Raw genomic sequence first — 115343 nt, 5'->3', positions numbered from 1 at the left:
CGTATTCAGGTTAGACGGCTTCGATGTCCCCGAGCAGTTCAGCCAAGTTGCAGCGGACATTCTGGCGCAGAAATACTTTCGTAAAGCGGGCGTCGCACGGCGTCTGAAGCGTTGCGAAGAGACGCAGGTTCCCTCTTGGCTCTGGCGCTCCGCCCCGGATGAGGCCGCCCTTGCCGAGCTGCCGGAGGGCGAGCGTTTCGGCGGCGAATCCGATGCGCGCCAAGTATTCGATCGCCTCGCCGGCACGTGGACCTATTGGGGCTGGAAGGGCGGCTACTTCTCTTCCGAGGAAGACGCGCAAACCTTCTTCGACGAACTGCGCTACATGCTGGCGATGCAGATGGCAGCGCCCAACTCGCCACAATGGTTCAACACTGGTCTGCATTGGGCTTACGGCATCGACGGCCCCGGCCAGGGCCACCTTTATGTCGACTATCAGACGGGCGAACTCGTCCAGTCGACCTCAGCCTACGAGCATCCGCAGCCGCACGCCTGCTTCATTCAGTCGGTTGCCGACGACCTCGTCAACGAGGGCGGCATCATGGATCTGTGGGTGCGCGAGGCGCGCCTCTTCAAGTACGGCTCAGGCACAGGATCGAATTTCTCGTCTCTTCGCGGCGCCAATGAAAAGCTGTCGGGCGGGGGGCGTTCCTCCGGCCTCATGAGCTTCCTCAAGATCGGCGACCGGGCGGCGGGCGCGATCAAGTCGGGTGGCACGACACGGCGCGCGGCAAAAATGGTCGTCGTCGACGTCGATCATCCGGACATCGAAGAATACATCGGCTGGAAGGTGCGCGAAGAGCAGAAGGTCGCCGCGCTCGTCACCGGCTCGAAGATCTGCCAGAAGCGCCTCAAGGCCGTGATGAAGGCCTGCGTCAACTGCGAAGCAGAGGGCGATGCCTGCTTCGAGCCGACGAAGAACCCGAAGCTGAAGATCGCGATCCGTGAAGCCAAGCGCGATGGCGTTCCCCAGAACTACATACTGCGCGTCGTCCAGTTCGCCAAACAGGGCTACAAGGACATCGAGTTCGACACCTATGACACCGACTGGGACAGCGAAGCTTACCTGACGGTCGCCGGCCAGAACTCCAACAACTCGGTGCGCGTCACCGACGACTTCCTGAACGCCGTCGTCGAAGACAAAGAGTGGAAGCTGCTCTCGCGCCTCGGCAACAAGGTGACGAAGACGATCCGTGCGCAGGATCTCTGGGAGCAGATCGGCTTTGCCGCATGGGCTTCGGCCGATCCGGGAATCCAGTTCCACACGACGATCAACGACTGGCACACCTGTCCGCAGTCGGGACCGATCCGCGCGTCGAATCCTTGCTCGGAATACATGTTCCTCGACGACACGGCCTGCAACCTCGCCTCGCTGAACCTGCTGCGGTTCCGTCGCGACGACAAGTCTTTCGACATCGAGTCCTATGAGCACGGCTGCCGGCTCTGGACGATCGTGCTCGAGATTTCGGTGCTGATGGCCCAATTCCCGTCGCGGCAGATCGCAGAGCTCAGCTACCGCTATCGGACGCTCGGCCTCGGCTTTGCAAACATCGGCGGATTGCTGATGTCGGCGGGCATTCCCTACGACTCGGAAGAAGGCCGGGCGATCTGCGGTGCGATCTCCGCCATCATGACGGGCGTCTCCTACGCCACGAGCGCGGAGATGGCGGCCGAACTTGGCACGTTCCCGGGGTACGCGCCGAACGCTCAGGACATGCTGCGCGTGATGCGCAATCATCGTCGCGCTGCGCATGGTGAAGCGGAGTTCTACGAGAAGCTCGCCACTGCTCCCGTGCCGCTCGATCATGACGCGCTGACGGATCCTCGCCTTGGCGAAGCCGCCAAGCGTGCCTGGGATCGCGCGCTCGAACTTGGGCAAGAGCATGGGTACCGCAATGCGCAGGCTACCGTCGTGGCGCCGACCGGCACGATCGGTCTCGTCATGGACTGCGATACGACCGGCATCGAGCCCGATTTCGCTCTCGTGAAGTTCAAGAAGCTTGCGGGCGGCGGCTACTTCAAGATCATCAACCAGTCGGTGCCGGAAGCGCTCCGCGCACTCGGGTATCGTGAGAGCGAGATTGCCGAGATCGAAGCGTACGCCGTCGGCCACGGTTCGCTCGCCCAGGCGCCCGCCATCAACACGGCAACGCTGAAGGCGAAGGGTTTCAGCGACGACGTTCTCGCCAAGATCGAGAAAGGTCTCGCAACGGCCTTCGACATCAAGTTCGTCTTCAACCGCTGGACGATTGGCGACGACTTCATGACGGGCAAGCTCGGCGTCCCCGCTGACAAGCTCGCCGATCCCTCGTTCGATATCTTCGCCCACCTGGGTTTCTCCAGGAAGGATGTCGACGCCGCGAACGAGCACGTCTGCGGAGCCATGACACTCGAAGGCGCGCCGCATCTGAAGTCCGAGCATCTGCCGGTGTTCGACTGCGCCAACCCGTGCGGCAAGAAGGGTAAGCGGTACCTTTCGGTCGAGAGCCACATCCGCATGATGGCAGCTTCGCAGCCGTTCATTTCGGGTGCGATCTCGAAGACGATCAACATGCCGAACGATGCGACGGTTGAGGACTGCAAACAGTCCTACATGCTGTCGTGGAAGCTCGCGCTGAAAGCCAACGCGCTCTACCGCGACGGCTCGAAACTGTCGCAGCCGCTCAACAGCCAGATCCTGGGCAGCGATGATGATGAGGCGCTGGAGGCGGCAGAGACGCTGATGAGCCAGCCGCTCGCCGCGCGGACGGCGACGATCACGGAGAAGATCGTCGAAAAGATCGTCGAGCGCGTCGTGTACGTCGAACGTGAGAAAGCGCAGGGCCGCGACAAGCTGCCGGGCCGGCGCAAGGGTTACACGCAGAAAGCCTCCGTGGGCGGCCACAAGGTGTATCTGCGCACGGGCGAATACGACGACGGCCGCGTCGGCGAGATCTTCATCGACATGCACAAGGAAGGCGCTGCCTTCCGGTCATTGATGAACAACTTCGCCATCGCGATCTCGCTTGGCCTGCAGTACGGCGTGCCGCTGGAAGAATATGTGGAGGCGTTCACCTTCACGCGCTTCGAGCCGGCCGGTCTGGTGCAGGGTAACGAGACGATCAAGAACGCGACGTCGATCCTCGACTACATCTTCCGTGAGCTGGCGGTGTCGTATCTCGGCCGTCACGACCTCGCCCACGTCGATCCGCGGGAAATCGTCGGCGAGACGGGCCTTGGGTCAAGCGACGACGAAACGGACGAACAGCTGGCGTTCGACCTGCCGGAGAGCGTGACGAAGATGGTGTCGAAAGGCCTCGTCCGTGGCGCTCCCGTTGTTCGGCTCGCGAGCCGGATGACGAGCACGACGTCGGGCAAGCCATCGTCACTTGGTGCGGCTGCGGTGCAGAGCAACGCAAGCTTTGACGTTACGGCCAGGTACGTCGACTCGACGCTGACGCACGGCGCCAACGCGCTTGCAGCAGTGAGCGAGGAGATGCACGTCGCCACGGCGCCTGTGCTGACGAAGTCGGAGCTCTTCAAGCAACGCATCTCGGAGGCGAAACTTCGCGGCTACGAAGGCGTCGCCTGCACCGAATGCTACAACTTCACGATGGTGCGCAACGGCACTTGTTTGAAGTGCGATACGTGCGGATCGACGAGCGGGTGCAGTTGATGCGTCATGAAAAATGCTTCGGGGCTGCCGTTACCGGCAGTCCCGCCTTGAACTGAAGTGATGCTGATCGGTTCTCGATATATAGCGTTTAATGGTCTCTTTCTTCCTTTGGAGGAGACCTTCTGCCGCGTCCGGCAGACGGCCGTTTCAATACATTTCGCGACTGGCGTCGAAAATTGGCCGATTGCAAATGCGGGCACTGGTTTTCTCTACCAGTTTTGCGGCCGTCGGTTTTGCATCCTAACAAGACATCAGCTCATCAATGGCTTCGACCCCGGCCAAATCGCTATTAAGTTGACCTCTGACGAGCGCCGATTGTTTTCGGGTGGCCGAATAGTATCATTCCCGTCCGCATACCATGGATCTGAAGAAGCCGACTTGGTGGCGCTAGAATTGCCGTGGGCATATCAAAATTTAATAACTGCGCCGATTTTTTACGATGCCTCGACAGCAGATTGCGTTATGCAAAGAGGGGAACAGTTATGTGCAATCGGTTTCCCAAGTGGGCTGACGGAAATCTATGGTGATGAGGAGTGTGAAGGCATAGGCACAAGCCAGGTTATGACATGGGGAGTTCGAGGTACCGATGGCGGTCTTCCCTCACTTTGCATGTCGGAAAGTCGAGTAATGCGGCCTCGGTGCAAAGGAGACTTTGACGGTTTCAGCGGAGCACCGGTCTATGGCGTCAATTCCCATACTAGGAAAATGACATTTCGGGGCATAGTCATCCGTGGGGGGCGCGACACCTTGTATTTTACACCTCATGAATGGGTAGATTTTCTTTGCGAAAAGGCGTTCTCGGAACCTCCTCTCGATCCCGTCGCGATACTGCCTCGCCACGCAAGTCAGAGTGATTGTTCAAAAAGCGCGTCATCCTCGGATGCGTGAGCGCGCGCGATGTGCGTTCGGGTATCCAGCGTGAGACTCGTCGAAGAAGACGCGACGCTGCACTCATAAAAAACTAACCCGCCGAGAGCGGCTCCGGAGATGCGCGTACGGAGTGCTCTCGGCGGTGCGTGGACGCGTGGCTGAATCGACCCCCCGATCAGCACGCGATCCGTCAGCTCTTTTTCGCCTTCTTCACTTTCTTCGGCTTGTGATCCTGCGCCACCTTCTGCTTGTGCGCCTTATGCGAAACCTTCTTCTTGGCCTTCGCATCATCCGTTGCGGTAAGCGTCGCAGCGCCCTTGGCGTGCAGCTTCGGCAATTGAGTGGCGGCTTGCACCGGGGCGGCCGCGCTCAGAGCAAACGCTCCAAGCAAAATCAATCCTGCAATCTTCATCGTCTTCTCTTCCCAAGAATAGCCGCAGCCGGTCTCGGGCTGCGGGAGCGACGCTAGGCGGACGTTCCGCAAAAGAGAAAGAAGAAGACTTCAAATGCTCCGAAGGATTTCTTCGTTGCAACTTTAAAGGCGAGGATTGGTGGCGAAGAACTCGTTCCTAGTGACAAGCGCGCCTTGTTTCCCTCATCATTTTGTTATATTATACTTTATTGAAACGAGGGGAAATCGACATGCCGACATACAGGACTAAGTCACTCCGATCAGAACGCCGGAGCGTGGCGGCGGCGATGATCGCGCTTGGGATGGCACTTGGGCTCATGCCGGCTGGCGACGCACGTGCGGCTGCGTCGGGTAGTATTGTGTCCGCAGCGGCCGACACGGAGGACCATCTCGTTCGTCGCTGCAAAATGCGGTCGAAGGCCGAATATTGCTATTGGGAGAAGATCGAGGCGCGCCATGCCTCCGAACATTGAAGTCCGCCGCGCAAATCGCCTTTAAATATAAGGTTTTGCGACGCACCTTGATGTCATAACACTGCAATATGCGCAGCGTTACGTCCTCCCGAAAATCTAAAATCAGGAGGCGAGGGAAACAATGTCAGACGTGGCGTTGAGTGGTGCGGTGCCCAGCGGTGCGGGCTCGCCAAGCAGCAGGCCCAATCTCGATCACGGTACGAGCCCGATTACGGTTCTGATTTTTCTGAGCCTCCTGGCTGGCGGTCTCTTCTTCACCGCCTACAGTCTCTACCAAGATATTCAAGCAGCCGGCGTGCCTGTCACAACCTGGCTGCCATTCCTGCTTCTCGGTGTCGCTCTGCTCATCGCCCTCGGCTTTGAGTTCGTCAACGGCTTCCATGATACCGCCAACGCCGTCGCGACCGTCATCTATACGCACTCGATGCCCGCCAACGTCGCGGTTCTCTGGTCCGGCTTCTTCAACTTCCTCGGCGTGCTGTTGTCGACCGGCGCAGTCGCGTTCGGCATCATCTCGCTGCTGCCGGTTGAACTGATCCTGCAGGTCGGCTCGAGCGCCGGCTTCGCCATGGTGTTCGCGCTGTTGATCGCGGCCATCATCTGGAACCTCGGAACGTGGTGGCTCGGGCTTCCTTCCTCTTCGTCCCACACGTTGATCGGCTCGATCATCGGCGTCGGCGTCGCCAACTCGCTGCTTCACGGCGGCAACGGGACGTCGGGCGTCGATTGGGGCAAGGCCCAGGAAATCGGTATGTCGCTGCTGATTTCGCCGCTCGTCGGCTTCTTCTTCGCCGCCCTGCTGCTCGTCATCCTCAAATTCATCATTCGCAATCCCGCGCTCTACAAGGAGCCGGAAGGCAATCAGGCTCCGCCGTGGTGGATCCGTGGCCTCCTCATCCTGACGTGCACGGGCGTGTCTTTCGCGCATGGCTCGAACGATGGCCAGAAAGGCATGGGTCTCATCATGCTGATCCTCATCGGTACCGTGCCGATGGCCTACGCTCTGAACCGCGCGCCGGCGCCGTCGCAGATCGTCGAGTTCAAGGCAAACGCTGCCGCCGCTGCCTCGGTCATCGACAAGCAGGCGTCAGGCTACAACGTGATCGGCAACCCGCGCCCGGCGGTCGAGAGCTACATCTCGAGCCGCACGATCAGTGAGGGCACGTATCCAAGCCTTTCGGTTCTCGTTCGCGACATCTCTCAGCAGGTCGATAGCTACGGCACGCTCGATAAGGTTCCCGCGTCGGCCGTCTCGAACGTTCGAAACGACATGTACCTTGCCTCGGAAGCGCTTCGCTTCCTGCTCAAGGACAAGGCCAACAACTTGAAGCCCGACGAGGTCAAATCGATCACCGCCTTCAAAGGCTCGCTCGATAAGGCGACGCGCTTCATCCCGCTGTGGGTCAAAGTGGCGGTGGCGATCGCACTCGGGCTTGGAACGATGGTTGGCTGGAAGCGGATCGTGGTTACGGTCGGCGAGAAGATCGGCAAGACACACCTTACCTACGCGCAGGGTGCTTCCGCTGAAGTCGTCGCCATGGCGACGATCGGAGCCGCCGACGCTTACGGTCTCCCGGTCTCGACGACCCACGTGCTTTCGTCCGGCGTAGCGGGAACCATGGCGGCGAACGGTTCGGGCCTTCAGTGGGCGACAATCCGCAACCTGCTCATGGCGTGGGTGCTGACACTGCCGGTGTCGATACTTCTCGCAGGCGGTCTCTACGTCGCCTTCGCCAAAGTGTTCTAGGCATCCGACTGCCAAGGCAGCTGAGGCGCGAACCGAACGATGAGAAAGGCGCGGGCTGGGGCTCGCGCCTTTTTGATTGACCGCCCGTTCGTCGTGATGCCGATAAGTTCCGCCTACAGAATTGCTCTAGTGGATGATTGACGCGCCGGTTTGTTCTGACAAGCTCGCGTGCCGCGTCGCTGCGCGCTTGGGAGGGGTATCGTGCCGCCGGAAGTTCTCGCCTGGACTTTACTGTTCGTCATCGGATTCGCGCTCACCTATCGTTTTTTTGCCTGGATCGGCCGCCTTGCACGGCGACAGCCTCCGAGGCGGGAGAGCGACGCGCCGGCCGCGACTGCGCCAGCGGCTCCGCTTCAAAGCGCGGCCGTGGACCGGACCGTCGCCGACCTCCCAATAGTGCCAGCCGCCGCCGAGCCGACCGTCACGGCACCTGCCGAGGGGAAAAGTGTTCGCGAGGTGGCAACTGATCCGCCCGCCCCTCTTCTCTCTGCCAGCCCCGCGGCTCCACGGTTCATTGCGCCGCCGCCTATGCCGCTGGCAGCAAGCGCGGTGATGTCCGCCCGCATTGCTGGCGAGGCTGTCCGGATGGCGCTTGCGCCGAGTATTGCCGCTACGTTGCCGCCGAGGCCAAAGCCGAGTGTCGAGGCGACGCTACCGCCGCGAACGACCGCGACACCGCCGAAGGAGCGCATGCGGGAACCAGAACAGGTCGCAGCGGCGCCCACCGATAATATCTTTGCGGATTTGGCGCGGTCGTCGAGCATCCCCGATGAAGTCACGCCGCGAAAGGAGAGCGCCGAAAGCGCTGTATCGAATGAGATGCCGCAGCCGATCGAGGCCACGAGATCCATCCGTCTCCTCGCCCGCAGGATTGGCCGTGAAGCTGTCAAACTCGATATTCGTCTTCGGGATTCGCGCGAGCGCCGCGTCGTGCCTATGCCGAAGACGTTGCGCAGTCCAACCCTCCCCGCGACCGACAAGGGCTTGAAGGTGCTCATGCCGAAGGTGCCTCCGGAGAGAGGTCCCTCGCGGCGGATCGGGATCAGAACAGCCGATGCAGTGGTCTTAGCGTCGACGCCGGTCCGGTGCAGGATCATCGGCGCCAGCCCGCGGCCGTCCCGCGTGTTGGCTATGTCCTCCGTGTGATGGCCGGCTGCTAGAGGCATGTCCTGGCGGCAACATGTGCCGGGGAATGCGTCAAAGCCCGGTCTCCAGGGCAGCGTCAGACATCAAAGAGCGATTCTTCAACGAATTTGAAAAGCGCGTTGTTTCGGGAAGATTTGAGCGCTCGGAGGGGGACGCGCGAAAATCTCTCCACATCTTATCCTCGTTCCTCACCAAATGGGTGGTCGATCCGCAAGCTGCTGGTTCGGCCGCCGCGAATCAGGTCACTTCGCTCGCATCGCAAGCAATTGAGAATACGGGCGGAGTCAGAGATGAACCATCAGGCAGCGGCACCCTTGTCGGTCTATATGCTCGCCGATCATCTCGATGCAGCGCTCGCCGCGGGTGAGGACATTATCTCCCGCGGCATCCAGTGGCGGGCGCTTGCGGAGAAGCCGACCGATCCGGTCGAATTCGCCGGCCGCCAGCGCAAGATCGCCGATGAAATCCGCAGTCTCGAGCTGATGCTCATTGCGCGAGTACTGAAGGCACGGGGCCATGCCCTCGCCCTCGCCGAGTACGACGATCGCTTCCGCGCCGTCGGCACGCTCTTTGCCTCCGGCACTGCGATCCTGCTCGATGCGGTGGAAGAAAGCGGCGACGCCCGAAGCACCGATTTCGACACCGGCGACGATCTCGTCGCCTACGTTCGCAGCCGCGGACTTATCGCTCCGGACGCGGCCGCCATTCGCAGCGCTTCGGACCTGACGATCGACGACAGCTTCCTCGTCGCCAAACGCATGGCCCTCGGCCCTCTCCTCGACATGGCCGCGGCTTTCCTGGACGCCCTCGACATCCAGTACGAACTCTTCGTCGAAGACGATACGGTCGCCGCGAAGCCTCTTCTCGTCGACCTCGATGAGATGGACCGCGCGCCGCTGAACTGACGGCGAGAAGTTGCAGCAGCCCAGCGCGGGCGATACCGCGATGTGGCGACCCGCGTCGACCGAAGTATAGGCTTCCTTACTGTGTGCGCGACTGCCGGTTTTGCAGTCCGGCTGGGCCGAACGATGGTGGCGACTGTCGCTGCTTTCGGCGCTTCGTTGACCGATACGGAGTTCACGATTTCCGCAGGAATTCCCTGCGGCAGCGTGTTGCCGGCCGAAGCGATGCGCGTGGCGTCGGTGCGCAACACGTTGGCGAGTGCGGGTGTCATCGTTTTCACCGCGGTTAACATTTTACCCGCCACTGGAGCGAACACCGAAGTCGACATGGCATCCAACGCCATAGCGATCATCATGCCACCCTGCGCTTGATCCAGCGATGCGAAGGTCCCAATAGGACCCGGCACCGGCGCATAGCGCCGATTGCGCTTGTACGTCGCGTCGACGATCGAAGGCGCCGACATCACGCGGACTTCGAGGTTCGCAACTCCTTCGCCCGCAAATCCAAGTTTCACGGCGGCTGCACGGGAAACGTCAAGCTTGCGCTGGCGCCAGTATGGGCCCGCATTGTTGACGCGGACGACGGCGGTGCTGCCGTTGTCCGGATTGCGAACGAGGAGGATCGTGCCGTCGGGATAGATCGGGCTTGCGGCGCTATCGGCTTCGTTCGGCCGAAATGCTTCACCCGAGGAGGTCAAGCCGCAGGGATTGAGGCGATCGCGTCGGCAATCATCATAGTAAGAAGCTTGGAAAACCTCGTCGTGACCGACGATGGCTACCATTTCCGGGATGCTTAGAACCCGGTGGCAGGTGCCGTTGAAGCAGTAAGTTTTTCCTGGAGTTTTGGCGTCTGCCGGCCCGAATGCCAGTACCAGATATGCCAACGCAAGTACTGCGATCCCACCCAGATCTCTTATTCCCTCGCGCAATTGCGCGTACGCACGACCACTCGAAAACATCCATTTCTCCCGTTGATCGGCGCGGGCCAACGCACCGAGTGCCTCCGTCAGTTCCACGCATGGAACAAAATGAAAACGATAACGCTGGCACCATAATTTGGGAGGGTACCCAGGACAATCCGCCGAATTGCCCTTACAAGGATCAAATAATCACAAGTTATTTCATTATGTTGCTTTGCTGAGCTGCCTTACTTTCTGCATGATTTCCGCAGGGAGAACTTCCGCGTACTGATGCTTGCGCGTACCACTCGCCGCGCGGATCGCACGCGACTGGAAATGTTAATTTGCCAGGAAATAGGACGCATGCGCCTCTTCCTTCCCGGTCGGAAGCGTACGGGGGTTCCGTTGGTTTCAGTTTTGCGTTTGGGGTGTCTTGTTGTTCTGGGCGTGACGCCTGCATTGGCTGGCTGCGTCTGCGATCCGCCGGTCGAAAGACTGTCCTCACACCGCCCAGTTTCCATAAAGAAGCAGCCCGAGGAGAAGAAGGTCGCCGTGGCCGCGCCAATCCAGCAGCCTGCCGTCGCGCCACAAAGAAGCGCTCCATTGCAGATGCCGGTGAAGCTCATCAAGGTCAAAAGCTGCGACTGCCCCGAGGACTTCGACCCGCAAATTTGCGGCAAGCGAGAAGCCTACACGTCATGGTCGCCCTACTGCGCGTCGTCGAAGTCGCACTGATCTTTGAGGTCAGACGCCGAGCGCACGCTTGAGCGTAGCCGCGGCTTCATCGAGGCGCGCCTGGTCAGCGCAGCGCAAGACGAGTTCCACCGCATAGCGACCGTCGCGCATGAACGGGTAGCTGCCCATCGTAACATCGGGATAGAGCTTCTGATGAGCAGAGAAGGCGGCAGCGATCTCGCTCTCTGCGCGATCGATGCTAATCGCGAGCGAGAGCAGTTTCGAACCGGTTGCAAGCGATGGGGTCACGGCTGCGAGCATAGCCTGCATAATGCTGGGAATGCCTGCCATGACGATAACGTTTTCGAGGCGGAAGCCGGGCGCGGCGGAGACCGGATTATCGACAAGTTCTGCGCCTTCGGGAATGCGAGCCATCCTGAGCCGAGCGCCGGTAAGTTCGAGCCCTTTTTCCGCATAGTAATCCCTTAGGATCTTCTCGGCGCGCGGATCGACGCCTACTCTCGCTGAAAAAGCCTTGCCGATGCTATCGGCTGTAATGTCGTCGTGCGTTGGACCGATGCCGCCCGTTGTGAAGACATAGGTGTAGCGCCGCCGAAGAGCGTTCACGGCATCGGCAATATCGTCTTCGATGTCGGGGACAACCCTCACTTCCTTCAAGCGGATGCCGATATTTGTCAGGTGCTCAGCGATGAAGCCGATGTTTTGATCCTTCGTACGCCCCGAGAGGATCTCGTCGCCGATGACGAGCAGCGCTGCCGTCACGATCCGTTCTTCAGTCACGGTCCTGCTCACCCATGTTTTTTGTTCGCGCGGTCTTAGCATCCTTGAATGCCGCACGAAAATAGTTGCCGTACATGCCGCAACGCCGATATGGCGAGGCCATGAAGTTCGCAAATCCCCTGACGCCCGGCATTCTCATTCAACGCTACAAGCGTTTCCTTGCCGATGTGACCACGGCGGGCGGCGTTACGATTACCGCCAGCTGCCCGAACACCGGTTCCATGCTTGGGCTGACGACTCCAGGTTCGAAAGTGTGGCTCTCTGAAAGCGACAGCCCAACCCGGAAATATCGTTTTACCTGGGAACTGATCGAGGACGACCTCGGCAAAGGCCCCCATCTTGTCGGCATCAATTCCGGACGACCGAATGCGCTTGTTGAGGAGGCCATCCGGGAGGGCGTCATTTCTGAACTCGAGGGCTACGGTGGCTTGCGGCGCGAGGTGAAATACGGCGTCAACAGCCGCGTCGATCTACTTCTTTCCGGCAATACGAGGGATGGGCGCGACTGCTACGTTGAAGTGAAGAACGTCCACCTCATGCGGTCCAATGGACTTGCGGAGTTTCCCGATAGCAAGACGGAACGCGGAGCCAAGCACCTGCGTGAACTTGCCTCCATGACAGCCGAAGGGCATCGGGCCGCGATGGTGTTTCTTGTGCAGCGCAGCGACGCCGAGAAGTTCAAACTTTCCAGTGACATCGACCCTGCTTACGCAGCCGCGTTTCGGCTCGCAGCAGATGCCGGTGTCGAAATGCTCTGCTATCGCTGCCAGCTCTCCCCCACGGAAATTGTGGTTGAGAAACGGATCGAAATTGCCGATCTGTGCTGAGACGGCCGGTCAACGGCTGAAACGAAAACGAGAGAGCGAACGTACTCTCCGGCATACGGCGTTTAGGGCGCCGATAAGGAAACGGCCAATCAGGGTAACGGCAATGTATTCACGACGCGATTTCTCGAGGCTCGGCATCGCGCTGGCAGGCGGACTAGCGGCGCTGAAGTCGGCAAGCGGTTTTGCGGCAGAAGACTCCAGCAGTGAAAAATTCGAGATCACAAAGACAGACGCAGAGTGGAAGGCGGAACTCACCCCCGCGCAGTACAACGTGCTGAGAAAACAGGGCACGGAGCCGGCTGGGACTTCGCCGCTCGATGCCAATGACGCGGCGGGCACTTATCTCTGCGCGGGCTGCGCGCTCGCGCTCTTTCCATCGGAGACCAAATATCACAGCGGCACCGGCTGGCCGAGCTTCTGGAAGCCGCTCGACAATGCCGTTTCAACGTCCGCCGACAACAGCTACTTCATGACGCGAACGGAAGTTCATTGCCGCCGTTGCGGCGGTCATCTCGGGCACGTGTTCGAGGATGGCCCGAAGCCAACCGGTTTGCGCTATTGCATGAACGGCGTGGCGCTGAAGTTTGTGCCTAAAGCGACGGGCTGAGCATTGCCTGGGAAGCGCTAAGCAGTTTTGGCTACGTTGTTCTTCGTGGACTGGATTAATTCAGTCGCGCCCCGGGCAGGTAGCGGCATGCCGAGCAGGTATCCCTGCCCGTAACCGACGTGCAGGGAGCGTAGCCGCTGGAGCTGCTCGGGGGTCTCGATGCCTTCAGCCACCACAGTGCAGTTGAGGTTTCTCGCGAGCTGCGAAATCGATCGCACGATGAGATCGCTTTGGCGTGAACTTCCGAGCTGACTGATGAAAAGCCGGTCGATCTTGATGCGATCAAGCGGAAAGCTGACGAGGTAGCTCAGCGAGGAGTAACCCGTCCCGAAATCGTCGAGCGCGATCGACACTCCGATCTCCTTCAATCGCCGAAGCTGATCGAGGGTGAGCGGATCATTCTGGAGCAAGCTCGTTTCCGTGATCTCGATTTCCAGGCGGTTAGCGCCGATATTGGCCGATTTAAGCGCGTTCTCCACCCGCTGAGCGACGTCGTCGGACGCAATCTGAAGCGGAGACAAATTGATGCCGACAACGATATCGCGAGGCCAATTGGCGGCTTGCGCGCAGGCCTGTTCAATCACCCAAGCGCCGATCTCGTTCGCCATGCCCATGTCATCGGCGATGCTGAGGAAATGCGCGGGCGACAGCAGGCCGCGAAGCGGATGGCGCCAGCGGATGAGGCACTCGACGCCGGTGACGCGCTCATCAATAAGGCTAAAAATCGGCTGGTAAAAGAGCTCCAGCTCATTCCTTGCGAGTGCGGTGCGCAGACCGTGTTCGATGCCCTGGCGCTCCTCGGCGGAACGCAGCATGTCGGCTTCAAAGATGCAGTGCGCGTTTTTGCCGGACGATTTGCTGGCGTACATCGCGAGATCGGCATGCTTCAAAAGCAGGTCACCGCCGGCATTGGACTCGCTTGCAATCGCGACACCGATAGAAGCGCCGATCTGCACTCGCTGGCCTTCGATCTGGAACGGCTCACTTAAGCTCGATACGAGGCGCTCGGCCAATGCAGTCGCGGTGGCGCGACCGTGGATATCGCTTGCCACGACCACAAATTCGTCGCCCCCGAGACGGGCGACAAGATCCTCCTCGCGGACTATGCCGCCAACGCGGGACGCCGCCATCTGCAGGAGCGCGTCACCAGCGGCATGGCCCAGCGCGTCGTTGACGCCTTTGAAGCGGTCAAGGTCAATGTAGAAGACGCCAAATTCCGTCGAACGGGTCTTGTCGCGGCCGAGAGCATCGAGACGCTCCATTAGAGCGCGGCGATTGGCAACACCCGTCAGGCCGTCCGTCATTGCCGCACGCTCTGTCGCTTCGCGCGCGGAAACGAGCGCAGTGACGGAATGCTTAAGCCGTTCGACGGCTTCCAAGCGCTCTGCGAAGATCCGCGCGCTGGATGCTATGAGGCCCGCGAGGAAAAATAGATAGCTGATGCCCAGTGCACCGAGCACGATGTGATTGCCGTAGCTGATGAACATGCACTTGATGCTCATCGGCACAAGCATGGTCGTAGCGTAAAGGATCGCTGCGACCGGGACGGGCGCGAGAAGAACGCTGCCGCTCGCCGCCATGCCGACCACGAGGGCAACCAGAACGATCTCGCTGTCGCCGACAGAACCTACCCACAGTCCCCCGAGCACGCTCCAAGGGAGCGCGAGCAAGGCGCTGAAGAGCAATAGCCTTCGGGCTGGGCGAAGCGGGGGGCTTACGCTAGTCTTCTTCTGGGTGGCGCGTAGGCGGTACAGCGAGCGCAGGCCGACGTAGCCGCATACGGCCAGCGAACCGAGAGTCCACATCAAGAGATGGGCGGTCGGGACGAGTTGCCGAAAAGCCAATGCAGCGAGCACGACGTTGATCGCATAGCCGGTCATCGCCGTTGGGGTAGCGCGGGCTATGCTTGCAAGCTGTTCTTTATGTACGCTCGTCCAGCTCCAGCAGCTGGGCCGACCACTCAATTCCACTGTTATCGCCTCGGTGTGCACGCGCGCTGTCGGACACTAGGAGCTAGGCGTTAATGATCCGATGCCAAGACACTAAAAACCCTAGGTTTTCTCATACCCACAAACTACCTGAACGTGTATCACTTAATATATACTCCCGGAGATAGAGATCGTCCTATTCCCGTTACGCTTCTCGCGCCGGAACTCGAATGCGGCCTCGGCATGTTTAAGCCACTTCGGTTCCGGATCCGTACGGATGTCACAATGGTGTCCGCACTCGAAGGCAACGGATTTTTCGGACCGGCGCGTTTGTGTCTGCGGGTGTATGGGAACGAGCTCAGGCTTGCCTTGCGTTGCTGAGGCATCTCGAGTTCGATGAAAGCTGAAAAGAGAACCAATGTCGCTACTGCGGTGGGCATCTACACTGGGCGTGATCGGCGCGATAGCGGCCGGCGTCTACTACACGATGCACAGCGGCGCCCCTGATGGCGCAGCGAACCGTCAGGGCCGGAACGGCGCGGGTGGGCCCGTCTCCGTCGCCGCCAAACCTGCGATGACGAGCGACGTCCCGGTTTATCTGGAAGGCGTCGGCTCTGTTAAAGCTCTCAACACGGCTACGATCCGGGCACAGGTCGATGGTCGGCTTTTGAGCGTCAACTTCAAAGAAGGTCAGGACGTAAAAAAGGGCGACCTTCTCGCCAAGATCGATCCTGCGACCTACCAAGCGCAGCTCGATCAAGCGGTCGCCAAAAAGGCTCTGGACGAAGCTCTGCTTGCAAACACCAAGCACGATCTCGAGCGCTTCCAGAAGGTCGGAACGCTCGCGATATCGCAGCAGCAGATCGACACGCAGGTAGCCCTGATCAAACAGCAGGAAGCCCAGGTCAAATCGGATGTCGCCGCGATCGAGAACGCGCAAGCGATCCTCGGCTACACGACCATTCTGGCTCCGTTCGACGGGAGAACAGGTATCCGTCTCGTAGACGAAGGCAACCTTGTGCACAACGGCGATACCAATGGGATCGTCGTTATCACGCAAGTGCAGCCGATCAGCGTTGTTTTCACGTTGCCGCAGCAGGATCTGCCTACGCTGACAAAAGCCATGGCCGCCGGGCCGCTCGCAGCGCAAGCGCTCTCAACGGATAGCCAGACCGAGCTCGACGTCGGGACTCTCAAAGTTATCGACAATCAGGTCGATCAGCAGACGGGCACCATTCGCCTCAAAGGCGAATTCCCGAATGACAAGCGCCAGCTCTGGCCGGGTCAGTTCGTCAATGTGCGTCTGCTCGTCGACACGTTGAAAAACGTCGTGGTGGTGCCGGCCGAGTCGGTTCAACGCGGCCCGGACGGCACCTATGTCTATGTCGTCAGCAACAACACAGTGACTATGCAGCCGGTCAAGGTCGCACGCCAAGACGAGAAGAATGCTGTCATCGCCGATGGCGTCACGTCCGGCCAAACTGTGGTCACGAGCGGGTTTGGCCGCCTCAAGGACGGCGCGACGGTTTCCATCAGCGACGGGAGCACATCACCGGACGCGACACCGGCGCAGAAACGGCCCCGCGACGGCAAGAAATCATCGTCTGCCAACGAGAACGCGCAAGCGACGCAAGCCTCAACCGAAGCGGCCCTCGTTACGGGTTCGACAAGCGGAGACGGCAAGCATCATCAGAACCGGGATAGCGGCGCAACGCCATGAGCGTCTCACGGCCTTTCATCGAACGGCCGATCGCGACATCCCTGCTTGCGATCGCGACCATACTCGGCGGCTTACTTGGCTACTTCGCCCTGCCGATATCGTCGTTGCCGCAGGTCGATTTTCCGACTGTCGAAGTGACGACGGAGCTACCCGGCGCGAGCCCGGAGACCATGGCGACGCTTGTCACCGCGTCGCTTGAACGGCAGTTCGGGCAGATTCAATCGCTTGCTTCGATGTCGTCGACAAGCTCGTTCGGCCTCAGCAGGATCACGCTGCAGTTCAACCTCGATCGTGACATCGATGCGGCGGCCCAGGATGTGCAGGCAGCGATCAACGATGCCGGTTCGACCCTGCCGAAAAACCTGCCCTATCCGCCCACCTATTCGAAGGTCAACCCCGCGGATACGCCGATCGTAACGCTGGCGCTGACGTCGGATACGCAATCGCTGCGATCGCTGTCCGATCTAGCCGACACGCTGCTGGCGCAGCGGCTCGCGTCAATTTCCGGTGTTGGGCACGTCTCGATCGAGGGCGGCATCAAGCCCGCAGTCCGGATCGAGGCCGACGTTTCCCGGCTTGCGAGCTACGGGCTCAGCATGGCCGACCTTAGCACGGCGATTTCGAGTGCGAACGTTTCGGGTCCGAAGGGCTCTCTCGATGGGGCGAAGCAATCCTACACGATTGCCGCGAACGATCAGGTTGATCAGGCGAAGGTCTACGAAGACGTCATCATCACGTACCGCAACGATGCGCCCGTGCGCATCCGCGACGTCGCGAAGGTCACCGATGGGCTTGAGAACACCCGGGTCGGCGGCTGGTATCAGGGCAAGCCGGCGGTCATCGTCGACGTTCAACGCCAACCGGGCGCTAACGTCATCGATACCGTTCAACGCATCAAGAACGAACTTCCTCGCGTCGAAAGATCAATTCCGGCCGGCGTCAACCTGCAGATCGTGAGCGACCGGACCGGGACGATCAAAGCATCCGTGCATGACGTGCAATTCACGCTCGTACTGAGCGTCGGGCTCGTCGTCATGGTGGTGCTGCTCTTCCTGCGCTCCATGCGTGCGACGATCATTGCCGGCGTGGCGCTTCCGGTATCGCTGATCGCCACGTTCGGCGTCATGTACTTCTGCGGTTTCAGCCTCGATAACCTGTCGCTGATGGCACTCACGATCGGTACCGGCTTCGTTGTCGACGACGCCATCGTGATGATCGAGAACGTGGTCCGGCATATCGAGAAGGGCGAGAAGCCGATGAAAGCGGCGCTCGATGGCGCGCGCGAGATCGGGTTCACGGTCATATCGCTGACGTTGTCCCTCATCGCGGTCTTCATCCCTCTCCTCTTCATGACCGGCCTCGTCGGACGAATGTTCCGCGAGTTCGCGCTGACTTTGACGATTGCCGTCGTGGTGTCCGCGATCGTGTCGCTGACGCTGACGCCCATGATGTGCTCGCGACTTCTGCGCGGCGGCCACGACGAGAACGCCGGCGTATTCGGCCGGTTCATGCAGCGGGTGATCAAGGGTTACGACCGATCTCTCGAGTTCGTCTTTCGGCATCAGGGCGCGACGCTGCTGGTCGCGGTCCTGACGGTTGTGCTCACGATTTGGCTGTACGTGATCATGCCGAAGGGCTTCCTCCCTGATCAAGATACCGGAGCAATCACCGCCGTCGTCGAAGGCTCACCGCAGATATCCTATACTGAGATGACCCGCGTGCAGAAGGAAGTCGCCGCGATCGTTTCCAACGATCAAGATGTTTCGGGCGTCGCTTCCATCGTCGGCATCGGCCAGCTCAATGCAACGCAGAACGTCGGCAGCCTGAAGATCCTGCTCAAGCCAAAAGATCAAAGGACAGACAACGTCACAGAGGTGATCCAGCGCCTCAAGCACGCGGTTCGCGCCGTTCCCGGCACCATCGTCTATTTCCAGCCCGTGCAAGACGTTCAGATCTCGACCCAGTCAAGCCGCGCCCGATATCAGTACACGCTTGCGAGCACAGACGTGGACGAGGTCGCGGAATGGTCAAAGAAGATGGCCGACGCACTGAAGTCGTCGCCGTTCTTGCGCGAAGTGGCGTCTGAGGAAGTCGACGGCGGCCTCGTCGCGCGCATCGAAGTCGATCGAACGACGGCCGGCCGGCTTGGCGTCACGATGCAGGCTGTGAACGATGCGTTGAGCAACGCCTTCGGACAGCGGCAGGTCTCGATCATCTATGAACAAGCCAACCAGTATCGTGTGGTGCTCGAAGCCGCCGAACAGTATCGGAGCGATCCTTCGCGGCTGAACCGGCTCTACGTTGCTTCCACGACCGCCGGCACTCCGGTTCTGCTGTCATCGGTTGCATCGATCAAGTTCGATACCGCGCCGCTGGCGATCAGCCATCAGGATCAGTTCCCGGCTATAACGATCAGCTTCAATCTCGCACCGAACGCGTCTCTCAGCGACGCGCTCGCGGCCATCGATCAGGCGAAAAAATCCATCGGACTGCCGCAGACCGTAACCGGCACGTTCTATGGTGACGCGGCCGAGTTTTCCAAATCGCTCAGCAACCAGCCCTGGCTCATCTTCGCGGCGATCGTCACGATCTACATCGTGCTCGGCGTGCTGTACGAGAGCCTCATCCATCCTTTCACTATTTTAACGACGCTGCCTTCTGCCGGCATCGGCGCGGCGATCGCGCTTGAACTTACCGGTAACGACCTTTCCTTCGTCGCGCTGATCGGCATCATCCTGCTGATGGGCATCGTGAAGAAGAATGCGATCATGATGATCGACTTCGCACTCGATGCCGAACGGGAGCGCGGTCTTTCGCCAAGGGATTCGATCAAGGAGGCCGCGCTTCTCCGCTTCCGGCCGATCCTAATGACGACACTTGCTGCACTGTTCGGCGCTCTGCCGCTCGCGCTTGAAAGTGGGACGGGTTCGGAGCTCCGGAACCCGCTCGGCATCACCATCGTCGGCGGCCTTCTGCTCAGCCAATTGCTGACGCTCTACACAACGCCGGTCATCTATCTAACGATGGAACGCCTGCGCGCGCGCCTTGGCGGCAACCGCAAGCTCGACGCGGACGGCAATCCGATAACGGAAACACCGGCTGACACGTCAGCGCTCGCCGCAAATCGCGAAGCTGCGGAGTAGGCCATGAACGTCTCGCGCATTTTCATCGAAAGGCCGATCGGGACGGCGCTACTCGCCATTGGATTATTTCTGATCGGCGCGGTTGCCTACGTATTCCTGCCGGTCGCGAGTATGCCGTCGATCGATTTCCCGACCGTTCGCATCATGGCGACGCGCCCAGGCGCCGATCCGGTCACGATGGCATCCAGCGTGGCATCTCCCTTGGAGCGCCGGCTCGGCGAGATCGCCGGCATCAGCGAAATGACCTCGACAAGCTCGCTCGGCTCGACATCTATCGCTTTGCAGTTTGACCTCAGCCGCAAGATCGACGGAGCCGCGCGAGATGTCCAGGCGGCACTCAATTCCGCGACGGCTGATCTGCCTAGCGATCTGCCCCAGGTGCCGACCTATAGAAAGATGAATCCGTCCGCGGCGCCTATCCTCATTCTAGCGCTGACATCAAAGACGATGAGGACGAGCGACATCTACGACACTGCCGATACGACGATTGCGCAGCGTATATCGCAGGTCGAAGGCGTGGCCGATGTCACCGTCAGCGGAGCCGACCAACCGGCGACGCGCATCCAGGTCGACCCGACGCTCGTCGCCTCGATGGGCGTCAGCTTTGACGACGTCAAGAATGCGGTGGCAGCAGCGAACGACCTTTCGTCGATCGGCTCGATCGACGGGGTGAACCAGACGATCGCCCTGCAATCCAACTCTCAGATGACCGAGCCGGAGGACTACGAGAAGATCGTCGTCAAGAACATGCCCAACGGCGACGTGGTCAGGGTCGGCGATGTCGCAAAGGTGATCAAAGGCACGCGCAATGCGCGATCGCTAGCGCGCTTCGGTATGGCTCCGGCCGTGCTTCTGATCATTACGAAGACACCAGAAGCCAACGTTATCGATACCGTCGATCGCGTGAAGGCGCTGCTGCCTCAGCTCAGGGAGTGGGTTCCGGCAGGTATCGATATTTCCATCCTCACCGACCGGACGACAACGATCCGCGCGTCGGTGCATGATATGCAGTTCACGCTCGGGCTGACCATCTTGCTCGTGATGTCGGTGGTATTCGTATTCCTGCGGCGAGGAACCCCGACGATCGCCGCCGGAATAACGGTCCCACTATCTCTGGCAGGCACGTGTGCGGCCATGTGGGCGGCAGGTTATTCGATCAACAATCTCACGCTCATGGCGCTTGCGGTGGCCGTCGGATTCGTTGTCGACGACGCCATTGTCATGATCGAGAACGTCTACCGCAACTTGGAAAACGGCATGAAGCCGTTCAAGGCGGCGCTCGAAGGCTCGCGCCAGATCGGCTTCACCGTCATTTCAATTTCGGTCTCGCTGATTGCCGCCTTCATTCCTGTTCTGTTCATGACGGGCATCGTCGGGCGCATCCTGCATGAATTCGCTATGACGCTGACGTTCGCGATCATCATATCGGCGGTCGTCTCGCTGACGGTTACGCCAATGATCTGCGCTCACTTCATAAAAGAAGGCGCGGAGGCGCACCGCAATCTGGCGGACCGGATCTTCGAAGGCATTATGAATTCCATCGTTCGCGCCTACGCCTTCACTTTGCGCATCGCGTTGCGCAACCAGTTGATCATGGTTGCGGTGTTTCTCGCGACCATCGCGCTCACCGTGCACTTCTTTACCGTGCTGCCGAAGGGCTATCTGCCCGATGACGACACCGGATTGATCATCGCCGCGACGGAAGCCAACGCCGACGTGTCGTTCGCAGAGATGAAGGCGCTGCAGGACCAGGCGCTAGCCGTCGTATTGGCGGATCCGGCCATCGACAATGTCGGATCGACGATGGGTGCAGGCGGGCCGAACCCGACGCAAAATCAAGGTCGGATGTACATCAGCCTGAAGCCGCTTGATAAGCGCGGCAACGTTCCGACCTCGGAGGTCATCGATCGGCTGAGAAAGCCGCTCGGCAAGATCGTCGGATTGCAAACGCGCCTGATGGCGTCGAAAGATATTCGCTCAGGCGCTCGGTCTGGAAAGGCCGACTACCAATATACGCTGTGGTCCTTGAATGCCGACGATCTCTACGCTTGGGTGCCCAAGGCTCTCGCCGCCGTGCGCGCAATACCCGGCGTCGTCGATGTGAGTTCCGACCGCGAGGCCGGGGGTCTTCAGCTCAACGTCAACATCAATCGTGACGTCGCTTCCCGCTTGAAGGTCGCCATTGTCGACATAGACAATGCGCTCGCCAATGCGTTTTCGCAGACGCAGTTCTCGACGATCTACGGAGATCGCAATCAATACAAGGTCGTGATCGAAGTCGATCCGAAGCTGCAAGTGCAGCCGAAAGATCTGTCACGCATCTACGTGCCAACGATTGATCGCAAGCAGCAGATCCCGCTTTCGAGCCTGATCACGACGAGCGAGGGCCTCGCGCCACTGGTCGTCAATCATCAGGGGCCGTTCCCCGCAGTCACAATCAACTACAGTCTAAAGCCCGGTGTCAGCATGGAGACGGGGCTCAACGCGATCGACGCGGCGCTGCAGAAGCTGCACATGCCAGAGTCGATCCGGGGAGAGCCTGCGGGGGATGCGAAAGCGTTCCTGGAGCAGGCGCGGCAGCAGGTGCTCCTCATTATTGCCGCGCTCATTGCAATCTACATCGTGCTCGGCGTTCTCTACGAAAGCCTGGCTCATCCGCTCACAATCATATCGACGCTGCCGTCTGCCGGATTGGGCGCCCTTCTTGCCCTCGAGATGGCACGGATGGATCTCTCCGTCATTGCGCTCATCGGCGTCATTCTGCTCATCGGCATCGTGAAAAAGAACGGCATCATGCTGGTCGACTTCGCGCTCAACGCGGAACGGGAGCAGGGTCTTGCGCCGGAAGATGCGATTTACGATGCGTGTCTGCAGCGGTTCCGTCCGATCCTCATGACGACGCTGGCGGCGTTGCTTGGCGCCATCCCACTGGCAGTTGCGATCGGGCCAGGTTCAGAATTGCGGCGGCCGTTGGGCATCACCATCATCGGTGGTCTCGTCGTGTCGCAAATTCTGACGCTCTACACGACTCCGGTCATCTATCTGCTTCTAGAGAAACTGAAGACGAGGTTTTCCGGCGGCCGCCAGGTTGCTTCGGCGAGCGGCTAGATGCGTCTGAACTCATTAACCTCTAAAGCGCATCTGCCATCCTAAGTTTGCTCAACTGAGCTATTTTTCTGGCACTTGGCCGGCCAGGAGCCTTCAATGTTCATAACTCGTATTGCGATCGCGATGCGCCGTTTACTTTTCACGGTGCTTCTCTGCTCGCTAGCCCCACAGCCGGGCTCCGCAATCGAAATCGGTTCTTCCTTCATCGATCGGTTTTCTCATCTCAGCCGTGCGCGTTGGTTCGTTTCGGACGGATGGGCGAATGGCGACCATCAGGCGTGCATGTTTTCCGCACAAAACATCACAATCGATAGCGCGGGCCTGCAGCTGATGCTTCTCGGCAGACAAGTCAAAGACCGCAAGCAGACTTGCGCCGAAGTGCAGTCACTCGCAGCATTCGGGTATGGCACCTTCGAATTCCGCATGCGCCCCGCTGCGGGAGCGGGAATCGATTCCGGCGTTTTCACGTACTCCGGTCCGCCTGCCCAGGACCAGCCGCACGATGAAATCGACCTCGAATTTCTCGGCCGATACAGCGACAAGGTCCAGCTCAATTACTTCGTCAACGGACAAGCACAGGGCAACTCTCTCAACGAGATTCCGGCCAATGCGTTCGAAACGATGAATACCTATGCGATCCAGTGGTTCCCCGACAAACTCCGCTGGTTCGTCAACGGGAAGCTATTGAGAGAGGTCGTGCGGAAGGACGGCGCGCCCTACCCGACGCACCCGAGCAAGATCTATCTCACGATCTGGAATACGTCGACGCTGACCGATTGGCTTGGCACCTTCGACAGCTCAAAGCTGCCGATGTCGATCGGATATGAGTGGGTCGCCTACACGAAGGCCGGAGAACCTTGTCAGTTTCCGGAATCGATCCTTTGCAGTCAGAAGGACTGATAGCAAAGTTCGGACGTGTACTCAGGTTGCCGATACTGCGGGCCGCTTGGCGGCGACCTCTTCATAGAGGCTATCCCAATAATCCGACGCAGCATCTGGATTGAAAATTGTTTCAGCGGTCCGCCGCGCGCCGGCCCGCAGCCTAGGTAGAGTGCCTTTATCGGCGGCGATCTTCTCAAGCGCAGCATAGGTTTCTCGGGCGAGCCGCTCGACCTCGTCGGCGAAGAGCTTCTCAAATTTGGGTGTATCTCTTTCCGTGGAAGCCGAATAACGCCAGTCACCAAGCTCGGCTGTTTCGAGATCGAGAAGGATCGAATTCGTTTCGCCATCGAGGAACTCAGGCAACGCACCGCCGCGCGTTCCAATTACCGGCGTTCCATTGGCTAGGGCTTCGACCGCGCTATAGCCGAAGGTATCGGAGAACGTGGTGAGAAGCAGAAAATCGGATTCGGCCAGCAGTTTGTGAACGCGATCGTTCGCAAGCCCGCGATGGAAGACGACATTAGGAAGGTCAAGAAGCTTCAAGTAAGGATCGAAAAACTCTGGCCGAAGCGGATCAGTCCAGGTAGCGGCACCGAGTTCCAGGGTCGAGGCGATGGTTACTTCGACCGGCAGGCCTTTTTGCAAGGCCATTTCAGCGACACGCACGGCGACGCAGCCACCCTTGCGCGCGAAATGGTTGCCGACGAAGAAGATCCTAATCGGCAGGTTTTTTTCAGCTGAGTTCTCAAGAGGACGAAGGGGCGGCAGCGCGACATTGGGATAGCGGACCTCAAGCTTGGATATCAAGCGTTCGAACGCGCTATGGCCCTGGTGGAAATGGATGAAGGTGCGGCGCGCCAGCTCCGAGATCGCGATGATCCGCTTGCAACGACTATCTGCCAGCATGCCACGAAGCCAATTGAAGTAGGCCGTGGTCTCGAGACCAAAGCCGCGCGGCAGATGCGATTCAAAGCCGATGATGAATGGGCCGGAGTTCAAGGGAATCCGGTTGAACGCATGGATCAGATCGCGCCGCTCCCACGGAGGCGCATTCAAAATCGTGATGCCCTCAAGCTTGTTTGTCAGCTTGTTGAAGGGAATGAACGACCGGCGATTGATGACGTGCCTGGACTTCCGCGGGCCATTGAAAGACCAGGGATAGCGGGTCGGCGCCAGGATGGACAGCTGTCCATTCGCGTTCATGCTGTTACTAGCCCTCTACTCAGCCCGACCGGAGAACCGCCTCGGCATTTCGATCCGGCGCTCCCCTGTTTGCGATCCCGCGCAGAACACCGAGGAGCCCGATCGTGTCGTTAAGATCGACGAAGACGTCCGGCGGCGTTGCCTGAAGACGCTCAAGCTTAGCGTCGTAATCCTTGACGTCGAGTTCAGAGAGGAACGTCTCGACATTGGTGCCAAAGGGCTCGGCGAAGCTCCAGCCCATTCCAAGCCCCTCGACCCGTTGGCCAGTCGTCGTGTCCTTACGGGCAATAACCGGTACGCCGTAAAGCCCGCTTTCGTAGATGCGATTGGGAATCAGCCAGTCGGAATTGGCTCCCTGAGCGCTGAAGTCTACTGCCCAGGCAATATCAATGGCGCCGTAAATTTGATCCAATTCCCGCGCGCTGTCGTAAGCGCCGAAGAAATGCATGTTATCTGTCCGACTGCATACTTGGTTTAGCATCTCGTCGGTGATGCCGTCCGGTTCGGACGCCGTGCCTCGGATGTGAATGACGACTTTTGTTCCGAGCTTTGTGGCAATAGCTCGCAGTAGTTCCAAACTGCGCATGCAGCGGAGCACGCCAAACCAGCCGATGATCCATGGTTTTTCGGCGTCCTTGGATGACCGTGTTGCGACTCTGACGGAGCTCGCTGCACCTGGCCCGCCGCGAAAGACCTTATTTTCCAACAGGTGCCAAGGTCCGGCATATCCTTGCTTCGCCGCATAATAGTTGGCGATGAATGTTGGTGAACTAACCACCAGGAGGCTTGTCGTGCGCAGCAGCGCACGCTCAACGAAGCGCGCGAGCCAACTCTTGGCTCCCCCTTTGGTGAAGATGGGGTGGACGTCGAGCGCTTCGTAGACGATTGGGGCGGAGAGGCCCAAGCAGTACTTCGAGACCGCCGCCAGCCCAAGCATGTCCAAATTGCGTGCGTAGATAATGTCGGATTCGGCCAGTTCCTTGCGCGCGCGCAGTGTTTTGCCAAGCGCGCGGCCGACCATCATCAAGCGGTGCAGATAACTTCCGTCGGCCGTCTCGCCGAGATCGACGTTGGGCCAGGACGGCGCGCTCGATACGCCTTTACGGGTACGGTGAAACATCACCCCGAAGACGTCGGCGCCGAATGCCGTGAAAGCGGCAACTCTTTTGCGTATCGTGCTTTCATTGGAGTCGTGTCCGAAGAAAGCTATTCGAAGGCGTTCGTCGGGATTTGATGCGCTCATCGCTCGCGTCCGCCTCTAGCGATAGCGGGAGGTCGAGTACTCGGCGAAAGACCGGCCGAGCGCGCCCACGAGATAGCCAAGACCGCGGCAAAACGTATAGCAGTTCGCCACGAGCAGATACGGGGCCGAGGGGAAAGCGCGGACGGCGCCATACGCGATGCGGACGCTGCCATAGGCTACCCGTATCAGGCCGCTCCAGGCATTGCGGATGCGACCGACAGCGGCGCCGGATTTGAGCGCGTCGATCTTGGCTTCCGTGACGCCGGTGCGGAACCAGCGGCGCAAGAGCCAACTCGTTTTCATTCTCGTCACGGGGATCGCATCCCAGACGATCGCTGCGGGCGCCCAGCCGATGCGCTCGCCTGCATTCATGGCGCGGGTAACGAAGTGCGTATCCTCACCGCCGCTTTCATTGAAGATCGGATCGAAGGTGATCTCCAACTTTTTCAGATCAATCAGGATATTCGCCGATGATGCGTCCTGGGCGACGCCCTGCCGAAGCAGCGGAACGTAGGCATAGCCGCGAATGGGCGTCCAACTGTCCGGCGGTCGCTGAAACAGAGGATAGGTTGGGCCTGCGATGATCGCGGCGGCGGTGCGGTCCATAGAGTCGTCGAGCGCTTCGAGCCAACCCGGGCTCGCCATTTCGTCATCGTCGATGAACGCCAGTCTGTCCGCCTTCGATGCCCTTGCTTTCGCGAGCGCGGCGTTCCGCGCGTTGGCCAAGCCCTTTCGCGGCTCGGAAACGTAGGTCAATGGAAAGCGGAAGCTTTTATCCCACTTCGCAACCGTGCTCGCGGCAGACCCAGCGGGATCATTATCGACAACGATGACGACGACGTTCCGGTCGGCTGCCGGGTCCGACGTCAAGGAATCAAGCGATTTGAGAACGCGCGCAAGTCCGTCGGGGCGGCGATAGGTGCAAATTGCGATGGCGGTGCGCGTCATGGGTGGCTGCTCCGGCCCAAAGGCATCGCTGCTTTCAGCCTGTTGAGCACCGCTTGGCTCCCGTAACGAATGACGAGCGGCAGCGCGCGCGGGTGGGCGGAGATCCAGGCGATGCCCTCTCCCCATTTGCCTTCTTTGGCGAGAGACACAGCACGAACGAAGTCGGTGGTTCGATCCAGCGTGCGGCCGTAATCGACCGCTGCCTCATACGCGCGAGCACATCCCGCCTGCTCGGCGTCCCGCAACAGCGCCGCGTGCGCGACGTGAAGTTTGGCCATGTGCTCGTCAGTAAGACGCCAAGACTGAGATCCCGGGCGAAGACGATACTTATAGCTTGGCGTCGAGACGACCACGAAGCGGGCGCCGGCGAAAAGGCAGCTCAGGATGAACTGAAAATCCTCGCCAACCGGCAGGTCCTCGGGATGAGTAATCTCGTGACGCGCGATGAAGTCCGTCCGCACCATCACCTTAATGGCGCCAAGCGAGAAGCGCTTCTTGCCTAACACTTGGTTGGCGTCGATGAAGGTCGCGGAGTCGACCTCGAATAGAAACGGGACTTCGGCTGTCGGAAAAAGATAATCGCCAGTCGATTTGCCATCGACCGTGATGCGCTCGAAGTTATCACCGATGATGTCCGCGCCGGTCGCTTCCGCACATTGAATGAGCCCCGCCAGCCGTTCCGGCGCCATAAGATCGTCGCCATCGAGGATCGCGACCCAGTCGCCACTAGCGTGTTTCAACGCGACGTTACGCGCCGCGCCTGGTCCGCTGTTGCGCGCCTGCTTGATCAACTTAACTCGGGACTCGACTGCTGCGATGTTCGCGACAATCTCCGGCGTTCCATCATTGGACGCGTCGTCAACGACGATGACCTCCGAGACATTGCTCTGCGAAAGAGTGGAAGCGATCGCATCTGCAATGAAAGGAGCGACATTGAACGCCGCGACCACTACCGAGATTTTCGCCGCTGGCTTGGGTTGCAAATACCCGCACCCATCCTCGGCCGTGCTCGATAAGACGGATGCGATCACGATCTGGCTCCAGTCGGCAGGTCGGTAGGTCGTTCCCGGCAGCAGCGCTTTAGTGGCTGTCCCTGTCGCCGAGCATTTCGCTCGCCAAATAAGCGACCTCAGTTCTATTCTTTGCGTTAAGTTTCTTCATGATATTGCGCACGTGAACCTTCACGGTGCTTTCACACATGTTCAACTCGTAGGCGATGATCTTATTCGCCTTACCTTTACGAATTGCATCGATAACGGCGGTCTGCCTACGCGTGAAGAGATTGGATTTAAGCGGCCCATCTGACGTAGCCGCCGTCATGGCCGGCCGGGCCGCCATGAGACTGTTCACGGGGAAATAGCTGCCGCCCGCCATGACCAAGCGAAGGGCGTGAGCCGCGATTTCAAGCGAAATATCCGCGGGAATGAAGCCATTCGCTTCGCTGCTCAACGCCGCCAGGATGAGATCAACGTTGTTGCCGTCGGCCATGACAACGATCGGCACGCCCAATCCTGACGATTTCAGGCGCGCCACACGCGTTGAAACATCGGCGACGTTGCCGTCCATCGCGCATACGATAATGACCGAAGGACGAACTTCCGAAAGCTGCTCGAGATATTCCTCGACGCTTCCCGCCCCGATGCCTTTCATTTCCGTTGCATTCGAAAGGCTGGACAGAATGCAACTGCGCACGAATGACCGCGGCTCGATCACGATAAGCGTGGAAACGGGCGACGGCTTCAATTGAGAACATTCTGGAAACGATTTTTCCAGTGGGGCGGCATTTGCGGCGGGAAATGCCTTGTTCGCACCCAATGGAGGAGTGGAGCCGGACTCACGAAAAGAGGTACGCACGATACAAACTCCAAAACTCACTCTAACGAAGTACGGTACGTTTCGTAGACAACAGCGCCTTTATACCAATGTTAGATATAATTGGCCCGAAAACGTGTCTCCATTTTTAATAAATAGTGGCTGCATAATTAATGCCACACGCGCATTTAGATGGCGGCTCGACGGGAACGCTTCGTTAACCTCCGCCGAAAGGCTCAATCAACTATATGAGACGAAAGGAAAAATTCCTATCCAGTCGTTCTACGCCTTTTGTATGCGACCGAACTGAAAACATTGGCCATTTATAAAATTAACCAAGACGCACCATCTCCGAGCGCGCATTTTCTAAATTCGCAACTGTAAGTTCTTGCCCGCCTGTTTCATAGTTGGGCATTAAAAACGGGATATGGCGCATACTGACCAATATAGGTGCAAAATCCCGGCTGGGATCAACACCAATTCACGATCTCTCTTTAATTGAATCGCTTTGCGTGTCTTTTGGACAATAAAAAGAGCCAGCTTAAGCGGCTTGGTCGGTTTTGAGGACCGCCGGGATCGTGCGTACCAGAATTGCCATGTCGGCGCGCAATGACCATTCGCGAACATAGCGAACGTCATACTGCACCCGTTCCTGATAGCTGAGGAGGCTACGTCCGCTAACCTGCCAAAGGCCGGTAATGCCAGGCCGCGCTTTCATATAATAGGAGGCGTTTTCACCGTAGAAGTGCAGTTCGTCGGCGACGATCGGGCGAGGTCCAACGCAGCTCATGTCGCCGCGAAGGATATTAAAGAGCTGGGGCAGCTCATCGAGGCTGGTCTTCCGAAGAAGATAGCCAAGCGGCGTTACGCGCGGATCGTTGGCGAGTTTGCGGGTCATCCGCCACTCCTCGGCCGCAGCCGGATCATTTTGGATGTGCCACCTAAGAACCTCATCACCATTCGGCACCATCGTGCGGAACTTGAGGCAGTTGAATAGGCGCCCATTCATCCCAACACGGCGATGACGGTATATCACGTCGCCGCCGGTGAGCAGTTTGATCGCGCTCGCGATGACTAGGAGCAGAGGCGACAGCAGCACCAATGCGACCGAGGCAACGGCAATATCGAAAACGCGCTTCGCCGGGCCGCCGACAGGGTGGCCAACCGCAGAACTCCGGCGCCCCCACCGGACGCGACGTTGGGGAAAGCCCTGACCCGCGTCCGCCGCATCTCCCGAGATCGCGGCATAAACCTTGGAGGGAACCAACAGGGAGGGGGGCAGAACCCCAGCCTCACTACCGCCCTTCGAGCGCGCAACCGCGGAAAAGTCGCGAGGCGAAATGACGGACATTCAGACTCTACCCCCGCAAAACATACAGATATCTTAACAATGTACGGACCTATGGCTCAGTTTGATCATCAAATATTGCTCTGCAAAAGCCAAGCGAACCAAAAGATGTAAAATGGGTCTGGAACTCGGTGGCAGTTACCGCCAACGAATGAGCCCTATCGGTGGTCGATCAGCTTTTTGGGAGCGAGGTAGCGTCATTTGAACGCCGCGTTCGGCGAGCTCGCCCGAACTGGATCAAGGGTCTCTCGAGCAGGATCCACGACAACGAGGCCAAGATCACCGTGATGGCTAGGTCCATCACAAAGGACCCGCGCAAGTGGACATGCCCGTTGAAGCCAAAAAAGTTCAGAATGGCTTCGGAATGGATGACCGGGTGAAAGAGGTAGGCCGCATAGCTTATGACGCCGAGTAAACGGAACGGCGCGAAATCCAGCGCGCGCACGACCATTCCGTTCTGAGTCTGCGAAATCTGAACGAGCAGACAAGCTGCGAGAAGGCCAACCGCGGGCCGGCACGTTTCGATGAACAACGGATTTGGCGTCAGAATGGGAAATAAGAGGATCAATCCGAAAACCAGGATGAGAGCTGGCGCATTCAACAACGCTCTTGGAAGAGGCCGGCCGGCAAAAATTCCTGCCAACCCCCCAAAACCAAACAATCCGATATTTACGATGGAGTTGACGTCGAACGTCGTTTGCGGCCGCCCCTGGGCGAGAAAATAGCCGTTGGCCCCAACGCTAACCGCGAGAAGCCCGGCGCAGATTCCGGGCAGCCATCGCCTTGGCAGGAAGAGCACAATGGGAGCGAATAGCGCGTAGTATTGCTGTTCGACCGCCAAGCTCCAAAGGTGACCGAGATCACCTTCCCATCCGTGGCGCTCTATATAGATGTTGGAATAGAAGAACCAATCGGCGCGTTGCATCCCCAAGGATACGGGGTGGTAAAATCCGCAGGCGGCCAAGATCGCGAGGACAACCAAGAGGGCATAGTAGGGCGGAAAGATCCGCAGGATGCGGCCTCGATAGAAGTTCGACAAAGCAGCAAATTGGGAGATCTTTGCGGCTTCAATGCCCTCGCGCTGGCGGCCCAATATGCGGGTTATCAAAAAGCCGCTGAGAACAAAGAAGAGCCATACAGCCACCGATCCCAGCCGATCCGTAACCCCAGTCGGAATTTTGTGGCTAACGAAGACCAGCAGGAATGCTATCGCCCGCAGCCCGTCGAAGCCCTTAATCCGATCTGACGACATTAACCTCGGCTCGGCGTAGACTGTAATAGCACTGGCACAGACATCTATTCTATTGGACAGCTACCTGTAATGCGGCGGGAATGCCAAACCGTCCGATCCTTATTCATTAAGGCGCTGTACCTCTAGATGACCGGCGCATTGTTTGCATAGAAGTCCCCTGACAGCGCACAGTAGCGAACGACCTGGGTCCGAGGGAATGCAAAAGCAGATTAAGACACTCGTTAAAGCCGCGGGCATCGAGCGGCGGCACGTAGCCGCTGCTCGGATGTGGGCGGAACGCCACGCATTGGCAACGTTTGGAAAGTCGCGTGAGAAGCTAACCGGGCGAATTCTCTGCTATCATTCCATCGACGAACCCGAGATGGGCGTGAACGACGTCAGCGAGCGCCAATTCCGCGACCAGATCGAGCTGGCGATTGCCAAAGGATATCGCTTCGTCGAGCCGCAGCGGATCGCGCGCGGCCACGGACAGGACAAAGAACTGGCGATTACCTTCGATGACGGAAGGAAGAGCGTCCTCACACACGCTGCGCGCATTCTAGCGGAGTATCAGATACCCTGGACCCTATTCGTCGTCACCAAGTGGACGGATGAACATTCAGCACAGTCGCCGATCATTTCCTGGCGAGACGTGGAAACGTTGCGAGCCAACGGCGTCGAGATCGGTAGCCATTCCAGTACGCATCCCGATTTCGGAACGCTCGACGAGCGATATTTGGCGGAAGAGCTTGCCGGGTCACGCGCAATGTTTGCGCAGCGGCTCGGATTCGAGCCGATCTCCTTCGCTATTCCACTGGGCCAGTCGATGAACTGGACGGCCGCGGCAGCTGCGGTTGCGCGCGAGGCCGGATACGAAATCATTTATGCGCAGGCCGAGGAGACGCGGCCGCCCGATACGGTTCCACGGACGTTCGTCACCCACTTCGATAGCCCTCGAATCTTCAGCGCCTTGCTTTCGGGCGCCTACGACAGCTGGGAGGAATGGGTATGACGAATTCTGCGACTCGCACTGTCTCGGTAATTATCGGCACGCGTGACCGGCCCGCGCTATTGCGTGAAGCGTTGCAAAGCATTCGCGCGCTGGAGGGTCCGGATCTCACGTTCGAGATTCTAATCGGCGATAATGGTTCGACGCCGGAAACAGCCGCGGTTGCCGCCGAGTTCGGCGCTTCGCACTGGAAGACGGACAAGAACGGCTGCGCCGCGGCGCGAAACCTAGCGATGCGGCACGTGACCGGCGAGTTCGTCGCTTTTCTCGACGATGACGATCTTTGGCTGCCTGAACACATCCGACCCCATATCGCCTTTCTCGACGCGCATCCCGATTACGAGGCCGCTTTCGGACAGATCGTCAGCACGGATACCGAGCGACGCGCCGTTGGCGAACCTTGGCCCAGCTCTTTGCCATCAGACGGTGATGTGTTCCATATGATGCTGAGAGGCTATTTTCCTCAGGTTGGCGGAAGCGTCTTTCGGGGCAATTCGATATCCAAGTATGGCCTAATGGATGAGACGCTCATTGGCGACTCGGATTGGGATTGGCAATTAAGAATAGCCCGCAACGGTCGCGTTGGCTTCATACCTACGCCGTGCGTCCTGTTTCGACAAAGACCGCCCGGCACGTTCGATCGTCTCCAGCTCCTTCGACAAAAATACACCAAGCGCATTTTTCGCCGTCACGTGCTTTTACCTCGCACGCCGCCGTTCCATCGTCTTGGTATTCGCGGAGCCTATCGCGCGCATGCCGCCGCCGTGTGGCAGTACTTCGATTACTTCTGCACCAATGCGGTACAACGTTCCAAGGCCGGCGACTACGAAAGTGCCCGCTACGCAGTCATGGGAGCTTTTCGAACCTTGCCCCATGTGGCGTTGTCACGCTTCATCCGATCGTCGGATTTGCGTGATGCAGCCTTGACGAGTCTTCTCGGCTCGCGCGCCTCGGCTGCCGAAAAGAACAACAGCTAAATTCGTGAGGCATCCGCGTTGATGTCCCGCGTGAGACTGCCAACGCAACAACGCCTGCGAGCTCCTGAAACGCGCAAGCTGCAGATGGACGTTGCTCCGCGTTTTATCTTCTATCGAGTATGGAGCGCTTCAACCATTCGGGAAGCAGTAGCGGCCCGTATTTGTGGAATGCCTTCTTGCCCTTGAAATAGCCGTTGGCATTGAGCTTGCGCCATACTGCGTAGCGATCGCGCGCCGGCACCATACCCATGAAGCTCCGCGTGATGGCATCGGTGCTTAAGCTGGAGCCGACGATGCTATGATGGCGACGGTCCGGCTCGCCCAGATATGGCGTTTCGAGATCTTGCCGCTCGGTGAACGTGCGCGGATCCGGCGGTGGCAAATCGCGAACCCGGTCATAAACGCGCTCCAGGAATGCGAGCCAACCTGGCGGTGTGTGCTGGCTGACAACCGCTTCGTGGGACGCTTCAGCTACGCTCCGGCGATAGGGCTCGTCACGTATCAAACGCGAGAGCTTCTCTTCGTAGTCCGCTTGCGATGTTGCTACGATTGATGTCCCATCGAGACCAACGTGATTGATGCCGAATATTCGCGCTTCCCTCGGGGCATCAAATATTGTCAGCAGCGGGAGACCGTAACCGGCTGCCTCCATCATCGACGTCGAGGAAACGAACGGGTAAGAGTCGACGTAGATGTCGGCGGCTTCGAAATAAGCTTTCGGCAACTCGATCTCGGGAAGCGTTTCCAGCTGACCCGGATAGGCGCGTTTTACTGGCTCCCAATCCGCGGGATTGCCGACACCAATGACCAAAAGCTTGGCCCTAGGGTTTTCCGCGAGCACCTTGGCATGCCGATCGGCAAACGTGATGCCGTTGATGCTCCGGTATTTGACGCCGCGCGCAACGGAGAGAATAAGCACGCAGTCTGGATCAATCCCAAGCGCGCGCTTGGCTTCAGCCCGTGTTTTTTCCCTAACCGTTGGATCGACGATCGTCGGCATTATGATGCTTCGCCGCGGCTCAACTCCGCGCCGATTGATCGCGATGTCTTCGGCCGCTTCGCGGAGGCTGATGACGACTTGGCTAATGCTAGGCCCGATCCAGAAAAGATGATCGGCATGGTTTAGTAGAATAATCGGCGGCATCGCCTTTGGATCCGAGAAGGCGATAAGCGGGATCACATCCTCACAATGAAAATGAAGGACGACAGCGTCGAACTGCTTTGCAAGACGGCGCAGTTCAAGCGCCCACTCGAGCTTCCCGCCAGGCGAATGGTTGAGTTCGTAAATGCGGCCACCACTCCTGGCGAACGCTTCCTTGGTATGATCGGGTATCGGACCGCGATGCTGTGTCAAAACCAGTGAGTTCTTCCGGCTCTTGTCGGCATTCACCCATCGGCTGATCATGCGCGTGAGGCCACCAACCGGCGCCAGTTCCGTTGCGATGTGGAGAACGGATTTGATTGGCTTTGTACGGCTTACCGGGATCTCAGCGTGATCGCGGCCTGAAAGCGCGTCGCCTATTCCTATCAAGATCCTCTCGATGCGCGGGCTGGCGAAAATTCCACAATGGCGATGCGCCGCGATGCTGGCGGCAACCGCGGCAGTCAACGATGCAGCCGCGAGACGCCCTTCGCTGAATAGCTTTTCGGCGTGACGAACATGCGCGTCATATTCGTCGTAGCTCACCAGAATTGGATTCTGTTCCTGAGGCGTCAGAAGTTGCATGAGAGCGCCCTCCTACTCGTATTGTTGGGCAGCCAATGCCTCGCTAAAGCGCTCAAGCTGAATAGATGATTCAACTTGGTCGAGCGCCGGGCTCATGCGTTCACGAGGCAAGATTGCTTCAGTGTTTCGACCACGGTGTCCTGTTCGTCGGAGGTCATCTGAGCGTAAAGCGGCAGGATGATGCATTCGTCCTGGGCAGATTCCGATCTGGCGAGCGTTGCGTCCGACTTGCCACCGTAGGGCGCCTCGCGATGCGCGCACATGATGCCGCGACGCGTGGCGATCCCGGCGTCCAGCATGGCTTGCATCACCGCTTTTTGATCGACGTTGTTGGGAAGCCGCACGCAATAGCTCTGCCAATTGCTGCGCGCGTAAGAGGGTTCGGTGGGCGCCTCAATACCGGCGTTGCCTGCGAGAAGAGCCGTGTAACGGTCAGCGATTTTGCGCCGCCTCGCGACAACCTCGGGTACGCGCTTCAGCTGCTCGCGTCCGATCGCTGCCTGGATGTCGGTCATGCGGTAGTTGTATCCGACGATCGGGTAACTTTCGAAGATGACTTTGGCGGCGCCGTGCCGGACCGTGTCCGGCACGCTCATGCCGTGTTGGCGAAGCAAACGAAATTTCGCGTCCCATTCGGGGTTGGCGGTCGTTAGCATGCCACCGTCGCCAGTGTTCATGATCTTGCGCGGATGAAAAGAGAAGCATGCGATGTCGCCGTGCGGCGCGCCGATGCGCTCCCAATTTCCCTTCCAATTGATTTCGCTGCCGATGCCACAGGCCGCATCTTCGATGACCGGCAGTCCGTGCTCGGCGGCAACCGCAATAATCTTCTCGAGATTACACGGCATGCCGATCTGATGGACGCATAGAATAGCCCGCGTCTTCGAAGTGATCGCACTTTCGATGAGTTCGGGGTCGATGTTGAACCCTCCCTCCTCGATGTCGATGAAGACAGGCGTTGCCCCGCAATAGCGAATGGCATTTGCCGTCGCTATGAAAGTGTGACTCACCGTGATGACTTCGTCGCCTTCGCGAACATCGAGCGCGAGCAGCGCCAAGTGAAGCGCCGTCGTGCAACTCGACACCGCGCAAGCGTAGGGCGCCCCGACGAATGCCGCGAATTCCTTCTCGAACGCTGCGACCTCTGGGCCCTGGGTCGTCCAGCCGCTAAGGATGACGCGGCGAACGGCGTCCGCCTCCCGCTCATCCATCACTGGCCGCATAATCGGGATCATGCTGCGCTCTTACGCTTCATCTGCCACCAATGAACGAGGCGGCGAAGTCCTTCATCGAGATCGACTTCGGCACGGAAGCCAAGGTCCTTTTCAGCCGCCGTCGTGTCGGCGAGCCGACGCGAAACCGGGTTGACCTTCCGTTCAGGGCCGTATTCGGGCTTCATGGTTGAACCCATGACGCGAAGGAGCGCATAGGCCAAATCGTTCAGCGAGGTCTCGACGCCACTCGCGACGTTGTAGACGTTATCGGACTTGTCCGACTGCAAAGCGAGAATGTTGCTGCGGGCGACATCGTCGATATAGATGAAGTCCATCGTCTGCAGGCCGTCGCCGAAGATCAACGGAGGCTGTCCGGCCTCGATGCGTTCCATCCAACGGATCAGGACTTCAGTGTATTTCCCGTAGATATCCATGCGCGGGCCATAGACATTGAAGTAGCGCAGGGCAACGTACGGCAGGCCGTACATGTCGTTGAAGGAGCGCAGCAGGCCCTCGAGCATGATCTTGCTCGCGCCATACCAGGTGCGGTTGTTATAGGGATGATGGTCTTCCTTGGTGGGGAAGATGTCAGCCAAACCGTAGATCGACGCGGACGACGCCGTAACAAACTTCTTCACACCCTTGGCTTGCGCCGCTTCGAGCACGTTGAACGATCCATCGCACATCACCTCGAGCGCCGCGCGTGGCTGCTCTGCACAGGCGGTAATGCGCAGCGTCGCCATGTGAATGACTGCGTCCATACCCTCGGTCACACGATTGACCGTAGCAACATCGCGGATGTCGCCTTTGACCAATTCGACGCGTGGATCGCGCAGCGCATTCTCAACGTTGCCGATCGTCCCGCGATCAAGGTTGTCAAGAATGACGATCTTGCCCGGCTTGTGATCTTGCAGAAGAAGGTCGATCGTGGTCGAGCCGACAAGCCCGCATCCACCGGTCACCAAAATATTCGCGCCATCGATCAACATAACTGTCTCTCCGTCCCCGCCTATTGCGCCCTTATTATTCCTGGAATGCGAGCAATGCCTCAACGACTTTTTGCTGAGCTTCGGCAGTCAATTCCGGATACATAGGCAAGGATAATACTTCCGCCGCAGCCGCTTCCGAATGCGGGAACTGGCCTGCGGAATAGCCAAGGTCCTGGAACGCGGGCAGAAGATGGACCGGCGTCGGATAATGAATCCCCGTCTGCACGCCCTTCGACTCCATCCAACTTTGCAGAGCAGCGCGCTTTTTCGAGCGGATCGCATACACGTGATAGACGTGGCGGGCGTCGTTGCGCTCGTGCGGGGCGGTATAGGCGCTGCCTTGAAGCAGGTCGCGATAGCGAGCCGCTGCCGTACGGCGGTTTTCCGTCCAACCTTCGAGGTAACGAAGCTTAACCCTAAGGATGGCGCCTTGGATGCCCTCCATCCGGTAGTTGAAGCCTTTGAGCTCGTGCTGGTACTTCTTTTCGGCACCCCAGTCGCGCAGCATCCGAACGGTGCGCGCGTAATCGGCGTTCCCCGTGACAACCATTCCAGCTTCGCCATAGGCGCCGAGGTTCTTGCCCGGATAGAAGCTGAAGCAGGCAAGATCGCCAAGGCTACCGACGCGGCGGCCGTTGTATTCGGCACCATGCGCCTGCGCTGCATCTTCAATGACGACAAGGCCATGCTTCTTCGCAATGGCGTTGATCGGATCCATATCGGCCGGCTGACCGTAAAGATGAACCGGAATGATAGCTTTGGTTCGCGGCGTAATCGCTGCTTCCAAGCCTTCGGCTGACATCGTGTAGGTCTTGGGATCGATGTCAACGAACACGGTTTTGGCGCCGGCATAGTGGATCGCCGAGACGGTGGCCACGAACGTGAAAGGAACGGTGATGACCTCATCGCCGGGGCCGACACCCGCAGCCAGCAGCGCCAGATGAAGGGCGCTCGTACCGCTATTCACGCCCAATCCGATCGTATTTCCGGAGAAGGCGGCGAATTCGTTCTCCAGCGCCGCCACTTCCTTGCCAAGCGTGAATTGGCAGCTTTCGAGCACACCCTCGATCGCCGACATGATCTCGGGTTTAATGGAATGGTACTGCGTCTTCAGGTCTACGAAGGGGATCATTTAAGCCTACCGATGGATGTAAATTGTCTCGCCGCGGCCGCGCATGGAACTCGTCGCCGCCTCGATAAGGGACACGACGCGTTCGCCGGAAGGGCCATCTGAAATCGGCTGCTGCTGCTTTTCGATACAGTCGAGGAAGTGCTCTCCCTCGACGCTCAGCGCTTCCTTGCCATCGAGCTTCGGCGCCCACATGTCGCCCGTGCGATAACCTACGCGCATTTCGTGAATTTGCCCTGGATCGTCCGTGAAGCTCACGCCCTTGTCGTAGATCTTGACCTTCTCGCTGGGCTCGAGATCGTTGTAGGTGATCATCTTGCTGCTGCCGCCGATCAAGATCTGACGAACTTTTACGGGCGCCAACCAGCTTACATTCGCGTGGGCGATCATGCCGGAATTATAGAATAGCGTGACGTATGCAAGGTTTTCGGGCGAACCAGGGAAATGGTTGGAACCGGCTGCCGTAACCGCGATGGGCTTCTCGTCGAGCAAGTAATCGAGGATGGCAAAGTCGTGGGCTGCGAGATCGGAGATGACGTTCACGTCTCGCTGAAAGAGTCCGAGGTTCACCCGGATCGAGTCGTAATAGAAGAGATTTCCCATCTCTGGCGATCGCACGATCTCGGCAACCTTGCGGATCGACCCGGTGTAAACGAATGTGTGATCGACAAGCAGAACGAGGTTGCGCTTCGTAGCGACCTCAACCAGCTGCTTGGCCTGAAGCGACGTTTCCGTCATGGGCTTTGCAAGCCAAACATGCTTACCGGCCTTGAGTGCCGCCATCGCAATCGGGAAGTGCGTAGAAACCGGCGTCGCGATCACGATCGCATCGATCGCGGGGTCACGAAGCAATTCGTGGTAATCAGTCGTGGTCTTGATGCCAGGATAACGCGCGGAGACGAGCCCCAAGCGCTTATTGTCGAGATCCGAAACACCCACGAGCTTCGCTCGGGAAAGCTCCGCAAAATTTCGGACGAGATTGGGACCCCAATACCCATATCCGACAACGCCGATACCGATCATTTAAACGTTTACCCGCTACTTAATTCCGAATGTCTACTACAACGCGATCTCTATTACCGCTCCCCTATGACCTTTGCTCCCTGTCCAACGACGATAGCGCGATCGGGCACATCCTTCGTGACGACCGCGCCGGCGCCGACCAAAGCCCCGTAACCGATCGTTATCCCCGCTAAGATCGTTGCATTGCTGCCGATGCTCGCACCCTTCTTCACGAAGGTCTTTACAAGTGTCCAATCCGCTTCGCTTTGTGGGCTGCCGTCGGCGTTAGCCGCTCTCGGATAAAGGTCATTGGTAAACATAACGCCATGGCCGATGAAAACTTCGTCCTCTATTTCGACGCCTTCGCAAATGAAGCTGTGCGAGGAAATCTTGCAGCGCTCACCGACGAAGGCATTCTTTTGGATCTCGACGAACGATCCAATTCTCGTGCCAGCGCCTATGGTGCACCCATAGAGATTGACTTGATCCGGGTGAAATATTTTTACGCCTTCACCCAGCTTAACGGATTGATCGATCGGCATCCTGATCCCTCAAGGTATGAAGAGCCAACAGTTCGCCACCGCACCGACCTCTCATCGATTGCAGCGCCGAGAACCCATACCTTTCAGGACTTAAGAAACACACCGGGCTGTTCGTCCCACTTCCGCAAAATTCTTGCTCAATCATGAGTGGGGACGACTTATCGCTAAATTAGAATTTAAGTTTGCACTGTAATTGTTTTCTTTGCGGCGAGCTGAAACTAATTCGAAACACGACCGAATTCAATTCGTCACGACAGCCTTTAGCGTTAGCATGGTATACATAGTGCATCTGGCCATATGCGTTCGCGGCAAGATTTCGGTGTTCAGGAGTTCCTCGGGTGAAATTTGACGATTTACGCAACGTTCAGGCCATGAATACCCAGGAAGAAGACGTTCGCCGCCACGACGAGCTGCTTTCCTTCTCCGACGTCGTTTCGTTTTTCAAACATTTTTGGCCGTTTATCGCAAGCACGGCGGCTGTCTGTACAATATTGGGATTGCTATACGTCTTAACGGCCACGCCCAGCTATACCGCTGTCGCCGAGTTGCTGATCGAAACGAACCAGCAGGCGACACCGACAATTACGACGCCGGAAGCCGTGGTCAGCCTTGATACACCGCAGATTGAGAGCGAAATCGTGCTCCTCAATTCTGAACAGATCGTTTCGCGCGCCGCCAAGATCCTGGAAACCGAAGGAGGCGGTGCGGTCTCTGCGGCCAAGCCGGCGGCCGGTGCCTCCGCCCCCGCCGAACAGAGCTGGCTGTCGCGCCTATTTTTCGGCCCACCCCCAGCCAAAACAGCAGACAACGAGAACAAGCGCCTGCAAGCCCTCGTTAGCCAGATCCAGGGGGATCTCAGCGTCAAACGGGTCGGGCTGTCCTACGTGCTCGAACTGTCGTACCGGGACATCGACCCGAAGCGCGCTGCGGAAGTCGTGAATGCCTTGGGCGATGCCTACGTTCAGGACAAAATCGAAGGCCGGGCGACGGCTGCCCGTCGCAGCGGCATGTGGCTCGAGGCCCGGATCGAAGAAATCCGCCGCTTGATGAACGAAGCGGCGCTCGACGTACAGGAATTCAAGGCGCGGCGGGACTACCGGCTCGCCGACCGTCCGGCTCCCAGCAATCGTGACCTGGGACTGGATTTCCTGCCGAAGTCCAGCAATCAACCCGACGCAGCGGTGACCTCTCCGGATGGGCCGGCCAAACCCGACGCAACGGCGCCGGTGACGCCCGATACCACGACCGCCAAGCCTGAGGCCAAGGATAGCGGCCGGTCGACCGGAGCGCAGGAGGCGCCAACCCTCGAAGAATTGGATTCGCGAGCTCTGACCTACCGCAAGATTTACGAAAGCTATCTGCAGGCCTACACCGATACGGTTCAGCGGCAATCGTTTCCCGGAACTGCATCCCGCGTCATCTCGCGCGCGGAGCCACCGAAGCGTCAAAGCAGCCCGAAGCGTGGATTGACGCTGCTCGGGTCCCTTGTCCTCGGGAGCCTCCTCGGCTTTGGTATTTCTCTGATCAGGACTGCGTTCGACGAAACGGTCCGGTCCTCCAATCAACTCATGAGGCAGATCGGGGCGCCGCTCCTCGGCGAAATTGACAACACGAGCTGGATGGCGCGCCTGCCAATTATCGGCAGAGGTTTCCGGCGACATGGCAGGCGAACTGAAGACGCCTTCCTTGTGCTGAGGCGACCGCATTCGCTTGCGGCACGACAACTCGTCAAGTCGGCAGCGTCCATCAATGACGCGGCACACGCATCGGGCACCAACGTCATCGGCATCATGGGCATTTCCCGGGACGTCGATGCGTCGGCCGTGTGCAGCAACATCGCGCTTCTCAACGCTCGCGCGGGGAAGAGGACGCTGCTGATCGAGACTGAACCAGGACGGGCCAATCTCACGGCGGCTTACGCACCCCAGCTGAGTTTCGATCTCAAGGATGTCGTCGCCGGAGGCATCAATCCGGAAAATGCGGTTGTGGCGTTCGGAAAAGATCCGTTGCTGTCACTGCTTCTGATCGGCAGCAGCGAGAAGCCCGAGTTCTGGAGCAACGAACATCTGGAGAAGCTGCGGCAGGTGATCAGCGGCTTGCGCGCGCAGTACGATACCATCTTCGTTCATCTGCCGCCGTTCTCGAATGCCGATATGGCGCTGCGGGCTGCGGATGGTTTGGTGATTGTAGGAGAAATGTGGCGCACAAAGGTATCTTCTCTCGAAGAAGTGGCGTCACGCATGCGCATCGGCGATCACGCGCTCCTGGGCGTCGTTGTCGCCAACCTTGCCTAAATCATTCGGAGCAGCGCGGGACTAGCGGGCCCGCGCGATCTGGCGATGACTAACTGCAGAGGTGGAGCGCGCGTTAGCTCCGCCGCATGCGATCGTTTACCCCATCGACCTTCACACCTGCAACGGCCGCTGCAATCACGCTGAGCAGCAGTTGGAATTCGGTATTCCAGAAGATCGGATACTCGCTCATGCAGAGGCCTGCGACGAGTGAGAGATAGGCCACCGGCCAGGCGGCGATGACCGTCTGTTCCTTGCCGAAATTGCGCAGCGACCGATAGAAGACTTGTATGTAGCCCGCCATGAAGAGAACGAGGCCGATGATGCCGACGTCGACGAGACGGTCGAGGTAGTTGTTATGAAACGACACCAGCGCCTGGCCCGTCAAAATCCAAATCGAGGGAGCCTCGGTCTGATCTGAGTTCCAGAAAGCCGCGTATCCAACACCAAGCCAGGGACGCGCGTTGAACGAGCGAATGGCCGCATCCCAGAGGATCGTACGGCCGGTGAGCGTTGAATCCTTGCCAAGCTCGTTCAGGACGAATTCCACGGGGTCGAAGCCGGCGATCGCAATAGCTGCGACGATGACGCTGACCGATACGATCCCCATGCCGAAGATCAGCATGCTTTGCCGCCGGTTTCCAACCGCGGCCCAACAGCACGCGAGGACCGCCGTAATGAGAAACGTCATCAGGATGCCCGTGCTCGAACCGGAGAAGACGACGTTGATCAGGGACACAACAATGCCGATTGCGGCAAGCGGGCGGTACCAACCGGATGCAAAGAGAACCATGCCGCCAAGGAAGAGCAGATTGGCGTGCATTGAGAAGTTGTTCTTGTGAAGATAGAGACCGCGCGTCTCCAGACCGCCGGCAACGTTCACCTCGCGCAGCATCAGGGCAACAATCGGAGACAGGATCTGTATGAACAAGCTGAAGCAGAACGTCAGGATTATGATCTTCTTCAGTCCGAGACGCTCGTAGAAATAGAACCCGACGATCACGCCCAGAACGATCGAAATACCTGAAAATGCCGTGAACCCTGGCATCACCGACCAGAAGGCCGAGCAGGTTGCGAACAATGGTCCGAGGAAGAAAACAGCGTTGTTGCGAATGAGTGTCAGGTAGAGGCTCGGCTGGCGCGCAAACGCCATTGCGACCCATGCGTAAGCAATGATCCAGAAGATCTGGTTGGTGGCCGGTACGAAATTGATGCCGATCCGGGCGATGCTGATCAAGAAGAAGATGTAGAATACGGCGATCAAGTGCTCGCTAGAAATCGTGTATCCGCCAAGGCCCCGAGGAGGAACGGCGGCACGATATTCGTGAGGGACCGGAGATAAGGCTGGCATCGTCTCTGCTATTGGTTCTCTTGCTTCCTACGCATGCCATCAAGCACCGATGGATAGTAGCGCCCGATCGTTAACATCCGTGAACTTCTGATCCGATCTGCATTGTTGTACACATCGAGATACTCGCACGCATCGTGACACACCCCTTCGTCGATTTCGCCCTTGTCGGGATACTGCGGTGATTATTAATCTTTTCCGAGCACATAATCCGGCGCCCTTCGACGGCAGCCATTCGTGACATCTTTGCGCCGACGATGGATCCCAAGACGCACGTGCCACCTTCAATGCGGACCCACAGGATCGAGCCCATAGATGGGCTGCGCCTTGTCGCCATACTCGTGGTGGCCGTCTGGCACGCGACGGTCCGGGCAACGCGTTTCGGCGCACTGCAAAATCTAAGCGATCAGAAAGCAGCGCTTCTGGCATCGGTGCCGCACGGCGAAGTTGGCGTTGTGCTGTTCTTCATAATCAGCGGCTTCGTCATCGCCCTTCCCTACTTTTCGGAGCGGCCGCCATCCCTTTCCTCGTTCTACCTCGGCCGCGCCATCCGGATTTTTCCTCCCTACGCGATCGCGCTGCTCCTCTGCCTCGTCGCGGTGAGCATCGTACCGCCGACCAAAGCGGCAACGTTCGCTGCGGGGTCGGGCGTGCCGTTGACCGATAGCTTTTTTGCCAGCCTCGCCTTCGTGCACGGTATCATCTTCGACATGCCGTCGCGGCTCAATCCGCCGGCATGGTCGTTGGAAGTCGAGGTGCAATTCTACCTTGTCGTGCCGTTCTTGATGGCCTTGCTGTTTTGGCCCACAAGCGCCGGGGGGCGGATCGTCATAGCCGCGCTCGCGATCATCGCATTCTTTCTAGCCGCCCTCTGGGTACTCCACGTCTATGGCGAGTTTGCTCGCTATCGCTGGACGTTCTTTCGCTATGGCGCTTATTTCGTGATGGGCATCCTGCTTTGTGGGCTGATGGCACGCGGCGCATTCGTGCAGAAGTCTTGGGTCTTCGATGCCGCATTTGTCTTCGCGCTTGCGGGACTGCTTTATTGCGCGACGATCCGGGACCCATCTTACGGCGTCTTCGTTGGAACGCGGATCCTGGCGGAAGACGCGGCGCGGGACGCAGGCTTTCTCGTTTTTGGCGCGACTATGCTCATCGGAGCGTTGAAAGGCTCGATCATACCGCGCCTTCTCAGCGGCTCAGCGGCGTCACTCGGCGCAAAATCGTATTCGATCTACCTGGTTCATGTCCCCGTCATGCAGGCGACGGCAGAGATCATTTCGCACCTCATCGGACACATCCCACTCTGGGCCACGGTGCCATTCGTCGTCGTGCTGATTGCGGTCAGCTTCGCTGCCGGCGTCGTCTTCTGGCACTTGATCGAGCGACCGTGCATCCGGTTGGCGAAAGCGGCTCGATCACGTCTTTCGCGGCCCTATCGTGCCGCTTACGTCAACGGAAGTTAGAAACGGACTAGGCGGGCTGCGCTAGCGCGTCTTCCAGACGTCGGAGAGTGCTTTCCTGGCAGCGCTCGACTTGGCGTCGAGAATTGAGCGCGCAACAAAGGGAAGGCTCGCTGGCGCCTTAGCGGCCTCACGTATGAAGCCATAGAGGCCGTCTCGGCGCTTGGCATCGAGCATCTTTCGGAAGGCAAGGTTGTTTCTCGTGAAGTCCATCACCTGACGGAAGGCGGCTTGCGTCGCCGGGGTCGGCATTTTCTCGTGCAGCTCTCCAAGTGCGACCGAGAGGGCTTCGACATCATCCGTGCGATGCAGGGAACTCAGCGAATCGCGCCGTTCGATCGCGAAATAACCGCACGCAGCTACGACCCGGAACATGGCGCCCTGGAGAAGGCACTCGATGTAAAGAACGAAATCCTCACCGAGGCGCAGGCGTTCGTCGTAACGCAGGCGATGCGCTTCCAGGAACGATCGCCTAATAATGGGCTTCAGGAAGCCGAACTCGCGTCGATAGCGATCCTTGCGCGGGACATTGGCCGCGATGAAGCGATTGAGATCAAGCTTGAGGGGCGTTTGCGTTCCATCCTCCAGCAGGCGGTCGTAGACCGCGGCCGGATCTTCTTCCGAGGCGAAATAAAGGTCGTCGGCGACAAGGTCCCAATTGTCGGAACCAGCAGCCTCGAACAAGGATTCCAAGCGCCGCGGAGCCATGTAGTCGTCCGCGTCCAAGATGCAGATGAACGGCGAGGCTGACGCCGCGATGGCGATGTTGCGAGCGCGTGAAGGGCCGACGTTGTCATTGAGGCGGATGATCTTCAGCCGACCCGATCCATCATCCTCGGAGGCCGCGACATCTGAAGTGAAATCGGTCGAAGCATCGTCGATGAACACGACCTCGCGGACCACGTCCTGACGGAGCGCCGATGATACGGCACGCGCGGCAGTCTTTGCCGCGTTTCTTGCCGTAATCACCACTGCGGTCGATCGATCTTTGGTCATGTTCGGAGATGGTAGCTGCTGGTTCTCTTAAATTTCGGAACCGCGCGTCCGGCGCGTCAGGTGCGAGATGATGCGAGCGATTTCAGTTTTCATCGGATGCCCCGTCCAATGAATTGCGATCAGCCATACGCCGGCGGCAAGAACGGCTGCCACCAAGCCCTCAGGAATCGTCAGCAAATCCGGCGAGCCGACAATCATCACGGCCGCAATCGCCGGAAGAGCGCTGATTGCGGTAACGATAGCGCTTTTTCGCATCGAGCGAAAAAAGCCCGGCCACGTGAACTTAGTCCGCCAACGCACGAAGTAAATCGATACCGCAGCGGCATAGGCATTGGTCAAGAAAGAACTCCAAGCCACTGCTTCAAGCCCGTAGATCGAGGCTGCGATCTGGATCGTGACGACGATGGGCACCGTCAGTACGGCGATCAGAGCTGTGTCGCGAACCGCACCGACGGCGACGAGCACCGGGCGCGCTAGATTGATGGGAAAGAGAACGATTAGCGAGATGGCGATGATCTGGACGAGCGGCACCGTCTGCGTCCATTGCGATCCCAGTAGAATGGCGACGAGTGGCTTCGCCAGGAGCGCGATGCACACAAGCGCCGGCCAGAGGATCGCCGTCACATATTCAACGCTCATCAGGAAGCTTTGGCCGAGATTTTGCCCCTCTCGCGCGTGCTTGGAAAACGCCGGCTGCAGCACGGGAAAGAGACCGGCGAGTGCCGTTCGTTCGGGCAAGCGGCTGACTGTCAGCGCGCGCTGGTAGATGCCGAGCGCTTCGATTCCAAGCGTCTTGCCGAACGCGAGAAACGGCAGAGAATCGCCAAGATGATTCAGAATGCCCCTGGAGCTGTCGAAAATGCCGTAGCCGAAAACACGCCGCCACTCAGTAAGCTCGATGCGATAGATCGGGAACTTCGGGCCCCAGGCTACGCAGAAGCCAAAATAGACGACGCTCGAAATCAGCTGCGCCCAGGCGAAGGACATATAACTGAAGCCCTTCAGCACGAGCGTGATCGTCAACAGCGAATTCAGGATCGTCGTGGTCAGGCTGAGAACCGTCAGCTTGCCGAATTGCATGTTGCGGCTGAGCAGACCGTAGACCGGCGATGAAAACGAGCTCAGCAGCAGGCACCAAGCGGAGACGTGAAGATACTGCTTCAGGCCGGGCACGCCATAGAAGTTCGCGATGGGTCCTGAGAGCAGAAACAGGATCAGGAAGAGCGGCAGCGCCAACAGCAAGGTGAACGTGAAGACCGTCTGGACGCGGCGCGGCGTGGCATCATCGACCTGGACGATATAGGTGACGCCACCAAACTCCTTGAAGATGTCGATTATCCCGAAGATGGCGAGGCCGACAATGGCGACACCAAAATCGGCAGGTGTCAGCAGGCGGGCCGTGACGAATGTCGTCGCCAGCCCCATCGCCAGGACGCCATATCGCTCGATGCTCGAGAGCACCAGTCCCCTGCGAACGCTCACATTCAAGATCCTGATCTGGCGCGAAGGCGGCACGCTTGTCGGGCGGAGGTCTCCGCATTGCAGCGAAGATAATCCAACGTCGTTTCAAACTTCTTAGCGGGCATTTCGGAAGCTGGCATTGACAAAAAAGGGGTGGCCCAGGCTGTCGCGAGCCAAGTGCCTTGCGCGCCGAACTGAAGACGAAAACGTTAGCGATCGATTAATTCGGCTTACTGATGATTTTATAAAAAAAATGCGGCGCTTCGTTGAAGCGCCGCGTTTTATTCAGTCCATTTGCGGACAATCAGGGCTGAGTAAGCTCGGCTTTGATGGGCTCGAGCGAGGCGTGGTCAGGAGCCGGGAGGCTGCGAGTCGGAGCCGGATCCGCGATCGGGGTCGGCTGCGCAGCCGGGGGCATCTGCGAACGCAGCATTGCATCGAGCGCCTGTCCATCGGTGGTGGCCGGCATCGTCATATCGACTTTGACGGTATCGCCGGGCTGCAGCAACGTGTTCTCGTTTGCTTCGATCTCAACCACACCGCCGCGCGTCTGACGCGAAATGACGTAGTGAATCTTAGGCGTATCGTCGTGCTCGCCAGCCGAACCGCCGGTAGACGAAACGAGACGGAGCGGCGAGGCCACTGCTTGCGACTTGGTTTCGGCAAGCAAGCGCTGATTGACGTTGATCTCCTGGGAGATCTGCTGCAACCGTGCTTCCGTGGTCTGCAACTCGACCGTTACGTCGTTGTCGCGCTTGTTCTGATACTCGATGCGCGAGATCTTGGTGCGGCTGACTTCCTGCTGAGCGCGCGTGCGATCGCTTTCAATCCGCAGCTTGCCGCTCTCGAGTTCAGCCAGATTGCGCTGGAGTCCGAGGAGGCGCGGCTGCGTCGCGAGACCTTTATCGCTCAGCTGCTTCAAACCCGAGAGCTCGGAGCGCATCAGCTCGATCTGCTTATCTTGAGACTGGATCTGCTTGTCGAGCGTAGCAACTTCCTGCTCGAGCGCCGTCTGGAGCTGATCGAGAGCCATCAGCTGGGTCTCGTTGGCGCGGCGACGGAGATCGAACACGTTTTGCTCTTTCGACATCACCGAGGAGGTGAACTCGATGGCCTGGGGCGCGCTGACGTTCGACAGATCTGCCGGGAATGCGATCCTGTCCGACCCGCTCAATTCAGCGTCAAGGCGGGCCTTGTGAGCCAACAAACGTTCACGCTCTTGCGCCAGGCCCTGGTATGTGCCGACCGTCGAGATGAACTCGCGCTCAAGACGCAGACCGCTCAGTGCCGAGTTGCGGAACACGCCGCCGCCAAGGCTCACGCCCTGCAGCACGTTCATGCCCGCGGTAAAGGGATATTCACCCGACTTCTCAACCGCGCCGGTGACGTAGATCGGACGGAAGTCAGTCACTTCGACCGTGGTGTCGGGCTGGGTGGCCAAGCTCAGACGGCGCATCAGCTGACGAGAGATGATGGTGCCGAGTTCTTCGGTCGTATAACCCTCGGCCGGGATCACGCCGACGAGCGGCATCGAGATCTTACCGGCGGGGTCAACCGTGTAGATTTGGTTGAGCGCAGTCCAGCTGTAGACTTCGTCGCGCGACGGGCGCCATTCGAAGACCTGGACGCGAACGCGATCGCGGACATTCAGGCGGTAATCGGCCAACGACTTCGAGCCTGCGCCATTCGGGCGGACGATACCGGCTTCCGGCTGCGGGTCAGCGTAAACGATGGTACCGAGCGGGAAGGTCAATCCGGCCAGAATTAAACCGACGACGGCCCATTCCGTAACGGAGAGGCTGCGGCGGCTACCGTGGCCCGGGCGAGAAACATTCAGACGCTCCCGGAGACGGGAGACGAGGCCTGGTGCCGTACGCGTCCCGCGCTGGAACGCATATGACGACGAATAGCCGAAGCGACGTTTCATGGCCTTCACTTTCTCCGCATTCGATCCCAAATTCTCATCTCGTCCCATTTTAGCCTGCCCTGCCGGTCCCAAATCGGGACGCAAATACGGGGCTAACCTGCGATCGAGAGTGAGACGGCGTAAAATCGGTAAAGCGCAATTTGCGCTCGCCAAACCTTCTCTGGGCATCTAACTCTAGCATGTCACAGGATATTCCCTAGCGATCCAAACGGTCAGGAGCCATCGGTATAGGCTTCCGGTTTCGACCCTACGAAAGGCGTAGGGTTGGTATTAGAAGCATCTGGTCTGACCTTCTCCAAACTGACGCAAACCACGTGCCAACCTCAGGCGCTCCTGTTCCTGAGCCGGAGAAATCGCGTGGCGCCCGTTCGGCAGGCGCGATCGAGAAAGCCCAGGGCCCAGCTCATGTGCATGGTTACCGCCGCCGGCCCCATCCAGAGGAGATTGGGCTCGCCCTGACGGACCGCGAGCAGCGCTCCCCACAGAACGCAGGCCACGACGTAGGCGGTAGGCAAAAGAAGAGAAAACCAGCCTGTCAGGGGCCAGCTGAAGATCGAGGCGAGGCAGCCCAACAGCAGCAACACCGGGAGGATCTGACGGAGCTTCGGCCGCATCCCGTGTTTCAGCAGGGTGTTTGCCCGTCCCCAGCCGTGGCGAAAATACTGCCTGGCAAGCGCGGGAAGGGAGGATCGGGGATAGTAGTCGATGCTCAGGTTGCCATCGAGAAAGATACGGCCGCCCGCGCCAATCAACCGAGCATCGAATTCGGCATCTTCGTTGTAAGGCGCGCTTTCGTCGTAGCCGCCGAGCGAACGGAAGGTGCCGAGATCGAAAGCGGCATGGTGGCCGTGATCGACGAAGCCGGACCGGCTGGCTCGGCGATGCGCCGATCCGCCGTTTCCGAGACGGCTGTTCTGGGTAGCCGCGATCGCGTTCTGCAATGGCGTCCGGCCGATGGCGCGCATTGATACGACAACGGATGAACTTTGCTCGCGAATGAGCGTTTCGACACATTTTTCCACGAAACGAGGCGGGTAGACGGCGTGGCAATCGGCACGCACCAGGACGGTGGTGCGCGGATCACAGGTCTCTGCTGCTATGTTCACGGCGGCTGATTGAATGCGGCGCGGATTGTGCACGAGACGGATGCGGGGATTCGCGGCCGACAGCTTCGCCACGATCTCGGGCGTTCCATCGCTGCTGCCGCCATCGAGCACGAGGAGCTCGTAGTCAATGGCGCTCTCGTCCGGCAGCAGGGACGCCACAGCTTCGGCGATGTAGCCAGCCTCATTGAGCGCTGGCATCACGATCGTCGCAAATTGTGAACCCGGGACGCGCACGGTCGCCAGCATCTTTCTCATTCACCACCAACGCGCTTGCCGCGTCACGCCCCGACCGCGCTCGGCTTCCAAAACATCTGCACGAAGCCGATATTTTGTCTGCCCATCGAAAGAGCTAAGCGTCATCGAGAATTGGGGGCTACCAAGCGGTATTAGAGATAAATTCGGGGTTTATCCGCGGCGCCCGCCATCGGCGAGATTATGCGAAGGGTTAAGCGAAGATTCCATCGGGTCCCAAAAAGCGACGACGGTTTGGCGCGGCGTTCAGGAACCGGCGCGGCGCAGGACGAGCCCGCCCGGATGACGCTCGATGGTAAGCGGGACGTTGGACGTGTTGGTGAGGTGGAACTCGTTCAAGACATCTTGCGTGTTGGCATTGACAACCCAGTCGCGATCGCCGTGGCGAACATAGTGTTCTGCCCAACCGTAGACCGGGCATTGAATGTCGGCGACATCGCGCGTGGGCTCTTTGTCGGCGTCCGAAAAGCTCAACCTGTTCTTCAACAAATAGTCGAACCCTGACAGCCGCGCCGGGTAATCTGGAGCCGTGAGCGAGCCACCCGTCAGCACGCGTACGTTGCCTTCCTTGCAGGAGCTGATCAAAGGTTCGACGACGTCGATGCCGCGCCAGTCCCATCGCGAACCGAAATGCCACCAAGCCGACGGCGGTCCGGTGACGATCGGCGCCAGCAGAAACGCGCCGCCAAGAGCAGCTGCCGCATAGGTTGTACGGCCAGCATTTTCGGCGAACACGGCCGCCAGATGCTCCCGCAGAAGAAACAAAGTGAGGATCATCAAGGCGGGTATGCCGATGAGGAAATAGCGGTCCTGCAGGATGACGATGCGGAGGGAAAGGATGAACGGTACGGCAAAGAAGATCGCGCCTGTCACGATGACGGCGGTCGCGAGAGCCCGCGTGGCGCGAGGCAAAAGCGATATCGCGACGAACAACGCGCCGAGCGGCGCGGCCCAGGTAAAGCCGACGGAGAACTGCTTGACCCCCCATAATGTGGACGTGATCAACTCGCGGTCCAGAACGAGCCAGAAGCCTTTCGTAACCGTCGATGAAAACATCGGGTAGGCGAACGCGATCCAGATAGCGAACGAGACGACTGCGCTGCCGCCCATGACGAAACCGAACTTGATGAAGTCATTCCGCTTGGCGATGAAGAGACCGACCACGATCATGGCAGCGCCAAGAGCGCCGCAAAACAAGGCCGCGAACACATGCAGCCACGAACTCAGCGCGCCCAAAATGGCGGCGAGCACGATATCGCGAGACGTGACCTCCTGCTCATCGATGCAGGAAGCCACCAGAAACGCGGCATTCAGTGTCAGCAGCATCGAGAAGAAGTAAACGCGGCCTTCGATTGCGAAGGATAATGCTGGTGCGGTGATCAGGAAGAATGTTGCGGCGAGAAATCCCATTTCGAGATTTCGCTTTTTCCAGCTGATCCAAAGCAGAAGGCCCAGGAAAGCTACGCAGCCGATACCGTTGAGCCAGAGAATGGCCGCCTTCTCGTTCGGCGTCAGCACCTGGGAAAGATAGATTAGCGCGAAGTAAGTGGGCGCATTCGTGTCAGGGAGCATGCGCTCGTAGAAGACTTTTGAAAAAGGCAAGCGCGGATCGCCTGCCCACAGCGCAAAGTATTCATCCAACCAAAGATGGGCACGAACGAAAGCGCTCCATTCGAAAATCACGAAGAAGACGAGAGCTGCGAGAAATAGAACTGCGGAAATCTTCAGGCCGTTGCGCTGAACCGTTCGTGCCATCGATGCAAAAAAGGTCGGCTCCCGAGCGGCCTGATTTGCGAACATCACTTTCTCCAGGTGAAGATCGAGCTGGCGGCGTAGTTCCAAACCGCGCCCACCAGGATTCCCGAGATGCCCGAGAGCCACCAGGAGAAGTGCTCGTTAAAGAGCACCGCCGCGATGCCAACATTCGATACCGCGCCGAGTGAGCACACCGCGTAGAAGCTCAGAAGACCCAAGATCAGCTCGCGAGGAGTCTTCAGGCGCTTGTCGCGATACGTGAGGGCGTTGTTGGCGAAGAAGTTGGCCGTCATGGCGACCATTGCGGCGACCAGCTGACTTTGTACGAAGGGCACGTCGAAACCGCGATTGAGCATCGCGAGAACCAACATGTGGGCGATGACACCGAGGCCGCCGACCGCCATGAACATGACGAAGCGAACCGGGATCGCGCGCCCGATGGTCTTGTCCAGCAGCAGCATGATGTATTCCCATGCCACCGCTGAATCGAGCTTGCTCTCCCCGTGCACGCGATTTCGGAACACGTAAGGTATCTCGACAATCTTCAGCGGCTTTGGTGCCGAGACGAGGATGTCGAGAAGAATTTTGTAGCCCATCACCGAAAGGCGGCGCACCGAGCCATTGAAGGCCTCCCTTCGCAGCATGAAGAATCCGCTCATGGGGTCGGTCGAGCGGACATGCAGGAGCACTTGCGCAATCTTTGTTGCCGACTGGCTGATCGTCGCCCGCGTGGCGTTCCAGCCATCGATGCCACCTTCCAGCAGATAGCGCGAGCCGATGACGACATCGCAATCGGACGTCCGAAGCGCCTCGATCATTGGCAGCAAACAATTCTCGTCGTGCTGAAGGTCGGCGTCCATCACGGCCACATACGGCGCGCTGGTCGACAGGATGCCTTCGATAACTGCGGAGGAAAGTCCGCGCCGGCCGATGCGATGCAGGAAGCGGACGCGTGGATTGGATTGCGCCAAACTGAACAGCGTTGAGGTTGAACCGTCGGTGGAGTCGTCATCAACGAATACGACCTCCCAATCGTAGCCCGTCAGCAATTCTTCCAGGCGGCGAACCAGTTCGCGGAGGTTTTCGGTTTCGTTAAACGTCGGAACGACGATGGAAAGAAGGGGTGGCCGAACGGATTGAACGGAGGCGGTACTCGGCCTTTCTGATGTCGTCACCCCGATATCCTGCATAACAGCTCCTGAATTGCTGCCGTTCGCATCAACGCGCCACGCGGCCGGATCTTGTGATGATCCAAGATTTTATAACGATTTCCGTGACCAACCGCGACGTTCACAAATTCGGTACGCCTCTAGAAACTCCCCCATAAGGCGTAACACTTGGGGAACACGCCCGCGTGGCATTTCCTACGAGACATAGCTATCGCGTTTATACAGACCACGCATCATCCTGCTTGAAAATAAGGTAAGTGGGCGCACGCCAGGAAGATGTTGTGACAGACGCCGGAGGCGCTCCTTGCGCGCCTTATGGACTTCCCATGAGGACAGCGAGCCTGATCTCACGCGATATCGCAGATAGACCACAGGCAGCCGCGCCGTTTTCTTGCGGCGGCTTTGATCTCTAAACCAGACCCAATCTTCGACATTGTTGCCGAGCGAGGTGTCGAAGGGTTGCTCCAAAAGAAGCGCGCGTTTCACCAGCCACGACGACGGAAGCGCGTATTCCTTGCATAAACCGTAGGCAAACGCGCGGCCGGAGCTATCGATCATCACGTGATCGCAACCGATAACTGGAGCCTTCGTTCTTTCGGCATGAGAAAGCTGTGCGGCGAGCTTATCTGTTGACGACCATTCGTCGTCGCCATCGAGGAAGGCGATCCACTCGGTTCGAGCCATCTTTACGCCGATGTTGCGAAGTTTCCCCAGCGGCGTGAGCGGCATCAACACAATCTTGACCTGAGGGAAGGCAGTCTGGATGTCTGTTGCCCATTCGCTGCCATGCCGCAGAAAGATCAGAATGTCGGAAGCAACGGTTTGATCCAGGACGGACTGGATCGCCAGCGGCACGAAATCCCGCTCCTGATCCGTCATCGCGGTCATGATCGTCGTGACTTTGATTGAGCCGGCGGTATCCACGAAGGTCTCAACCTTCAATGCTCGTCGATCACGCGCTTGACGTAATCGGCGTAGGGCCCTTTGCCAAGTTGTTCAAGCCATGGCCTCAGTTCCGCAGGCGTTACGTAGCCCATGCGTAGCGCGATCTCCTCGGGGCATGAGATCTTCAGCCCCTGCCGCCGCTCGATCGTGGCGATGTAGTCGCCCGCATCCATGAGGCTCTCGAACGTGCCCGTGTCCAGCCACGCGAAGCCTCTGCCCATCTTCTCAACGTGCATGGCGCCAAGCGACAGGTACATCTCGTTGAGCGTGGTGATCTCGAGTTCGCCACGTGCGGACGGCGTTACCTTTGACGCGAGTTCGACGACGCGCTGATCGTAGAAATAGATGCCGGTCACAGCCCAGCGCGATTTCGGATCCTTGGGCTTTTCGACGATCGCTTGCGCTTTGCCGGACGCGTCGAAACTTACGACGCCGTAACGGCCGGGATCGGCGACTTCGTATGCGAAGATGGTCGCACCATCGTCACGGCTCGCGGCGTTGCGGAGCATTTCCCAGAGACCGTGCCCGTAGAAGATGTTGTCGCCGAGCACGAGAGCGCAGCGGTCATCGCCGATGAAGTCGCGGCCAATGACGAATGCCTGCGCGAGCCCTTCTGGCTTTGGTTGGACCGCGTACGTCAATCTCAGGCCAAACTGTTCGCCGGAGCCGAGCAGAGATTGAAACAGATGCTGATCGTGCGGCGTCGTTATGATCAGAATATCCTGAATGCCCGCGAGCATCAGCGTCGAGAGCGGATAGTAGATCATCGGCTTGTCGTAGACGGGAAGCAGCTGCTTCGAGATGGCAAGCGTCAGCGGATATAGGCGCGTACCGCTGCCGCCCGCGAGGATGATGCCCTTCAATGCGCTCATGTGGATCTGCCAAATGCCTCCTGCGGCTGGATCATATCTTCGCGTGTGGGCCCGATCAGCTGATCGAGGCACTCCGATAAAGCATTGGGCCACGGTCGCAGGTGAATGCCGAAGACTCCGGTGATCTTGTCGGTCGCGAGAGCGGAATAGCCGGGCCGGCTTGCTCTCGTCGGATAATCCTTGGTGCCGATGGCGCGGACGTTTGCTCGGGGTGCGCCACGACGATGGGCAGCGCCGATGATTGCCTCAGCGAAGCCGCGCCAGGTGGTCGTGCCCGCGTTGACAACGTGGAATATCCCAAACGCCTGACTATCGGGCGAGGAGTCGAGAAGCTTGGGAAGCATCCGAGCGATGGCGCGTGCCAGATCGAGCGCCGAGGTTGGATTGCCGAACTGATCGTCGACGACGTTGAGTTCAGAACGCTCGCTGTTCAGCCGCAACATCGTCTTGACGAAGTTGGCGCCATAGGGGCTGAACACCCAGGAAGTGCGCAGGATCAAATGCTTGGGATTGGCTGCAGCAACGGCCAGCTCGCCTGCACGTTTGCTGCTGCCGTAAACTCCCAATGGCGCGGTCGGATCGGACTCGACGTAGGGCGAGTCCTTCTTGCCGTCGAAAACGTAGTCGGTCGAAACGTGAACAATCGACGCGCCGATCTCAGCCGCAGCTTCTGCTGCAGCTTTTGCGCCGGCTTCATTTATCGCGAAGGCCGCTTCGGCGTCGTCCTCGGCGCGATCGACAGCCGTGTAGGCCGCCGCGTTGATAACCACGGCGGGCCGAGCAGCAATAATAGCCGTTTTCGCGGTCGGCGGATCGGAGAGGTCAATCTCAGGGCGGCCGAGCGCGATGAACTGCTGAGCGGACGCGGTGAAGACATCATGAAGAGCCCGGGCGAGCTGACCGTTCCTACCGATGATGAGAATTGTCCCGCGCTCAGCCGTCACGCAGACGTCTCCACGAGTGTCTTGCCGGAAGCTGAATCGGCTTCGAGCAATCCGAGCCGATCCCCGGAGTAGACCTTCTCGCGCAGCGGACGCCACCACCAAGCATTATTCAAGTACCATTCGACCGTTGTCGAGAGGCCGGTATCGAACGTCTTCTCTGCGCGCCAGCCGAGTTCCGTTTCTATCTTGGTCGGATCGATCGCATAGCGACGATCATGCCCTGGGCGATCGGGAACGAAGGTGATCAGGTTGCGGCGCGGCGTACCATCGGGCTGAAAGCCGTCGAGAAGATCGCATATGCGCTCGACGACCGTCAGGTTCTCCATCGGCGCGCGGCCACCGACGTTGTAGGTCTCTCCGACACGCCCGCGCTCGAGCACTGTCGTCAGCGCCTTGACGTGATCCTCGACGAATAGCCAGTCGCGCACATTGCGGCCGTCACCGTAGACGGGCAGCGGCTTGCGTTCCATCGCGTTGAGCAACACGAGCGGAATGAGCTTCTCGGGGAAATGATAAGGGCCGTAGTTGTTCGAGCAGTTCGTAACGAGCACGGGCAACCCGTACGTCTCGTGCCAGGCGCTGACGAGATGATCGGACGACGCTTTGCTGGCCGAATAGGGAGAGCGCGGATCGTAGGCCGTCGCTTCGGTGAAGAAGCCATCCTCGCCGAGACTGCCATAAACTTCGTCGGTCGAAACATGAAGGAAACGGAACGCGTCGCGCGCTTCAGGCGGCAGGACGGTCCAGTACGCCCTGCTTGCTTCGAGCAGAACGTGCGTACCCAGGACATTCGTCTTGATGAACTCGGCGGACGACGAGATCGAGCGATCGACGTGGCTCTCGGCCGCAAGATGCATCACTGCATCGGGCTGGAACTCGAGAAACGCGCGATGCATCGCATCGGCATCGCAAATATCAGCTTGGAGGAAACGATAGTTGGATTTGTCGGCGACGGGCTTCAGCGAACTGAGGTTGGAGGCGTAGGTCAATTTGTCGATGTTGAGAACGTCCCAACCGCGCTCACCGACAAGATGCCGAACCAATGCCGAGCCGATGAACCCGGCTCCTCCGGTGACGATCACTCTCATGCGGGCCCCCGAATAGCAGCTCCGATCAAAAAACCGGCGCGAGATCTTTCAGCAAAGGGAGTTTCGCGTCCTTTTCCGATACGATCGCGTCTTCGTTTCCTACCGGCCAATCGATTTTCAAATCGGGATCGGACCATCGGATGCCCCCCTCGGCCTCCGGCGCATAATAGCTCGACACTTTGTAGACGACCTCGGTGTTGGGTGCCAGCGTACAGAAGCCGTGCGCGAAGCCCTCTGGAATATAGAGCTGACGGCCGTTTACCGCGGACATCTGCACAGCGACGTGTTGGCCGTAAGTCGGCGACGAGCGCCTCAAGTCAATGACAACGTCGAGAATGCTGCCGTGGCCGACGTGAACAAGCTTCGCCTGCGCGTACGGAGGAGCTTGAAAGTGAAAGCCCCGCACGGTGCCCGCGCGCTCGGACAATGAAAAATTATCCTGCACGAACGTTTCCTTGATCCCGAGGCTGGCGAGCTTCTCGGCGTTGAAGAGCTCCGTGAAGAAGCCGCGCGAATCAAAGAAGCGTTTGGGCGTGAAGAGAATCAGTTCGGGAAAAGGGAGTTCGATGATCTGCATGGATCGGGCAGCCGGATTCCTTCGCGACAACAGGGCTTGCGAATGAGCGTCGCGACCATGCTTGTGTTCTCGGAAAAGCGATAGAAAATTCGTGTGCTTTTTGATTGAGACCAGGGACGTGTTGCCTACCCGTCAATCAGGCGGGCGACGTGCGCGCCGATTGCCAAGGACGCGGTAAGGCCCGGACTCTCAATGCCGTAGAGGGCGATGAAGCCGGGGATGCCGTGATCTGCCGCGCCATGGATGGCAAAATCGGCCGGTGGTGTCCCCTCCGCATAGATCTTTGGACGAAGGCCCGTATACGCCGGAATCAATGCCGCTTCGGGGAGTGCGGGCCAATAGCGTTTGATCTCGCGCGCGAAAGACTTGCGTCTGCCATCTGCGTCGACGAACGCGTAATCGAGGTCGGACTGCCAGTGGATGTCGGGTCCGAACCGCGCGGCGCCTCCCATATCCAAAGTCAAATGCACGCCCAGCGCATCCGACGAAGGCATCGGATAGATTAGCCGTCTGAAGGGCGCCTTGCCGCTGAGGGCGAAATAGTGCCCCTTCGCCGGATGGAGAGACGGGACTCGATAACCTTCCTTGGAACTCCCGATCATATTGCCGACGCGAGAGGCTGCGAGGCCTGCGGCGTTGACCAGACGGGCGCACAACAATTCGGAGGTCTCGCCTCCGGACGCAATCGAGAGGCGGAAGCCGCCGCCCGGCAGCTCAGCGACGGCGATAAGTTCGGAGTTGTAGGCAATCTCGCCGCCGGCATTCAGCAATTGCGCTTCAAGTGCGGCCATGAACGCGTGACTATCTATGACGCCGGTCGACGGCGACAGGGTTGCGGCGACGCAACGAACATCGGGCTCGATTCGAGCGATCTCTTCGGAACTCAAGCGCACGAGATCGCCGACGCCGTTGCGAATAGCCCGTTTTTCGATGCGTTCAAGTTGCGGGAGTTCAGCATCCGCTGTCGCGACGAGGAGCTTGCCGCAACGATTGACGGGGACGTTGAACTTTTCGGCGAACGCATAGAGCCGTTCGCGACCTTCGACGCAGAGAGCCGCACGCAACGATCCCTCCGGGTAGTAGATGCCGGCGTGGATCACTTCCGAATTGCGTGATGAGGTTTCTGTTCCGAAGGTGTGATGGCGCTCGATGACCATCACGCCCGCGCGTGTGCGCGCAAGTTCGGATGCAATCGCCAAGCCGACAGCGCCTGCGCCGATGACAACTGTTTCGATGTCTGTCGTCATGCCGCCGAAGGCGCTCCGCGAATCCCGCCTGCAGTTTCGGGCTATCCGGCGTTGCTAGCGGAAGATTCCTCAAATCCGCAACCGCCGTTCTCGCGCAACTCGCTGGTAATGACGATCACGAGCTGAATGATGGCGCGCGTGCGATGCGTGACATTGCCGGGTGCAGTGCAGCTAGCCAAGAATGGCGGATTTTACGCAAATCGTTGGCTTGGCCCACGATTGGCCTTGCGCAGCGCAGCAACGAATCTTTGTTTCGCATGACGAAAAAATATTGACGAGCGACCCGCTCCCTGCGTCACTTATGTCGCAGGGAGCAACGTTCCAGTCGCCGTGCCCGGGGAGCGAGGGCGCAAAGGCATTTGCGGTCGGGTGCTCACGTCGAGAGCCCATCGCACCTGTCCCCAGTCCGACACTTCAATGCGGCGATCAAGGGAGAAGAAGATGCAGAAAGTTTATACCGATCCACGCATCGCCTCGAAGTTTGCCGGCGACCGCATGTGGTCGCTCGCCGCGATCGTGGTGCTTTGGCTGCTTTACGCCTTCGTTTTCTATGAAGTGAAAGATTATGCCGGATCGTCAGAGGTCATCTGGGCTCTGATGATATCGGGTGGGCTCGTCATACTTTTCAATACCGCAGCGATCTTCGCGATGCTCTTTCACCTCAGTGAAGAGCGGGACGAAATTTATGGTCTCGACTTGCATTATCTCGACCTCAAGAAGCAGTAAAAAAATCATATCCATAGGTGGACCGTGGCCAACTCGCATTACGAGCCGCCGAAGCAATCCGCTTTCGGCCAGCTCATCGACAGCCTATTCCTACTCGTCCTCGTCATCGCGGCGCTGTTTGCTCCGCTCTATCTGAAGCTCGCAGGCGGCGGTAAAATTGATATCGCCGTTGCCGACAAATCGACCTGGGCCGGCCTTGGACAGAGCGCCGTACAGCAAGCGCAGTGGGAGAAGCTCGGCTTCACGCCAGAAACCGCGGCATCGATCATCACGTCGCGCTTTGACTACAGCTTCAATCCTACAGAAGTCGTCATCACCGCTGTTGTGATCATCGGTTACTTCGCCCTGCTGTTCGCATTCTCGCGCACGGAATATCGCGAAGTCATCGAAGAACGCTTCGGAAGGAAGTAAGGCAATATGAACAGCTTCCAAATTCTGGAATATGCGGCTTGGGCGATCTCGGCGGTCCTCGGCCTCTACATGCTCTTCGACATGATCAGGATTGATCGCACCTACGACGAAGAGCTTCTGACATCATCGCGAGAGGGCGATATCGAGGACACGCTGGTCATCGATCCCCCGCATCAAGGGGGCCATAAATGAGCCAGACAACAGCCGTTCACGGCGAGAAAATCTCGCTGCTTCGCGTTCTCGGACCGGCCCACGTGTGGGCTCTCGGCGTCGGCATCGTTCTTGTCGGCGAGTACATGGGTTGGAACTTCGCAGTCGGCAAAGGCGGCATGATCGCCGCGCTCATCGCCTGCTGGGTTGCCGGCCTGCTCTATACTTGCGTGGCCATGATCGACTCGGAGGTCACCTCGACGGTCGCCGCCGCCGGCGGTCAGTACGCGCAAGCCAAACACATCGTCGGGCCGCTGATGGCATTCAACGTCGGCCTGTACCTCGTATTCGCCTACACGATGCTCGAAGCGGCCAACGCGATCACGCTCGGCTATCTCGTGCAGACTGTCGGCACCATGGCGGGCTTCGCCGACGTGCATGACAAGCCCTTCATCGTTCTGACGATCATGTTCCTCGCGTGGCTGAACTACCGTGGCGTCTATGCGACGCTGACCGTCAACCTCATCCTGACGGCCATCGCCTTTGTCGCCATTCTCATTCTGTTTGCGGCGGTGAAGCCCTGGTCGAACGAGTTGCTCAACCATCAGGCAATGCTGAACGGCCTCCCATACGGCTGGCTCGGCGTCATCGCATCGCTGCACTTCGGGCTCTGGTACTACCTCGGTATCGAAGGGACTTGCCAAGCGGCAGAAGAAGTCCGTTCTCCGGCACGCTCGCTTCCACTCGGCACGATGACTGGAATCATGACGCTGCTCATCGCAGCGACCATGACCTGGTATGTGTGCTCGGGCCTGATGCCGTGGGAATACCTCGGACAAGCCGTGACGCCGCTCTTCGACGCGGCACGGTTGACGAACTCGATGCCTCTGATGGTTCTGCTGTTCGTCGGCACAGTGTTCTCGACGCTCGCGTCGGCCAACGGCTGCATCAACGACGCGTCGCGCGCCTGGTTCTCGATGGGACGCGACCGGTATCTGCCGACATGGTTCGGCGCCGTGCACCCCAAAAACCGCACGCCGTACCGCTCCATCGTCTTCCTTGTGCCGGTGGCGCTCGTGTTCGCGTACTTTGCACCGCTCGATCAGGTCATCACGTTCTCGATCCTGTCGGGCCTGCTCGGCTATACGTACATGTCGCTTAACGTCATCCTGTTCCGCAGGAAGTGGCCGCTGGGGATGATCAAACGGGGATACATCCATCCCTTCCATCCCCTGCCGGCGCTCGTGCTGCTGCTCCTTTGCTCCGTGACCTACTTCGCGGTGTTCCTGGGATACGGCACGCAGCTCATCGCGATGCTCATCTTCTTCGTCGTTGCATCGCTCTGGTTCCACTTCCATCGCTACCAGTATGTACGCCGTGGCGATCAATTTACCATGCAGTGGCCGCGTCCGGTCGGCTACTGAGCAAGTAATTGGGACGGCGGGTATTTACCTGCCGTCACCTTCCCTTCAGCAAGGTGACTTCGAATGACCCTTCCCGTCGTCATTGCCCTGGTTGGCATCGTCGTCACAGCAATCATCGCCATGCGCGAACATAGATCAGCACTCGCTGCGCGGCGGACACTGCTCGATCGCTGCGTGCCGCTCCTGACCGGTGCTGAGATCACGTTGGGCAGCGACGGTTTTCCACGCCTCGAAGGCCGCTACCGCGGTCGTTTCGTTCGCGTCGAACTCGTTCCTGATTCCATGACCGTCCGCCGCCTGCCGCAGCTTTGGCTGAAAGTCACGCGCCTCGAAGCCCGACCGCGACAGCCTGAATTCTCAGTTCTCGCGCGTCCCACTGGCGCCGAGTTCTACTCACTGACAAGCGCGCATCGCCTCATACTCAAGCCGCCGACCGGGCTTGGCATGGCGGTGATGGCCAAAGGTAGCAGTTCTGCGTCTCAGCAGGTGCTCGACGCGTCCGCGCGCGCACTGGAGTCGATCTTCCGCGACCCGCGCATGAAGGAAGCGGCCGTGACTGCGCGCGGCCTCCGCCTCGTCTGGCAAGCGGCGGAGGGAGGGCGTGGCGAACATCTGTTGCGTCAGTGCCGCTTCGAACGCGCCGGCGTCGATGCCGATGCCCTTGCGGGGCTGCTTACCCACCTCGACACGCTGAGCGCGTCGCTCGATCAAATCGAAGAGGCCGAAGCCGCATGACCGCCGCCGTGAACCGACCGCCGCTCAATCCCTACCTCGTTCTGGCGCTGGCGGTCATCGCTCCTGGCGCTGGTCACGTAGCGGCAGGCGAACCTGAGAGAGGCCTGCGGTTCGCGTTCTTCACGCTCGTTCTGGCGGTCGTGACGTGGCATTTCTCGACGCCCGAGCAGTCGTTCGTCGGCCGCTCGGCAGGCGGGCTTTTCATATGGGCGATTTCGATACCGGACGCCTATAAGGTCGCGCGCGTGCGGTACGAATATTGGAAGCAAGGGCGAAGCGCCTAGGAGGTTTGTCGACTTTCTGCGCGCCAGGGCCACGAGCCGCGGCTGCTTTCTCCCGCCGCTCCCGATTAGTCGGCGTGGTTCACCTGTTTTACTCACCACAATCTAAAGGCGTAGTTGGCTGCAACCGGTTGTCGAATATTCTGCCTACTGACAAACGTCGGTTGGGTAGGGTCGATGTTCTCGACTGCAAGCACTGCTAAGCCAGCCCGCGCCTTCGCGACCGCAAGACAAAGCGAGATCGATGGCATTCGCGGTTGGGCCTCGATCGGAGTTTTGCTTTTTCACCTCGTTTGGGAGTTGTACGGGGTTATATATCCCGGCCTCAGAGCCCCCATTCTCCGTCCTTTGCTCGACGGACCTCTCGCCGTCTACATCTTCTTCGTTCTATCCGGCGATGCGTTGTCGCTCGGGTTTACCGACGCGCGCCGGAATGGTTTGAACCCGCGAATGGTGCTGAAACGATATTTTCGGCTGTTTGGCCCGATTCTGTTTTCGTGCCTTGCCACCTACCTGCTGATGCAGTCTCAAATGACGTTCAATCATGAAGCAGCGGCCATCGTGCGCCGGGAAGATTGGCTCGGTGCGTTTCTCTCCTTCGAGCCTTCGCTGTCCGATATGCTGCGTTTTTCAGCGCTCGGGGTTTTCACCACCGACCATCCTTCTACCTCCTACAATCCATTTCTTTGGCCCATGGGAATTGAACTCGGTGGCTCGATGCTGATCTTTTCGTTGAGCATCATCTACCGCGATCTTCGTCGACCCACGCTTTGGATTGCCGTTGCGGCCGTCGCGCTCCTCTATTTGGGATCGCCATATGGTTTGTTTCTCGTCGGAGCCGTGTTTGGCGGATTGAGGACCGATGGCGTTTTCGCGGTTGCCGGCAGGTGGCCCGCTTGGAACCGGATCGCTACGATTTTCGTGGTAGCTGGGCTTTATACGCTCATCGCCTTGCCGCAGTCGCACGATGGGCGCTTGGGACTTCTGCTTGCGTCCGTGGTCGTCTTGGTCTGCTACAGTTCGATTGATCTGCTATCGCTTATGCGGAGCAGAATTTCGCTATTCGTCGGACGGATTTCGTTTCCGGTGTACTTCATGCAGTTTCCGGTGCTCGTCAGCTTAACATCCTGGTTGATCATTCAGGGCCAATCGACGACGTCCGGAAGCTGGGCGGCGACAGTCGTGATCACGTCGTTCGCCGCGGTGATCCTGATAGCCGTCATCACCGAAGCGCTTGAGGCCAAATATCTCGGCTGGCTTGATCACGTGATTGCCGGAGCATTTCGCTCCTCTGGAACACCCAGAAAGATGGCCGCATCACCGCCGCCTGCCGTCGAAGTTACGAATGACACGCAAATGCGCGGCGCTCCAACGGATCGCTGGAGCGCCGAAGTTCTTGAGGGTTACTCAGGGAAGACGTCTGCCAGAGCGTAATGCTTGATCTTGTCGCGGTTGGCGATCAACTCGTCGACCGTCGGCTCGCCCTTCATCGCGCGCGAGATGGCGAGCTTCGTTGCTTCGTACTGGCAACGATAGAGATCCTTCTTATCGAGCTCGGCGTGATCGGCCACGCGCGGATCGAGCCAAACAGTGATGATCATGCAGATCTCGTCTGCCTTATCCTTCGGCAGGACACCATCCTTCAAGCAGTCGACGATGGCGTCGCCGATCGCGCCCTGCACAACGCCGCCGAATAGCTCGATGTAAGCGCTGTTAGGGATCGTCACCTTCGACGTCATCATCGCGGCCGGTTTGACCTTCTGGTTGAGATCGCGAATGACGAAGAAGCGCGTGTGGCCCATAGACTGGCCCATCATGCCAGCGAAGGCGTGTCCGACCGGACCGTCGACGGTGCCGATCACGACTTCCGGCATGGCATCGGTGTATTGGCCTTCCGCGGCCAGAACTGTTGCTTCGCCGGTGAGGAACGTCAGATTTTTCATGGGTCTCTCTTGAAGTGGAGCGTTGCGTTGGCTTGCCTAGACGTGAAGCGCACTCAAAGCCAGACGCACCACGCAGCGTCAAGTGTCGTGAAGCGTGCTTAAAAAGATCAATTGCGACCAATCGAGACCGCAGCTCGCGGGCAGCGATCAAGAGCGAGAGCGTCGCGGTCAAGTCAACAGGTTGGAAAGCTCATAGTCTTTTGATGCGAGCGTCACGCGTCACGACAGGCGCACGACCGCCGCACAGCCGTTTGGGGGGCCACGATACGCGATGCCGCCGCCATCAATTTACCGGATCAATCCCATCCGGGATCTCGCTTTCGCGATCGAGTTCATGAAAGAGCCAGTTGGCCATCACAGTCCTGGCCTGCAAAGAATCCTGCACGTATTCCGAGGTGAACCGCTCACCGACAAGTATGTTCTCGTCACTGTCACGCCGCACAAGAAATGGCAGCTCGCGCGGCTCAGCGGCGAGCGCGGCAAGCCGCTCCGGCGGCTCGACACATTTTACTCGTGCTTGAAAGAGGCCGAGCGAGACGTGTTCCGGCGGCGCTGGAAGGAAGCGACCGGCCAAGAGCTCGTTCTTCCCCAACAGGCGGAGATCTAAGGCGATGCTGACGATCACCGGCTATCCAGATCGCATCTACGCGCGTCCGGGCGATACCATAAGATTCATGGTGAGCTGCGAGAGCGAAATCACCTATCGCGCCGATCTCGTACGCATCATCTGCGGCGACGATAATCCCGACGGGCCCGGCTATAAGGAAGAGGAACTTCAATCGGACATCAACGCCGACTATCAGGGCCGCAAGCAGCACATCCACGCCGGATCCTATGTCTCAGTGTCCGACGCAAGACCGCTTCGCGCGCTCGATAGCTTTACGGTCCAGGCGTTCATCTGGCCGACGACGCCGCTCAAGGGCAAGCAAGCGCTCATCTCGAAGTGGGATGCGGCGAGCAATTCAGGCTTCGCGCTCATCATCGATGAAACGGGCTCGCTCGCGATCGACATCGGCGGGAATGGCGCGATCGAGCGCGTCAGCGTCGGCGCGCCTTTGCAATTGAAACGCTGGTATCGCGTCGGCGCGGCCTACGATGCTGCTTCTGGCACGGTGCGCATCTTCCAGATACCGATGCTCGCCGTTCCCGACATTGCCGACGGCGGGACCAAGGAACAACGCTTAGGCGTGCGCATGGGGAGCAATCGTGCCGCGCTCCTGTTCGCCGCCATGCCTGGAGACAAACCCTCAGGGCTCGACTTTTATTACAACGGCAAGATCGACGGTCCCGTTATCACCTCGCGGGCGCTCGGCGAAGGCGACTGCGAAGCGCTGATCGGCCAGACGCCACAGCGGCTCGCCTTCGACATCGTCGGGCGATGGGATTTCTCGAAACGCATGGACTCGCAGATCGCTTGCGATCTCTCCGTCAATCGCCTCGACGGCAAGGTCGTCAATTTTCCGACCCGCGCGATGACGGGCTGGAACTGGACCGGCGAGATCATGAACTACAACGAAGATCCGTCTCAGTGGGGCGCGATCCACTTCCACGACGATGATGTCTACGACGCCGGTTGGGAAAGCGATTTCGCCTTCACCGTTCCGGCCGAACTCAAAAGCGGGATCTATGCGGCACGTCTGCGCGGCGGCGGCGATGAAGAGCATGTCTGGTTCACGGTCGGCCCTGCTCCCGACGAGGAAAGCGAAATCGCGTTGCTGCTGCCGATCGCGAGCTACATGGCCTACGGCAACGACCGGCTCGGAATGGACGGCGGCGGCGCGGAGCTGCTGAATGACATCCTCAACGTCATCAATCCGCACGAGATCTTTCTCAACGATCACGTCGAATACGGCGGCTCACTTTATGATGCCCACTCCGACGGCAGCGGCATCTGCTATTCCTCGCGGCTCCGGCCGCTCGTCAACATGCGGCCGAAGCGGCAAGGCACGCTCGGCGGCTTTGGCGGATCGAAGCTCTGGCAGTTCGCGGCCGATACGCACATCACGGATTGGCTCGAAGCCAAGAACTTCAAATACGACGTTCTGACGGACGATGAGCTGCACGATCGCGGCTATCAGATTCTCGCGCCCTATAAGGTTCTCATCACCGGCACGCACCCGGAGTACTGGTCGACGGAGATGTGGGATGCCTTCGATGCATTCCGCCAGCGCGGCGGCCGCATCATGTATCTCGGCGGCGACGGCTGGTACTGGCGCATCGCGTACCATCCCGAGTTTCCGGGCATCGTCGAATTGCGCCGGACGGAGAGCGGTGTTCGCGCATGGCCGGCGGCGCCCGGCGAATATTATCAAAGCTTCGACCGCCGCCAGGGCGGGCTGTGGTCGCGACTTGGCCGTGCGCCGCACGGCCTCGTCGGCGTCGGCTTCGCCGCTCAAGGGTTCGACATTTCGAGCTACTACAAGCGTCTCCCCGACAGCTACAAGCCGGAGGCGCAATTTGTCTTCGAAGACGTCGACGACGAGAAGATCGGCGATTTCGGATTGATCGGCGGAGGCGCTGCGGGCCTAGAGGTGGACCGCTCGGGCGGGGAACTCGGCACGCCGCCCAACGCGCTCATTCTCGCCAAGTCCGAGAACCACACCAACACATATCTGATGGTTCCGGAGGAATTCCTCGAGACTGCGCCGGGATTGGGGGCTGAAGAACATGTCAATGCCCGCGCCGACATGGTGTTCTTCACGATGCCGAACAACGGCGCGGTCTTTTCGGTCGGATCGATTTCCTGGGCCGGAAGCCTTTCGCACAACGGTTATCAGAACAACGTCTCTCAGATTACGGAAAACGTTCTCAATCGTTTTCTCGACTCCTCCCCGTTCACCGCGGATTGAAATTCGAAGCGAGATGCGACTTTGAACATTCTGGTCTTCCAGCACGCGGCGGCGGAGAATCCCGGTTCCTTCAACGACCTTTTTCGCGCTGACGGCGTGCGCGTGACGACGGTGGAATTCGATCGCGGCGACACACCGCCCGATCTGGAGGCGTTCGACTTTCTCCTCGTGATGGGTGGACCGCAGGATGTCTGGCAGGAGGCGGAGTATCCGTGGCTGAAAACGGAGAAGGCGGCGATCCGCGATTTCGTGTTGCGCCTGCAGCGGCCCTTTCTCGGCATCTGCCTCGGGCATCAGCTGCTCGCCGAAGCGATCGGCGGCAAGGTCGCGCTGGCGAACACGCCTGAGATCGGCGTCTATGAGAATACGAAGACCGACGCGGGTCGAGATGACGCGATCATCGGCGCTCTCCCCGATCCCTATCGGGCGCTGCAATGGCACGGAGCCGAGGTGGTCGCGCTGCCGCAGGAGGCGGAAATTCTCGCGCGCTCGCCGTCATGCGCGGTGCAGGCGTTTCGGTATGGGCCGCGCGCGTATGGATTCCAAGGCCATGTCGAAGCGACGCTGGAGACAGTGCCGAACTGGGCCATGATCCCCGCCTATCAGAATTCCGATGATCCGGCCTACCGCAAGGACAACATCGACCGTCTCGCGCGGGACGTCGCATCAAGCATCGACGACATCAACTCCGTCGCACGGGTGTTGTATCAGAAGCTGATTTGCGGCGGCGCGGCGGGCTAAGCGTCAAGACGCTCAATCAGTCCGACAGAAAGCGCAGAGTCCTTATCGCAGGTCCCATAGTCGGGCATAAATGCTCCCCTGCGCCGGACTTGAAAGATCGACACGCACTTGCGACCGATAGAGATGCACGTAGACTATTTCTGGGCCGAGGTACTGATCCGGGTTCGAAGTCGGCGCAAACAAGTTCGTCCTATAGCTCGTCAGCGAGCGATCTTGCCCCAGAACTGTCCCGTCAAACCCGTTCTTTCGAATACAATGTTCGATGGCATCGGCGCCTAACGCCCCCCAAGGAAGGTGCCTTGCATAGGGTCCCAGTGAGGTAAGGCTCATCGTAATGACGGGCCAAGCCTTCCTGGGATTTTGCCAAGGCACAGCCTTCCAAGGTCGACGCCAGCGATCGAGGATCTCGTCCAAGATTGGATGATCCGAAGCAAGCCTCATCACTGAGTTATTGAATCTCGCGCTTTCGTCATCGCCCTCTTTCACCAGAACGTTGGGATCAAGAAAGTCGAAGGGCTTGAGCAAGAAAACGTCCGCGTCCAACCAAATGCAAGGGTAGGATTTGAGAATGAGCGCCCGGTAAACGTCAGAAAAAGGGGCGAAGCTGCCTTTGCGGTTCCGAAACACTGCCTCTTTTGGGCAGAGGGCAGACGCATCAAGGGCAACGGCTCCCTTAGGGAGCGGGAAGTTGCTGTAGGAATGAACACAGACATCGTGTCCTTGGCGCAGCCAAGACCCAATGCAAAGGAACTCCAGCGGACCGAGTTCATTCCCGACCCAGAGTGTATGAATTGCAGGAAGGCCGTATACCAAAAACTCGGACCATGAATTAAAATATCATTTGGCTGGGATGGGAGGGTTCGAACCTCCGAATGGCGGAATCAAAATCCGCTGCCTTACCACTTGGCTACATCCCAACGCGAGACGGGTCGTTTACCGTCGTTTGGCCGTAAGAGCAAGGCCGACAAAGGCGCGGTCATAGCGCGCATACCGCCGGAACAAATCAAGTCTTCTCCCGCGCTACTCCCACAACGGCGTGTATAGAATCCACCCTAACTTCTGGCACAAGTTTTTGCTTCGTTTGCAACGCAATGTTGCACCCGGTTGCCGGCACCCGACCCTGAAGAAGCCACTCGGTACGACATCTCCAAAATCGACTTTGTTCGTTCGAAGGGAGATACGGCGCTCTCATGTTAATTTTCTAACCGTCGCGATCTGTTTCTCGCTGAGCGTCGCAAGCTTCGAGGCCCAGACCTTCAGATCGGGTAAGGCAGTTGTCCGCTGGAAGAGGTCTCGGGCAATATCAAACTCGCCGAGAGCTCGATGCAGCTCAGCGCTCAGGAACAGGAGTTGGCTGTCATTTGGGTCCATCAATCCCAGAAGAGAACTGACGTTGGCATGCGCGTCACCGGAAAGGATTGCCTCCCCGGTCACGGGATCCGGCTTCGGGTCGTCAATTGTCAAATCGCTCCTGAATGAATCATTGCGCCGTTGGAAGGCTAGCATGCGAAGGTGGAACTGTTGATCGCGATCATCGGGTAGGTCTGCGGACAGGAACGCGTAGTATTGTGCTTCTTCCGGTTCCGCCACGACGGGTGCCATGCGCCAAGCCGGATTTACCCTCGGCCAGTCCGCCGGGTCATTGAAAGGCCCCGGCATCAGTCCCACGCCGGGAGCATCGGCGAGCCAGTAGCAGCTATGACAGGCATGGCAAATTACGAACTTTGGTGGCTGCCGCAAGAAAGGGGAAACGACCTTCAAGTCGCTCCAGCTGACGCGGCGGCCCGTGTTGCCCGCCACTAGCGTACCATGCTGTTCGAGCGCGCCGCAGTTGGGGCAGGCTATGACTTGATCCGGTCCTGGCGTCATAACGATTTCCACATTCGAATAAGCGGCGCAGTTGCGAAACCAGCTGCCTTTGATCGGGCTGCGCGATGGTCAAGCCGCCGCGACGGCCACGCCCCGGCAAAGATATCCGAGGGAGCGGGGCGCACCATCGAGATAATAGTGATGGACTTCAGGCAGCCGGAAGCCCGCGCGCTCAAAGCTCGAGGCGACGGGCCGGTTCAAGTTGCAGCCGACAGCGAGACGCTTCCAAACGGGATTGAGCCTGTTCTGCCAGCCCGCGACCTTTTCATCATGCGCGAGCCCGTGCTCGAGAAACAGTACGCGGCCGTCCGGCTTCAGAACGCGCCGCAACTCGGTGAGGACGCGCGCGGGATCGTCGACCGAACACAGGGTATAGGTGACGACGGCCGTGTCGATCAAAGCATTCGAAAGCGGCAACGCCTCGGCCGGCGCTTTGATGATTTGCAGCGGGACGCGCGAGTTTGCGTGCCGCTCCGTGCCGATGCGAAGGAAGTCCGCACCGGGGTCGACACCGATAATGCTTTGCACGCGCGCCGGATCGTAAAGCGGCAGGTTGAGACCGGGGCCGATACCAATCTCAAGCACGACGCCCGTTGCCTGGGGCACGACCTTGGCGCGTTCTTCGGTGATGTTCTGCATCGCGCACAGGCAGCTCACGACGCGCGGCCCGACGTATCGATTGTAAAGACCCATGACTTCCCCTCTTCAGCGAATGGAGGTGGATCTGCTTAGAGAAGCTCCTTCGGCGCACGTGTTCCGCCGGTTACAATACGGATTGCCAGTGTAACGGGCCGAAGTCGCTGCTCCTAATGCTCGTGTGACGGAGATGACAATATATTGAAAAATCTCGCGTTTCTTGTTCTACGAGACGCCTTGATTGCAGCTACTATGTTTTAGGCGGCGCAGTTCGCCGCAGCGCGCTGCTGTCGTCCTGCCTCGCCGCTTCATCCGATATCCTGCGAGCCCGAAGTCCCGCTACGCTGCGCATCCCGGCCGAAAACGTCGGCAAGTCTAAGTGCTTGCCGGACCGGATCGGGGTCGCTATAACCCGCCTCTCTCGTGCCCTAGACAGGGTGGCGAGAGAAGCCTACTTCAGGCTGACGACGGTCGGGCGGAGCGTAGCGCAGCCTGGTAGCGCACTTGCTTCGGGAGCAAGGGGTCGGAGGTTCGAATCCTCTCGCTCCGACCAGTCTTCATTCAAGCCAATCCGACAGTTTTGCGGGCCTTGACGAAAAGCGATTTCGTCCGCGAGCCGGATTCCGGCATTCCGCTCAGAGCTGCTGGCCTCCCGTCGATGTCGTGCCGTTCGCGTTGCCGGGAAAGTAGGTCGACGCCGAGCCCGCGCCGAAGCTCTGCAGCACGCTATTCGCGGAAACGTTGTAGCGCTTGCCTGTGGCGCTGCCCGAGAACGACACGGCGTAGAGTGATGCTCGTCCGAGGAAGTCGAGATTGAAGCCTTGGCCCGAGAACGCCGGCGCGCCCGACAGCGTGATCGTGATGCCGGCTGCTTCGTAGTTTCCGCCGAACGAGAGCAGATGATCCAGCGCGTTGCCGGCGATCGTGTAGTTGCCGGTTGCCTGGACGTGCGCGTTGCTGTCCGCTCTGACGTGACGCTCGGCGCAGGGGCCGAAGACGACGTTCGCGTAGTTCACTTCGGCCGCGTTCTTGGCATAGATGCCATTGCCGCCGGACGATGTTTGGATTTTCAAATCCTTGATCGTCGCTTTAATGCCCGCGCCATTGATGCTGAAGGCGTCGGCCGACGTGACCGAGATGAGGACGTTCGCGGGCGTCGTGCTGTTGCCCTGGATGATGACGGAGCCGCCGAGCAGCGGCGTGTCGAGGCTGTTGGCGCCGGTATAGGTTCCGTCGGCGATCTGGACGGTGATGACGAAGCCGTTGAGGTCGATCGTCTTGGCGAGGTTCAGCGCTTTCTGGATGGTGAGAAAGGCGCGACCGGAAGCATTCGCCAGGCCATCGTTGCTATCGGAACCATCGGTGCGAATGTAATAGGTGCGGTTCGCAGCCAAAACCTCGCGCGGGCCGCCCCATGACGGGAACGAGACCTTTCCGGAGCCGCGCGCGATCTTCAATGCCTCGAACCACGTCGAGCCGTCCGCGCTGACCTTGAAATGGAAATCATCATCGCCAGTCAGACCCATTTCGGCGCGGCCCGAATAATTGGTCTGATAGAGTACCGAGGCAGTGTCACCGGCGGCGGCCTTGTTGATCTTCTGCTGATGCCCGTTGCCGACGTTATCGAACAAGCTCGCGAGGGCTTTCAGCGAAAACCTGTTCGTCGCGTCCGCCGTCGCATTCACGCCGAAGGTCGTCGGCGCGATCGGTGTATAGCGCGCGTCGCCGCGCGCATTGGTGTGATATTGCGTGTGCGGATCGGATGCCGCGACGTGAGCCGCGACAGCGGAGGTCGCCGCGCCGGCCGCGTCGAAATCGGTGGAGGCCTGCGTTGATGCCGAGCCTAGCCCGAGCACCGCTCGTGCCTCGGAAGCGCTCAAATCTTCAGGCTTGCCGCTGCCCGCAGTCTTGCGGCCCTTGATCGTGCCGTTCGCCATGTCGGCGAGATCGCTGTTGGCAACCGGAGACGTGAGACCACCGCCGCTGCCGCCGCCGCTCGTGAACGGCGCCCACGCTCCAGCGGAATAGACGACCAGTTCGTGATGGTCCGCAACCCACGCGATCCAGCCTTCCTGCGGGTCGTAGAACATCCACGCGCCGTCTTGAAAGCCAGCGATCTTTCCAGCTGCGCCAGTCCATGCGCCGGTTGCCGCCGTCGCAACGATGTAGCGATCGCCGTCGGCAGGGCTCGTGGGTGGACTGGTCAGCGTCCGGCTTTCGACGCCAAGCTGCACAAGGCAGTCGAGCGCCCGGATCGCCTCGTTGTGGGTAACGTGCTTCTGCGCCTGGGAGGCGAGGATATAAGGCAGTGCTAGGTTCGGCGTGTCGTTCATGTTCGGGCTGATGTCCGCTTCGATGCTCCCACGTATGAGGATACGGGCGCGCCAGAGAACGGGGATAAGTTTTTTTCGAGGACGTCCGCTGCGCGGCTCAGGAGCAACCAACTCGCGGTAAATTCAATTCGTTTACCCGTTGCGGCCATCGCGATTGACAGTAGGGGCGAAGCGTCTAAACCGAGCGGCGCATTCGGCCAGGCCGAGACGGGACGAGGATCGCCGCGATGAAATTTCTGGTTACCGGAGTGGCGGGCTTCATCGGCTTCCACACGGCGGCGCGTTTGCTCGATCGGGGCGATGACGTCGTCGGCATCGACAATCTCAACAGCTACTATGATCCGGCACTGAAGAAAGCGCGGCTTGAGCAGCTCGGCGGCCGGAAAGGCTTTTCGTACCTGCATCTCGACATCGCGGAGCGCGCGGCGATGGCGGAGCTCTTTCGGGTTCACCGCTTCGACAAAGTCATTCACCTCGCGGCGCAAGCAGGCGTTCGCTACGGCATGACAAACCCGCATGCCTACATCGATTCAAACATCGTCGGCACGCAGAACGTTCTTGAGGGCTGCCGGCACAACGACGTCGCGCATCTCGTCATGGCCTCCTCGAGTTCCGTCTACGGTGCGAACACGAAGATGCCTTTCAGCGAGCATGACAACGTCGATCACCCGGTCAGCCTTTACGCCGCGACGAAAAAAGCCAACGAGCTTGCTGCACACTCGTACGCGCACCTCTACCGGCTGCCGATCACGGCGCTGCGCTTCTTCACCGTCTACGGACCGTGGGGACGTCCGGACATGGCCTATTTCAAATTCACCAAGAAGATACTCGCGGGCGAGCCGATCGAGGTCTTCAACGGCGGCGACCATGCGCGTGACTTCACCTATGTCGACGATATCGTTGAAGGTGTGCTGCGGACCGCCGACAGGATCGCGGCACCCGACCCGCAATGGAACAGCGATGCGCCTGATCCCGCCACATCGTCAGCGCCGTACCGCATCTACAATATCGGCAACAACAATCCCGTGGAGCTGATGGACTTCATCGCGGCGATCGAGAAGGCGACGGGTCGGGAAGCGAAGAAGACGTTCCTGCCGCAGCAGCCGGGCGATGTTGCGCGGACCTATGCCGACATCGATGATCTCTCGCGCGATGTCGGCTTTCGCCCCTCCACGCCGCTGGCGGAGGGCATCGGCCGTTTCGTCGCGTGGTATCGGGCCTACTACGGGGTTTGATTTCGGCGGCATCGGGCCCGCGTTGCAAAACCGCGCGTTAACCTGCGGCGAATTTCAGGGTATTCGTTGTCGGCAGGCGATACCTATAACGGGGCCAAAACAACGAGGGTGTGCGGGGCTTGACCTCTCTCCAATTCAAAACCGAGATGGAATTCACGTACGGCGAGCCATCACCGATGGGTCCGGGCATCGTGCGGCTCGTTGCGCCAAATCCGAGCCCGCTGACGCATAAGGGGACGAACACCTATCTCGTCGGATCGACGTCTCTCGCGGTCATCGATGCCGGACCCGATAGCGACGAGCACCGCGCGGCGATCCTGAAAGCTGCCGGGGGACGGCCGATCACGCATATCCTGTCGACGCATGCGCATCGCGATCATGTCGACGGCGTCGCCAAGCTGAAAGAGGCCACCGGTGCGCGCACTGTCGCCTACACGCGCGATCCGGAAGCGGGTCGCATCGCGCTCGCGAACTCTCCGTCGGGACGATTTTTCGTAGACTACGACTTCGCGCCCGATGTCAGCGTTGAAGGCGGCGACCGGATCGAAGGCGGGGACTGGGCGTTGACCGCCATTCACACGCCGGGCCATGCGCCGGATCATCTCTGCTTCGCACTCGACGGCCGGCGTGTCGTTTTTTCCGGCGATCACGTGATGGCGTGGAACACGACCGTGATCGCGCCACCGGAAGGGCGAATGGCGGACTATGAAGCCTCGCTCGAAATTCTGCTCGACCGCGAGGATGATGTTTTCCTGCCGGGACACGGCGGCCGGCTCACCGACCCGCAGCGAACGGTGAAAGCCTACCTGCTGCACCGGAATTGGCGCGAGAAGTCGGTGCTCGATGCTCTCACCGGCGGAGCGCGCACTATTCGTCGAATTGTGCCCGAGGTTTATCGCGACCTCGCGCCCCAGCTGATCCCGGCTGCGACGCTTTCCGTTCAGGCGCACGTCGAATATCTGATCGAGAAAGGTTTGGTCGCTTCCGATCAGCCTTTGACCCCGGACGTCGACCTTTCTCCGCTTTGAGCTTGGCTTTGCGCGCGGCAGCGGCGGCTTCTTTCTCGGGATCGGGAACGGAGGCTTCGAACCTCGCCGCGACCTCTTTCAAGATCGTGCGAACGTGCTCGGCGTTGCGGCCGAAATCGTTGGAGCCGTAGCGGGACGCCGAGCGGACATCGATGCGGGAACTCTTATCCTCGCCCAGCACGCGGATGATGACATCATCGACAACGCCGAGGATCTGCGTGTGCTCGGAGAGTTCGATGAAGCCCGGCGCGTCGTCCTCGTCTTCTGGCGGCACCTCGAGCGTGGTTTTGAGGCGGAGCTTGGCGAGTGCCTGCAGCACGAGTTCGTAGGCTTCCTCAGTGGTGCGCGGAATGACGAGGCTTTTGAGGTCGGGATAATATTTCGCCTGCAGCGGTGCCAAGCGCTCGCCTTGATAGTCGAGTGGATTGGCAGAGGGTCCGCGCTCGTCCTCCGCCTCAGTGAATTCGGGCGGCTCGGAGACGTCGGTCGTGATGTCGTTGATCTCGGGATGACGCAGGCTCAGCGCCCAAACGCCCGCAGGGACCGCGAGGATGCCCATAGCCACGATCGCGCCGCAGAAGACGCGAGCGGTGCCGGGACGGCCCGTCACCCAAATATCGAGCCCGGCGATCAGCGCCATCACGAGTGCCAGCGCAGCGGCTGCGATGAGGATGTAGGCGATCGTCAGCGCCACAGGCGTCTGCAGCAGCGACACGCGATGCAGGCCGGCCGTTACGGCAGCGGACGCGGCGGCGAAGATCGCGATCCGGCTCGTCCACATGGCGAGAAACGACGGCGGCCGGTCGGCGGCGTAATAGATTCGCGTCGAACGATAGCGGTCGCGCACCCGCGCCTTACCGCGGCGTTCGTAGATGCGATCCGTCACCATTCGCGCCCCAAACCCCTGTTCGTCCCGCCCTCTCTCCCCGAAATTGCGCCTTTTTGTGGCCGTCTCAAGGGTAGAGGCGGGTTTTGTGCCAGGAGTCGCGCGGCGCGTCGCGGCGGAAAACGATGCGGTCGTGAAGACGGAACGGGCGGCTCATCCAGAATTCGATTTCGACGGGGTGGACACGGAAGCCCGACCAGTATGCGGGTCGCGGCACCTCATCGGGAAATTTCGCTTCAAAATGCTGGACCTTGGCTTCCAGCACGTCACGCGTCGACAGGGGCCGCGACTGGTGCGAGGCCCAGGCGCCGATGCGGCTCAAACGTGGCCGCGAGGCGTAATAGGCGTCCGCTTCGCCGTGGGAAACGAGCGACACCGGCCCGCGGACGCGCACCTGACGCTCCAGGCTCTTCCAGTAGAAAAGCAGCGCCGCCTTCGGATTGGCAAGCAGCTCCCTGCCCTTGGCGCTTTCGAAGTTCGTGTAGAAAACGAAGCCGCGGTCGGCACTCTCCGGACCGTCCACATTCTTCAAGAGCACGACGCGCACGTTCGGCATGCCAGCGGCATCCACGGTTGCAAGCGACATGGCGTTAGGGTCGTTCGGCTCGGAACTCACCGCTTCCGCCATCCAAGTATCGAAGAGGACGAACGGGTCGGAAGCTTCGGTGAAGTCGGCGGTTGCCGGCGCATCGGTGGGTGTTTGATCGCTATCGGTCATGTTGCATGCTCAATGCTTTTGTTTCGCGATTTCTCGCATCGTTAGCGCAGAGATCAGCCTACGGCTTTAGTCCAAATTAACCATACGACGGCAGAGTGGACGTTGTTCGCTCCTGTTGAGCGTGTCGCGTTTTTCTGGGTCTGTCGCGTAAAGGTCTGTTGCGTCATGTCAACCAATGCGTGTTTCTTTCCCCTAGCCGCGGCCGGCGCAACGGCATTCGCGCTGGTTGCGGCTATTTTCGTGCCGAGCGAGTACACGCTCGCCGCCGAGCCGGTTGTCGCGACGGGATCCGCGAAGCCTAACGCGCTCGAGGCTGCGCCGAAATTGCCCGAGGTCAAGCCAGCGAAGGTCGTCCTCGACCAGAACGACGAATACGCAGCGCTCGAAAGCGTTCAGTACGCGCTCTCCGAAGTTGCCGACGGATCGAGCTACGTCTGGCATCGCAGCCACGGACAGCTTTCCGGGATCGTCAAGCCAATCTCATCTTTCAAGGACGCGCGCGGCGGCGTTTGCCGTCATGCGCTCGTCGTGCTGAGCGGCACGGACGCAACGAAGCAGACCGAGATCGTCGCCTGCCGTTTGGCGACGGGCATCTGGGAACTCGAATCCTAATTCCAACTTATCCTCCGATCCTCTCCCCAGAAGATTGAGAAAGGCGGCCCCAGGGTCGCCTTTTTTATTTGGCGCCGGCGACTCCGCTGCGCGGAGCCGGCCGCCGGCGCGGGCTTGTGGCGTCGTTCTTCGGATGTTTGGCGCCGGCGACTCCGCTGCGCGGAGCCGGCCGCCGGCGCGGGCTTGTGGCGTCGTTCTTCGGATGTTTGGCGCCGGCGACTCCGCTCGCGCGGAGCCGGCCCCCGGCGCGGGCTGTGGCGTCGTTCTTCGGATGTGGGCGCTGGCGACTCCGCTCGCGCGGAGCCGGCCGCCGGCGCGGGCTTGTGGCGTCGTTCTTCGGATGTTTGGCGCCGGCGACTCCGCTCGCGCGGAGCCGGCCCCCGGCGCGGGCTTGTGGCGTCGTTCTTCGGATCAACAACTGCGCGGGTGCGATCAGATCATCACGAAGCTGACGGCGAAGACGAAGATCGCGGCGAGCGCGAGACCGAGCGCCAGCTCGATGCGGCGGCCGCGAACGACGAGGACGATCGAGGGCAACACGAAGATCACCCAGAGCGCCACGACGAGCAACGTCAGGCTGTCGACGACGATGTTGGCGATGGCGTTGCTTCGTCCCGGCTCGTGGAAGACGAGCACATAGGCAATCGCCGCCAGCGTCTCGATGGCGACAAGCGCAATGACGATGGGGCGAAGTGAAGTCCACATCAGGTTGTATTTCCTTTGGGCTGCCGAATAGACCTCGCAACAAAAAATTCACTGATGTGTCAACATCATAACAGTCGTGCTTCTTGATTCAGTCTGTCTTGTCCCCAGTTCACTCACATGCGTCGCTTATCCCGATCTATCGAATCGGCCCATCACTCGATGAGAGCGGATTTCCCTGTGCGCGTCGGGCTCGAACGGACAAGCAACGTGATTGGGTATCTCGCCATTCTTGGGGCTGCCATCTGCGGCTACGCAGCCGTGGGCGCATGGGCAGTCCTTGTAGCCGCCCTCGCCCTCGCATCGCTTTCACAAGCAGAGTACGGCGCCCTCTATCGACGGTCCGCAGAACTCGGTCTCGGTTCACTCGGCTTCTCCGTCGCGATGAAAAGCTTGGGAAATGCTCTTCTCGCGAGCGGCGGCGCTTACGTCGGGGGCGTTTTACTTCGTCTTCTTTAGCGGTGGAGTAAGCCAATCGGCATCGTACGTGCCGTCCCGCGCCGCTTCCACGCGCCTTAGGCCCTCGTTGGCTACTTGCCGTAAGCGACGCGAGGATTGCCGATCCAACGACAAGCGGCGACGAGGCACCTCGGCCAGGATTCCGCCGTAAGAGGTCTCGGCTTCTCTCAGATGGTTGGCTTCTATGCCACCAAATCCCAAAATATTGCACACTAGCGCCGCCACGTAGTTCATGTCTCCGTGCTCACAGAGATCCCACCCTTGAAAGGGCGCGAGCTGCCGCCGAAGGTCTAAGGCGCTGCCCGACCTGTTCACGCTAATCAGGTCATAGGCAGTCAAATTCCCGCGGAACGTCACCTTGCCATCAGCGTCTGTCTGCGCGCGGAAGGCCTGGAGAATCTCCGCTTGGTATCGCTTCGAACGCGCAATGAGGAGGACTTGCGTTCGCTGGTCATCAACTGTGGACGCAAGTTTCTCTAGAGCGCGATAGGCTTGTAGAGCATCAGCCAAGTGACCGAGCTTTCTTAACTGATGCGCTTCTAATTCTTTCGCAGTCAGATCGCCCTCGTGACCTGGAATTTGCAACGCCGTGCGAAATTCGGTCAGCGCGGCGTTATTTTTCTGCAATGCCACTGCGGGATTTCGCTTAGCCATTGAAGAAGCGATGGCTCCCCGCAAGATATGGGCGGTGGCATATTGCTGGCGTAAGGAAGTGATATTGTCGTCAGCCGTTTTCAGTTGACGCTTAACAATGTCGAGGGCCTGGCCCAGCTGCCATTCTGCGCTGCTCGCAACTTGCACAGCCGTCGCAGACTTGTCCCAGTTGCGTTCACGGAGCACAGACCTCAGCTGCTCACTCGCAAACAGCGGCAAGCTAAATGATTGACCGGGCGAAGGCCGCTCGAGAGCATTCAAAACGTATTGCTGGCCATCCTTCAAACGCGCATCGCTGTCGCGGAGATATTCCGCTAGCCTCTTGTGGAGGATCTGTTCGCGATATCGCCACCAGCGCCAGATGCCGAACGTCAAGCCCGCTGCGCCAAAAATCGCTTGCGCGTTGTGTTCTATGAAGATCGCTATGGCGCCGATAATTCCGGAAGCCTGCGAGCCGAGACGACTGACCAATTCGGCCATCGTCGAAGCAACAAACTCGTTGTGTTCAAGCCAGGTCATGCCCTGGCAAATGAGGTCGTCTCCCCCGCAATCCATAATCACCCCCACGCAACATAACTTAACCCGTAACCAATTCGTTAACTATGCGCAGAGCAGATCGCCTGTATAGCCCTTTCCTCAAGAATTGAATTGAGTGCAGCGCAGCGTGTGTTCTGCGCGTCTCCGTTACGCTCGCGTCCGGACCGGCGACGGATAGTGCGTGCGGCTTGCCCTAGAAGCAGCCCGCGCAGCGACCTTCGCTCTTCGAGAGAAACCAGACCCGCGATCAGTGCGAGCGCCAGGAGGAATGATAGCCGGGCGCGAAGTGGCGGCTCATGTGGCGGCCGGTGATCGCATCGGTCAGCAGCGTCCCGATCACGGTGACGACGACGCCGATAATGATTTGCGAGAACCAACCCTGCATGCCGCCACGATGCCCGACGCTTCCGGCGGAAATGTGGATTGCCGGTGGTCGCGCGGACAATTCGGAGCGCGCGCGCCGCCATCCTCAGGCGACGCCGAGCTTGCCTCGTTCACCGGTTCGTGGTGTCGCCAGTTCTTCCGGCGTGATGAACTCGACCAGGTCCGCCGCCTCGTAGAACGGCCGGATCTCGATCTCGCTCTCTCCCGCCATGGGATTGGGACAGCGCTTCGCCCACGCCATCGCCTCGTCCATGTCTTTCACCTCCCAGATCGCGAAGCCGGCGACGAGATCGCTGGTTTCGGCGAACGGTCCATCGACGACCGTGCGCGCGGCGCCGTCGAAGACGACGCGCTTGGCGTCGGCGGTATTCTTCAGCCCGGCCGCGGCGACGAAGACGCCGGCCGCGACGAGTTCCTCGGTGAAGCGGTCCATCGCCGCGAACGTCTCTTGCATCTCGGGGGTCGGCTCAAGGCTCACGTCGCTGGCCCCGGCGGACTTCATAAACACCATCACCCTCATCGTCCGTCTCCCTTTCGTGCGTGCGTGAATGCCGTCTCATGGGAATGACGAATGAGGGCGAAGGGAGCCGACAGGGAGTGGAATTTTTTCGTGCTCGTTCCGGCAACGATTACGGTGTCCACTGATGATCCCTGACGCCCTCTGATCCGAGAGGCATGCTCCCCTGTCAGCCGGCGTGCGCTCCTGCCTGAGCAAGCCGGGACCTCCCGCGGAATCGCGCTGCACTGGAGTGCTCATCACGGCGCTGATTTCAAACTGAGACTACGACCCTGGGCCCCCTTGCGGAACGAGACAAGAACGTGTAGAGTACATACACGATTTGTACCGTAAGGGAGCGGGTGCATCGGTGGTCAGCGTCTCAGGCCGCCGCGCTTGCGCAGCCAGGAAAGGCTTGAGACGAACTCAATGCTCACCGAGAAACAGAAAGACCTGCTTCTTTTCATTCACGCGCGCATGCAGGAGCGCGGCGTGCCACCGTCCTTCGACGAGATGAAGGACGCTCTCGACCTTCGCTCCAAGTCCGGCATCCACCGTCTCATCACCGCGCTCGTCGAACGCGGGTTCATCCGCCGCCTGCCGCATCGGGCGCGCGCCATCGAAGTGATCAAGCTTCCCGACAATCAGATCACGCCGCCGAGCCTTGCCGCAGCCTCGGCCGCCCCGCAGCGCGGGTTCCAGCCGAGCGTGATCGAAGGTTCGGGGCCGCCAAAGCAGAGCGCGCCACCGCCGCCCTCGCATGTTATTGACGCGCGCACCGTCTCCATTCCGGTCATGGGCCGGATCGCCGCCGGTACGCCGATCAGCGCCATCCAGAACCACACGCACGACATCGCCGTGCCGCCGGATATCCTGACGAACGGCGAGCACTTCGCGCTCGAGGTGAAGGGCGACTCGATGATCGAAGCCGGCATCCACGACGGCGATACCGTCATCATCCGCCGCTGCAATACGGCCGAGAACGGCGACATCATCGTGGCGCTGGTCGAGGGTGAGGAAGCGACGCTGAAGCGGCTGCGCAAGAAGGGCTCGACGATCGCGCTCGAAGCCGCCAACCCGGAATTCAAGACGCGCATCTTCGGTCCGGATCAGGTCGATATTCAGGGCCGGCTTGTCGGGCTGATGCGCCGTTACTAGGGCCCAGACCGGGCAGCGACGCAAGGGATGCGGGCGACAAGTTATTGCCCGTCGTCGGCGTTCGCGTCGTCGGCCTCCTGCTCGACGCCCTCCCCGGGGTCCACTTCCGCCGAGCTGCGCGGCTCGCTGTCGGCTTCGGCAGTCTTGGCCACTTGTCCCACCGTCCCCGCCCCCGGAGGCGGAGGCGCGTCCAGAATGCGCGGCTTCGGTAGCGTTCCTGCTCCACGCTCCGGCATCACGCTCCAGGGCCGTTGGCCACGATGGGCGGCCACCGTTTCAAGCCGCACGTGCGGCTCGGGGCTGTCGTCGGTCTGATCGAGGTAGAGCGCGTAGGCGCCGTTGCGCCAGCGATCGAAAACATCTACGACGGCGCGCGGCACGGCGCAGCCTTCGGGCTTCGGCAAGTCCAGGATAAGAACGTCGGCATTCAAGCAATCGTCGGTGACGGATGCGGGATGGCGCGCGACGGCGACGGTCGCGCCCTTGACGTGGGCGATGCAGCCGACGGCGTCGCATGAAAAGGCATCGCCCGTTTTCGCATCTTTGCCCGAACGCGAATCGCCGTCGTACTCCAGCCAGCGTTCCAGATCGTACTTCGTGCTTTTTCCCGGCGCTGCCGAGAGTTTGCCGGAGGCGTCGCGGACGGCAACGAGCAGGCCCTTCTGTCCGATCAGGATATCCGGCCGCGGCATCCAGGGCGCGATGAGCAATCCCGCGATGACGAGCGCGACGCCCAACAGCCTGATCCGCGTGCGCCAAAGCAGAAACCACATGCCGCCGACGATCATCAGCACGAACGCCAACTCCGGTATCGCGGGGAGATGACCGACGGCGCCGGGCAGCGCTCCAACCTTGTTGGCGCACCACGTCATTCCTTCGATGCCCCAGCCCATCGGCACAAGGCCGATCCATTGCAGGCCGAACGGCATCAGTACCATCGCAATCAGCGCCGCCGGCATGACGATCAGGTTGCAGATCGGAATGGCGATCATGTTTGCCAGCACCGCGTATTGCTGGCTCTGATGGAAGTTATAGGCCGCGAACGGCGCGACGGCGGCACTCGCGATCAAGGTCGAGGCGATGATCTCGCCGAAGAAAATCACGACGTGCATCACCGGACTTGGTTTTCGGTTGCGGTCGAACAACCGGCTCAGCCATTCGTGCGAGGCGATGAGCGCCGTCACGGCCGCGAACGACATCTGGAAGCCGGCATCGAGCAGGCTTTCGGGATAGATCGCGAGGATGAGGAAGGCTGCGAGCGCCACGTTGCGGAGCGCGAGCGCCGGGCGATCGAGCAGCATCGATCCGAAGATGATGAAGATCATCAACGCCGACCGCACGGTCGCGAACTGGCCGCCGGAGATCGCGAGATAGGCGACGGCGCTGATGATGCCGAGCGCGGCCGCGATCTTCTTGATCGGCATCGTCAAGGCAAAGCGCGGCACGGCGGCCAACATCAAGCGGACCGAGTAGAAGACCGCACCGGCCGCGATCACCATGTGCAGTCCGGAGATCGAAAGAATGTGGAACAGGCCTGAGTTCTTGAAGGCGTTGTTCGTCTCCGTCGTGATGCCGCCACGCTCGCCGGTGATCAGCGCCAGCGCGATCTCGCCGACTTCGCCGGGCAGCGCGGCGCGGATGCGGGCGGCGATGGCCTGGCGGATGTCCTCGATCGTGCGGCGATACCACTGGACGATGCTGTTTGGATCGGCGTGGCCTTCGATCGTGGGCGCCGCGAACGCGTAGCCGACGGCGCCGACGGATTCAAACCACGCGGTGCGCGCGTAATCGAAGCCGCCGGGCAGCGCGGGTTTTGCGGGCGGCGACAGATTGGCCTTGATGCGAATGCGATCGCCCGGCGCGGCGAGCGATTTCGACGACATGGTGCGTATGCGCACTACGGCCGGGGTGTCTGTGGACGCAAGTCCCGCGATCGAGGGATTGGCGATTGTCAGGCGCTGTCCGCGCGGCAGCTTGGCTTCGACCATCGTGACGGTTCCGGTGACTTCGACGCTGTGCAGGGCCTTCGTCAACACCGGCGCGCGGACTGTCTCGACGCGAACCTTCGTGATCGCAAATCCCGCAGCCGCGAGAATGAGCGCCATCATCATCGTCGCAGCAATCGTGCCGGAGCGCACCGCCAATCGCAGGATCAGCGCGATACCAAGGGGTGCGAAGGCGACGGGAAGCGATGGCTCCTCGGGAAGCGCAAAGTAGGCCGCGATGCCACTTCCGAGACAGACCGGCGCCCAGAGAAAGAAGCTCTGCCGCTCTGCTTCGATCAGCAGCGCAGCCTGGCTCATGCCCTGCTCCGAAAAACTCGGAAATGCGACGTCGGGTCCCCTCGCTTCGACCGACATATCCCTGCCTGTACGCGCCGAGGGCGGGTGTTCCGCCCTCTTAACTTGTCCCACCCCACATGCTACGAGCGGAGCCACAATCCCTCAATGGCAGACAGAACATAAGGTCCAAAGGCCAGAGACCATGACATCCAGCGCGCCCATCGTACGATTTGCACCTTCGCCGACCGGCTATCTCCATATCGGCGGCGCGCGGACGGCGCTTTTCAACTGGCTTTACGCGCGCGGACGCGGCGGACGCTTTCTGCTTCGCATCGAGGACACCGACCGGGAGCGCAACAACGAGGCGGCGGTCGCGGCCATCCTCGACGGCGTCAAGTGGCTTGGCCTCGAATGGGACGGCGAGGTCGTCTCGCAATTTTCGCGCGCCGACCGCCACCGCGAAGTGGCCAACGAACTGCTCGCCCGTGGCGCCGCCTATTATTGCTATTCGTCGCCCGCCGAGATCGATGCCGCCCGCGAGAAGGCCAAGGCCGAAGGCCGGCCGCAGATCTTCCTGTCGCCATGGCGCGATCGCGACGCGGGGGATGCGCCCAAGGACGTGAAGCCCGTCATCCGCCTCAAGGCCCCACGCGAAGGCGAGACGATCGTCAACGACCACGTACAGGGCCGCGTCGTTTTCCCGAACAAGGACCTCGACGACCTCATCATCCTGCGATCGGACGGCAACCCGACCTACAATCTCGCGGTCGTTGTCGATGATCACGACATGGAGATCACGCACGTCATTCGCGGCGCGGACCACCTGACGAATGCGGCGCGGCAAACGCAGATCTACCAGGGCATGGGCTGGACCGTGCCGGAGTTCGCGCACGTTCCGCTGATCCACGGAGCGGACGGCGCGAAACTTTCAAAACGCCACGGCGCGCAAGGCGTCGAGGAATATCGCGACATGGGCTATCTGCCGGTCGCGTTGCGAAACTATCTCGCACGGCTCGCCTGGAGCCACGGTGACGACGAGATCATCTCGACAGAAGATCTCATCCGCTGGTTCGATATCGACGACATCAACAAGAGCGCTGCCCGGCTCGACTTCAAGAAGCTGGACGACCTCAACGGCCACTACATCCGTGCGGCGTCGGACGACGAACTCGCGGCCCACGTGCGTGGAATGCTGCCGCATCTGAACTTTGTCGCTCTTGCCGATATCGCGCCCGATCCAAAAGCGCCGCCGCGCGCCGACATCGCGCTGGCGCGCGAGGTTCTGCGGCAGCTGCCGGGCGTCCGCTCGGGCAAAGAACTCGCCGATCTCTTCGCAGCAAAGGGCTGGGATACTTTCGTTCGCGCGATACCATCTCTGAAGGAACGCTCAAAGACGCTCGCCGAGCTGGTCGGGGGCGCGCTCTTCATCGTCGCCCAACGGCCGCTGAAGCCCGAGGACAAGGCGGCAAAGCTCCTCGGCGATGAGGGCCGCGCTTCGAACGCAGCCGTGCGGACGCTGCTTGCCGATGTGCCGGCCAGCCAATGGACGTCGGCGCTGCTCGAAGCCAAGGTTAAAGCTTACGCTGAAGAGAAGGGTCTGAAGCTTGGCAACGTGGCGCAGCCGCTCCGAGCCGCTTTGACGGGACGCGCTGTTTCCCCGCCTGTTTTCGACGTTTTGGACGTTCTCGGCCGCGACGAAAGCTTGGCCAGAATTGCCGACGCTGCCGGCTAGCGGGCCCGCCTCCTACTTAACGATCCCTTGCCGCACTGCAAAAAATCCGTTAAATCCAACGTTGCCGATTGCTTCTGTGAAGCCGCCGAACGTCTCCCAAACCATACGGGAGTGTCCCGTGGGAAATGCGATAGCTACTTCCGGCGTCGGTGGTGCTTTCGGGGCGAGGTCGCGATCATGAACATCCACGATAAGGCGGCGAAGGGTACTGCGAAGCCCAGCGCGACACTGACGGTCGAGAACAAACAGGTCGAACTCTCGGTCCGCTCCGGCACGATTGGTCCCGACGTCATCGACGTGGGTAACCTTTACAAAGAGACGGGCTGCTTCACCTACGATCCCGGTTTCACCTCGACGGCCAACTGCAAAAGCTCGATCACCTATATCGACGGCGATAAGGGCGAACTGCTCTATCGCGGTTATCCGATCGATCAGCTCGCCGAGAACACCAATTTCCTCGCGGTCTGTTATCTACTGCTTTACGGCGAGCTGCCGACGAACGGCGAGTTCATCAACTTCCGTAAAACGATCACGAACCACACGATGGTTCACGAGCAGATGACGCGCTTCTTCACCGGCTATCGCCGCGACGCGCATCCGATGGCGGTGATGGTCGGCACGGTCGGCGCGCTGTCGTCTTTCTATCACGACTCAACCGACATCAACGATCCGGGCCAGCGCGAGGTCGCGAGCCATCGGATGATCGCCAAGATGCCGACGATCGCGGCGATGGCTTACAAGTATTCGATCGGACAGCCCTTCATCTATCCGCGCAATGATCTCGACTACACGTCGAACTTCCTGCAGATGTGCTTCGCCGTTCCGTGTGAGCCGTACATCGTCAACCCGATCATTTCGCGCGCACTCGACCGCATTTTCATCCTGCACGCCGATCACGAGCAGAACGCTTCGACGTCGACGGTGCGCCTTGCGGGCTCGTCGGGCGCCAACCCGTTCGCGTGTATCTCGGCCGGCATCGCCTGCCTTTGGGGTCCGGCGCACGGCGGCGCGAACGAAGCCGCTCTCAACATGCTGAAAGAGATCGGCACGGTCGATCGCGTGCCGGAGTACGTGAAGAAGGCCAAGGACAAGACCTCGGGCTTCCGCCTGATGGGCTTCGGCCACCGCGTTTACAAGAACTACGATCCGCGCGCGAAGGTCATGGCGAAGACATGCCACGAGGTGCTCGACGCCCTTGGCCACAAGGACGATCCGCTGCTCAAGGTCGCCATCGAGCTGGAGCGGATCGCGCTTCAGGACGATTACTTCATCGAGAAGAAGCTTTACCCGAACATCGATTTCTATTCGGGCATCACGCTGCGGGCGATGGGCTTCCCGGTCGACATGTTCACGGTGCTGTTCGCCGTGGCACGAACCGTCGGCTGGATCGCGCAGTGGAAGGAAATGATCGAGGATCCCGAGCAGCGCATTGGCCGTCCGCGCCAGCTTTACATCGGACCGGCGCGGCGGGATTTCCCGGCCTAAGCTTTCAGAACGGACAGGACGACGTCAGCCGCCGCCTCGCTTGGGTTCGAGGCGGCGAGTTGCATGTTCTGCGGCGCGAGCTTCAGACCTTCGAGCTGTGCCGCGCGCTCGGGCGTATCGCCGATCAGCGGCTGCAGGGCGGATGCAAGAATCTCCGGCGTGCATTCCTCTTGTAGAAACTCGGGATAGACGTTCCTGCCGATCACAAGATTGGCAAGCACGATGCTCGGCACCTTCAGGAGAAAGCGCAGGTTGGCCATGATCGCGTCGACCTTGTAGGCGACGACGGCGGGCGTCTGCGCGAGGGCGAGTTCAAGCGTTACGGTTCCGGAGGCAGCGAGAGCGGCGCGCGCAAGGCGCATCGCCTGGTACTTCTCTTCGCTATCGATGATGTGCGGGCGAATTTTCCAAGCCGCGGTTTTCGCCGCGATACGCTCGCGCAGATGGCGAACGGCTGGGATGACGACCTCGATCGGCCCGGCTTTCTCCGAGACGAGAGCGACGGCGCCGCCGAAGACATCGATGAGGCGTTCGACCTCGGACGTGCGGCTGCCGGGAAGAACGAGGAGAACGGGACGGGCGGGGTCGAGTTTCAATCGCGCGGCGAGCGCGGCTGCATCCGCATTCTGAATCTGGTCGAGCTTCTCGATCAGCGGATGGCCGACATAGGTGCACTTGGGGCCGCCAAGCCGGGCGTGCGCGTCGGGCTCGAAGGGCAGCAATGCGAGGATATGATCGACGTAGGGCCGCATCTTCTTGGCGCGACCCGGCCGCCAGGCCCACACGCTCGGGCTGACGTAATCGACGATCGGAATATTCGGCGCGCGCTTGCGAATGCGCTTGGCGATCGGATGCGTAAATTCCGGACTATCGATGATGACGACGATGTCGGGCTTGAAAGCGATCGCGGCATCCACCGCCTGATAGACGCGTTTCACGATGCGCGGAAGCTTCGGCAGGATCGACAGCGGGCCCATCACCGCCACGTCTTCGAGCGGGAAGATCGATGCAAAGCCTTCCTGCGCCATGTCATCGCCGCCGACGCCGGCGAACTCAATCGGACCATGATAACGCTGCCGCAGGCCGCGAATGAGCTTGCTGCCGAGCGCGTCGCCTGAATGCTCGCCCGCGACGAGAAAAATCTTCAGTGGCTGCGTTCCCGATCTCAATTCCTTGCTCCGAGGGGTGCTTGCGTCAACCCGTGCGGCGACAGATAGGCCCATCTTGTCTGCCGCGCGTATGACACTCTCGTTCACATCGGCATCGCTTGCGACGACGATGCCGACAAGATTTGCAGCGCTGACGCTCTGCACCAAGCCCTCATCGAGCACCTGCCCCGTTGCGAGCGCGATAATGCCTTTGCGACGCTTGTTGCTGCCTCGCAGTCCGGCAACGCGCGCGACGACTTCGCTTGCCGTGTCGGCAGCCCCAACTGAGATCACGCGTCCGCCGTCAATCACCACGGCGGAGCCGGTATCGAACTCTGATAGAGACGCCAGGATGCCCCCAGCGCGGTCGGCATCTCGTTCGTTGTCCGAGGCGAAAGGCACGGCTCCAAGACTGACGAGCTTGCTCTTTGTCGCCAGGGCGGCCGCGTGACCGCGCTCCGCCTGATCGCGGATGCCGACGATAAAGATTCCCCGTTCGTCGGCGAGCTTCACCATCTCTTCGCGTTCGGCAGCCAGAACGTGTCCGGCCATGACGGCTATTCCGGCCAATCCGGCAGCGTCGGCGTTCTTGACGGTGTTGGGTCCGATTGCGGGAAGATCGACGCGCAAATCCTGGCCGGGTTTCGGGCGCTTCACGAGCACGCCACGGCGTTCGCGCATGCCGCGTGCCTGCCGATCCTGGGCGACGCGTTGGAGCATGCGATCCGTGCCTTCGGCGCCTTCGATTGCTTCGATCCGGCCATCGCTGACGATTGCGGCCTGGCCGATATCAAACCGGCCCAGAGCAGCGATGAGAGAAAAGCCGCGTTCGATATCGGCGGTGTCTCGACCGGTCAGATTGGCTGTCGTGAGGGGGCCTTCGCCGACGAGAAGCTCGGGCGCGACATCACCCACTCCGACGACGCCGAAGCCGTGCCGGTTCAATACTCCTATCAAGCCGCGCAGCACGGCGTCGTCGCCGCCTGCATTGAGGAGCCGCAGCACATGGGGCAACTCGCGGAAGAATGTGAAGTCCGGCCGGGCGTTGCGGAAGTTCGGACGGGAGCCGCCGCCGAGAATCAGAATGTCGTGGATCCCAGCCTGCCGCAGGGCGGCGGTGGTGCGTCCCAGCTGCGCCCAGTTGACGGCGGTATGGGGAAAATCGACGAGCGTCGAGCCGGCGCCGTCGACCATGATGATGTGAACCGCGCCGCCACGTCGGACGATGCTTGTGGCAACTTCTCGAGGGAGCGAGCCGGCGCCGGCAATGATCCCAATGCGCTGCATGGCTCAGCCCCTCTTCGGGCTCAATCTTCGGCGCCGTTCTTCGGCGTGCACAGCGAGCGCTTGCCGCCTTCGCGAATGAAGGCAAGAATTTCCTGAACCGAAGCGTGCCCGGCGAACTCCTCGGCGACGTCGTCCATCCGCTCAGACAGCGTGCCCTCAGCGGCGAATAGGAGGCGATAGGCGCGGCGCAGATCGTGGATATCGCTGCGCGAGAAGCCCCGACGCTGCAAACCGACGATGTTGAGGCCCGAAAGGTAAGCGCGATTGCCGAGCGCCATGCCATAGGGAATGAGATCGTTTTCCAGACCCGACATACCGCCGACGAACGCGTGATGGCCGACACGGGCGAACTGGATCACCGCCGCCCCGCCGCCGAGAATGGCGAAGTCGCCGACGTTGCAGTGGCCGGCGAGCATGACGTTATTGGAGAAGATGACGCCGTTGCCGACGCGGCAGTCGTGGCCGACGTGGCTGTTGGCGAGGAAGGCACAGCCGTTGCCGACGGTCGTCACCGATCCGCCGCCCGCGGTGCCGGGATTCATCGTCACGCCTTCGCGAATGATGCAATCGGAGCCGATCGACAGCGAGCAGGGCTCGCCCTTGTATTTCAGATCCTGCGGCTGATGGCCGATCGAGGCGAACGGAAAGATGCGCGTGCCGGCGCCGATGTCTGTGGTGCCTGCGACGACGACGTGGCTCAGGAGCTCGACCCGCTCGCCGAGCTTGGCCTCGCGGCCGACGACGCAGAACGGGCCGATCTTCACGCCTGCGCCGAGTTCGGCGCCGTCCTCGACGATGGCCGTCGGGTGGACTTCTACCTCAGCCATTTGCGCTCGCAAACGCGCGCGCGTCAGCGGTATCGGCGAGCATGGCGCTGATCTCGGCTTCGGCGACGACCTTGCCGTTGACGCGGGCTTCGCACTTGAATCGCCAGACGCGGCCGCGATTGCGAACTTTCTTCACGTGATAATGAAGCTGATCGCCAGGGAGCACGGGCTTGCGGAATTTGGCATTGTCGATGCCCATAAAATAGACGAGTTCGGCCTTGTAGTCCTGGCCGACGTTGGAGACGCAGAGCGCGCCCGCCGTCTGCGCCAGGCCTTCGATGATCAGAACGCCGGGCATCACGGGGAACTGCGGGAAGTGGCCCTGGAAAAACGGCTCGTTGATCGTGACGTTCTTCAAGCCGACGCAGCTGTCGTCGCCGTCCATGTCGTAGATGCGGTCGACGAGCAAAAACGGATAGCGGTGCGGCAGCAGCTTCAGGACTTTATTGATATCTGCGGTACCAAGAACTTTGTCCGCCGTCGCCTTGCCGTCCATCGTCGTCTGCTCCAAATTTTTTCCGACCGGTCGCACGCGCCCACTTCAAAGCGTCAGTCTGCGCCCGACTCCGGTGATCCGTCGTCATAGCTTTCTTTGTCACGCGCGACGAGCCGCTTGATCATGGCTTGTTCACGCGCGGATTCGCGCAGCGGCTTCGCCGGGGTGCCGAAATAACGGGCGCCCGCCGGGACGTCGTGCGTGGGATGCGAGGCTCCGCCGATCTGGGCGCCGCTGCCGACCTTGATATGGCCAACGGTTCCGGACTGGCCACCCATAATGACAAAGTCACCAAGCTCGGTGGATCCGGAGATTCCGCACATCGACACGAGCACGCAGTGCCGACCGATGATGACGTTGTGCGCGATCTGGCAAAGATTATCAATTTTCGTGCCTTCGCCGATGATCGTATCCTTAAGAGCGCCCCGGTCTACGGTTGTATTTGCTCCGATTTCGACGTCGTCCTGGACGATCACACGGCCGATTTGCGGGACTTTGAGGTGTCCGGCGCGGCCCAGGGCGAAGCCGAACCCGTCCTGGCCGATGCGAACGCCGGAATGGATGATGACCCGGTCGCCGACGAGCGCATGCGTCACGGTGGCCAAGGGACCGATGAAGCAGTCGCGCCCGATCGTCGTGCGGGCACCGATCACGGCGCCGGCGGCGATGCGGGTGCCGCTGCCGATCTGGGCTTCGCGGCCGATGACGGCACCGGGCTCGATCAGGACGCCCTGTTCGATTTGCGCGGTTGGATCGATGGGCGGCGCGCCGGGCGTGCTGACCATCGGGTGCATGGAGCCGGGATAGAAAAGCGCGAGCGCCAGGGCAAAGCCGTGATAGGGCTGCGGCGTGACGAGCGGCACCGTTCCCGCGGGCACCCGATCGGCCAGCGAGGGGATCACAAAACACGCGCCAGCCTTGGTCGCATCGAGCTGGGACAGGTATTTCTTGTTATCGATGAAGGAGACGTGCTGCGGGCCAGCCTCGTGCAGCGGGCGCACGTCCTCGATGCTTGAAGTCGTATTCGCGCCTGGTGGGATCTGGGCGCCTGCGGCGGTCGCCACTTCAGACAGCGTATGCGGCCCGGTGCGCTCGAAAAAACCGGGATGCTCCATGGCGCCGCGCCTCCGGCACGCGATTGTTTCAGATCGGTGATGTGTGGACGTTGAATGGACGACCCGGCGGGCGTTGGCAAGCCCTTCGGAGGAATTGCCCCAAGCCGCGCCGCTAAACCCCGGAAAAGCAAGAGCGGCACCTTCCGGCACCGCTCTGATCGCGAGCGCATCGGCGGGCCAAGATCGAGACCGCGCCGTGAGCTGTCCTTAGAACTTCGACTGGGCGCCGAAGCGGAAGAACTGCGTCTGGTCGTAGCTTTCCTTGGTCAGGACCTTTGCGAAGTCCATGCGCAGCGGTCCGACAGGCGAGTTCCACATGATGCTGCCGCCAACCGACGAACGGACTGAGTCGCTGTCTTGGAGGGCACCAGGATACCCAGCCAAGGCTTTCTTCGCGCCGCCCGTTGCATCCCAAAGCGAACCGGCATCTGCGAAGACCGCACCGCTCAGGCCAATGTCCTCGGGAATCCAGGGCAACGGGAAGCGAACTTCAGCCGTCGCGGCCCAGTACTTCTGGCCACCCAGGGCGTCTTTGTTTGCCGACCCCACGTCACGTGGACCGAAGCCAGACGTATCGAAGCCGCGCACCGTCTCGCCGCCCTTGAAGTAGGCGTCCAAGAGGCGAACATCCTCGCCGCCCCAGCCCTGGATCATACCGCCGACGGCGCGGCCAACGAACGTGATCTTTTCGGTGATCGGATAGTAGAAGCGGCCTTCCGCGTTCACCCGCCAATACTGAGCATCGCCCCCAAGACCGGCGAAGTCGTTGGCCACTTCGATGTAGTAGCCGCGAGTCGGATTGGCTGGAATGTTGCGCTGGTCGTAGCTGATCGTCGTGCCGATAAGCGATGTCCAGTACCCGCTATCCTGACAATTCGGGCTACCAGTACGCGTCGGGTTAGGATCGCCGCAAGCTTCTTTAATCGCGAGCGAGGCGTTGTCCTGGACGTTGAAGATCTCGTCACGCGAAAGGGCGTAGGAGGTCTGCACCCAGAGCTTTTCAGCAATTGGGAAGCCAAGACGGACGTCGCCACCGGCCTTGCGCTGCTCGAAGCCCGAATAGTTGGTGTAGTCGAGCTGTTTGAAGAACAGGTCAAAGCCCGCTGACAAGTTGCGGTCAAGGAAGCGCGGTTCGGTGAACGAGAGGTCCACCTGCGCGCGTTCGAACGAACCCGCAAGCTTCAAGCGTATGAACTGGCCGTTGCCGAACAGGTTGCGCTCGGAGATCGAGATGTCGCCGATGACGCCTTCACTCGTCGAGTAGCCCGCACCGAACGAGAGTTCGCCCGTCGACTGCTCTTCGACCACCACGTCGAGGATGACGCGGTCAGGCGCGGAACCGGGACGCCGCTTGATATCGACGGCCTTGAAGAGGCCGAGTGCCTGCAAGCGCTTCTTGGCGCGATCGACCATCAGCGAGTTGAAGGCGTCGCCTTCAGCCAAGCGGAATTCGCGACGGATGACGAAATCCTTGGTGCGCGTATTGCCGATGACGTTGATGCGTTCGATGTAGATCCGCGGGCCTTCGTCGATGACGTAGGTGATGGCGATCGTATGCGTCGCGGCATCCGGGATCGGACGAGGACGAACGCGTGCGAACGCGTAACCCTGGTCGGCGACGTCGAGCGTCAGCTTTTCTGAGGTCTTGTCGATCTGCGAAGCGTCGTAGACCGCGCCACGTTGTGTCAGAAGATCGCCCGTCAGGCTGTTGGGATCGACGCCCGGCAGCGAGCTTTCGACGTTGATTGCGCCGAACGTATAGGGCGCACCCTCGTCGATGGCGAAAGTGATGATGAAGCCCGTGCTGTTAGGATCGATTTCGGCATTGGCAGCCGTCACGGACGCATCGGGATAGCCGTTCTTGAGGTAGAACTGGCGAATGAGTTCCCGGTCGAGGTTCATGCGGTCCGGGTCGTAAATCGACGTGCCTTTGAGGAAGTCGAACCAGCCGACCTGCGTCGTCGAGATGACGTCGCGCAGCTGGCTGTCGGTAAAGGCATGGTTGCCGACGAAGTTGATGCCCTTGACCTTCGTGGCCGCGCCTTCGGTGATTTCGTAGACGAGGTTTACGCGATCCTGCTCGAGCTGGATGATCTTCGGCTCTACGCTGGCGGCGAAAAGACCCTGGCGGCGATAGACGTCGAGGATGCGCTGGACGTCGGCCTGGGCCTTGGCGCGCGTGAAGACAGAGCGCGGCTTCAGCTGGACTTCGCCGATGAGGGTCGCGGTGTCGACCTCGCTGTTACCCTCGAAGGCGACCTGGTTGATGACCGGGTTTTCCTTCACGGTCACGACGACCGTCGAACCCTTGTAGTCGATGCCGACGTCGGCGAACAAACCGGTGGCGAAGAGAGCCTTGATCGACGCGTCGACCTTGGATGCGCTGTAGGGATCGCCGGTGTTGAATTGCAGATACGAACGAACTGTCTCCGGCTCAACCCGACGGTTGCCGACGACTTCGATGCTCTTGATCACGCTCTGAGCAAACGCAGGGCCTGACGTCCAGGCCGCATCTCCCATCGCGATCATCGGCGAGAGGGCAAGAAACGCCACTAGAAGGCGCAACCCCGCCAAGATGATCTTGAATTTCTGCATACGCGGAATTGCCCCCGTGTGCCGCCGACCCCCAATTTCACATGCGAGCTGTCGGCGGCAGCGTCACACTCATGCGTCTTGATTTGGCGTCTTTTATTGTCGTTTTTGGCGGTTCGTTTCTTCTTGGTCGTGTTCTTGTGAAGTCCCCGGATCGCAACACGCTTCCCATCAACCTCAACTCGGCCCCCCGAGTCGAAATCATAACGTACTGCGCAGGATACCGCTTTTAACGATTCAGAAAGCCCCCGCAAAGTTGTAAGTTTACGTCACTCGCACATGATTCTTCTGAACGTCAGCCTGTACCGGTCAGACGACGCCAAACGTTCATAATGTCGTTGAAATTCACGAAAACCATCAACATCATCAGCAGCGCCAGACCGACCTGGAAACCCATCTGCTGCAGACGTTCGCTCGCCGGTTTCCGCCTGATGGCTTCGAAGGCGTAGAACATAAGGTGACCGCCGTCGAGCACGGGAATCGGTAGCAAATTCAAGAAGCCGATATTGGCCGAGATGAAGGCGATCCATCGCAGCATCGGCTCCCAGCCGAGCTCGGCGACCTTGGCGGTCACCTCAGCCATCATGATCGGGCCGCCCATCTGCTCCGCCGATTGACGTCGCGTGATGATATCGCGGAGGCCGGCCAGCGTTTGGGTGATGTTGCCGTAAGTTTCGCTCACGCCCAGCATGACAGCCTGCGGCACACTGACGTGAACCGTCCGAACCTTGTCGGGCGCGACCGCCCGCTGGATTCCGATCAGGCCGCGCCGGAACGTGCGACCCATCGCGTCGCGCTGCTCGTCGACGTTTGGTGTCGCCTTGAGCACAATGTCCTTGCCGTCGCGCTCGACGGTGAATGACAGCTCTTCGCCGCCGCTCGAGCCGACGATGCGCTGCAGGTCGTCAAAGCGGTCAATCTTGGCGCCATTGATCGCAAGGATCATGTCGCCGGCCTTGAAGCCGCCCCGTTCGGCGGGTGAATTGGGAACGACCGCGTCGACCAGCGGCGGCAGGATGTGCATGCCGACCGTGGCGTTGAGCGCGGAGTAGAGCACAATGGCCAGGATGAAGTTGGCGATCGGACCGGCCGCAACGACGGCTGCGCGCGCCCCAACCGACTTACCGTGGAACGAGCCAGCGCGCTCCGCAGGCGAGAGCGTCTTGCCGCTTCCGAACGAGGCCGCGTTTTCGTCATCGATGAATTTGACGTAGCCGCCGAGCGGGATCCAGGCGAACCGCCAGCGCGTGCCGTATTTATCGTAAAATCCATAGATTTCAGGACCAAAGCCGATCGAGAAGGCTTTCACCGTGACGCCGCACCAGCGCGCGACGAGGAAATGCCCCAGCTCGTGGACGAACACGACAAGGGTCAGGACGAGCAGGAACATGATTCCGTACTGCCAGACCCAGCCGACCAGCGTCGCCAAAAAATCCATAGGTTCGAAGTCCCTGGTACTGATTCGTTTTACTGCAAGCAGCCGAGATTAGGCGCGGACCGGCTCAATAGCCACTAAGTTTCTCGTAAGAAAGAACGCGCGCGAGTTCATCGACGGCGAGAATATCGTCGAGGCTGGCGGCCGGACAGATGGCGCCCTGACGCTCGGCGGCATTCAACGTCTCTTCGACCAGAGCGGCGATATCGAGGAATTTAATGCGGCGGTCGAGGAAGGCTTTGACCGCGATCTCGTTGGCCGCGTTGAGGACGGCCGGGCCGGTGTCGCCGCGGCGGAGCGCCGCCTTCGCGACCCGGAGCGCGGGGAAGCGGTCCTCGTCGGGGGCCTCGAACGTCAACGTGGCGAGGCGCGCGAGATCGAGCTTCTCGGTCGGCGCGGCCATACGATCCGGCCAGGCCAGCGCGACGGCGATCGGCGTGCGCATGTCGGGCGAGGCCATCTGCGCCAGCACGGAGCCGTCGACGTAACTCACCAGGCAATGGACGATCGATTGCGGATGGACGATGCAATCGAGCTTGTGCACCGAAACCGGAAAGAGGTGGAACGCCTCGATCAGTTCGAGGCCCTTGTTCATCAGCGTGGCGCTGTCGATGGTGATTTTGGCGCCCATAGACCAGTTGGGATGCTTGAGCGCCTGCTCGGGGGTTGCCGCCGCGATCGCCTCGCGCGTCCAGGAGCGAAACGGTCCGCCGGACGCGGTCAGGACGATCTGGTCGATCGATTGTGGATCGGCGCCGGCCAGGACCTGGAATGCAGCCGAATGCTCGCTGTCCACAGGAAGGAGTTCGGCACCGAAGCGCTGGATCGCGGATATGAATACGCTTCCGGCCGAAACGAGGCATTCCTTGTTCGCAAGCGCCACGCGCGCGCCTTGCGAAGCGGCGGCGAACGTTGGCTTCAGGCCAGCTGCACCGACGATCGCGGCCATGATGCAGTCGGCGGGCTCAAGCGCCGCATCGACCAGGGCGGATGAGCCAGCCGCAGCCCGAATGCCCGTTCCCGCCAGCGCCTCGCGCAGTTCATCCAAGCGCGCTTCATCGCCGATGACGGCGAGCTTGGCGTTGTGACGGCGCGCCAATGCCGCCAGTTCCTTGGCGTTCGACTGGGCCGTCAACGCGACGACTTCGAAGCGTTCCGGCGTGCGCGACACGAGGTCGAGCGTGCTGGTGCCGATCGAGCCTGTCGCGCCAAGCACGGTGAGCCGCATCGGTCGCGAAGCATCGACGCGCGGGCGCGCTTCCGAGGATCGTTCCGGCAATCGATATGGGACGCTTGCAGTGACTGCCATTCCGCTACGATCCGTATAAAAGCGCGCGCGCGGGCGCGAATGCGTCGATAGAAAAGCCGATCAGGGCAGCGGCGATGCTCGCGGTGACGAGACCGTCCATGCGATCCATAAAACCGCCGTGCCCGGGAATGAGTCCGCCTGAGTCCTTAAGACCGAAATGCCGCTTCAATGCGGATTCGGCGAGATCTCCCCACTGCGCGACGACACCCAGCGCGAGGCCGAGGCTCGCCAACCAGAATGCACCGCCGGTGCCGGAGACATAGGAAAAAAGCGCGCCGGCAATCGCCGCCGTGCCGATGCCGCCGAGCAAGCCGGACCATGTCTTATTCGGCGAAACCTCCGGCCACAACTTCGGTCCGCCGATCGTCCGGCCGGCGGCAAAGGCTGCGACGTCGGTAACGGCGACCGACAGGATCACGAACAGCGTTGCGAGAAAGCCAAGCGTCTCGTCGCTTCGAAGCCAGCCCAGCGCGATGACAGGCAGCGCCGTATAGAGCACGCCGGCGCTCGACAGGCGCGAGCGGCCGGACCCGGTCGCCAGCGCTCCCACCACGACGGCGCCAACAATGCTGGCGATAACGGCCATGCCAGCCATATCGCGCGCGGTCAGTATCGCGGCGGCGAGGACTGTCAGAATGTGGATGACTAGACCGCTGTCGGGCATCGTTCCCCTCACAATGCGGCTCCATTCCCAGCTCATCGCCGTGGCGACCAAGAACGTGAGCACCGCGAATGCGCCCGGGCTCCAGTAAAGCATGGCAAAGGCGACGATGCCAATCGCGGTCCCGGAGACAACCCGCAACCGCAGTTCAGGCGGGAGAAAATCCAATACGCCGCCGAGACTTCGCTGTGGTTCTTCTGGGCTTGCTGACGGCATGGGCGATCCTCAGGCCGTCGATACTTTGCTCAAGCCGCCGAAGCGGCGCTCGCGCGAGCGGAATTCCGCGATCGCGGCTTCGAAAGCAGCTTGATCAAAATCCGGCCAGTAGCAATCAAGAAAGACGAACTCGGAATAGGCCGTTTGCCATAGGAGGAAGTTCGAAAGCCGCATTTCGCCCGAGGTGCGGATGAGAAGGTCAGGGTCGGGGATACCGGACGTATCGAGTGCGTTCGCCATGCGCTCGACGGTGATCTCGGAGGGATGGAGTTCGCCTGCGGCGACCTTTTCCGCGAGCTTGCGGGCGGCGCCGGCGATTTCGCTGCGCGACCCGTAATTGAAAGCGATGACGAGCGTGAGCTTGTCGTTGTTCTGTGTGAGTTCGACCGCTTCATCGATCAGCGTCATCAACTCGCTTTCCACGTGCGAGCGTTGGCCGATCATCCGTATACAAACGCCGTTCTTGTGCAGGTCCGCAAGGTCTCGGCGGATGAAGCGCTTCATCAGCCCCATGAGATCATCGATCTCGTCGATCGGCCGCTTCCAGTTCTCCGACGAGAAGCTGAAGATCGTGAGATAGGTGACCTTCAGTTCGATTGCTGCGCGGACGGCGCGGCGCACCGCTTCGACGCCTTGGCGATGACCGAGCGTTCTCGGCAGGCCGCGTTCGCGGGCCCACCTGCCGTTGCCATCCATGATGATGGCAACGTGCTTCGGCGGGAGCAGAGAACCGGGCCGATCATCGCTTGGCTTGGCTGGTGGCGCCACTATCGCATGGCCCTCTGGAATTTAATTCTCAAGCAGTCATACACGGCATCACGCCAGCAAAACGGCCTAGATCGTCAAACTTTTTGAATTTCCGCTTCTTTTGCGACGAGCGTGGCATCGACCTCCTTGATCAGCCGGTCGGTGAGTTCCTGCACCTTGTCGGAATTCCCCCGCTGCTCGTCCTGGCTCATTTTGCCGTCCTTCTCAAGTTTCTTGAGAAGGTCCATGGCTTCGCGGCGCACGTTGCGCACCGAGACCTTCGCCTGCTCGGCGTACTTGTGGGCGAGCTTGACGAGTTCCTGGCGACGATCGGACGTGAGCGTCGGGATCGGCAGCCGCAGGATCTGACCGTCCGTAATGGGATTGAGGCCTAGGTTGGCTTCGCGGATCGCCTTGTCGACGGCGATGACGTTGCTGCGGTCCCAGACCTGGACCGTAATCATGCGCGGCTCAGGCACCGAGACGGTCGCGACCTGGTTCAGCGGCATGCGCGAGCCGTAGACCATCACCTGGACGGGGTCGAGCAGGTTGGCGCTGGCGCGCCCCGTGCGCAGACCCGAAAACTCGCGCTTCAGGGCGTCGAGCGAGGCGCGCATGCGCTTCTCGATTTCTTTGAGATCGTAAACTGCGACAGACATTTCCTAATTCCTTCCCGCGCGCCTCGAACCCAATGCGTCGCGCCAGTCGAACAGCAGCAAGACAAGGGGTTAAGCGGTTCAGCCGGTTCCCTCGATAACGGTCTGCCGGGCCTCGCCGCGCAGCGCCTTCAAGAGATTGCCCGGTTCTTCGATAGAAACCACAATTAGCGGAAGTCCATTATCCCGGGCAAGGGCAATGGCCGCCCCATCCATGACTTTGAGATCATTCGCTAAAACTTGAGAATAGCTGAGCCGGTCGTATCGTACTGCGTCCTTATGTTTCTTCGGATCGGCAGAATAAACGCCGTCTACCTGGGTGGCCTTCAGGACCGCATCGCAATTCATCTCGATACCGCGCAAGACGGCGGCGGTGTCGGTCGTGAAGAACGGATTTCCGGTGCCGGCGGCGAAAATTACGACCTGGCCGCGGGCGAGATAGGACAGCGCCTTGGGGCGAACGTAGCTCTCACAAACCGTCTGCATCGGGATCGCGGACAGAACTCGGGCGGGGACGCCCAGGCGATCGAGGGCGTTCTGGAAGGCCAGGGCATTCATTACAGTGGCCAACATTCCCATGTAGTCGGCCGTCGCGCGGTCCATGCCCTTGGCAGCGCCCGAGAGACCGCGGAAGATGTTGCCACCGCCGACGACGACCGCGATTTCGGCCCCGGCCGCCACGGCAGAGGCGATGTCTTTGGAAAGGCGCTCGGCGACGGTCATGTCGATGCCGTAGGCCTGTTGGCCCATCAGCGCTTCGCCGGAGAGCTTCAGAAGGAGCCGCTTGTATTTAAGGCCCTGCGCGCCACTCATCCGTTCGCTCTCCCTCGGCACAAGATACGAAAAACCGGCCGATCACGATGACCGGCCGGTGGATACCTAACCCGCGCTGGCGATTCAGGCCAGCGGCATGCCCCAAGCCAAGTTGGAGCAATGCCACAGACGTCAGCGGCCGCCGCTCGCGAGCTTGCGGACTTCTTCGCCGAAGTCCTCTTCCTTCTTGTCGATGCCCTCGCCCAGCGCATAGCGGATGAAGCCGGTGACCTTGATCGCGGCGCCGGCCGTGCTTTCCGCTTCCTTGACGGCTTGGGCGACCGTTTTGGACGTGTCGTGGATGTACTGCTGCTCGAGCAGGCAGTTCTCCTTGGCGAAGGCCTTGATGCCGCCGGAGATGATCTTTTCGAGAACGTCGGGCTTCTTGCCCTGGTTCTTCTCGGCGAGGATTGCCTTCTCGCGCTCGAGCACTTCAGCCGGGACGGCCGAGATATCGAGAGCGATCGGGCTTGCCGCGGCGACGTGCATCGCGATCATGCGGGCAATCTCGAACAGGCTCGGCTCATCGCCCGCGCTTTCAAGCGCAACGAGCACGCCGATCTTGCCGAGGCCATCGGCAACGCGATTATGCACGTAGTCGGCGACGACGCCTTCCTTCACGGCGAGCGATGCGGTCCGACGCAACGTCATGTTTTCGCCGATGGTCGCGACAGCTTCCTGAAGTTGCGTCTCGACGGTATTCTTGGTGCCGGGGTAGGTGGCGGCAAGGAGTGCCTTGAGATCGCCCTTGGCGGCGGGCGCGAGGCCGGCGATGTCGCGCACCAGCGTCTGGAACTGCTCGTTGCGCGCAACGAAGTCCGTCTCCGAGTTGACCTCGACCACGGCGCCTTCGCGGCCCTTCGCGACGATACCAATGAGACCGTCGGCGGCGATGCGGCCCGACTTCTTGGCAGCCTTCGACAGACCTTTCTTGCGGAGCCAGTCAACGGCAGCTTCGATGTCACCGTTGGTTTCGGTCAGCGCGGTTTTGCAGTCCATCATGCCGGCGCCGGTCATATCGCGCAGCTTCTTTACGTCAGCGGCGGTGATCGTCGTCATTCCTGTCACCTATGAGGTTCGAGGCGCCCCGCTGGGCGCCTCATCAATGTTCATTCACGTTCGCGCTTCAAAAGCGCGTCAGTTTGATGTCGGTTTGCCAACGCGAATTAGACGCTGGCAGCCTCGACGAGCTTCTTGGCCTGACCGACCCAGTCTTCCTTGGTGACCTGACCGCGGAGCTTGAGCTGGCGATCCAACGCCTCGGTGTAGTCGGCGTCGAGGTCGGCGAGCTGCCAGAAGTGATAGACGCCGGCATCGTTGAGGCGCTGCTCGATCTTCGGCGTGACGCCGATGATGCGCTTGAGGTCGTCTGCTTCGCCGCGCGGAGCTTCGATGCCCTTGAAGGTAACCTTCGGCAACTCTTCGGCAGGCGGCGTTTCGGATGCACCGACGTCAACGCCAGAGGAGCCCTGCGAACGCTCCAGGCCATCGAGAGCCGCACGCGCCATCAGATCGCAGTAAAGCGTGATGGCACGGCCGGCGTCGTCGTTGCCGGGGACCGGATAGTCGATGCCGTCGGGATCGCAGTTCGTATCGACGATGGCGACGATCGGAATGTTCAGCTTACGAGCTTCCTGAATCGCGATCGATTCCTTGTTCGTATCGATCACGACGAGGAGGTCGGGCGTGCCGCCCATGTCCTTGATGCCACCGAGCGACTGGTTGAGCTTGTCGCGCTCGCGCGTCAGGTTCAGGATTTCCTTCTTCGTGCGGCCCTGGGGGTCAGCCAAGATGTCGTCGAGCTGACGAAGGCGGCGGATCGACTGCGAAACCGTCTTCCAGTTGGTGAGCGTGCCGCCGAGCCAACGGTGATTGATGAAGTACTGGGCGCTGCGCTTGGCGGCATCAGCGATGCCGTCCGAGGCCTGGCGCTTAGTGGCGACAAAAAGCACGCGGCCGCCGCCAGCAACAGTGTCAGAAACCTTCAGAAGCGCCTGGTGCAGCAACGGCACCGTCTGCGTGAGGTCGAGAATGTGAATTTTGTTGCGCGACCCATAGATGAACGGCGCCATCTTGGGGTTCCAGCGGTGAGATTGGTGGCCGAAGTGAACGCCAGCTTCCAATAGCTGACGCATGTTGAAGGCAGGAAGTGCCATCAGTACGTATCCTTTTCCGGTTAGACCTCCGCGAGACTTGAGAAGAGAACGCCAGCCTTTTCAGGAACTTAGCGGTTCTCCACCGGAGCACGATGCGGGGCTTTTCATCCGCATGGCGCATATGTCTCGCGTGTGAGATGGGCGGCTTATACGGGGGATCGGGCCGAAGTGCAAGTCAAGCCCAGGCCGTACAACGACTTGCATCGGCTACGGATGGCCTGGACTGGAAACGGGCCGGATGAGAAGTGCACCGCGACGGCCAATCGGGTCGCGGTGCGCTGATTTCTGATAATCCGAGTAGGAGCGCAGACCGCGCTCTCACTTGCACTTGGCGTCGAGGCCCGCGATGGCCTCGTCCATGGCCTTGGCTTCCGGCGAGCCATCCGCCGCGTCCTGTCCGGAATCCCAGGCGTTCTCGAAGTCTTCGCCCAGCGTCTTGAAATATCCGTCGATTTCGTTGCCGGCAGCTTCGGCTTTCTTCTCGTCATCGCCGACTTCGTCCATCTTCTTCGACATCGCGCAGTAGGCTTTCACCTTTGCCGGGTCGGAGGTGGCGGCTTCGAGATTTTTCTTGATGTCGGCTGCGCTGAGTTTCGGCGGCGCCTTCTCATCCTCCGCAGCGTAGGCAACAGCGGGGGCCAGAAGAAAAGCGGCGATCAAAGCAGCGTGGAATTTTGACATGTCTTCCCTCGTTTTCGCTAGCTCAGGGGGTGCGGAGCTATGCACACGAACTGTGTCAGAAGAAGGCAGCGCCGCAGCGCCACCTCCTACATGGTGCAGGCGCGGCCTACCAGGTGCGCCAGTAGCAACGGCGATGGCCATGCCGCCAGGCGCAGACCCACTTACGATGCTGGTAGTGGCGATGCTTGTAATAGCGCTTCGTGTAATAGACGTGCTCGGCGACCGTTTTTTCGCCATGAGCGCTGATGCCATTGAGGTTGGCGCCGGCAACGCCGGCATTCGCACTGCCAGCGGCACCGAGGGTGACGGCAGCGAGCACGGCTCCCGCGATCAAGCTCTTCTTCATTGGAGGCTCCTATCTCTTAAAAAAAGACGCGGTCTCTCACGTCTCGGATCTCTAAACGCGGCTCCACGATAAAAGCCGTCGATGAAGGGAAATAATTCGGGAAGTGTAGCTTTACTGCCCGCAACCAGCGGTGTCAGGTTTCGATAATTTCAGCCACGATGGGCAGTGCTTCGATGCGGATCGCCTCTCGCGGCGAGACGTCGTAGCGACCGGCGAGCACGAATTCCAATTCGCGATTGCGATCTTCGAGCGGAAGCACGATGCGAATTTCGCCACCGCGCGCATTTGGTTTCAGATACTTGCTGACGTCGGAGACCGGCGCGGCCTTGGCGATGACCGACTTTCGATCAAGCACCAGCTTCAAATTGCGCGGCACCGCGGATGCCGCCTTATCGAGTTCCTCGATCGATTGCACCCGCATTTTCATCGTTTCGCCGTCGCGCTCCGCCTCAACGGAAACGATTACCGGCGTTCCCGGCTGCAAGAGATCGCGGCACGCGGCGAGCGTGTCGGAAAAAATGACGGCTTCGAACTGGCCAGTCGCGTCGGAGAAAGTCGCGAAGGCGAACTTGTTGCCTTTCTGAGATCGGCGCTCGCGCGCGGCAATGACGATGCCGGCGAGCCGGCCTGCGGATGCTCCCCGCTGCACGAGGGCTTCAAATTCGCTGAATTTCCTGATGCCGAGTTTTGCCAATACGCGATCGTATTGATCGAGCGGGTGACCGGAAAGATAAAAGCCGATCGCCTGGAATTCTTCAGACAGCTTCTCCATCGCGGTCCACGACGGCGTCGCGCGAAGAACGAGATCTGCCGGTTTGCCGGCAGAGCCGAAGAGGTCGGTGGTACCCTGCGCTTCATCGGAGGTTCGTCGCTGCGCGGAGGCGAGGATCGTGTCGGCATTGGCAGCGACAAGCGCCCGGTTTGCGTTCAGCGCATCGAACGCACCGCCCTTGGCCATCGTTTCGACGGCGCGCTTGTTGAGCGCCTTCGCGTCGACGCGGGCTGCGAAATCACCGAGCGATTCATAGCGGCCGCCGGCGTTGCGCTCATTGACGATCGTCTCCACCGCGCCGGCGCCGATATTTTTCAGAGCCGCAAGCGAATAGCGAATGGCGCCGAGTTTCGCTCCTTCGGCCGGGGGTTCCACGCCAAAGTCGACGCCTGATTGATTGACGCACGGCGGCAGCATGCGGATGCCGGACTTGCGCGCTTCGGACGCGAACATCGCGAGCTTGTCCGTGTTGCCCATGTCGAGCGTCATGGAGGCGGCAAAGAACTCCTCGCGGAAATTCGCCTTCAGGTAAGCCGTGTGATAGCTGACGAGCGCGTAGGCGGCCGCGTGCGATTTGTTGAAGCCATAGCCAGCAAACTTGTCGACGAGTTCGAAGATGTAGATCGCCTCGTCTTTCTTCACACCCTTGCTGACGGCGCCTTCGACGAAGCGCGCTTGCTGCTTCGCCATTTCGGCCTTGTCCTTCTTGCCCATGGCGCGCCGAAGCATGTCGGCTTGGCCTAGCGTGTAGCCGCCCATCACCTGAGCGATCTGGATGACCTGCTCCTGATAAATGATGACGCCGTAGGTCTCCTTCAGGATGCCTTCCAGCATCGGATGGAGATAATCGACCGGTTCCTCGCCGTGCTTGCGATTGATGTAGGTCGGGATGTTATCCATCGGGCCGGGGCGATAGAGCGCCACCATGGCGATGATGTCCTCGAAGCGGTCGGGCTTTAGGCGCTTCAAGCTTTCGCGCATGCCTGTGCTTTCGAGCTGGAACACGCCGGCCGTATCGGCCTTCGCCAGCATCTCGTAGCTTGGCTTGTCATCGAGCGGCAGGCTCGGAAGATCGACAGTGATTCCGCGGACCTTCTTGATCAGCTGGACCGCCTTCTCCAGAACTGTGAGCGTTTTCAGACCGAGGAAGTCGAACTTCACGAGGCCCGCGGCCTCGACCATCTTCCAGTTGTATTGGGTGATCGGGAAATTGGATTTCGGATCGCGGTAGAGCGGCACCAACTCTTCAAGCGGACGATCGCCGATCACCATACCGGCAGCGTGCGTCGAGGCGTGCCGATAAAGGCCTTCGAGCTTTTCCGCGATCTCGAGGAGGCGCGCGACGATCGGTTCACGATCCCGCTCTTCCTGAAGCTTGGGCTCGCCGTCGATGGCTTCGCGAAGCGTTACGGGATTGGCCGGATTGTTCGGCACGAGCTTGCAGAGCCGATCGACCTGACCGTAGGGCATCTGCAGCACACGGCCGACGTCGCGCAGAACGGCACGCGCCTGCAGTTTGCCGTGCGTGATGATCTGGGCGACGCGATCGCTGCCGTATTTCTTCTGAACGTAATCGATGACGCGGTCGCGTTTTTCCTGACAGAAGTCGATGTCGAAGTCCGGCATCGAGATACGTTCGGGATTGAGGAAGCGCTCAAACAGCAGACCGAAGCGCAGCGGATCGAGATCGGTGATGGTGAGAGCGTACGCGACGAGCGAGCCCGCGCCCGAACCGCGACCCGGCCCAACCGGCACGCCGTTCGCCTTCGACCATTTGATGAAGTCGGCGACGATGAGGAAGTAGCCGGGAAACTTCATCTGCGTGATGACGTCGATCTCGTACGCCAAGCGCTTGTCGTAGTCCTCGACCGTGTAGCCTTCGGCGGTGCCGTGCGCTTCGAGCCGGCGCTTCAGGCCGTCGATCGCCTGCGCCTTCAGTTCGGCGGCTTCGAGCCGGAAGTTCTCGATCTCGCTCTGGCTGTCGTCGCCCGCCACGAAGCGCGGCAGGATGGGCTTTTTGCCTTCCGGGCGGAAGGCGCAGCGGATCGCGATCTCGATGGTATTCGCCAGCGCTTCCGGCAAATCCGCGAAGAGCGAAGCCATCTCGTCTTCGGTCTTCAGGTAGTGCTCGGGGCTGGCGCGGCGGCGATCATCTTCGACGACGTAGCGGCCATCGGCGATGCACAGCAGCGCGTCGTGCGCTTCGTAATCGGTGCGAGAGGCGAAATAACATTCGTTCGTCGCGACGATGGGAATGCGACGCGAATAGGCATATTCCAGAAGCTGCGGTTCGACTTCCGTTTCTTCGGGAAGGCCGTGACGCTGAAGCTCGATATAGAGCCTGTCGCCGAAAATCTTTTCGAGTGTCTTCAGGCGCTCTAGCGCGTGGTCGGGCTGGCCGTTGCGCAACGCGCTGTTGATCGGACCCTGCGGGCCGCCCGTAAGAGCGATCAGCCCGGCCGACAATTCTTCGAGTCTGCCGATCTTCACGTGCGGCGGCTCGTCCGGCGCAGCTTCGAAATTCAAAACTTTCGACAGCTTCATCAGATTGGCGAAACCGTCGGCGTTCATGGCGAGCAGCGCAAGCTTGCCGGCCGGCTTCACGCGCGGCTCGTTGCTCATAGCGCGGAGCGCCATCGGCCCGCTGTCGCGATTGTCGCCGAAATCGATGTCGAGCGTGGTGCCGACGATGGGCTGCACGCCCGCACCCCAGAGCTTTTCGGAAAACTCCAGGGCGCCGAAAAGATTGTTCGTGTCCGTCAGGCCGATCGCGGGAAGGTTCATCGCGGTCGCGAGTTTTGCGAGCTTGGCGATCGGCAACGCGCCTTCGAGCAGCGAATAGGCCGAGTGGACTTTCAGATGGATGAATCTCGGTGCGCCCTGAGCGCCGCGAATCGGAGCGTTCATGATCTATTTTGCGCGTTTTGGGCGCCTCTGTCTCTCGGCCAAAACGCAAGATAAACAATGGGATTGTCAGGCGCGACGCGCTTGGTCAATGGGTGCGCGACAGCGAGATCTCGACGAGCTGCCCTTCATGCACTTGCAGCACGCGATCCATGCGAGCCGCCAAGTCCATATTGTGGGTCGCGATCAGCGCCGCAACACCCTGGCGACGGATAACGTCGATCAGCTGCAAGAACACGTGGTCGGCCGTGTGCGGATCGAGATTGCCCGTCGGCTCGTCCGCCAGCAGGAGCCTCGGACTGTTCGCGAGGCCGCGGCAGATGGCGGTGCGCTGCTGCTCGCCACCCGAAAGCTCCGCGGGACGATGCTCGGCACGCTGCGCAAGTCCGACGCCCGCCAGCAATTCCCGCGCGTGCGCTTCGGCGACCTTCCTGCTCTTGCCGAGGATCAGCTGCGGAATGACCACGTTTTCCAGCGCGCTGAACTCGGGCAGCAATTGGTGAAACTGGTAGACGAAGCCGATCTCACGGCGGCGCAGACGCGTGCGATCAGCTTCCGTCATCGTCGCGCAGTCGCGACCGTTGACGATGACACGGCCGCTGGTCGGGGATTCGAGAAGACCCGTGATGTGGAGCAGCGTCGACTTGCCGGCGCCAGACGGGCCGACGAGCGCAACAGCCTGGCCGGGCCAGAGCACGGCATCGACGCCGCGGAGAACGACAATCTCCTTCTCGCCTTGGCGGAACGAGCGGGTGACGCCCTCAAGTTGCAGGATCGGCGCGCGCGGAGCGGGAGTATCCATGAGCATCACTCGTACCGCAGGGCTTCGACGGGATCGAGCTTGGAGGCCTTCCACGACGGATAGAGCGTCGCGATGACCGAAAGGACCAGGGCCATGATGACGATACCGCCTGTCTCGTGGATGTCGATCTCTGCCGGGAGTTTCGTGAGGTAATAGACGCTGGGGTCAAAGACCGTCGTGCCTGAAACCCAGGACACGAAATTCTTGATGTTTTCGATGTTCCAGCAAAACACCACGCCGATGACGAGGCCGGCGAGCGTGCCGACAACGCCGATGGATGCACCGGTGATGAGGAAGATCCGCATCACGGAACCCTTCGTGGCGCCCATCGTGCGCAGAATAGCGATGTCGCGCCCCTTGTCTTTCACGAGCATCATCAGCCCGGAGATGATGTTCAAAGCGGCGACCAAAACGATCAGGGACAGGATGATGAACATCACGTTGCGCTCGACCGCGAGCACGTTGAAGAACGTCTCGTTGCGCTGCCGCCAATCGTTCACTGCAATCGTGGGACCGCCGGCGTCCTTGATCAGGCCGTCGTAGCGGTCAACGTCTTCGGGATTGTCGACAACGACCTCGACGACATCGACCTCGTTGGCCTTCGAGAAATACTTCTGCGCTTCCGCCAACGGCATGAAGATCATCATGCGATCATATTCGGACATGCCGAGCTCGAAGATCGAGGTGATCTGATAGGCTTTCGAGCGCGGCGCCGTGCCGAAAGGAGTTGAAGCGCCGCGTGGCGAGACGAGCGTCACGGTATCGCCAAGCCCGACGCGAAGTTGGTTGGCGAGCCGCACACCCATCGCGATGCCGGTCTGTTTGTCGAAGCCGTCGAGCGTGCCCGCGCGCATGTTGCCCGCCACCAGCTTCAACGATTTCAGATCGCTTTCGCGCAGCCCGCGCACGAGGCCGCCAAGGGCCTGAGTGTTCGATGAGACCATCACCTGGCCTTCGATCACCGGCATCGCCACTTTGACGCCCGGCACCTTGCGGATCGAATTGGCGACGTCATCGTAGTTGGTGAAACGATCACCGACTTCCTGCACGATCACGTGGCCATTGAGGCCCATGATCTTGGCGAAGAGGTCGTGGCGGAAGCCGTTCATCACGGCCATGACGATGATGAGCGTCGCGACGCCGAGCATAATGCCGAGGAACGAAAATCCGGCGATGACGGAGATGAAGCCTTCCTTGCGGCGGGCGCGAAGATAGCGTCCCGCGATCATCCACTCGAACGGCGAAAAGGGCTTCGTGCCGCCGATGGCCTCGTGCTCCGCAGACATTGCAGCCGTCCCCCCACCGTGAGCTGTCACCGTCATTGTCGCTCCGTCACGTTGCCCCACTTCGCGCGCCGCATCGCAGCTCCCTGTGTCGCAGTTAAGGCCATTTCACCGGATTGCGGCCGTTTTAATATGCTCGCGCGATCAGCACATGCTCTTTCGCGGGCTCGCCCGTAAAGAAGCACTTGCCGGTCGCCGCCTCCTGCACCAGCGGGGCATTGCGAATCGTCAGCTTCAGAGCCTTCAGCCGATCGGCAATTTTCTCAAGGGCTTCGCCCTCCGGCCGCGACCACGGGACACGGACCCAACCCTTGAATGCGCCGCCCTCGTCTTCCGATTCGCCGGGTCCGAAGTAGTCCGAGAGTTGCTCGAACGTGGTGAAGTTCGTGTTGATGTTGCCGTCGAGGCGCGCTTTGGCTTCGGCGAAGAGCGCGGCCTGAATGTCTTTCAGCAGAGCGGCCGCGCCGGCGACGAACTCGGTCCTCGCCATCGTGCTCGAGATCACCTTGTCGCCGTCGCGAAGGCGGTCGCGGCGCATGAACGTGACGTTGCCGCCGCTGGCATCGCGGCCGCCGACTTCGACGATCACAGGTGCACCCCGGCGCACCCAGTTCCAGCGCTTCTCAGCCGACTTCACGGGCTTCAGGTCGACGAGCGTGCGGATGCCCGCGGCCTTCAATTCCTTCTCGATCGAATTGCAATATTCGATGAGTTCGGCGTCCTCGGGCTTTTCGCGCAGCATCGGCACGATGACGATCTGGCGCGGCGCGATCATCGGCGGCAGGCGAAGACCATCGTCGTCTCCATGAGTCATGATCACGCCGCCGATGAGACGGGTAGAGACGCCCCAGCTCGTCGTATGGCAATGGGTGAGCTGGCCTTGCTGGTTCTGGAACTGAATGTTCTGAGCCTCGGCGAAATGCGTACCGAGATAATGCGAGGTGCCGGCCTGCAGCGCCTTGCCGTCCTGCATCATGGCTTCGATCGAATACGTGTTGTCGGCGCCCGGAAAGCGTTCGTTCGCCGGCTTTTCACCAGCGATGACCGGCATCGCCAGCACGTCTTCGGCGAAGGTGCGGTAAACCTCGAGCATCTTCAGCGTTTCCGCGACAGCATCGTCGCGGTCGGCGTGCGCCGTATGGCCTTCCTGCCAGAGGAACTCGGCCGTGCGCAGGAAAAGACGCGTGCGCATCTCCCAGCGCACGACGTTCGCCCACTGATTGATGAGAAGCGGAAGATCGCGATAGCTTTTCACCCAGCGCTGGAACGCATCGCCGATGATCGTCTCGGACGTGGGGCGAACGATCAGCGGCTCTTCGAGCTTGGCATCGGGATCGACCACCAGCTTCCCGCCATCGTTCTTCAGGCGGTGGTGGGTGACGACGGCCATCTCCTTGGCGAAGCCTTCCACATGCTCCGCTTCCTTGGCGATGAAGCTCATTGGAATGAAGAGCGGGAAATAGCAGTTCTCGTGACCCGTATCCTTGATGCGCGCATCGAGATCGGCCTGGATGCGCTCCCACACGCCCCAGCCCCATGGCTTGATGATCATGCAGCCGCGGACGGGGCTCGTCTCGGCCATGTCGCCGTCGCGCACGACGGCCTGGTACCATTCGGGAAAATTCGCGTCGCGGGTGACGGACAGCGCGCGCTTGCTCATCGGGCATCTCCGCGCGCGCGGGACGTGCTGCAGGTAAGTGGTAAGGAACGACGCATTGCAGACTCGCCTATGAACGTGCGCGGCGCGCCGCGCCTTTTCTTATCCGGTAGCCCCGAGTTGAGCCAAAGCCGAATAGCCGGTAACCCGAGGGCTGGCAATGGCGGGAGGCGATATTCCCCCGCGCGCAACGACGCGATCGGGACCCGTGCGGACGGCGGGACCCGCCGAAGCGGGCTTAGACGTTGGCGATGATGGCGTAAACGCCTGCGAACGCGATCGCGGCGACAACGGTATTGACCCAGAAGACCCGGAAGAAGTTGAACTTGTGCGGCGCGCTCTCCGGCGTTCCAGGAACGATCTCGCCGACATCCCCTTGCGTTCGCGCGAAGAACGGCAGCACCGCGAACAGCGTGATGAACCACATGCAAAAGAAAGTGGCGACGGCGACCGAGGTACGCATCAGACTGTCCTCAAAACTGGAAGCCCGTGAAGGCTTGATTCAAACCTGTTCCAGCTCGACGAGCGTGCCGCAGAAATCCTTTGGATGCAGAAACAGCACGGGCTTTCCGTGTGCGCCGATCTTGGGGTTTCCGTCGCCGAGTACGCGTGCGCCCTGGGCCTTCAACTGGTCGCGCGCGGCAATGATATCCTCTACCTCATAGCACACGTGATGGATGCCGCCGTCGGGAGATTTCTCGAGGAATTTCGCGATTGGCGAACCCTCACCGAGCGGCTCGAGCAGCTCGATCTTCGTGTTCGGAAGCTCGATGAAGACGACCGTGACGCCGTGTTCGGGCTGCGCTGTCGGCGCACCGACTTTGGCGCCCAATGCATTCCTATAGACACTAGACGCCTTTTCGAGATCCTTAACCGCGATGGCGACGTGGTTCAGGCGTCCAATCATGCTCGTTTCTCCGGCGTGTAGGTAAGCGTCGACAAAGGTGCCCAGCCTCAGGCTTTGCCATCCACCACGGACAGCAGCACTTTGACAACCGGCTTCTTGCCCCAGGCTTCGTTAATGGCGGACCGCACCGCGCGCTGGACGGCATCCTGCACCATCAAGTGGTCGCCGCGCCGCTTCGGAGGGATGGATCTAACCGTGCCGTCTATGGCATCGAGCACGATCTCGCGCATGGAATCGCCGTCGCGGTCGGCCAGCGGAATGCCTTCCAGCACGACGCCGGGCTCGCCCAAGATCTCGCCGCGTCGGGAAAGCGACATCGCGACGACGGCGATGCCGACGAACGACAGCTTGCGCCTGGCCCTCACCGGCCCCTCGGCGTCCGGCACGATCAAATTGCCGTCGCGGAACAGGCGACCTGTCGGAATTTCATCGATGACCGAAGCCGGGTCCGGCCAAAGCTTCAGCATTTCGCCGTCGACGATCGTGAACGTCTGACTTACGCCGCAGGACTTGGCGAGCTTTGCGTGCTCCTTGAGGTGCCGCGCCTCGCCGTGCATCGGCACCGCGATCTTGGGACGAATCCAAGCGTACATGTCGCGCAGTTCATCGCGGCGCGGATGCCCGGTGACGTGAACGAGCGCCTCGGCGTCCGTCACGAGTTCGGTACCGAGGCGTGCGAGCGCGTTCTGGATTCTGGAGACGGCTCGCTCGTTGCCCGGAATCGTGCGCGACGAGAAAATGACCATGTCGCCCTTGTCGAGCGAGATGTCCGGGTGCTCGTCCTCGGCGATGCGCGCAATCGCTGCCCGCGGCTCGCCCTGACTGCCGGTGCAGAGAACGACGATCTTGTCGCGCGGGAGCTCGGAAAAGCGCTGCTGATCGAGATAGGTGAAGCTGCGCGGGAGATATCCGGTTTCGATCGCGACTTCGATGACGCGATGGAGCGCGCGCCCCGCGACCACGAGTGAACGGCCGGCCGCGTGAGTTGCAGCGGCGATCGAGGCGACGCGAGCGACGTTCGAAGCGAAAAGCGTGACGGCGACACAGCGCGGCGCATCCGCGATGATCTTCTTTAGCGTCTTGGCGACGTCTTCTTCCGATGCGGAGCGCCCTTCCCGCATGGCATTCGTAGAATCGCCGATGAGCGCCAGGACGCCTTCGTCGCCGATCGCCTGAAGGCGTGCAGCGTCGTGCGGCCGTCCGACCACGGGCGTCGGATCGAGTTTCCAGTCGCCGGTGTGAAAGAGAGTTCCGGCCGATGTGCGGATCGCAAGCCCGTTGGGTTCGGGGATCGAGTGGGTGAGGCTCACCATTTCAACTTCGAACGGGCCCGCCTTGAAGCGGCCGCCAAGCGGAACCTCGCGGATCGGCAGCGACAGCGATCCTCCGAACTCGCCGAGCTTCGTCTTGAGCATGCCAGCGGTGAACGGGGTGGCGAAGATCGGGCATTCCAGCGACGGCCAAAGATCGATGACCGCGCCGACGTGATCTTCGTGGGCGTGCGTGAGCACGAGCCCCATCAGGTTTTTTCGCTCAGCGCTGATGAAGCGCAGATCGGGCAGCACCACGTCGGCACCCGGCTCGGCCTCATGAGGAAACGTCACGCCGAGGTCGACCATCAGCCAGGATCGGGATCGCGGCGGACCGAAGCCGTACAGGTAGACGTTCATGCCGATCTCGCCGAGACCGCCAAGCGCCGCAAATACCAGTTCGTCCGACTTGAATTTTCCCGAGGATGGTGGGGCCGCCTGCTCGCTCATGTGTCCCCATCGCGCGCGATTTCGCCGATTAGGGCGACATCGCCGTAATTGATCTCGCGGATCACGCCGTCGACATTGGCGAGAAGCGCGCCCGTTTCAGCCAGTCCTTCATAGGTCGCGGCCAAAGGACCAGCTTCCGTGTTGACGACGATCGGCTCGCCGACAGGGCCGGCTCGGTCCATCCAGGCCTGCCGAAGCACCGAGAAGTTTGCGCCCTCAGCCCAGCGATCAAGCCAAAAACCGACGCGCTCGGACAGATTCGCGATCAAAGCGCGCGGCGACGGCGGCGCGCCATAATCTGCAAGCGCCACCGCATTGCGTCCGACCGCTTCGGGAAAAGTCACGAGATTCAGTCCGAAACCCAAAACCGCTAAAAAACCGGAGCCTTCGCGAAATGACGTGCTCTCGACCAAAATTCCACCTGCCTTGGCAAATCCAATCAGAATGTCATTGGGCCATTTGAGGCGAAGTTCCGTCTCGGGCGCAAGGTCCATTGTTGTTCTGACAGCGTCTATAATGGCAATTCCGGCGATTAGTGACAATTGTCCCGCCTGAGCCATCGGCGCCATGCTGCGAAAGGCCAAGCTGGCGTGAAGGTTTCCCGGCTGGGAGACCCATTGCCGCCCGGCGCGGCCCCGGCCGCCCGTCTGGGTGTCGGCCACCACCCATAGCGGCAACGCTTCGCCCGCAAGCCCGAG

96 protein-coding genes, 2 tRNA genes and 2 pseudogenes (2 of these 100 cut by a window edge) are annotated in these 115343 nt (G+C 60.2%); 33 read left to right on the top strand and 67 right to left on the bottom strand.

Going from position 1 to position 115343, the window contains the following annotated elements:
- Window positions 1-3655, top strand: partial view of a vitamin B12-dependent ribonucleotide reductase gene (locus EKK30_RS14385; protein WP_290986165.1) — the 3' portion only. 101 nt of this gene lie to the left of the window's left edge; the window shows 3655 of its 3756 coding nt (coding positions 102-3756); its start codon lies off the left edge, out of view; it ends in the stop codon at window positions 3653-3655.
- Window positions 3656-4715: 1060 nt separating this feature from the next.
- Here EKK30_RS14385 and EKK30_RS14380 read toward each other — a convergent pair.
- Window positions 4716-4937 carry a hypothetical protein gene (locus EKK30_RS14380; protein WP_290986163.1) on the bottom strand — a complete coding sequence of 74 codons (222 nt, stop codon included), beginning with the start codon at window positions 4935-4937 and terminating at the stop codon, window positions 4716-4718.
- 594 nt (window positions 4938-5531) lie between these two features.
- Between EKK30_RS14380 and EKK30_RS14375 the strand changes: the two genes are divergently transcribed.
- The gene (locus EKK30_RS14375; RefSeq protein ID WP_290986162.1) at window positions 5532-7157 is read left to right on the top strand and encodes an inorganic phosphate transporter; all 1626 of its coding nucleotides are present in this window, start codon (window positions 5532-5534) and stop codon (window positions 7155-7157) included.
- 353 nt (window positions 7158-7510) lie between these two features.
- Here the strand turns inward: EKK30_RS14375 and EKK30_RS14370 are convergent, their stop codons facing one another.
- The gene (locus EKK30_RS14370) at window positions 7511-8323 is read right to left on the bottom strand and encodes a hypothetical protein (RefSeq protein ID WP_290986161.1); all 813 of its coding nucleotides are present in this window, start codon (window positions 8321-8323) and stop codon (window positions 7511-7513) included.
- A 270-nt stretch (window positions 8324-8593) separates the two neighbouring features.
- Between EKK30_RS14370 and EKK30_RS14365 the strand changes: the two genes are divergently transcribed.
- Together EKK30_RS14365 and EKK30_RS14360 are read left to right on the top strand one after the other, a co-directional pair.
- Window positions 8594-9208 carry a hypothetical protein gene (locus tag EKK30_RS14365; RefSeq protein ID WP_290986160.1) on the top strand — a complete coding sequence of 205 codons (615 nt, stop codon included), beginning with the start codon at window positions 8594-8596 and terminating at the stop codon, window positions 9206-9208.
- Between the two features lie 42 nt (window positions 9209-9250).
- Window positions 9251-9577 (top strand): hypothetical protein, encoded by a 327-nt coding sequence (locus tag EKK30_RS14360; protein ID WP_290986159.1) that lies wholly within the window; start codon window positions 9251-9253, stop codon window positions 9575-9577.
- Window positions 9578-9690: 113 nt separating this feature from the next.
- Here EKK30_RS14360 and EKK30_RS18185 read toward each other — a convergent pair.
- Window positions 9691-9987 (bottom strand): annotated as a pseudogene (locus EKK30_RS18185) (septal ring lytic transglycosylase RlpA family protein); the annotation flags it as partial.
- Window positions 9988-10467: 480 nt separating this feature from the next.
- On the opposite strand from EKK30_RS18185, the gene EKK30_RS14355 reads away from it, so the two are divergent.
- Window positions 10468-10839: a hypothetical protein gene (locus EKK30_RS14355; protein WP_290986157.1), complete on the top strand. Its 372-nt coding sequence runs from the start codon at window positions 10468-10470 to the stop codon at window positions 10837-10839.
- Between the two features lie 9 nt (window positions 10840-10848).
- Here the strand turns inward: EKK30_RS14355 and EKK30_RS14350 are convergent, their stop codons facing one another.
- Window positions 10849-11580 (bottom strand): molybdopterin-binding protein, encoded by a 732-nt coding sequence (locus tag EKK30_RS14350; RefSeq protein ID WP_290986156.1) that lies wholly within the window; start codon window positions 11578-11580, stop codon window positions 10849-10851.
- A 101-nt stretch (window positions 11581-11681) separates the two neighbouring features.
- On the opposite strand from EKK30_RS14350, the gene sfsA reads away from it, so the two are divergent.
- Both sfsA and msrB read left to right on the top strand, forming a co-directional pair.
- On the top strand, window positions 11682-12407 hold the full coding sequence (sfsA, locus tag EKK30_RS14345; protein ID WP_290986531.1) for a DNA/RNA nuclease SfsA: 726 nt from the start codon (window positions 11682-11684) through the stop codon (window positions 12405-12407).
- Window positions 12408-12510: 103 nt separating this feature from the next.
- On the top strand, window positions 12511-13014 hold the full coding sequence (msrB, locus tag EKK30_RS14340) for a peptide-methionine (R)-S-oxide reductase MsrB (RefSeq protein ID WP_290986155.1): 504 nt from the start codon (window positions 12511-12513) through the stop codon (window positions 13012-13014).
- Between the two features lie 17 nt (window positions 13015-13031).
- Here msrB and EKK30_RS14335 read toward each other — a convergent pair whose 3' ends face one another.
- Window positions 13032-14984, bottom strand: a complete 1953-nt coding sequence (locus EKK30_RS14335) for an EAL domain-containing protein (RefSeq protein ID WP_290986154.1) — start codon at window positions 14982-14984, stop codon at window positions 13032-13034.
- 376 nt (window positions 14985-15360) lie between these two features.
- On the opposite strand from EKK30_RS14335, the gene EKK30_RS14330 reads away from it, so the two are divergent.
- From EKK30_RS14330 to EKK30_RS14315, 4 genes are all read left to right on the top strand, one after another.
- Entirely contained in the window at window positions 15361-16662 is a 1302-nt protein-coding gene (locus EKK30_RS14330) for an efflux RND transporter periplasmic adaptor subunit (RefSeq protein WP_290986153.1), read from the top strand.
- Window positions 16659-19805: an efflux RND transporter permease subunit gene (locus tag EKK30_RS14325; RefSeq protein WP_290986152.1), complete on the top strand. Its 3147-nt coding sequence runs from the start codon at window positions 16659-16661 to the stop codon at window positions 19803-19805. Before EKK30_RS14330 ends, EKK30_RS14325 begins: the two co-directional genes overlap by 4 nt.
- A gap of 3 nt (window positions 19806-19808) precedes the next feature.
- On the top strand, window positions 19809-22913 hold the full coding sequence (locus EKK30_RS14320; RefSeq protein ID WP_290986151.1) for an efflux RND transporter permease subunit: 3105 nt from the start codon (window positions 19809-19811) through the stop codon (window positions 22911-22913).
- 96 nt (window positions 22914-23009) lie between these two features.
- Window positions 23010-23813: a family 16 glycosylhydrolase gene (locus EKK30_RS14315; protein ID WP_290986150.1), complete on the top strand. Its 804-nt coding sequence runs from the start codon at window positions 23010-23012 to the stop codon at window positions 23811-23813.
- A gap of 21 nt (window positions 23814-23834) precedes the next feature.
- Here EKK30_RS14315 and EKK30_RS14310 read toward each other — a convergent pair whose 3' ends face one another.
- The 7 genes from EKK30_RS14310 to EKK30_RS14280 form a co-directional block, all read right to left on the bottom strand.
- Entirely contained in the window at window positions 23835-24998 is a 1164-nt protein-coding gene (locus EKK30_RS14310) for a glycosyltransferase family 4 protein (RefSeq protein WP_290986149.1), read from the bottom strand.
- Between the two features lie 19 nt (window positions 24999-25017).
- Window positions 25018-26241 carry a glucosyl transferase gene (locus EKK30_RS14305; protein ID WP_290986148.1) on the bottom strand — a complete coding sequence of 408 codons (1224 nt, stop codon included), beginning with the start codon at window positions 26239-26241 and terminating at the stop codon, window positions 25018-25020.
- A 15-nt stretch (window positions 26242-26256) separates the two neighbouring features.
- Complete coding sequence (locus tag EKK30_RS14300) at window positions 26257-27189, bottom strand: glycosyltransferase (protein ID WP_290986147.1); 933 nt, start codon at window positions 27187-27189, stop codon at window positions 26257-26259.
- Window positions 27186-28220, bottom strand: a complete 1035-nt coding sequence (locus EKK30_RS14295) for a glycosyltransferase family 2 protein (RefSeq protein WP_290986145.1) — start codon at window positions 28218-28220, stop codon at window positions 27186-27188. The genes EKK30_RS14300 and EKK30_RS14295 overlap by 4 nt, the downstream gene beginning before the upstream one ends.
- A gap of 49 nt (window positions 28221-28269) precedes the next feature.
- Window positions 28270-28839, bottom strand: coding sequence for a response regulator transcription factor (locus EKK30_RS14290; RefSeq protein WP_290986144.1), 570 nt, complete (start codon window positions 28837-28839; stop codon window positions 28270-28272).
- Between the two features lie 703 nt (window positions 28840-29542).
- Window positions 29543-30352, bottom strand: a complete 810-nt coding sequence (locus EKK30_RS14285; RefSeq protein WP_290986143.1) for a sugar transferase — start codon at window positions 30350-30352, stop codon at window positions 29543-29545.
- Window positions 30353-30521: 169 nt separating this feature from the next.
- A complete protein-coding gene (locus tag EKK30_RS14280) occupies window positions 30522-31601 on the bottom strand; it encodes an acyltransferase (protein WP_290986142.1) in 1080 nt (359 codons plus the stop codon).
- Between the two features lie 196 nt (window positions 31602-31797).
- On the opposite strand from EKK30_RS14280, the gene EKK30_RS14275 reads away from it, so the two are divergent.
- Together EKK30_RS14275 and EKK30_RS14270 are read left to right on the top strand one after the other, a co-directional pair.
- On the top strand, window positions 31798-32592 hold the full coding sequence (locus EKK30_RS14275) for a polysaccharide deacetylase family protein (RefSeq protein ID WP_290986141.1): 795 nt from the start codon (window positions 31798-31800) through the stop codon (window positions 32590-32592).
- Window positions 32589-33566, top strand: a complete 978-nt coding sequence (locus EKK30_RS14270; RefSeq protein WP_290986139.1) for a glycosyltransferase family 2 protein — start codon at window positions 32589-32591, stop codon at window positions 33564-33566. Before EKK30_RS14275 ends, EKK30_RS14270 begins: the two co-directional genes overlap by 4 nt.
- Window positions 33567-33669: 103 nt before the next feature.
- Here the strand turns inward: EKK30_RS14270 and EKK30_RS14265 are convergent, their stop codons facing one another.
- The 6 genes from EKK30_RS14265 to EKK30_RS14240 all read right to left on the bottom strand — a co-directional run bounded on the left by EKK30_RS14265 (window position 33670) and on the right by EKK30_RS14240 (window position 40168).
- Window positions 33670-35292, bottom strand: coding sequence for a glycosyl transferase family 1 (locus EKK30_RS14265; RefSeq protein WP_290986138.1), 1623 nt, complete (start codon window positions 35290-35292; stop codon window positions 33670-33672).
- A gap of 92 nt (window positions 35293-35384) precedes the next feature.
- On the bottom strand, window positions 35385-36527 hold the full coding sequence (locus EKK30_RS14260; protein WP_290986137.1) for a DegT/DnrJ/EryC1/StrS aminotransferase family protein: 1143 nt from the start codon (window positions 36525-36527) through the stop codon (window positions 35385-35387).
- Complete coding sequence (locus EKK30_RS14255) at window positions 36524-37495, bottom strand: NAD-dependent epimerase/dehydratase family protein (RefSeq protein ID WP_290986136.1); 972 nt, start codon at window positions 37493-37495, stop codon at window positions 36524-36526. Before EKK30_RS14255 ends, EKK30_RS14260 begins: the two co-directional genes overlap by 4 nt.
- A 34-nt stretch (window positions 37496-37529) precedes the next feature.
- Entirely contained in the window at window positions 37530-38627 is a 1098-nt protein-coding gene (locus tag EKK30_RS14250; protein WP_290986135.1) for a DegT/DnrJ/EryC1/StrS aminotransferase family protein, read from the bottom strand.
- A gap of 6 nt (window positions 38628-38633) precedes the next feature.
- Window positions 38634-39647 carry a Gfo/Idh/MocA family oxidoreductase gene (locus EKK30_RS14245; RefSeq protein ID WP_290986134.1) on the bottom strand — a complete coding sequence of 338 codons (1014 nt, stop codon included), beginning with the start codon at window positions 39645-39647 and terminating at the stop codon, window positions 38634-38636.
- 53 nt (window positions 39648-39700) lie between these two features.
- Window positions 39701-40168, bottom strand: coding sequence for an acyltransferase (locus tag EKK30_RS14240; protein WP_290986133.1), 468 nt, complete (start codon window positions 40166-40168; stop codon window positions 39701-39703).
- Between the two features lie 338 nt (window positions 40169-40506).
- Between EKK30_RS14240 and EKK30_RS14235 the strand changes: the two genes are divergently transcribed.
- Window positions 40507-42462, top strand: coding sequence for a Wzz/FepE/Etk N-terminal domain-containing protein (locus EKK30_RS14235; protein WP_290986132.1), 1956 nt, complete (start codon window positions 40507-40509; stop codon window positions 42460-42462).
- Between the two features lie 73 nt (window positions 42463-42535).
- Here EKK30_RS14235 and EKK30_RS14230 read toward each other — a convergent pair whose 3' ends face one another.
- Window positions 42536-43810 carry an O-antigen ligase family protein gene (locus EKK30_RS14230; protein WP_290986131.1) on the bottom strand — a complete coding sequence of 425 codons (1275 nt, stop codon included), beginning with the start codon at window positions 43808-43810 and terminating at the stop codon, window positions 42536-42538.
- Window positions 43811-44064: 254 nt separating this feature from the next.
- Between EKK30_RS14230 and EKK30_RS14225 the strand changes: the two genes are divergently transcribed.
- Complete coding sequence (locus tag EKK30_RS14225) at window positions 44065-45273, top strand: acyltransferase (RefSeq protein ID WP_290986130.1); 1209 nt, start codon at window positions 44065-44067, stop codon at window positions 45271-45273.
- 21 nt (window positions 45274-45294) lie between these two features.
- On the opposite strand, the gene EKK30_RS14220 is transcribed toward EKK30_RS14225, so the two are convergent.
- The 12 genes from EKK30_RS14220 to EKK30_RS14165 form a co-directional block, all read right to left on the bottom strand.
- Window positions 45295-46266 (bottom strand): glycosyltransferase family 2 protein, encoded by a 972-nt coding sequence (locus tag EKK30_RS14220; protein WP_290986129.1) that lies wholly within the window; start codon window positions 46264-46266, stop codon window positions 45295-45297.
- A 27-nt stretch (window positions 46267-46293) separates the two neighbouring features.
- Window positions 46294-47748 (bottom strand): lipopolysaccharide biosynthesis protein, encoded by a 1455-nt coding sequence (locus EKK30_RS14215; protein ID WP_290986128.1) that lies wholly within the window; start codon window positions 47746-47748, stop codon window positions 46294-46296.
- 283 nt (window positions 47749-48031) lie between these two features.
- Entirely contained in the window at window positions 48032-49654 is a 1623-nt protein-coding gene (locus tag EKK30_RS14210) for a polysaccharide biosynthesis/export family protein (RefSeq protein ID WP_290986127.1), read from the bottom strand.
- A gap of 323 nt (window positions 49655-49977) precedes the next feature.
- A complete protein-coding gene (locus EKK30_RS14205) occupies window positions 49978-51015 on the bottom strand; it encodes a glycosyltransferase family 2 protein (RefSeq protein WP_290986126.1) in 1038 nt (345 codons plus the stop codon).
- Between the two features lie 243 nt (window positions 51016-51258).
- Window positions 51259-52812, bottom strand: coding sequence for a hypothetical protein (locus EKK30_RS14200; RefSeq protein WP_290986124.1), 1554 nt, complete (start codon window positions 52810-52812; stop codon window positions 51259-51261).
- Window positions 52812-53957, bottom strand: a complete 1146-nt coding sequence (locus EKK30_RS14195; RefSeq protein ID WP_290986123.1) for a glycosyltransferase family 2 protein — start codon at window positions 53955-53957, stop codon at window positions 52812-52814. The genes EKK30_RS14200 and EKK30_RS14195 overlap by 1 nt, the downstream gene beginning before the upstream one ends.
- Window positions 53958-54131: 174 nt before the next feature.
- Window positions 54132-54860, bottom strand: a complete 729-nt coding sequence (locus EKK30_RS14190; protein WP_290986122.1) for a glycosyltransferase family A protein — start codon at window positions 54858-54860, stop codon at window positions 54132-54134.
- 14 nt (window positions 54861-54874) lie between these two features.
- A complete protein-coding gene (gene rfbA, locus EKK30_RS14185) occupies window positions 54875-55744 on the bottom strand; it encodes a glucose-1-phosphate thymidylyltransferase RfbA (RefSeq protein WP_366927355.1) in 870 nt (289 codons plus the stop codon).
- Between the two features lie 5 nt (window positions 55745-55749).
- Window positions 55750-56697, bottom strand: coding sequence for a dTDP-4-dehydrorhamnose reductase (gene rfbD / locus EKK30_RS14180; RefSeq protein ID WP_290986120.1), 948 nt, complete (start codon window positions 56695-56697; stop codon window positions 55750-55752).
- Window positions 56694-57785 carry a dTDP-glucose 4,6-dehydratase gene (rfbB, locus tag EKK30_RS14175; RefSeq protein WP_290986119.1) on the bottom strand — a complete coding sequence of 364 codons (1092 nt, stop codon included), beginning with the start codon at window positions 57783-57785 and terminating at the stop codon, window positions 56694-56696. Before rfbB ends, rfbD begins: the two co-directional genes overlap by 4 nt.
- Window positions 57786-57810: 25 nt before the next feature.
- Window positions 57811-58362 carry a dTDP-4-dehydrorhamnose 3,5-epimerase gene (gene rfbC / locus EKK30_RS14170; protein WP_290986118.1) on the bottom strand — a complete coding sequence of 184 codons (552 nt, stop codon included), beginning with the start codon at window positions 58360-58362 and terminating at the stop codon, window positions 57811-57813.
- Between the two features lie 125 nt (window positions 58363-58487).
- Window positions 58488-59609: an NAD(P)/FAD-dependent oxidoreductase gene (locus EKK30_RS14165; RefSeq protein WP_290986117.1), complete on the bottom strand. Its 1122-nt coding sequence runs from the start codon at window positions 59607-59609 to the stop codon at window positions 58488-58490.
- Window positions 59610-60050: 441 nt separating this feature from the next.
- Between EKK30_RS14165 and EKK30_RS14160 the strand changes: the two genes are divergently transcribed.
- From EKK30_RS14160 to EKK30_RS14130, 7 genes are all read left to right on the top strand, one after another.
- Window positions 60051-60335, top strand: a complete 285-nt coding sequence (locus tag EKK30_RS14160) for a hypothetical protein (RefSeq protein ID WP_290986116.1) — start codon at window positions 60051-60053, stop codon at window positions 60333-60335.
- A gap of 24 nt (window positions 60336-60359) precedes the next feature.
- Window positions 60360-60746, top strand: coding sequence for a hypothetical protein (locus EKK30_RS14155; protein ID WP_290986115.1), 387 nt, complete (start codon window positions 60360-60362; stop codon window positions 60744-60746).
- Window positions 60747-60752: 6 nt separating this feature from the next.
- Window positions 60753-60938 (top strand): hypothetical protein, encoded by a 186-nt coding sequence (locus EKK30_RS14150; protein WP_290986114.1) that lies wholly within the window; start codon window positions 60753-60755, stop codon window positions 60936-60938.
- Complete coding sequence (locus tag EKK30_RS14145; RefSeq protein WP_290986113.1) at window positions 60935-62320, top strand: APC family permease; 1386 nt, start codon at window positions 60935-60937, stop codon at window positions 62318-62320. Before EKK30_RS14150 ends, EKK30_RS14145 begins: the two co-directional genes overlap by 4 nt.
- Window positions 62321-62383: 63 nt before the next feature.
- Window positions 62384-63055, top strand: coding sequence for a hypothetical protein (locus EKK30_RS14140; protein WP_290986112.1), 672 nt, complete (start codon window positions 62384-62386; stop codon window positions 63053-63055).
- Window positions 63052-63339 (top strand): hypothetical protein, encoded by a 288-nt coding sequence (locus tag EKK30_RS14135; protein ID WP_290986111.1) that lies wholly within the window; start codon window positions 63052-63054, stop codon window positions 63337-63339. Before EKK30_RS14140 ends, EKK30_RS14135 begins: the two co-directional genes overlap by 4 nt.
- 174 nt (window positions 63340-63513) lie before the next feature.
- Entirely contained in the window at window positions 63514-64770 is a 1257-nt protein-coding gene (locus EKK30_RS14130; protein ID WP_290986109.1) for an acyltransferase, read from the top strand.
- Here the strand turns inward: EKK30_RS14130 and fae are convergent.
- Window positions 64740-65279: a formaldehyde-activating enzyme gene (gene fae / locus EKK30_RS14125; protein WP_290986108.1), complete on the bottom strand. Its 540-nt coding sequence runs from the start codon at window positions 65277-65279 to the stop codon at window positions 64740-64742. The two genes, EKK30_RS14130 and fae, sit on opposite strands and share 31 nt — an antisense overlap.
- Before the next feature lie 271 nt (window positions 65280-65550).
- Here fae and EKK30_RS14120 point away from each other — a divergent pair, with 271 nt between their 5' ends.
- The 3 genes from EKK30_RS14120 to EKK30_RS14110 are packed head-to-tail and all read left to right on the top strand — an operon-like array spanning window position 65551 to window position 68869.
- Window positions 65551-65886: a hypothetical protein gene (locus EKK30_RS14120; RefSeq protein WP_290986107.1), complete on the top strand. Its 336-nt coding sequence runs from the start codon at window positions 65551-65553 to the stop codon at window positions 65884-65886.
- Window positions 65887-65890: 4 nt separating this feature from the next.
- Window positions 65891-68128: a N,N-dimethylformamidase beta subunit family domain-containing protein gene (locus EKK30_RS14115; RefSeq protein WP_290986106.1), complete on the top strand. Its 2238-nt coding sequence runs from the start codon at window positions 65891-65893 to the stop codon at window positions 68126-68128.
- A gap of 21 nt (window positions 68129-68149) precedes the next feature.
- Entirely contained in the window at window positions 68150-68869 is a 720-nt protein-coding gene (locus EKK30_RS14110; protein WP_290986105.1) for a type 1 glutamine amidotransferase, read from the top strand.
- Between the two features lie 42 nt (window positions 68870-68911).
- On the opposite strand, the gene EKK30_RS14105 is transcribed toward EKK30_RS14110, so the two are convergent.
- From EKK30_RS14105 to EKK30_RS14090, 4 genes are all read right to left on the bottom strand, one after another.
- A complete protein-coding gene (locus tag EKK30_RS14105; protein WP_290986104.1) occupies window positions 68912-69394 on the bottom strand; it encodes a hypothetical protein in 483 nt (160 codons plus the stop codon).
- Between the two features lie 317 nt (window positions 69395-69711).
- A tRNA-Gln gene (locus tag EKK30_RS14100) sits at window positions 69712-69786 on the bottom strand.
- A 271-nt stretch (window positions 69787-70057) separates the two neighbouring features.
- Complete coding sequence (locus EKK30_RS14095) at window positions 70058-70471, bottom strand: hypothetical protein (protein ID WP_290986103.1); 414 nt, start codon at window positions 70469-70471, stop codon at window positions 70058-70060.
- Between the two features lie 336 nt (window positions 70472-70807).
- A complete protein-coding gene (locus EKK30_RS14090) occupies window positions 70808-71431 on the bottom strand; it encodes a class I SAM-dependent methyltransferase (protein ID WP_290986101.1) in 624 nt (207 codons plus the stop codon).
- 419 nt (window positions 71432-71850) lie between these two features.
- Between EKK30_RS14090 and EKK30_RS14085 the strand changes: the two genes are divergently transcribed.
- Window positions 71851-71927: transfer RNA gene (locus tag EKK30_RS14085), tRNA-Pro, on the top strand.
- Window positions 71928-72009: 82 nt separating this feature from the next.
- Here EKK30_RS14085 and EKK30_RS14080 read toward each other — a convergent pair.
- Window positions 72010-73707, bottom strand: a complete 1698-nt coding sequence (locus tag EKK30_RS14080; protein WP_290986100.1) for a DUF2793 domain-containing protein — start codon at window positions 73705-73707, stop codon at window positions 72010-72012.
- A gap of 227 nt (window positions 73708-73934) precedes the next feature.
- Between EKK30_RS14080 and EKK30_RS14075 the strand changes: the two genes are divergently transcribed.
- Window positions 73935-74942, top strand: coding sequence for an NAD-dependent epimerase (locus EKK30_RS14075; RefSeq protein WP_290986099.1), 1008 nt, complete (start codon window positions 73935-73937; stop codon window positions 74940-74942).
- 119 nt (window positions 74943-75061) lie between these two features.
- On the top strand, window positions 75062-75970 hold the full coding sequence (locus EKK30_RS14070) for an MBL fold metallo-hydrolase (RefSeq protein ID WP_290986098.1): 909 nt from the start codon (window positions 75062-75064) through the stop codon (window positions 75968-75970).
- A gap of 85 nt (window positions 75971-76055) precedes the next feature.
- Here the strand turns inward: EKK30_RS14070 and EKK30_RS14065 are convergent.
- Together EKK30_RS14065 and pdxH are read right to left on the bottom strand one after the other, a co-directional pair.
- A pseudogene (locus EKK30_RS14065) lies at window positions 76056-76529 on the bottom strand (DUF1499 domain-containing protein); the annotation flags it as partial.
- A gap of 394 nt (window positions 76530-76923) precedes the next feature.
- Window positions 76924-77574 (bottom strand): pyridoxamine 5'-phosphate oxidase, encoded by a 651-nt coding sequence (gene pdxH, locus EKK30_RS14060; protein ID WP_290986097.1) that lies wholly within the window; start codon window positions 77572-77574, stop codon window positions 76924-76926.
- A gap of 165 nt (window positions 77575-77739) precedes the next feature.
- Here pdxH and EKK30_RS14055 point away from each other — a divergent pair, with 165 nt between their 5' ends.
- Window positions 77740-78186 (top strand): hypothetical protein, encoded by a 447-nt coding sequence (locus EKK30_RS14055; RefSeq protein ID WP_290986095.1) that lies wholly within the window; start codon window positions 77740-77742, stop codon window positions 78184-78186.
- A gap of 432 nt (window positions 78187-78618) precedes the next feature.
- Here the strand turns inward: EKK30_RS14055 and EKK30_RS14050 are convergent, their stop codons facing one another.
- Window positions 78619-78891 (bottom strand): hypothetical protein, encoded by a 273-nt coding sequence (locus EKK30_RS14050; protein ID WP_290986094.1) that lies wholly within the window; start codon window positions 78889-78891, stop codon window positions 78619-78621.
- A 159-nt stretch (window positions 78892-79050) separates the two neighbouring features.
- Here EKK30_RS14050 and EKK30_RS14045 point away from each other — a divergent pair, with 159 nt between their 5' ends.
- On the top strand, window positions 79051-79347 hold the full coding sequence (locus EKK30_RS14045) for a hypothetical protein (RefSeq protein ID WP_290986093.1): 297 nt from the start codon (window positions 79051-79053) through the stop codon (window positions 79345-79347).
- Here the strand turns inward: EKK30_RS14045 and EKK30_RS14040 are convergent.
- From EKK30_RS14040 to EKK30_RS14030, 3 genes are all read right to left on the bottom strand, one after another.
- Complete coding sequence (locus EKK30_RS14040) at window positions 79330-80286, bottom strand: hypothetical protein (RefSeq protein ID WP_290986091.1); 957 nt, start codon at window positions 80284-80286, stop codon at window positions 79330-79332. The two genes, EKK30_RS14045 and EKK30_RS14040, sit on opposite strands and share 18 nt — an antisense overlap.
- Window positions 80287-80785: 499 nt before the next feature.
- On the bottom strand, window positions 80786-80983 hold the full coding sequence (locus EKK30_RS14035; protein WP_290986090.1) for a hypothetical protein: 198 nt from the start codon (window positions 80981-80983) through the stop codon (window positions 80786-80788).
- Between the two features lie 24 nt (window positions 80984-81007).
- Window positions 81008-81442 carry a YciI family protein gene (locus tag EKK30_RS14030; RefSeq protein ID WP_290986089.1) on the bottom strand — a complete coding sequence of 145 codons (435 nt, stop codon included), beginning with the start codon at window positions 81440-81442 and terminating at the stop codon, window positions 81008-81010.
- A gap of 405 nt (window positions 81443-81847) precedes the next feature.
- Between EKK30_RS14030 and lexA the strand changes: the two genes are divergently transcribed.
- Window positions 81848-82576 carry a transcriptional repressor LexA gene (gene lexA, locus EKK30_RS14025; RefSeq protein WP_290986088.1) on the top strand — a complete coding sequence of 243 codons (729 nt, stop codon included), beginning with the start codon at window positions 81848-81850 and terminating at the stop codon, window positions 82574-82576.
- A gap of 41 nt (window positions 82577-82617) precedes the next feature.
- On the opposite strand, the gene EKK30_RS14020 is transcribed toward lexA, so the two are convergent.
- Window positions 82618-84879: a ComEC/Rec2 family competence protein gene (locus EKK30_RS14020; protein WP_290986087.1), complete on the bottom strand. Its 2262-nt coding sequence runs from the start codon at window positions 84877-84879 to the stop codon at window positions 82618-82620.
- A gap of 181 nt (window positions 84880-85060) precedes the next feature.
- Between EKK30_RS14020 and gltX the strand changes: the two genes are divergently transcribed.
- The gene (gene gltX, locus EKK30_RS14015) at window positions 85061-86590 is read left to right on the top strand and encodes a glutamate--tRNA ligase (RefSeq protein ID WP_290986086.1); all 1530 of its coding nucleotides are present in this window, start codon (window positions 85061-85063) and stop codon (window positions 86588-86590) included.
- A 177-nt stretch (window positions 86591-86767) separates the two neighbouring features.
- Window positions 86768-88075, top strand: coding sequence for a citrate synthase (gene gltA, locus EKK30_RS14010; protein ID WP_290986085.1), 1308 nt, complete (start codon window positions 86768-86770; stop codon window positions 88073-88075).
- Here the strand turns inward: gltA and lpxB are convergent.
- The 23 genes from lpxB to EKK30_RS13890 form a co-directional block, all read right to left on the bottom strand.
- The gene (gene lpxB / locus EKK30_RS18180) at window positions 88072-90510 is read right to left on the bottom strand and encodes a lipid-A-disaccharide synthase (RefSeq protein WP_366927345.1); all 2439 of its coding nucleotides are present in this window, start codon (window positions 90508-90510) and stop codon (window positions 88072-88074) included. The genes gltA and lpxB overlap by 4 nt on opposite strands.
- Window positions 90511-90530: 20 nt before the next feature.
- The gene (gene lpxA / locus EKK30_RS13995) at window positions 90531-91337 is read right to left on the bottom strand and encodes an acyl-ACP--UDP-N-acetylglucosamine O-acyltransferase (RefSeq protein ID WP_290986083.1); all 807 of its coding nucleotides are present in this window, start codon (window positions 91335-91337) and stop codon (window positions 90531-90533) included.
- Window positions 91330-91833 (bottom strand): 3-hydroxyacyl-ACP dehydratase FabZ, encoded by a 504-nt coding sequence (gene fabZ / locus EKK30_RS13990; protein ID WP_290986082.1) that lies wholly within the window; start codon window positions 91831-91833, stop codon window positions 91330-91332. Before fabZ ends, lpxA begins: the two co-directional genes overlap by 8 nt.
- Window positions 91834-91886: 53 nt before the next feature.
- Entirely contained in the window at window positions 91887-92948 is a 1062-nt protein-coding gene (gene lpxD / locus EKK30_RS13985; RefSeq protein ID WP_290986081.1) for a UDP-3-O-(3-hydroxymyristoyl)glucosamine N-acyltransferase, read from the bottom strand.
- 207 nt (window positions 92949-93155) lie between these two features.
- A complete protein-coding gene (gene bamA / locus EKK30_RS13980; RefSeq protein WP_290986080.1) occupies window positions 93156-95543 on the bottom strand; it encodes an outer membrane protein assembly factor BamA in 2388 nt (795 codons plus the stop codon).
- 292 nt (window positions 95544-95835) lie between these two features.
- A complete protein-coding gene (gene rseP / locus EKK30_RS13975) occupies window positions 95836-96978 on the bottom strand; it encodes an RIP metalloprotease RseP (protein ID WP_290986079.1) in 1143 nt (380 codons plus the stop codon).
- Between the two features lie 64 nt (window positions 96979-97042).
- Entirely contained in the window at window positions 97043-98203 is a 1161-nt protein-coding gene (locus EKK30_RS13970) for a 1-deoxy-D-xylulose-5-phosphate reductoisomerase (RefSeq protein WP_290986529.1), read from the bottom strand.
- A gap of 85 nt (window positions 98204-98288) precedes the next feature.
- Window positions 98289-99161, bottom strand: a complete 873-nt coding sequence (locus EKK30_RS13965) for a phosphatidate cytidylyltransferase (RefSeq protein ID WP_290986077.1) — start codon at window positions 99159-99161, stop codon at window positions 98289-98291.
- Between the two features lie 9 nt (window positions 99162-99170).
- Window positions 99171-99929 carry an isoprenyl transferase gene (locus EKK30_RS13960; protein WP_290986076.1) on the bottom strand — a complete coding sequence of 253 codons (759 nt, stop codon included), beginning with the start codon at window positions 99927-99929 and terminating at the stop codon, window positions 99171-99173.
- Window positions 99930-100003: 74 nt separating this feature from the next.
- Entirely contained in the window at window positions 100004-100567 is a 564-nt protein-coding gene (gene frr, locus EKK30_RS13955; protein ID WP_290986074.1) for a ribosome recycling factor, read from the bottom strand.
- A 78-nt stretch (window positions 100568-100645) separates the two neighbouring features.
- Window positions 100646-101377 (bottom strand): UMP kinase, encoded by a 732-nt coding sequence (gene pyrH / locus EKK30_RS13950; RefSeq protein ID WP_290986073.1) that lies wholly within the window; start codon window positions 101375-101377, stop codon window positions 100646-100648.
- Window positions 101378-101509: 132 nt separating this feature from the next.
- Window positions 101510-102436, bottom strand: a complete 927-nt coding sequence (gene tsf / locus EKK30_RS13945) for a translation elongation factor Ts (protein WP_290986072.1) — start codon at window positions 102434-102436, stop codon at window positions 101510-101512.
- Window positions 102437-102543: 107 nt separating this feature from the next.
- Entirely contained in the window at window positions 102544-103533 is a 990-nt protein-coding gene (locus EKK30_RS13940) for a 30S ribosomal protein S2 (RefSeq protein WP_290986071.1), read from the bottom strand.
- A gap of 318 nt (window positions 103534-103851) precedes the next feature.
- Complete coding sequence (locus tag EKK30_RS13935) at window positions 103852-104214, bottom strand: hypothetical protein (RefSeq protein ID WP_290986070.1); 363 nt, start codon at window positions 104212-104214, stop codon at window positions 103852-103854.
- A gap of 106 nt (window positions 104215-104320) precedes the next feature.
- On the bottom strand, window positions 104321-104560 hold the full coding sequence (locus EKK30_RS13930) for a hypothetical protein (protein WP_290986069.1): 240 nt from the start codon (window positions 104558-104560) through the stop codon (window positions 104321-104323).
- 133 nt (window positions 104561-104693) lie between these two features.
- Window positions 104694-108239, bottom strand: a complete 3546-nt coding sequence (gene dnaE, locus EKK30_RS13925) for a DNA polymerase III subunit alpha (RefSeq protein WP_290986068.1) — start codon at window positions 108237-108239, stop codon at window positions 104694-104696.
- 85 nt (window positions 108240-108324) lie between these two features.
- Window positions 108325-109038 carry an ABC transporter ATP-binding protein gene (locus EKK30_RS13920; RefSeq protein ID WP_290986067.1) on the bottom strand — a complete coding sequence of 238 codons (714 nt, stop codon included), beginning with the start codon at window positions 109036-109038 and terminating at the stop codon, window positions 108325-108327.
- A gap of 5 nt (window positions 109039-109043) precedes the next feature.
- Window positions 109044-110324, bottom strand: coding sequence for a lipoprotein-releasing ABC transporter permease subunit (locus EKK30_RS13915; RefSeq protein WP_290986527.1), 1281 nt, complete (start codon window positions 110322-110324; stop codon window positions 109044-109046).
- A gap of 124 nt (window positions 110325-110448) precedes the next feature.
- A complete protein-coding gene (proS, locus tag EKK30_RS13910) occupies window positions 110449-111981 on the bottom strand; it encodes a proline--tRNA ligase (protein ID WP_290986065.1) in 1533 nt (510 codons plus the stop codon).
- Between the two features lie 235 nt (window positions 111982-112216).
- Window positions 112217-112441, bottom strand: a complete 225-nt coding sequence (locus tag EKK30_RS13905) for a DUF1467 family protein (RefSeq protein ID WP_290986064.1) — start codon at window positions 112439-112441, stop codon at window positions 112217-112219.
- Between the two features lie 39 nt (window positions 112442-112480).
- Window positions 112481-112885 carry a methylmalonyl-CoA epimerase gene (gene mce, locus EKK30_RS13900; RefSeq protein ID WP_290986063.1) on the bottom strand — a complete coding sequence of 135 codons (405 nt, stop codon included), beginning with the start codon at window positions 112883-112885 and terminating at the stop codon, window positions 112481-112483.
- A 47-nt stretch (window positions 112886-112932) separates the two neighbouring features.
- On the bottom strand, window positions 112933-114645 hold the full coding sequence (locus tag EKK30_RS13895; RefSeq protein WP_290986062.1) for a ribonuclease J: 1713 nt from the start codon (window positions 114643-114645) through the stop codon (window positions 112933-112935).
- On the bottom strand, window positions 114642-115343 hold the 3' portion of the coding sequence (locus EKK30_RS13890) for a biotin--[acetyl-CoA-carboxylase] ligase (protein WP_290986061.1). It continues 72 nt past the right edge of the window; only the last 702 of its 774 coding nucleotides appear in the window; its start codon lies off the right edge, out of view; its stop codon occupies window positions 114642-114644. The genes EKK30_RS13895 and EKK30_RS13890 overlap by 4 nt, the downstream gene beginning before the upstream one ends.

This window comes from Hyphomicrobium sp. (assembly GCF_003987855.1).
GTDB lineage: Bacteria > Pseudomonadota > Alphaproteobacteria > Rhizobiales > Hyphomicrobiaceae > Hyphomicrobium_B.
The sequence above is the reverse complement of the archived record's forward strand: the minus strand, read 5'-3'. Positions and strand labels throughout refer to the sequence as shown.

Coding starts and splice junctions, on each gene's coding strand:
- msrB (WP_290986155.1), top strand. CDS start 12,511: ATGTATTCACGACGCGATTTCTCGAGGCTCGGCATCGCGCTGGCAGGC.
- rfbC (WP_290986118.1), bottom strand. CDS start 58,362: ATGCAGATCATCGAACTCCCTTTTCCCGAACTGATTCTCTTCACGCCC.
- EKK30_RS14030 (WP_290986089.1), bottom strand. CDS start 81,442: ATGAGGGTGATGGTGTTTATGAAGTCCGCCGGGGCCAGCGACGTGAGC.
- EKK30_RS14140 (WP_290986112.1), top strand. CDS start 62,384: ATGACCCTTCCCGTCGTCATTGCCCTGGTTGGCATCGTCGTCACAGCA.
- EKK30_RS13920 (WP_290986067.1), bottom strand. CDS start 109,038: ATGGATACTCCCGCTCCGCGCGCGCCGATCCTGCAACTTGAGGGCGTC.
- EKK30_RS13970 (WP_290986529.1), bottom strand. CDS start 98,203: ATGCGGCTCACCGTGCTTGGCGCGACAGGCTCGATCGGCACCAGCACG.
- EKK30_RS14375 (WP_290986162.1), top strand. CDS start 5,532: ATGTCAGACGTGGCGTTGAGTGGTGCGGTGCCCAGCGGTGCGGGCTCG.
- EKK30_RS14150 (WP_290986114.1), top strand. CDS start 60,753: ATGAACAGCTTCCAAATTCTGGAATATGCGGCTTGGGCGATCTCGGCG.
- EKK30_RS14055 (WP_290986095.1), top strand. CDS start 77,740: ATGTCAACCAATGCGTGTTTCTTTCCCCTAGCCGCGGCCGGCGCAACG.
- EKK30_RS14265 (WP_290986138.1), bottom strand. CDS start 35,292: ATGCAACTTCTGACGCCTCAGGAACAGAATCCAATTCTGGTGAGCTAC.
- EKK30_RS13930 (WP_290986069.1), bottom strand. CDS start 104,560: ATGAAGAAGAGCTTGATCGCGGGAGCCGTGCTCGCTGCCGTCACCCTC.
- lexA (WP_290986088.1), top strand. CDS start 81,848: ATGCTCACCGAGAAACAGAAAGACCTGCTTCTTTTCATTCACGCGCGC.
- EKK30_RS13905 (WP_290986064.1), bottom strand. CDS start 112,441: ATGCGTACCTCGGTCGCCGTCGCCACTTTCTTTTGCATGTGGTTCATC.
- gltA (WP_290986085.1), top strand. CDS start 86,768: ATGAACATCCACGATAAGGCGGCGAAGGGTACTGCGAAGCCCAGCGCG.
- EKK30_RS14245 (WP_290986134.1), bottom strand. CDS start 39,647: ATGATCGGTATCGGCGTTGTCGGATATGGGTATTGGGGTCCCAATCTC.
- EKK30_RS14250 (WP_290986135.1), bottom strand. CDS start 38,627: ATGATCCCCTTCGTAGACCTGAAGACGCAGTACCATTCCATTAAACCC.
- EKK30_RS14230 (WP_290986131.1), bottom strand. CDS start 43,810: ATGCCAGCCTTATCTCCGGTCCCTCACGAATATCGTGCCGCCGTTCCT.
- fabZ (WP_290986082.1), bottom strand. CDS start 91,833: ATGGACGGCAAGGCGACGGCGGACAAAGTTCTTGGTACCGCAGATATC.
- EKK30_RS14205 (WP_290986126.1), bottom strand. CDS start 51,015: ATGAGAAAGATGCTGGCGACCGTGCGCGTCCCGGGTTCACAATTTGCG.
- EKK30_RS14315 (WP_290986150.1), top strand. CDS start 23,010: ATGTTCATAACTCGTATTGCGATCGCGATGCGCCGTTTACTTTTCACG.
- sfsA (WP_290986531.1), top strand. CDS start 11,682: ATGAAGTTCGCAAATCCCCTGACGCCCGGCATTCTCATTCAACGCTAC.
- EKK30_RS14090 (WP_290986101.1), bottom strand. CDS start 71,431: ATGGGTCTTTACAATCGATACGTCGGGCCGCGCGTCGTGAGCTGCCTG.
- EKK30_RS14320 (WP_290986151.1), top strand. CDS start 19,809: ATGAACGTCTCGCGCATTTTCATCGAAAGGCCGATCGGGACGGCGCTA.
- fae (WP_290986108.1), bottom strand. CDS start 65,279: ATGAAAAATCTGACGTTCCTCACCGGCGAAGCAACAGTTCTGGCCGCG.
- mce (WP_290986063.1), bottom strand. CDS start 112,885: ATGATTGGACGCCTGAACCACGTCGCCATCGCGGTTAAGGATCTCGAA.
- EKK30_RS14270 (WP_290986139.1), top strand. CDS start 32,589: ATGACGAATTCTGCGACTCGCACTGTCTCGGTAATTATCGGCACGCGT.
- EKK30_RS14165 (WP_290986117.1), bottom strand. CDS start 59,609: ATGACGACAGACATCGAAACAGTTGTCATCGGCGCAGGCGCTGTCGGC.
- EKK30_RS13895 (WP_290986062.1), bottom strand. CDS start 114,645: ATGAGCGAGCAGGCGGCCCCACCATCCTCGGGAAAATTCAAGTCGGAC.
- dnaE (WP_290986068.1), bottom strand. CDS start 108,239: ATGAACGCTCCGATTCGCGGCGCTCAGGGCGCACCGAGATTCATCCAT.
- EKK30_RS13940 (WP_290986071.1), bottom strand. CDS start 103,533: ATGGCACTTCCTGCCTTCAACATGCGTCAGCTATTGGAAGCTGGCGTT.
- EKK30_RS14380 (WP_290986163.1), bottom strand. CDS start 4,937: ATGAAGATTGCAGGATTGATTTTGCTTGGAGCGTTTGCTCTGAGCGCG.
- rseP (WP_290986079.1), bottom strand. CDS start 96,978: ATGGATTTTTTGGCGACGCTGGTCGGCTGGGTCTGGCAGTACGGAATC.
- bamA (WP_290986080.1), bottom strand. CDS start 95,543: ATGCAGAAATTCAAGATCATCTTGGCGGGGTTGCGCCTTCTAGTGGCG.
- EKK30_RS13935 (WP_290986070.1), bottom strand. CDS start 104,214: ATGTCAAAATTCCACGCTGCTTTGATCGCCGCTTTTCTTCTGGCCCCC.
- EKK30_RS14075 (WP_290986099.1), top strand. CDS start 73,935: ATGAAATTTCTGGTTACCGGAGTGGCGGGCTTCATCGGCTTCCACACG.
- EKK30_RS14355 (WP_290986157.1), top strand. CDS start 10,468: ATGCGCCTCTTCCTTCCCGGTCGGAAGCGTACGGGGGTTCCGTTGGTT.
- lpxB (WP_366927345.1), bottom strand. CDS start 90,510: ATGCAGCGCATTGGGATCATTGCCGGCGCCGGCTCGCTCCCTCGAGAA.
- EKK30_RS14365 (WP_290986160.1), top strand. CDS start 8,594: ATGAACCATCAGGCAGCGGCACCCTTGTCGGTCTATATGCTCGCCGAT.
- frr (WP_290986074.1), bottom strand. CDS start 100,567: ATGTCTGTCGCAGTTTACGATCTCAAAGAAATCGAGAAGCGCATGCGC.
- EKK30_RS14080 (WP_290986100.1), bottom strand. CDS start 73,707: ATGAACGACACGCCGAACCTAGCACTGCCTTATATCCTCGCCTCCCAG.
- EKK30_RS14160 (WP_290986116.1), top strand. CDS start 60,051: ATGCAGAAAGTTTATACCGATCCACGCATCGCCTCGAAGTTTGCCGGC.
- EKK30_RS14200 (WP_290986124.1), bottom strand. CDS start 52,812: ATGTTCGCAAATCAGGCCGCTCGGGAGCCGACCTTTTTTGCATCGATG.
- EKK30_RS14280 (WP_290986142.1), bottom strand. CDS start 31,601: ATGTCGTCAGATCGGATTAAGGGCTTCGACGGGCTGCGGGCGATAGCA.
- EKK30_RS14330 (WP_290986153.1), top strand. CDS start 15,361: ATGTCGCTACTGCGGTGGGCATCTACACTGGGCGTGATCGGCGCGATA.
- EKK30_RS14305 (WP_290986148.1), bottom strand. CDS start 26,241: ATGAGCGCATCAAATCCCGACGAACGCCTTCGAATAGCTTTCTTCGGA.
- EKK30_RS14210 (WP_290986127.1), bottom strand. CDS start 49,654: ATGAAACGTCGCTTCGGCTATTCGTCGTCATATGCGTTCCAGCGCGGG.
- rfbB (WP_290986119.1), bottom strand. CDS start 57,785: ATGAGAGTGATCGTCACCGGAGGAGCCGGGTTCATCGGCTCGGCATTG.
- EKK30_RS14220 (WP_290986129.1), bottom strand. CDS start 46,266: ATGACCAAAGATCGATCGACCGCAGTGGTGATTACGGCAAGAAACGCG.
- EKK30_RS14095 (WP_290986103.1), bottom strand. CDS start 70,471: ATGGCACCCGTCGTGGCGGAACCGGAAGAAGCACAATACTACGCGTTC.
- EKK30_RS14225 (WP_290986130.1), top strand. CDS start 44,065: ATGGATCCCAAGACGCACGTGCCACCTTCAATGCGGACCCACAGGATC.
- EKK30_RS14290 (WP_290986144.1), bottom strand. CDS start 28,839: ATGAAAGGCATCGGGGCGGGAAGCGTCGAGGAATATCTCGAGCAGCTT.
- EKK30_RS14195 (WP_290986123.1), bottom strand. CDS start 53,957: ATGCAGGATATCGGGGTGACGACATCAGAAAGGCCGAGTACCGCCTCC.
- pdxH (WP_290986097.1), bottom strand. CDS start 77,574: ATGACCGATAGCGATCAAACACCCACCGATGCGCCGGCAACCGCCGAC.
- EKK30_RS14240 (WP_290986133.1), bottom strand. CDS start 40,168: ATGCCGATCGATCAATCCGTTAAGCTGGGTGAAGGCGTAAAAATATTT.
- gltX (WP_290986086.1), top strand. CDS start 85,061: ATGACATCCAGCGCGCCCATCGTACGATTTGCACCTTCGCCGACCGGC.
- EKK30_RS14045 (WP_290986093.1), top strand. CDS start 79,051: ATGAGAGCGGATTTCCCTGTGCGCGTCGGGCTCGAACGGACAAGCAAC.
- EKK30_RS14020 (WP_290986087.1), bottom strand. CDS start 84,879: ATGAGCCAGGCTGCGCTGCTGATCGAAGCAGAGCGGCAGAGCTTCTTT.
- EKK30_RS14260 (WP_290986137.1), bottom strand. CDS start 36,527: ATGATCCCGATTATGCGGCCAGTGATGGATGAGCGGGAGGCGGACGCC.
- EKK30_RS14115 (WP_290986106.1), top strand. CDS start 65,891: ATGCTGACGATCACCGGCTATCCAGATCGCATCTACGCGCGTCCGGGC.
- EKK30_RS13965 (WP_290986077.1), bottom strand. CDS start 99,161: ATGCCGTCAGCAAGCCCAGAAGAACCACAGCGAAGTCTCGGCGGCGTA.
- pyrH (WP_290986073.1), bottom strand. CDS start 101,377: ATGAGTGGCGCGCAGGGCCTTAAATACAAGCGGCTCCTTCTGAAGCTC.
- EKK30_RS14050 (WP_290986094.1), bottom strand. CDS start 78,891: ATGTGGACTTCACTTCGCCCCATCGTCATTGCGCTTGTCGCCATCGAG.
- EKK30_RS14300 (WP_290986147.1), bottom strand. CDS start 27,189: ATGACGCGCACCGCCATCGCAATTTGCACCTATCGCCGCCCCGACGGA.
- EKK30_RS14310 (WP_290986149.1), bottom strand. CDS start 24,998: ATGAACGCGAATGGACAGCTGTCCATCCTGGCGCCGACCCGCTATCCC.
- EKK30_RS13915 (WP_290986527.1), bottom strand. CDS start 110,324: ATGTCTGCGGAGCACGAGGCCATCGGCGGCACGAAGCCCTTTTCGCCG.
- tsf (WP_290986072.1), bottom strand. CDS start 102,436: ATGACGACGATCACCGCCGCTGACGTAAAGAAGCTGCGCGATATGACC.
- EKK30_RS14130 (WP_290986109.1), top strand. CDS start 63,514: ATGTTCTCGACTGCAAGCACTGCTAAGCCAGCCCGCGCCTTCGCGACC.
- EKK30_RS14145 (WP_290986113.1), top strand. CDS start 60,935: ATGAGCCAGACAACAGCCGTTCACGGCGAGAAAATCTCGCTGCTTCGC.
- proS (WP_290986065.1), bottom strand. CDS start 111,981: ATGAGCAAGCGCGCGCTGTCCGTCACCCGCGACGCGAATTTTCCCGAA.
- EKK30_RS14275 (WP_290986141.1), top strand. CDS start 31,798: ATGCAAAAGCAGATTAAGACACTCGTTAAAGCCGCGGGCATCGAGCGG.
- EKK30_RS14325 (WP_290986152.1), top strand. CDS start 16,659: ATGAGCGTCTCACGGCCTTTCATCGAACGGCCGATCGCGACATCCCTG.
- lpxD (WP_290986081.1), bottom strand. CDS start 92,948: ATGGAGCATCCCGGTTTTTTCGAGCGCACCGGGCCGCATACGCTGTCT.
- EKK30_RS14285 (WP_290986143.1), bottom strand. CDS start 30,352: ATGTCCGTCATTTCGCCTCGCGACTTTTCCGCGGTTGCGCGCTCGAAG.
- EKK30_RS14120 (WP_290986107.1), top strand. CDS start 65,551: ATGCCGCCGCCATCAATTTACCGGATCAATCCCATCCGGGATCTCGCT.
- EKK30_RS14135 (WP_290986111.1), top strand. CDS start 63,052: ATGACCGCCGCCGTGAACCGACCGCCGCTCAATCCCTACCTCGTTCTG.
- EKK30_RS14370 (WP_290986161.1), bottom strand. CDS start 8,323: ATGCCTCTAGCAGCCGGCCATCACACGGAGGACATAGCCAACACGCGG.
- lpxA (WP_290986083.1), bottom strand. CDS start 91,337: ATGGCTGAGGTAGAAGTCCACCCGACGGCCATCGTCGAGGACGGCGCC.
- EKK30_RS14255 (WP_290986136.1), bottom strand. CDS start 37,495: ATGTTGATCGATGGCGCGAATATTTTGGTGACCGGTGGATGCGGGCTT.